Raw genomic sequence first — 115,343 nt, forward strand, 5'->3', positions numbered from 1 at the left:
TTCCTTGGGGAAGAGGATTCAAATGTTTAGATTAGTTTGAGGCGTTTTCACCCCCCGACCCCCCAAGGGGGGTGATTAAAGAGAGTTCATTATTTTAAAATACTAGGTTATATAGCATTTGCTAGGATTAGTCCCCCGGGGGATTTAGGTGTTAATCATAGGGGTGAAACCCTTCAACGTTTAAAGTTCACGGCTTACATATTTATGGAAAATCAAGACATTAAAAAGAGTCCGCCACCCATCATTAAAGATGATGAGATAGATCTGGTGGCACTGGGGTTACATATCTGGAACGGACGACTGTTGATCATTAAAACGGTGGGTGTGTTTATCCTGCTGGGATTGGTGATAGCATTAACTTCTCCTGAAGAATATACCTCTCGGGTAAAACTTATTCCTGAAACCGGGAAACGATCGGGTTTGGGGAGCCTCGGTGGACTGGCATCTCAGTTTGGATTTGGAAACATATCTGCAGGGGTAGAAACCGGATCCATTCCCACTGAATACTATCCCGAAATTGTGCATAGTCTTCCATTTTTGAAATCTTTGATGGATTATGAGACTTATATTCCTGAACTGGGTGAAAGAATGACGCTGTATGAGTATTTTTCGGAGCCGGGAAAAGGTTCGGTAATGTCATACATCAAAGCTTATACCATAGGCTTACCTCGTACCATCATCGGACTGATCAAGAGAGTGGGGAAAGAACCCGATGTAGCTGTCTTAGAATCAGGCAGTCACGTTACCCGTTTGACTCAGGAGGAGTGGAGAGTTATTGGCAGATTAAAAAATAGTATTTCTTTAGATATAAATCGTGAAGGAATCATTAGTGTAACGGTTAATGCTGGTGACCCAGTTTTAGCAGCGGATCTGGCCGGAAAAGTTACCGACTTGTTATCGGAATACATCCTGGAGTATAAAACCGATAAGGCTCGAGAAGATCTTGATTTTGTAGAGGCACGCCATAAAGAAGCAGCAAAACGATTTGAAATTGCACAGGAAAAATTGGCGCGATTCAGAGATGCCAGCCGTGGACAGATGACCGCTCTGGCACAAACTGAGGAGCAGCGACTGCAAAGCGAATACGATCTGGCATTTAATATCTATAACACCCTGGCTCGTCAGTTGGAAGAAGCACGGCTAAAACTACAGGAGGAGACCCCGGTGGTAAAAGTTCTGGAACCTGCTGTTGTTCCCAAAGAAAGAAGCGCTCCACGAAGATCCATGATCATGATTGTTTCAGTTTTTCTTGGGGGATTTATCGGATTGGGAATTTTGTTTGGGATGATGATTTGGAGAAACCTGAAAGCGAAGTTGAATGAGTATGAAGGGTAGGGAGTGGAAAGGGGAGACAGAAGACCGGAGACCGGAGACCGGAGACCGGAAATTAAGAGAGGGATTGAGGAAAGTGAGGTTGGATGTGGTTGATGGTTTAATGGTTTGGAGTTTGTTATGAGACAATTCCTGTTGTTGTTCTAAAAGATCGGAATGCTTATTACAATAGATCGTTAGTCCCGATGCACCGGGATTAGAATTTAGATGTTAGACAATGACAAATGCTTGATTATAAGTAGGTTGCGAGCCTAGCAAATCATTCTTGCATTTGCGTGAAAATCAAGTAGATATAAAAGTATAAGGCTACGGTTTAAATTTGCGATCTTATTTCCGGAGGCCCAATTGATTTTGGTCATATTCTTGAGTCCCTCTTTCCACCTTTCAGAACTAAATATTAATTTATAAATTAATCTGTCCTTTCAGGACGTAAATTTTCATTGCGCATACTCCCAAGGCGTTGCCGTTGGGTTGAAATAATCTGCCACTCCGTGGCGTTGCAATAAGCAAGATACTTTGTCTGTGCGCTAAATCAATGCCAAAAGTATTTCCAATGTTGAAAGCCTTATTTAATACAACCTAAAACAATACTGCGTATTGAGATTGTGTCTTCCAACAGGCTGAAGGCCTAAACTAATTCAGGCCAAGGCAACGCCTTGGGCTGATGCGATGTATTTCATATTCGCCCTGTGAAGGGCAGCTTAATTCCTTGTTCTTATAGAGTTTAGACCGGGGTGTTAATCCCTGTCCCATAAGGTTGCCCTTGTCAGACATTCTGAAAATAAAAACGCTATTATAAACTATAGTCAAGTTTAACAAACCATTATTATTAAAACCTATTACTTAGTCGTGGCTTGGGTTGATTATTGTATTTAAATCATCAACTGAATGACATTGATCTGGAGAAAGTGCAGGCGGTTATTGAAAGCATGAAGATCAGTAACTTAACGATCAATGAAGATCCTCTTTCGTTTTTATTTAAGTATGATTTGGTTCGGGGACAGGACATTACAAATGCTGCCTACCTGTTATTTAAGAATAAGGTTTCGGCTCTTACAACTATAGAGCTCGGTAGATTTCAGGATGAAATAACAATAAAGGATTCCAGCCGGACTAAAGAAGATGTTCTGAAACAGATAGAGCAGGTATTGGATTTTGTAAAAAAGCACATCAATAGGGAAGTTATTATTACAGGTGAAGCCCGAAACATTCAAAAATGGCAATACCCATTGAATGCTATCCGGGAAATAGTGACCAATTTGATTGTTCATCGCGTCTGCCGGTTGTCTTCAGATTCTATAGTGAAGATTTTTGATGACCGGATTGAATTTTTTAATCCCGGCCGTTTGCCTAAAAATATCACGGTAGATGATTTGCTAAATAACAGATACCGTTCAACACCTAGAAATAAATTGATAGCTGATCTTTGTAAAGACATAGGTTTGATCGGAAAGTATGGATCAGGAATTCAACGAGTAATAAATAACTTTATAGATGCAGGGTTGCCAGTGCTTCTGTTTCAAAATATTTCAGTTGGGTTTATGGTAACTGTGTATAGCGAAAAGGTCGGTGAAAGACTTTCGGTGAATCAAAGAAAAATTATTGAGTTAATGACCAAAGATGCTTATGTAACGGCAAGGGAATTATCTGAAATGTTGGGTATTTCTGTAAGAAAAATTGAAACAAATATCAGTTATTAAAAGGACGCAGGATATATCAATCGCGTCGGCCCCGCAAAAGGTGGTCATTGGGAGGTGTTGGGTTAATGTATAATGCTTTAAAAATTGACTATCTCTCATGTAAAAGAAAGAATATTTCACTACAGATATCCACAGATTGGAAACCAAATAATCTGTGTCAATCTGCGTAATCTGTGGTAAAATAAACAAGAAAATATATAAAGAATAATTTACCACAGATATCACAGATATCCACAGATTGGAAACCAAATAATTTCTGTTAATCTGCGTAATCTGTGGTGAAATAAATAAAAAATGAAGAAAATTTTAATTGTATTTGGAACCCGCCCGGAAGCCATCAAAATGGCACCGGTTGTAAAAGCCTTTCAGAAAGAAAGTGCATTATTTGAAACCCGTGTTTGCGTTACCGCGCAGCATAGGGAAATGCTCGATCAGGTATTGGATTTTTTTGATATTCAGCCTGATTATGATATGAACCTGATGAAACCCAATCAGAACCTGTTCTCTTTAACCGGCGACATCCTTAATGGATTAAAGCCAATTCTGGAAGATTTCCAGCCGGATGTGGTTCTGGTACATGGTGATACAACCACCTCTACAACTGCAGCATTGGCAGCATTCTATTCTGGCGCAAAGGTGGGGCATGTGGAAGCAGGTTTGAGAACCTACAATAAACTGGCTCCTTTTCCCGAAGAAATCAATCGCCAGTTAACAGGTCGTATCGCAGATTACCATTTTGCTCCAACCTCCAAATCAAGAGAGAATTTGCTGAATGAGATGGTGAAGGAGGAGAGCATTGTTGTGACCGGAAATACAGTGATTGATGCCTTATTGGAGAGCGTGGAGCGGGTAAAGGATGTCAGCGACAATAAATTAATTGATTCATTGAAAGAGTTGACCGGAGATAATGAAATTGTGCTGGTTACCGGGCACCGGCGTGAGAATTTTGGAGACGGTTTTTTGAATATATGTGCAGCTCTCAAAGAGATTGCTGAGAACTTTAATGGACAGGTCATCTATCCGGTACATCTGAATCCCAACGTGCAGAAACCGGTGAAAGAGTTATTGGGGAAAATTGATAATGTTAAACTAATTGACCCGCTACCTTATGAAGCATTCGTTTGGATGATGAACCGCTCAAAGCTTATTATCACTGATAGTGGAGGCGTACAGGAAGAAGCCCCCAGTTTAGGCAAGCCCGTGCTGGTAATGCGTGATACAACAGAGCGCCCTGAAGCAGTGGATGCAGGAACGGTAGTTTTGGTGGGAACCAATAAAGAAATGATCGTAAGAGAAGCACTTGATCTGTTAAGCAATAAGGAGAGGTATGCAAGCATGAGTGCTTTGCATAATCCTTATGGAGATGGGAAAGCGGCGCAAAGGATAGTTGATTTCTTGAAATAAAAAGAAAGATGCACCACAGATTACACAGATGGCCACAGATACCCCACTGATTGAAACAAAATAATCTGTGTCAATCGGTGTCATGCGTGGTGAATAAAAAAAAAGTTAACCACAGATATCACAAATACCCACAGATTATTCATTTTTTCGTGGTAAAAAAAAGATTACCCACAGATACTCACAAATTCTTTTTAATTATAATCTGTGGGTATCTGTGTTAATCTGTGGTGAAAAATAACTGTGGTAAAACATAAATACGCATGAACCTAAACTCCCTAACCTACGACATAATCGGCTGCGCCTATAAAGTACATTCCCAGCTTGGTCCGGGATTGTTGGAATCAACCTACGAAGTTTGTCTAGAATACGAACTCTCCAAAAATGGGTTTTCAGTTGCTAGACAGGTTGCTCTCCCGGTTGTGTATGACGAAATAAAACTGGAAGCCGGGTACAGAATTGACTTGATGGTTAACGATACCATAATAATCGAAATTAAATCGGTTGATGCACTTGCAGCTATTCATACTGCACAGGTATTAACCTATCTAAAGCTTTCTAATAAAAAACTGGGTTTGTTGATAAACTTTAATGAAACTGACCTGAAAAAAGGAATTAAACGGTTAGTTTTGTAGGATGCACCACAGATATCACAGATACCCACAGATTATTCTTATTTCTAATCTGTGTAAATCTGAGTAATCCGTGGTAAAATGAGAAGATCTACCACAGATATCACAGATACCCACAGATTATTTTTATTTCTAATCTGTGTAAATCTGCGTAATCCGTGGTGAAGAAAAAGATACCACCACAGATATCACAGATACCCACAGATTATTTTGTTTTTAATCTGTGTAAATCTGCGTAATCCGTGGTAAAAAGAAAATATACCACCACAGATAACACAGATTCATTTTGCATAAAATCCGTGGTAAAAAACGTAAATACACACATGAATAAAAACATCACTGTCTCAACCCTAGGCCTCGGTTACATCGGCCTTCCAACATCCGCCCTGGTAGCCGCCTCCGGCATCCGAGTAAATGGTATGGACGTAAATAAATCCGTAGTAGAAACCATTAATCGTGGTGAAATACATATCGTAGAGCCCGATTTAAAAGGATATGTATCAACTTCCGTTGAAAAAGGCCTCTTAAAAGCTTATGACACGGTACAACCGGCAGACGTATATCTGGTAGTTGTTCCCACTCCATTCAAAGGTAACCATGAGCCGGATATATCCTTTGTTGAGGCTGCAACCCGCAATACAATACCCTTGTTAAAAAAGGGCGATCTGTTTATTATTGAATCCACTTCCCCCGTTGGCACTACAGAAAAAATGATGGAACTCATTTTTAATGAACGCCCTGACTTAAAAGGAGAGATTTTTCTTGCTTACTGCCCTGAACGAGTACTCCCTGGCAATGTGATCCACGAGTTGGTGCATAATGACCGTGTAATTGGTGGAGTAGATGAAGCCTCGACTCAAAAAGCCATTGATTTTTACAGTCAGTTTGTAAAAGGCGAACTGCATAAAACAAACGCTCGCACAGCCGAGATGTGTAAACTCACAGAAAACGCCAGCCGTGATGTGCAAATAGCATTTGCCAATGAACTATCACTTATTTGTGATAAAGCAGATATAAATGTATGGGATTTGATCAAATTGGCCAACAAACACCCGCGTGTAAATATCTTACAGCCCGGTTGTGGAGTGGGTGGCCATTGTATTGCTGTTGATCCATATTTTATTGTTTCAGACTATCCATTGGAATCACAAATTATTGGAAAGGCCAGAGAAATCAATAACTATAAATCATTTTGGGTAGCTGAAAAAATTCAGAATGCCCGCCTGGAATTCCAGCTAAAGCATGGGCGGAAAGCCTCTGTTGCCATTATGGGGCTGGCCTTTAAACCCAATATTGACGACTTGCGGGAATCTCCTGCCAAATATATTGCTCAGAAAGTTCTTCAAAATAGCAATAACGAAGAAATTTATTTTGTGGAACCCAATATCAAGGAGCACAAAGTATTTAAGTTGACTGATTATAAAGAAGCTTATGAGAAGGCTGATATTGTAGCTTTTTTGGTGGCGCATGATGAGTTTAAAACACTTAACTTATCAAAAGGTGCTACAGATAGGGTGGTATTGGATTTTTGTGGGATTAAATAAAACTAACTAAGAAATTTTAGTTTGAAGTATGGAGAAGAAGAAAGCATATTTGCTCGCTTATCAAAGAGCTACAAATTATGGTGCTGTATTACAGTTGTATGCGTTGAAAATTGTTTTAGAGAGGTTGGGAGTTGTTGTATCCGTTATTGACTATGTTCCGGAATGGATGAAGGTAACAATGAAAAATCAGCCAACTTTATTGAGCTACATTAAGCGTCGAATTATGAGTTTTACGTTTAACAGTTTCCTACGTCAATTAAATCTAACAAAAAGAAAATTTAGCAGTATTGATGAAATGAAGCAACTTTTACCTGCTGCTGATTATTATTTTGTTGGGAGCGATCAGGTCTGGAATGAAAGAATAATGAAACAAGATTTAGCATATTTTCTTTCGTTTGCTCCTGAGAAATCTGTTAAAGTTGGCTATGCAGTTAGTATGGGAAATATTCCACTATCCGAAGAGTTTCTTGAAGATGCACGTCCTTATATTCAAAGGTTTGATAGTATATCTGTGAGAGAAAACTATGTCTCGGAATTTATAGCTAATTGCAAGTTTGAATTAAATACTCCTGTTGTTTTAGATCCCACATTATTGCTTTCTGGCGATGATTATACTAAAGTTTCTCCAAATAAGTGTTATAAGCAAGAGTATATAGCAGTCTATTCTTGTATGCATGACCAGAATTTATATGAACTGGCAAAGTACTTAAAAAGAAAAACAGGATTGCCTTTAGTAAATCTGGGTTATCATTTTAAAGGGCCGGACAAACATGAATATATGTTTGGTCCTGGTAACTGGATTAACAGGATAAGAAATGCCAAATATTTTATAACAAACTCGTTTCATGGAACCGCATTTGCAGTATTGTTTAAAAGGACTTTTTTTACTGTTCCAAATCAAAACCATGCGCAACTGGGACTAAATGCAAGGTTTATGGAGTTCTTAACTTCTATTGAATTAGCGAATCGAGTGGTTTACTCTGAACAGGATGCAGATGCGATCATAGAACAATATATTGATTTTGATAAATCTCATAGCTTATTGGAAAACAGGAGGATAGATGCTTTAGAATTTATTAAAGGCGCTTTGATGAAAGAGCTTTAATGTTAAATAGTTTTCGTTTTAAGTATTCAAAAAATTATATGTTGAAGCTGGATTACTGTCTTAAGGATCTAAATACTTTTGGGTTAGATATAAGAACTAAGTATTATTTCTCTTTTTCGAATGAGCAAGAATTAGAGCAATTTGTTAATGAGAGATCAGATTTATATAGCAATGGATTTTTTATTTTAGGAGGGGGAAGTAATGTTTTATTTACTAAGGATTTTGCAGGGCTTATATTCCATCCAAAAATAAAATTTATTGAAATTATAAATGAAAGCGATCATTATGTAGATTTTGAAGTAGGGGCGGGATTGGTATGGGATGATTTTGTAGAATACTGTGTAAACAAAGGATTATATGGAATTGAAAATCTTTCATATATACCTGGTTTTGTGGGTGCTGTTCCTGTCCAAAACATAGGAGCATATGGGGTTGAGGCTAAGGATTTTATATTGTCAGTCAGAGGGTATGATATTTTTAAAAATGAATTTATTGATATCCCTTGTTCAGACTGTCGTTTTTCATATAGAAATAGTGTTTTTAAAACTAATGAATTTAGAAGTTTTATAATTTTGTCTGTCAAGTTTCGATTATGTAAACTACCTAAACGGAGAGTGGAGTATTTCCGTGAAAACCCTAATGCAACCACTCTTTCTTATTGGTCTACCTCAAGTTTAGATTTTGTTCCATCTATTTTTAAATCGATAACAAAATTAAACTTGGATAAGGCTCGAAAACTAACTGCTGACTACGGTATAATTTCCTTAGAAACAATTCGCAAAAACATAATCAGAACCCGAAAAAGGAGACTCCCAGATTATAGAGTTTTGGGAAATGTTGGAAGTTTTTATAAAAGTCCTATTGTTAACAAAAATAAACTTGATCAGATCAAAAAGAGCAATAGAGATGTTATCTATTTTCCAATGCAAAATGATGAATTTAAAATATCAGTCGGTTGGTTAATAGAATATTGCGGATTCAAAGGAGTCAGGGTTAATAATGTTGGCGTCGATGTGAAGAGACCTAACATGATTTTGAATTATGGAAATGGTGTCGGCATGGATATAGACGAATTAGCTCAAAAGATAGAAGATTCTATATTCAGAAAGTTTGGGATAAGAATTGAGAGAGAAGTTGTAGTAATTTAATATATACTTGATCATTTTTCGCAATTACATATTGTGTTTTGTATTGGTAAAATGCATTCTTTGAAATCCAAGATTTATTTTAAAAAGGATCGTTGTGAGTAAAAGACAATTCACAAAAAATTTAATTATTAATTCTTTAAATTTTTTTGTAAATATAGCATATGGAATAGTATTAACCCCTTTTCTAATTGCTCAACTTGGAATTTCTGCATATGGTGTAATACAGATTGCCATAAGTATATCATTTTATATGGGAATTGTGTCGTCGAGTTTAAATCAGGCAAATAATAGATATGTATCTGTTTATTTAATCTCTGAAGATAATGACAAGGCTAATATAACTGTTACAACGACTCTCATTCTTTATTTTCTATCCTTTGTATTAATATCTCCACTCCTAATCTACCTTTCTATTAATTCTGGAAGTTTATTTGATGTTAGTGCAGAGCATTATAATTCATCTTCATATTTGTTTTTATTTATCATATTGAGTTTTTTTTTGATAATGATTACAAGTGTATTTGTTAGCCCCGCCTATGCGAAAAACCGTCTGGATTTAGTTCAATTAATCAATATTTTGCGGAATGTTCTAAAGATGGGGCTTACCATTTTTGTGTTGCTATATATTAATAAATCACTTGCTTCTGTTGGATTTAGTCATTTATTAGCTGCAATTATATCTAGTACTATCGCATTGTTTGTATTAAAGAAATTTATGCCATTTTATAAATTTCGATTTTTAGATTACGATAAAAATATAGTAAGAAAAATAATATCCTTATCTTCTTGGACACTAATTAATGCTACTGGCATTCTTATATTTCGTCAAACAGATGTTATTTTAGTCAATCTTCTGATTGATTTAGAAACAGCTGGACGTTATGCAATTCTTGTACAATGGTACAATGTTCTAATCAGTGTAGCAACTATTTTAAGTGTGGTCTTTTCTCCTATCATTCTTCTAAAGTATTCTCAACAGCGTTTTGATGAACTAAAGGATTTTTTATTTAAAGCGATACGTTATCAGGGTATTTTCATTTCTTTTGCAAGTTCTTTAGTTGTTGTTTATGCAAAGGAAATTCTTTACTTCTGGTTAGGAATGGACTATGTTAATTTAGCCCCCTTTCTTCAATTAATGATTTTTCATTTTTCAGTGTCACAGGCTATTAGGCCTTTATATGCATTGAATACTGCTTATAACAAAGTGAAAGTTCCCGGGATTTTGACTTTGTTATCTGGTGTTTTGCATATTTTGGTTACAGTGTACCTATTAAAGTATTCAAAATTAGGAATAAGTGCCCCCATAATAAGCGGTGCTGTATTTAGTATTATACTCAATGTTTTAATATTACCATTATATGCATCGAAATACTTAAATGTTAGTCTGTTTAAATTTTTTGACGCATTAATTCCTGCAGTGATAGTTCAAATTCTTGTTATTGCTTTTGGGATAGCTTTAAAAGAAATTGTATCAATTAATAGTATTTTAGAGTTGATATTGTATAGTGGCATTAATTTGTTAATCGTAATAGGATTGTTTTATTTTTTTATGTTGTCAAAAGATGAAACAACATTCCTTAGAAATTTAATCCATAGAAAACGATAAATGGTGTTATTGTTAAAAACCTTTAATCGTCACGAAATCATCTATATGTCATTTGCTTTTGACTCCCTTTTAAAGATTGATTTATTAGGTGTTAGAATGCATGTTGGATTGATTTTTATTTTGTTGATATTAGGAATAGAATTCGTAGCTCATCCAACATCAATTGGACGAATGAAAGCATTCATTCGCACCAATTGGTCTATACTTCCTTTTTTCGGATATTTATTTTTACAATTTATTTTAAATAAAGCTTTTCCAGGTGCAATTATGCTTCTGCTGTATTATTTTCTGGCTCTTATTTCATTTTATTATTTTTTTAAGAAACATTCTTCCATATCAAAACAATCTGTAATTATGTTTCAATGGATCATGGTTACAACTGGACTTTTTCAATTTTTGTTATTTAAAATTTTTGGGTTTCAATTGTCTTTTTATGAAGTAGAGCATTATATGGTTGATGCTTCTTTTGCAACTCGTATGAGGGGATTTTTTGTTGAGCCCAATTGGTATTCCATTGTTTTTAGTTTTAATACGTTGCTTTTGGCAATGATTCTAAAAAGGAAAATTCTTGAATATAAAGTTTTAATTCTTTTGTCTTTTGTATGTTTCTATTTTAATGCCTCTTATACATCTATTGCAATTGTTGTTTTAGTATTACTTATACAAGCACCTCAAAACATAAGGTATATTTCAAAAACGAAGTTGATTACCACGTTTTCTCTGGTTCTAATTATAGCATTAGTGTTTGCTGGCCGTGTTTATGACAAGAGAAAGTCAAGTAATCAAATAGTTGATGCCTCAACGGCAGTGAATTACGGGTCAAGATTCTTTCCAGTAGTGCGAACCTATGATTTTATGACAAGACAGAGCAGCGTAAAACAGTTTTTTGGTTTTGGACTTGGTAGTTGGCCTTATGTGGGGATTGAAGAAAATCGATTGGGATACATAGGTGTTCATGTAACTAACAAGGTTGAACCAGGTAAGAGAGATTCTGCAGAAATACAGGTGTTTATGCTTGAGTTTGGGTTTTTGAGTTTCATATTCTTGTTTTTTGATTATTTTTATAATTACATGAAATATCGAAAGCATAATTTATTTTACGCTATTGCATGTGTTTTTCTAGCTTCATGTTTTTTTATCTATCCTATTTTTAAATTTATGATGTATATTGTTCCGTTTTATTTGATGCGATCAATAGTTACTGAGCGTAACGAGATTATCGATAAGACATAAGTTTTCAAGCGATATTTAAAGCAAACAAGTGGTTTTTAATGAGGCTATAAATAGATTTTCAGGAGATTGCTTTTCGTCTATTATGGGATAAGTATAGTGATTTGTGAAAGTATTACCGAACAACTATTCATTTTGTAAGAGTTTAGTTCTGGAGATTAATTCCTGCGCATTTGGCAGAATTCTTCCTTAATGAAATACTATAATCGGAGCGGGACAATTGAGATAAAGTTGCTGATTCAAACCAATTGGTTGTTGTTCGGAATAAGATTATTAATAACAATATATGAGAATTATACAAGTATACGACAAACTTGACAGGATTGGCGGAGCCCAAATAATTATCAAAAATCTTCATGCTTTTTTTTTAGAAAGGGGCTATACTTCTAGAGTAGCAGGCCTTAATAATTACGATTCATTTGCTTTTAAAAACAGTATTCCTGTCGGGGAGTATGCTCAGATCGGATTGAAAAACATTAAGATTTTTTCAGACACGATTATAGTTTCTCATAGCAGAAAGATAACTTCATTATTATTTGTATTACGCAAAGTTTTTTGGTTTAAATATCAATTGATTCATGTTAGTCATAGTATTTTTAATGACAAACGAAATTTTACCTTTTTTCCAGACAGGGTAATTGGAGTATCAAATGCCGTAAAAAAAAACCTGATAAATTATTTCAAAGTAAATGAAAAAAGAATTGAGGTTATTTATAACGGATTAACAGATGCAATAAATGAAATAGATTTACGAAGTTATCAACCTGACCAAGAGATTAGAATACTATTTGTTGGGAGAATAGAGCAAGTAAAGCAGCAATTGCTTATTGTGGAAAAATTAGCAGGTAAGATAAGTGAGAAAATCAAGATTGATTTTGCAGGCTCCGGCAGTCAGGAAGATGAGCTTATAAATGTTATTAAGGAAAAAGGGCTATTGAACTTTTCTTATATTGGTTTTCAAAATAATATTCCACAGTTAGCTGAAAATTATCATTTCGTAATGCTTTATAGTGAAAAGGAGGGTTTAGGTCTTACTTTAATTGAAGCTTGTATGGCTGGCAGGCCTGTTATTACAAGAGGTGCAGATGGTTGTGAAGCTTGTGCTGAAATTTGTATAGATAACCATAATGGTTACATCACAAATGATATGGAATCTTTAATATCAGTGTTGAATAGTTTAGGTAATTTGAGCAAAGAAGAGTATTACAAATTATGTCGTAATTCACGAAAAATTTATGAAAATAAGTTTCGCATTGAATTAATGTTTGAAAAGTACGATCGGCTAATTAATAATTTTAACTATTAGTAAATAGTTACATTCAAGAACGTTGACCACTCTTATGACAAAAACTAAAACCGTTTTAAATATCCCCGTTCAGGCACTATCCATGTCCGAAACTTTGGATTTTATCAAGAATCGAATAGATTCAAATCAATTTACTCAACATGTGGTAGTCAATGCCGGAAAGATTGTGTCAATGCAAACTGATAGCGCATTGCGACAGTCGGTTTTGGATGCTGATATGATCAATGCTGATGGAATGTCGGTGGTGTGGGCTTCTCATTTTTTAGGGAAAGCATTGCCTGCCAGGGTGGCTGGTATTGATTTGATGTTGGAGTTGGTTAAAATGGCTCATAAACATGGGTATCGATGTTACTTTTTTGGAGCCAGACAGGAGGTGGTAGAGAAAGTGGTTGATATTTTTAGAAATGAGTATTCGTCTGATATTATTGCAGGCTATCGCAATGGGTACTTTAAAGAAGATGAAGAGGAGCAAATTGCCAAAGATATATCTGCAAGTGGAGCAAATATGTTGTTCGTGGCCATGAGTTCACCGAAAAAGGAGATTTTTGTTAATAAATATAAGAAATTAATGAAAGTTCCGTTTGTTATGGGAGTAGGGGGTAGTTTTGACGTGGTAGCAGGAGTTACAAAGCGGGCTCCTAAATGGATGCAGGAAATTGGTTTAGAATGGTTTTACCGGTTTGTTCAGGAGCCGGGAAGGATGTGGAAGCGCTATTTAGTGGGTAATTCAAAATTTATTTTATTGGTTTTAAAGTCGAGGTTTAAAAAACAAAATGAGTAAAGAAAGTCTTTCATATACTCTTTTTAGAAAGGTAGGAGCTGTTCCATTGGTTGGGATGCTGCTATTGTTTTTTATTACCGATTCTTTAAATGTTTTGTTGAAAAGCGATGCTTTTATTCAGTCGCTCTATTTCATCCGGCTATCAGCATTTAGCCGAGGTGGAGTGTTGTTATTAGTTACTACCTTGTTTGTTTTTACTTATTTTAAATCCATAAATTTATGGTCAGCGATATTTTTTGTTGCACTGGTGTTTGTTGTTGGCGTTGATTTTAAGGAAAAAGATTGGGTTTATACATGGCTGATTCGTTTTTCTAAGCTTGTTTTTCCTTTCCTGCTGTTTTGGTTGTTTTATCAGCTTCCTAATGAGACATTAAATGCATTAAAGCGTTTGTTTTTAATTCTGATTACAATTCAGGTTTTCGTTGTGATAATGGCTTTTATGTTTAACTGGAAATTGTTTTGGGCATACAACCATCACCGTTTCGGATTTTCTGGTTTGATTCTAGCTCCGAATGAAGCTACATTTTTTTATGTGCTGGCAGCTGTTTTTTTATTGCATCAATGGGTACAATCAAAACAGCCATTTTATCTCATTTTGTTGGGGGGAGTATTAGTAGCCTCTGTATTATTGGGTGCCAAGGCAATATATATATATATGATTTCGTTCTTTTTTTATTATTACATTTATTATTTTAAGATTAATCGCCGATTCTTTATTTGGTCAGGACTAATAGCATTTAGTCTCATTACTTATCTGGTTGTTTTTGTTGAGGTTATTGTGTTTATGCAAAATGTAGCAGAAAAACATGGACTGATTACACTTGTTTTCTCTGCGCGGGACGTTCTCTTTGCTGAGAGAGTTCCTTTAGTCTTGGAGAATTGGAGCTGGTATAATTTTATGTTAGGCGGTGTTAATCCGGCAACATCTTTTACTGAGCTGGATGTGGTGGATATGTTTCTGTTTGGTGGGATACTGGGATCCGTATTATATTATTGGGGCCTGTTTAGAACCTTGTTCCGGTTTCCACGAGGTAATCACCTGGGATGGTTTTTGGTCATTCAGTATTTTTTAATAGGAGGGTTGGCCGGTCATGTTTTCGCGAGTGGTATCAATGGTACTTATTTGGCACTGGTCTGCGTGTTGTTACAGCGTGAGGAAATTCCACAGATTTCCACAGATTAATTTTATGAAAAATCTGTGCTTATCTGTGTGTTCTGTGGTGAACATTTGTTTATTCTAAGTAACTGTTTAATTTACATAAAATCTGTTTTAAAGATTTTTATCCCGATTCTATCGGTACAGACCGACAGGCAAGATTAAACAGGCAATCAGATATGTCTAATCGTCTCTCTCAACTATTCTATCTGTCTAAAACCTAATTCCGATCTTATCGGGACGCATCTATAACATACTAGCAAGATAATTCTTCAAGCTGAACTAATATATATCGAATATCGCGATACGCGATATTTTCTTCATTATAATAATGTTTTATCAAAAAAAACACTTAATATTGCATATCACGATACGCAATAATGCTGTGTTATGAAAACTCAAAGTCAGCAAATAAAACCGCAGGATGTGTTGCTTTTACTCAAAATCATCATTGAGAACAATACATCATGGAATCAAAAACCAATGGCAGAAGCATTGGGTCTGAGCCAGTCGGTGGTAAGTGAATCTATTGCCCGCTCAAAATTTGCCGGTCTGCTGGAACCCAAAGGGAAAAGTGTCAATAAAATGGCACTGATGGAGTTTTTACAATATGGACTGCGTTATGTTTTTCCGGTACAACCCGGACCTGTAGTGCGTGGTATTCCTACGGCACATTCAGCCGCTCCACTAAATAAACAGATTTTAAGTAAGGAAAACTATGTATGGCCTTACGGCAAAGGAACCGTTCGTGGCCATAGCATATTACCATTGTATCCATCTGTACCTGAAGCTGCGATTAAAGATGAAAGCATTCACGAACTTCTGGCTTTGGTTGATGCGTTACGCATAGGGCGTGCCAGAGAAAAAGAACTAGCCGTGGCTGAACTTAAAAAGCGATTTGGTCTTGGAGAATAAAACTATAAATATTGCTGTAGTAGCAGAAATTGCAGCTGCCCTAAAAGACCTAAAGGAAAATATGGTTTTTGTAGGTGGTGCTGTGGTGAGTTTATATACCGATGATCCCGCCGCTGAGGAAATACGTCCCACACAGGACATCGACATGACCTTGGACATTGTGAATCTGCACCATTGGAAAGAGGTACAAGAAAAATTAGCAGAACTCGGCTTTCAGCCCGATCCATTTGGTCACACCATTTGCAGTTACAAATACAAAAACATTCCAGTGGATATTATGGCTACGGAAGATGGTCCGTTTGGCCCGTCTAACTCTTGGTATAAACCCGGCTTTAATAACCTTTGGACAGTAAAAGCCAAGAACCAGGAAATAAAAATCTTATCGGCTCCTTATTACCTGGCCACCAAATTTGAAGCCTTCAACAATCGTGGCAAAGACTACCGCACAAGCCACGATATAGAAGACATCATTTATGTGATTGATAATAGAACGAGCATTGTTGAAGAAGTGAAAGGGAGTGACCCGGATATAAGAGCATTTTTAAAACAAGAAATTCAATACATTATTAACAAAGGGCTATTAACAGAGGTGCTGATGGCTCATATTCATCCATTTATGGTAGCGGAACGATTGGCTTTGACAGAAGACAAAATCAACTTGATTATTGAGGATTAGCGATGGCAGTTATAGGCGCATCGGCAAACGGTTTATAAGGGTGTTTTAATGGGCTTTCTTGTCATCTCATATTGAGCAACATTAATGGAAACTATTTGGCGTTGGTTTGCGAGTTGTTGCAGCGGGAGAGAATTACTGCAAATGCCACAGATTTCCACAGATTAATTTTATGGAAAATCTGTGCTTATCTTTGTAATCTGTGGTGTAAATAATTGTTTTTATTAGTTTCAGTCTCTATCAATAACAATCTTTTTTGTAGAAATTGCATTACTTGTCTCGACCATCAACAGATATATACCCGCACTCACATTTGAAATATTGATTTCAGATTTATAGCTTAATGGATAAATTGTTTTTATAACTCTCCCATTCAAATTCATTAATGATATTTTCTGTACCAGTTCTGCCGAGATAATATTTATATGATTTGTGGCAGGATTTGGATAAATATTCAGATGGTATTTAACCTTAGATTGGCTCAGGTTGGTTGATTCTTTTTTAACCGGAAACCCCTCAAGCACAACATTGTCAAACCGGTTATTCCCTGAACTGTTCATTGCCTTTTCACCGGTAAATCGGATTTTTACTGCAAAATCAGGGTTGTTATTGACCTCCTCAATATCCGTAAAGTCAACCGAAATTTTATAATAACTTTCGATGATGAGGTTTCTCTCCTTTATTAAATTCCATTGTCCGTCTTCCTCAGTCCTGTAGTAAATATCCTGAAATTCGGCACCATTACTGGTTCTGGATGCGGCATAAGAAAGAACCACATCTTCATATCCGTTAGTGGGGAGGTGGAATATCAGTTTTCTCTCTTTGGAAGGATTTCTAACCCGTAAAGCATTTCCTTCAGTGGTTCCTTCTCTCAAATTGATAGTTGTGCCATTCTTAACCATATCCATATAGCCACTCCCTGTTCCCGGGTATGTGATTACACCCACTTGGTCTGTTTTGGAGCAGTCGGCCTTGACCTGAGTATGTTCTTTGTCATCAAGTTGGTTGAAATGCCAATGGTGTATCAGTTGAATTAAGGGGGCTTCCTTAAATACCGCTGTAATGGAGAGGTCACTTTCCGGTATGATCTCAATTTCCCGCATTGACTTAATGGAATCCGGAACACCTTTCCAATGAGAAAACTTATAGCCCGGGTTCGCAATAGCATGGATTTTTATTGGCGTTTTGTCAAAGTATTCACCAGACCATGGGAATACCGGGTCATCTATTCCGGGAGTTGATTCACACAGCATGATAGAATTAACTTGAATTATTCCACTTCCTGCTTCTTCCACATTCAGAGATAGTAAATCCATTTTATCGATGCCGAAAAACGATTTTAGATGCTGTTTCTGATAAGCAGGTCTGTTTACTGCAAAAGATCTCATCACATCTGTTTTAACCTCCCACTCTGCAAGAGAGGCGATAAATCCCCAGCGATCAATATGGTTTTGAAAATCAGACTCAAGATACGCTTTGATTTCATCTATAACAGATATGACTCTCTCCTCCCTGAAATAAGTGTTTAATAAATCAGCAAATCGATTTAAGAACGCAATCCTAAAATGTTCATTTTGTAATAATGACCTTAAAAGAAACGTTGACCATTCAGGATTTGGCCATACAGTTGTGCCTTCTGCAATTGCGAAAAGCAAGGTGTTATGCGCTACCGCATTAGCGCCTCCGGAAAGTCCGAATCCAAAATCGGTATCAAAAAGTATCCATCTCCATTTGCCGTCAGATATACTTCCTTCGGAGAGATTACTGTTGACTCGCCAAAATAGATTGTTATTGCCGGGCCAATCCGTATTTCTTATAAATATTTGCGTAATGTTGTAATCAATAAAGTTTTCAATATCAATTTTGGTTTGCACGTATTTGTAATCCTCAATCTCTTTAATATCATTGTTTTCGATAAATGAAATAACATTGTTATAATGGTCTGAGTCGCCCTCAATCACATACAATTGAACCATATATTCCAACATGTCCAATGCTTCCGGATTTATGTTGTATTTGGCGGCAAGGTAATGCTTATCTATTCGGCCCCTCATATTCAGAATCCCCCAATACTCTCCATTTATGAAAACATTAGAAGGATTATAAGCTTGTGTATCGAAATTGAGACCTTTCACAATGTTTTGGATTGCAGCATCTCTAAACATTGTATGAAATAGATCCTGACCGGAGTTTCTCAAAATCATTCTTCTTTTTGTTTGGATGCTCTCTTCCCAATCATTAAAAAAGGTGATTTCATTGCTGCTATAAGATGACCTTGCGTAGATACGAAAGGACTTTAGAGGGGAATGACGTGAAGCCGCTCCATGAATTCTGATGCCAACAGTCCGATTCACTGTGTTATCTGACTTGTTTGAAAAGTATTCAAAGTTATTGGGTCTTTCCCATTCTGTGCCGCGACGATTGTAGTTTGTCGGACTCCATACGCTCCAGGTTGAATTTTGATTGTAAGAATCATCTGCAATTTTCCCTGCCACATATATCCCCCTCTCATAATCAAACAAATTCCGCTCATCAGTCACCATAGATATTACTGGTAAACTGAATCGTTCGCCCCCTTCCGGTGTTACAAAGTATGTGTGAGTGGTTGGGTTTGGTGTCAAAGTGCCTTCTTTTTTGATGATGGCCCGAACCGGGATGCCTTTGAACATGTTGGACGGAGGAAGGTGTGGTTCTGATGTAAACCTGGAATTTATGCCTGCCAACTCATAAGGTTCAGCAGATCTGTCATAAATATACAAAGGTTCTTCATATCTAAATGTTCTGACTTCCCTTGTAAGAAACTCTCCATGCGGATATCTGTTCTTATACTGATAGTTGGTTCCATCCAGGTTATCGGGATTTGGTTCAGAGCCATCCAGCGTATAGTAGATTGTTGCCCCTGGAATATCGGTGGAAATGGTGAGTTCAAAAGGTTCGGTGTAGAACCCACCGGTGTGTGAGAAAAAGGGTTCAGCATTAAGTATTTCCGCATAAGCTTTGGTGGTGTTGGGTGCTCCGGGTGTGGGGTTGCTGTAGTAAAAGAATCCGGGTTGGTCGGGATTTAGCCCGTAAGAGACCTGCCCGGGAATGGGAACAGCCGGAACAAACTGAATAACACCCTGTTCAGGGTGGGAAAGTAAAACAGGCTCACCGTCTGAGGAGATTGAGAAATTGGTATGCAATTCACCTTCCAAACGGTTCTTGCCTGAAGCCCAAACCATGAGGTATTCATCAGGGCCAATGGTTACATCCGGGAAGACCCATTTAAAAGCATTGAAATCGTCATCGGACAAACCCCAGCCTTCCAGATTAACTGGTTCATCGCCACGATTGTGCAGTTCAATCCAATCTTCGTAGTCGCCATCCTCATCGGCAATGGTGTTGAGGTTGGAGGACATGACTTCATTTATCACTACCGGGAAGCTCTGTGAGTGCGTTGCAGTCCAGGGTAATAAAAACATAATAGAAAAAAGGAGTGACCTGAATGAACCAAACTGCATGGTAAAGTGATTTTCTTATTTATCAATTAGTCAAAGATAGTAAAATAGTATAAGAGGTGCGGGGGTTGGCAGTGTTTAGATTTCTTGTCATAGTATTGTGAGAGTCTTGTTTGGTAATTGATTGGCACAGGTTTGTCTGCTCTTATAACGTGAGAAAATTCCGACAGGAATTTTTAACAGTTCAGGTATTAGAGCTGATCGACATCGAATTCTACAGATTATTTTAAGAAATTCTATGTTGATCTTTGCATTTGTGGGGAATAATCATATCGCACCATTCTGCACATAACAACATGAGCATTAAATGTTTTTGTTTAAATGATAAGAAAGTATCATCTCTTACAAAAATAAACAGTAACTTTTATATATTTTTGCATAGCTTTTGAAACCTCTTGCGTCGTTGCAGGAGGTTTTTTGTGAGAGGATATGGTTTGCGTTAATTATTTTCAATAAGATTACAATTTATGCTAAAGATTTACGTTTGAATTACGTGCAAATATTGTGAATAGCCTTTACTGAACTGAATCTGAAAGCATGCGCTTTGGCAATCAAATGATGAAACGTACATGAGTGGAAAATCAGCTAGGTTTCCCAATAAAAACGGGAGACGGTGGCAGTTTTGTGTCATTGATAATCATGAAGGTTTTTGATTTGCGAAACTTATTTTGACCAATAGCTTAAAAAACTTATTTGCACATGATTTTTTCGTATAACAGGTTAATATGAATGTAGATGGTTATTGGTTTTGATGCCAGATTTTTGACAAAAATTGAGCAGGGAACAGCCAGCTATACATCACAGTTACTGGAGGCCATAAAGCCTTTTGTTGAGGATGACAGGATTGTGCTGCTCAATAAAAATGAATTGCCTGGATCGGTTAAAACTGGAGGTGTTTTTATGCATGGCAGACTGCTATCCAACTTTACACCGGTAAATGTATTGTGGGGATATCATCAGGTTGCGAAGAAATATGGATTGGATATTATTCATACCAATTATCTGTCATCGGTTTATAAATGCAGAGCAAAAAAAATAATAACCATACATGATATACTTTTTAAAACTCATAAAAAATATTTCCCGGGTCGTTTAAGAGCCGGAGTCAATGTATTATCCCGGTTTAGTTTGCCAAAGGCAGACCATATAATAACCGTAAGTCATTATACAAGGAGTGAGCTTGAAAAGTATTACCCGTTTTTAAAAGGGCGCATTAAAGTTATTTATGAGGCAGCAGCCGGTAATTACCGATACTTAAAAGATCGGCAGGAGTTACAAAGCAACCTCTTGGAAAAATTTGGTCTTAAAAGAGATTATCTTTTGTATGTGGGTAGGTTTGCTCCTGTGAAGAATCTTGAGGTTTTACTGGAATGGTACCTGGACAGAAACATCAACCAGAAGGGTCTTGATCTTGTTTTAGTGGGAAAAATGGATCCGGCTTTTCCCAATGAAAGGTTTGCGGGAATGATTGGAAAGAATGCCGGAGTTAGGGTTCTTCAAGGTTTGAGCAATGAAGAGCTTAATTCATTATATAATGGTGCCCGGTTATTCTATTTTGCCAGTCATGGAGAAGGGTTTGGATTACCCATATTAGAAGCAATGGCAGCGGGATGTCCGGTGATAACCTCAAATACCACATCCTGTGATGAAATAGGAGGCGATGCAGCATATAAAGTAAATCCCGGAGACAGGGAAGAGATTTTTACCGCATTGGACAAATTGATAGAAGAAAAAGAAGTTTTGTTGTCAATGCAACAAAAAGGACTAGAGAGAGTCAAAACATTTTCGTGGGAGCAATGTGCCCGTGAAACATATAAATTATATAAACAGGTATTGGATGAAGGTTAAAACTCTACTTGAAGATGATTTCGATAAAGAGTGCCGAAGGTTAACTTCCCTTATAGAAGGAAGTTACAAGCCGGACTTAATAGTAGGAGTACTCACAGGAGGAGGATGTGTAGGGCAGCGTGTTTACAAAGAGATAAGTAAGCGTATAAGTGTTCATTACTGTGAGGTTCGGGTTGCAAGAGGCAGTACAGAAATCAAGAGGAAAATAAATATAAAAAGTATTCTTCGGAAACTTCCAAATCCGGTACTTAATTTTTTAAGGGTTTTGGAAGTGCATGTCCTGGAGTTAATGAGTAAAATCAGAATCCCAAAACGACAAGGAGAAATCCTGATGGGGCACGAAATAAGGGAATTATTGGAGAGTGGGCCTAAAAACATTCTGATAGTTGATGATTGCGTTGATACGGGTGCCACTTTAAAGTATATAATTGATTATTTTATCGGCGAGTATGGATCTGAGCATAATTTGCGGTGTGCCGTCATCACCAAAGCACATAAAAAACCGTTGGTAAATGTCGATTATTTGCTTTATAATCGTGTTTTAATTAGGTTTCCCTGGTCTTTCGATACCAAAAAAAAGAGTCCTGAGGTGTAACCTGAACCTTTGTAACTTGGTATACGTTTATAGATTGGAGAAAAAGTATTAACAGGAGACGTTAGTATGAAGTTAAAAGGAGTTGTAGTGGATTTGGATGGAACATTTCTTACTACGAATACATTTGAAAGATATTATTTCTTTTTGTTTCGGTTGTCATTAATTCGTTTACGGATTAAAAATGCCGTATACCTTGGCTTTCTCTTACTCATTAGAAAATTTCGTATCATAAGTCACTCATCCTTTAAAAGAAAAGTACTTGGCGTAAGCAATAAGTTTGTAAGAAGAAGAGACATTCAGATGTTTGTTGATAATGTAATGGTACACACCAATAAACGAGTTGTAAGTTTGTATCAGAATTATAAGCTAAAGGGATACTACACCTGCATGGCAACTGCTGCGCCTGCTCACTATGCTAAATTAATCGGCACATATTTTGGGTTTGATGCGGTATGTGCTACTGATTCAGCCATTTCAAACATCGATGAGTGGAAGGAGAACATACGTGAGAATAAACTAAGTTTTGTAAAAGATTTTCTGACAAATAAAGGTGTCAGTATAAATGTTGTAATAACCGATCACCACGACGATTTTCCCTTGATGGAAAAGTCTTTGGAGTCCAATTACCTCGTAGATCCTTCAGTTGAGACCATTAACTTCTTGGCAAACCGACAAGTTAAATATTCACTGGTATAAAAACACCTTTTAATTTTTGACTGCCCTTTTTTATGGGTTATATTAAAAATATAGCTTACTTTATAAAATTATGAGAAAATACCTGCCAGAAGGAGCACACTTCCGAAAAGTAATGAATGGAGATAAAGTTGACCTTTTAGCCCTTTTAAAGAATGTTTGGTTGGGTCGTAAGATAGTGGTCTCCATAATGGTTTTTTTTGTAATTACCGGATTGTTTATCGCTCTTTTCTCACCTGTTAAATATAGTTCAGGAGCAATTCTATTACCACAGGTAGAAGGCCAGAAAGACCTCGGGCAGATAAGTAATTTAGCCAGTTTGGCTGGGGTAAATCTTGCATCTATGTTTGGTGAAGCTGAAGGAATCCCTCCGGACTTGTATCCCAATATTGTAGGAAGTTATCCATTCCTTCATGAGTTAATGAGCACCAAATTTAAATTTAAAAATTTCGATGAACCTTTAACTTTATATCAATACAAAAAAGAGGAAGGAAATCGCGGAGTGCTTCGACTCGTTCGAAGGTATACTATTCGTTTACCCTGGACAATAAAAGATGCAATATTTCCTCCCAAAGATATTATTTATGAAATTGAGAGTTCAGAAGCTGATGGAGAGATTGTTATTGTAGGTAAAGAAACACTTGGACACATGGAAGATGTGTTTGGGGCTATCTCAGTAGAAGTAAGCACCAGGACGGGTTTGGTTTATGTTAGTGTTTTGCATGAAGATCCTTTTGCTTCGGCACAAATAGCTAAAAGAACTGTTGAATTATTGCAGCAATACATCATTGAATACAGAACAAAACAGGTAAGTGAAAACCTGAAATTTGTAGAAATGCGGTTTAACGAGGTGCAGCAACAATTTAATAACATTCAAAAGGAGTTATATCAGTTCCGTGATGCACATCGTAATTATGTAGAGGAGAGAATCAGTTTACGGTTTCATCAGCTAAATGACGAGTATCTTTTAATGCAAAGTGTGCATCAAGGGCTTGCGCAGCAACTTGAGCAGGCCAGACTTGCCGTTAAAAAAGAGACTCCGGCATTTTCAATTATTGAGCCTGTAAAAGTCCCGGTTGAGAAATCGTCTCCACGCCGGGCGGTTATAATGATAGTCTCTGTATTGTTAGGAGGTGTAACCGGTTTTATCACTCTCTATGGAATTATTGTTTATTATAATTTCAAAAAGTTATGGTTAAACGATGAGGCTTCTATAGTTGCTTAATAATGTTGGAATGAAAAAAAATATACTAATTGTTTTTGGAACCCGTCCTGAAGCTATAAAGATGGCGCCTGTTGTTAAAGCATTCAGGCGCCATTCCGCATATACAACGAAGGTTTGTGTTACGGGACAGCACAGAGAGATGCTCGATCAGGTAATATCTTTTTTTGATTTGGAGGTAGATTTTGACCTCAACTTAATGAAGCCCGGCCAGAATCTTCATTCATTAACCAGTGCCATCATATCAGGAGTAAAGGAGGTAATGGATGCTTTCATGCCAGATTTGGTATTGGTGCATGGAGATACAACAACCTCTACAGCTGCAGCTCTTTCCGCATTTTACTCAGGGGCAAAAGTGGGCCATGTTGAAGCTGGATTGCGTACCTACAATAAATATGCACCTTTCCCTGAGGAGATGAACCGACAGTTGACCGGGCGGCTTGCCGATTTTCACTTTTCCCCTACTGAAAAAGCAAAAATCAACCTGTTAAGTGAAGGTGTTTCAGAAGGTGCCATATCCGTTACAGGCAATACTGTTATAGATGCCTTGATGGAGGGTGTTGAGCGCATTAAAAATATCGAAAATCATCCGGGTATAGAACGTCTGAAGCAGTTAACAGGAGATAATGAAGTGATCTTGATTACCGGACACCGGAGAGAAAATTTTGGTCAAGGTTTTAACGATATATGTACTGCCATAAAGAAAATTTCATCTCAGTTTAAAGGGAAAATTGTCTATCCTGTGCATCTGAACCCCAATGTCCAGGACCCTGTAAATAAATCTCTACGTGATTTGGATAATGTGATTCTGATTGAACCTCTGCCATATGAATCATTCCTTTGGCTGATGAACAGATCAAAAATTATCCTTACAGATAGTGGAGGTATTCAGGAAGAGGCTCCTTCATTAGGAAAGCCGGTACTAGTTATGCGTGAAACCACGGAGCGACCGGAGGCTGTAGAGGCTGGAACAGTAAAGCTGGTAGGAACCGATGTTGATAAAATAGTGACTGGTGTTTTAGAACTGCTCAAGAACAATGAGTTGTATCATCAAATGAGCACGAGTTACAATCCCTATGGAGACGGAAAAGCCTCTCAGCGCATAGTTGAGTTTGTTGAAAAGAACTTATAACTGCAAAGCAACTTATAAAAAAGTGGTTAACGTAATTCATCGAATAAGGAATATTGCCGGATCTAATTCAGTCCCCATGATAAAAGGGGCCTTCTGGACAGTCCTTGGCAGTGGATTTTCTCGTTTTGCATTACTGTTGGCTTCCATAATAATTGCACGCATTTTAGGAAAAGAAACGTTTGGGGAATATGGCTTCATTAAGTCTACCATTCTGATGTTTGTTGTTTTCGGGGGTGATGCCATCGGATTAACGGCATCGAAATTTGTAAGTCAGTACCTGGCAGAAAACCTCAGGGATAAACTTCTTCAGGTATCAAGGTTTTCAATATATACATCGTTTTTTACAGGTTTGTTGCTGGGGCTTCTTGTTGTTGCATTTTCTGGGCCGCTATCAATATTTATAAGTAATGATACAACTCTCATAAATGAAGTTAAGATATCTGGAGTAATCATTATTATAAGTTCCCTTAATGGATGCTTTCAGGGGATTCTGACAGGTTGGAGACTTTTCAGACCATTGGCGTTTATTAACATCGGAACCGCCTTTTTTTCTTTGGTTTTACAGGTGGCAGGTGCCTGGTATGCAGGTTTGTCCGGTGCAATAGCAGGGTATGGAGTTAGTTTGGTTATTAATTTATTGATGTTGATAGTATGTAATGCCAAAATAAATGGGTTTGAAATCTTTGTTTTCAGGATTCGTGATTATATTGAATTGCGTGGAGTTTTTATTAAATTTAGCCTTCCGGCTGCCTTAAATGGTATTTTGATTGTTCCCGTAGCCTGGCTAGGCAATGCATTATTAATTGAATACGCAGGAACGGGAGAAATGGGAATTTACAGCGCCGCATTTACGTGGCGGAATTTTGTATTAATGATTCCTGCTCTCGTTGCGCAGGTATCACTTCCATTTTTGAGCGGACTACACTCTCTTAAAAACTATAGGGATTATTACAAAATTTTAAAATTAAATGTGTGGATTAATTTTTCGGTGGCTTCCATTGTGGCTGTCATCATTTCTTTACTGAGCGGTTTGATAATGGAAACTTATGGTGAAAGTTTTGTGTCAGGGAAGTTTGTGTTAGTAGTTTTGATGCTGTCAAGCATTTTGGCATCAATCAACAGTGTAGTAGGCCAGGCATTAAACAGCCAGGGGAAGGTTTGGCTTGGAGTATTTTTTAATTTTGGTTGGGCGCTGGCTTTTTTGTTTTTTGCACAATTGTTTCTGTGGCGTGGTTATGGAAGTATGGCGTTGGCTCTTGCACATCTTATTGCTTATGCTATGCATACGCTTTGGCAGAGTTGGTATGTGCAACGAAGTTTGGGTGGTAGATAGCCGACTCAAATTTAATCCTGTTTATGAAAATACTATAATCGAAAGGAGATAAATAAGAAGATGCGAAATATAGGAATCGTTACCACCTGGTTTGAAAGAGGAGCTGCTTATGTGTCCCGACAATTTATGGAGATTCTCGAAAAGCAGCATAATGTTTTCATATATGCACGTGGCGGGGAAGCATACGCCAAAGATGATCCTAAATGGAATCGGGAGAATGTTTATTGGGGTAAACGAAACCCTTTGTTGGTTTCATCAAAAATATACAAAAAGGATTTTTTGCGATGGATTAAAGAGAATCGGATCGATTGTGTCTTGTTTAACGAACAACAGGTCTGGACTCCACTTCAATGGTGTCATGAAATGCAAATTCCTACAGGAGCTTACATTGATTATTATACCAAAGAGACAGCAGAGTTCTTTTCGGCCTACGATTTCTTAATCTGTAATACACAAAAACACTTCAATGTCTTTAAGAACCATCACCAAAGTTACTACGTCCCATGGGGAACCGATGTTGAATTATATAAACCTTTGGAAAAGCGTGTGGAAGATAATGAGAAAATGGTTTTTTTCCACTCTGCAGGTATGAACCCCTTACGTAAGGGGACTGATCTGTTCTTAAAGGCAATGGAATTGGTAAATAATGAAAACGTTAAAGCAGTCGTTCATACTCAGGTCGATTTGTCAGATTTTTTTCCGAAATTGACAGCAACCATAAAAAAATTAGTTGACAATGGAAAACTTGAAATAATACAGAAAACCGTTTCAGCTCCGGGATTATACCATTTAGGCGATGTGTATGTTTATCCAACCCGCCTTGAGGGTATTGGTCTTACAATCGCAGAGGCGTTGTCTTGTGGTTTGCCTGTAATAACTACCAATGAAAGACCCATGTCAGAGTTCGTAAAAGGTGATGAAACTGGTAGTTTAATACGAGTAAAGGAAGAGAAATACCGAGGGGATGGTTATTACTGGCCGCAATCCATATGCGATGAAAATCATCTGGCAGAGATTATTTCCGAATATGCAGAAAAACCTGAGCATGTAAAACGTATGGGTAATAGTGCAAGAAAGTACGCCGTAGAAGAACTCAATTGGAATAATAATTCTCTAATTTTAAATGATTTGTTCGAGAATGTTACTTTTATTGACGAGCTTACGAAAAAGAAAGTGCTTGAACTATGTAAAAGATACGAAAGGTCTCGTTCATGGCGTTATTATTTAAATACATTTAAACCATATATTTACTTGAAGAGAAGATTTAGGTAAAAGGCTGTTTGATTTTTATAAAAAGCCTGAATTTAAGATTTTTAATGCTAGTGTGAAGAGTGTTAATTTAACGAACTAAAATTTTTGATTATATTTTTCTTTTTTAAAGGCAAATTTCTGAGGCATAGCTGTACCTACGGCGAAGAAATCTAACGCATAAAAAAGGAAAAGAGGGCAAAAATTTGTTCGGGGAATTAGCAATCTTTACACTAGGTGTTTAGCAGGTAGTTGAGCATCGTAATAGATCATTTGTGAAACGAAGTTCGACGTATGTCAATAAAGCAGGTTAGGGCAACATGTCACATTTTTTTAAATAATTCTACTTTGACAGATTAGGATAACCTTTTACGACAGTATTAAGGATTGCTTAGGAAAATATCCGTCCGATAGAAGTGAATTCTTTATAGCCTCAACGGGGTGCAATCAGTAACATAGGGCAACGCCCTATGAATATAGAGCGAATCAATAGTCCCCCTGATAGGGCAAAAGCGTGTAATAAAATACCCTGAGAGCAGGGCGTATTAGTTGTGATAGTTTAAACCTTCAGGGTTGCCAGAAAAGAATGTGTCAAATTAGTACTAAATGCATATTCAATTTTTTTTGAATGAGACTTTTGATGTTTCGAAAGGGGCAGGAGTATAGCGTGAAGAATGTCTTACAAAATGACGTGAAAAATCAGGAATGAGAATACTAGTGATAAATACATTGTATTATCCAGACTTTCAAGGTGGTGCTGAAAAATCTGTTCAGTTGCTTTGTGAAGGGTTTGTTAACCGGGGACATGAGGTGTTGGTTTTATCAAACAGTAATTCAAATAATCAAGCAACTGTAAATGGTGTTAAAGTTCAATATTTTAAAACCCGAAATATCATTCCTTTTTTGAAGGTGAAAAAATATTTTACTATTGTAAGAATGTTGTGGCATCTTATTGATATGTTTAATCCATTTTATTTTCCCTCTTATAAAAAAATAGTCGATCGCTTCAATCCGGATGTTGTTTTAACTAATAATTTACCAGGCTTTTCGGTGTCGGTGTGGCAGTTTTTTAAAAAGAAAAAAATCCCGGTGGTACATGTTTTAAGGGATCATGCATTACTGTGTCCCAAAGGAACCATGTTTGCCGATGGCAAACGTTGTGTAAATCAATGTTTGAGGTGTCGTTTAATGTCTTACCCAAAGAAAAGTTTGAGCAAAAACATCAATGGAGTTATAGGCATCAGTAACTATATTTTGCATCGACATCTAAAAGCTGATTATTTTGTTAATCATAAAGTATGTAAAGTAATTCCTAATAGTGTAGCATTTACAGGAAATCAAATAAAAGAAGGAGTTAACGATTCAATAACTTTTGGTTATTTTGGCCGGCTGAGCGATGAGAAGGGTTTGGGTTATTTGATTGAGGAATATGGTGTATTTAATTGCAATGTTCCACATAAGCTTCTGATTGGTGGAGACGGAGAGCCACTATATGTAAAAAAGATAAAGGCATCTGCTGAGAATTCAAACATAGAATTTTTAGGATTTGTATCTTCCGAAAAATTTTATGAAAAGATTGATTATTTAATTGTTCCATCCATGCTTGAAGAAGCATTTGGCAGAGTTGTGATTGAAGCATGGCAATACGGGGTTTACGTGCTGGCTGCAAGGAGCGGAGGGATGACTGAACTTGCCGGATTTGGCAATCTCTCTCTGTTTGATCACACAGATAAAGGTGCGCTGCATAAGTTATTAAATACGTGTGCAGAACGACAACTTAAATTCAATGATGATGATTATAAGTTGTGCAAACATCATTTTGATCGTGATGTTGTTACTGATCAATATTTGGAAATAATAAATGAGGTAATAGGGTGAATTTTAGTTTTAAAAATGCAGGAATAATAATTCTGGCTCTGTTTCTGTTGAAGGAGAGTCTGGATGCGATTATCCGCTATTATTTAGCATCGATCAATTTGGTGGCACTCACTTATGTCCCAATATTTCTAATAGTAATATACGTTGTATTCAATTTTTGGGCAGAACTGAAACGCACTCCATATTTCTCGTCCATAGCGATAATTTTTATGGTAATAATTTCCAGTGTTGTAGGATTCCTGAACTTAGGGCAGCTAACACCGGCATTATTTGCCATATACGTTTTTTTTCCTTTCTTTTTTGGCTTGCAAACCGGAGACCTTGTTTACAGAAGCATTCTAATAAAAAGGATTGCATTGATAATGATATTTATTTTGTCAGCAGGTGTAATTATGGAGTGGGTTGGTGAATTGCCTTGGAAAGGTTTTTCATACGAGATTGGAGGAGTTGAAATTGAAGCGAGCAGAAGTTGGGCTTCTTTGGGTATTCAACGGTTGTCCGGCTTTGCCAGAACTTCTTATAATTTTGCCATATTAATGGTCTGTTTTTTAATTCTTTTATATGGCAGGATCAATCATTTTGCATATTTCTTATTATTCCTTAGTTCTTTTTTTGTCGTTAGCCTTTCCACTACGAAAGGAGTAATGTTGGTATTTATTGTTTTAGCTCTGTTGTTTATTGTTGGATGGATATCCCGGTTCTTATTTCATTTTGGATTCAAAACCACATTGGGTATGTCTTTGTTGGTTGGACTCGTATTGCCAATTAGCACCTTATGGGTAGTCTATGATTTAGATCTATATGACATCGTGATGCGGGTTATTTTCTTATCTTTTGAAATGCGACTCACAGATGTTTGGCCAGAGGCAATGGAGAATTTTGCATATTGGAATGATTATATTACCGGAAAGGGAGCAGGTAATGTTGGAGTCGCTTCAATGATATATAACCCGGAGAATTATAATCCGGTCGATAATCTCTATTTATATGTTCTTATAGTATTTGGTGCTCCGTTTATAGTGTTATTGGCTCTGTTGCTTCGACGGATATTTAAGTTAAAAGAAAGCGACATCTACATCAATTTATTGATGATGGCTACTTTTATTTTTGTTTATGGAATTTTTACCAATGTGTTGGAAAGTGGAATTCTGGCTTATTTCCTTGGGACACTAATTTCTGTGGCATTCAATAAATCTCCTGACGAGAATGAAAAGTCCACAGAAATTAGTCATGAAACATAGATGCAGTCATTAAGCTCCCTTCTCATAAAACCTTCCCCACTTGCTTTTCGGATCGGGAGGGGTTAGCAGTGACACTACAACCAAAACCGTAATTGAAAGAGCTGCAGCTGGCAGAATGATATACTGCTCGTTGAGCAGTTGTACTTCGTTTAGGTTCATCATTACCGAGTTGGCGATGGTGATAAAAAGCGTAACTCCCATTCCTGTGGCGATGGATGCAACACCACCGGCCACTGTTACACGTTTCCATAAAAATGCCGCCAACAGAGCCGGTGTCAATCCGGCACCTACCATCGTGTATGCTGTTAAAGCCATGGCCAGTATGGTTGAGAATTGAGTTAACAGGAGATAGGCCATTATCCCAAGCAAAACCACCATGATGCGTTGCATCAAAATAATTCTTTGTCCGGAAACATTGGGATTGATAAATCTCTGGTAAATATCCCGTGTCAGATTGGTGGATGGGGTAAGGAGAAAGCTGTTTCCTGTTGAGGTGATAATGGCAACCGATGCCATGATCAATAGAAGGCCAGCCCAAATCGGCAGACCTACTTCCGTACTGTAGCGAGCTGTATGGAGAATGATTCTTTCTGAGTTTTCACTGCCGAGGAAAAATTCTGACATCGCATCCAATGCGTTGAAATGGCTGAATGCAAATATGGCCAGACTGGCCAGAGCTGTTTCAACGATGATGGTTCCTACTACCCACCAAACCACCGCTTTTTTTGCTGATTTCTCATTTTTTGCCGAGAAAAATTTCTGATACATGTTGGACTCTCCTAACAAAAGGAAAAAAGTAGGGAGGAAGATACCCATGGCCCAGAAAAAACTTTTGTCTCCGAAAATCTGGAAATGTGAAGGATCTAATGTTGCTGTAAGGTGTTCGCTGCCTCCAATGCTGAAAAATACGATGGGAGCCGCAATAACAATGGCAATGGTGATGACGGTGCCATTGATGATGTCCACCGACACGATGGATAGCATTCCCGCGAAAGCTGTAAAAATAACAATGAAGGCAGCCGTTAGTAAAACACCCTGCCATTCGGGGATGCCGGCCACCAGGTCCAGAACAAATCCACCTGCTCTGAACTGATACCCAACGATGGTTGTGTAAGCAATCACAATCACCATGGTTCCAAGAATTCTGGCCCATTTGTTATATCTGAGCTCCAGGATGTCGGGAACAGTGAATTCAGCGATTCGTCGCACCTTCCCGGCAAGAAAGAAAACAATGATGATTCCCAGCCAGGCTCCGGCGGCCATCCACAGTTCTGCAAACCCCACGTTGGCGGCCAATCCTGCACCGGCCAAAAGACTCCCCGAGCCAAGCCATGTACACAAAAGGGTTCCAACCAGTTTAGGCGTTGAAACCTTGCGCCCCGCAACCATGAAATCTTCCTGGTTTTTAACCATGAAGCTTTTCCAAATGGATATACCCATTAATACAATCAGATATCCTATAACTACCCAGAAAAATATCATTGTGTTTATTTTTTTACTGTTTGAGAATTTCGGCCATAAAATTAAAAGAATTTCCCGGTTTATGCAGATAAAATTGAGATTTAACGTGTTGATAGCGGAGGCGTCATATAGAAAAGGAGGCTTAAAACAAAAAAAACAGGACACTCCTTACGAAGTGTCCTGCTTGGAGGTCGGTGGCGGATTCGAACCGCCGTAGACGGTTTTGCAGACCGTTGCCTAGCCACTCGGCCAACCGACCATTAATTTTTTATATTTCGAACTGATCTTCTGTGGTTTTGTCCCGACTTTTCGGGATTGCCTAGCCACTCGGCCAACCAATCGTTAATTTTTTAGTACTTTGGACTGACCTTTTGTAGTTTTGTCCTGAGTTCTTGTAATAGCCTATAGAACCGTTTTGCGTGTGCAAAAATACAAAATTATTTTATAAATCAGATTTTATTCGCATCTATCTGAAAAGTTTTTTGAATTGATGAGAATGCTTTTTGTCAGATGGGCTGGATGGAACAGGTCGATTCATGCAATTCATCGAGGACATTTGCAGTTCATCCGATTTTATAATAATGCAAAAACAATAAGTTATTCTTTTGTGAATAAAACAAAAGGTTAAATTCACATTCAAATAATTATGAAAACAAAAACTATTCTTTCTGCACTATTAGTTATCACTTGCTTTCTTCAAATCAAAGCTGGCGATAAAGAACTAGACCCCGATACGGAGAGGATGTATTGGAGATTTATAAAAGAGCGTTTATTTGATGGGCAAAATGCTATTGCATCAAAGTTCCAGAAAAATATTTATATAAATCTGATAACCGAATGCAGCAATGATAGTGTTATTGTGAATGATTTAATAAAAGTACTAAAAGAATTAATTCCTGACAGGGAAATTGGGTTTTGCCGCTCAATATATGATAGACCCGAGATAAATATTGCCGAAGAACTAATATTTCTGGGTATTAACAAAGCTCCGATGTTTTCCAACCGTGAATTTAGAAGTTCAAAAAACATCAATGGAAACCAAATCTTCTATGATGGTTTTAAGGGAATATATCAACCTGAAATATACATGCAAATAATCCATATTAAATTAAATGATTCGGTAACCTTCGCAGAAAGAAAAAGATATATTGAATTTGCAGTATTGCGATCGTTATGTACCATAAAAGGAAGGCCGAAAGAAACATACACTTTTTCCCCTAATGCCATATTCAATGGGTTTGACTATGAACCATATGGTACAGAATTCTCTGAAGTTGATAAGTTCCTGATTCAAAAACTTTATTCTGAGGATTTCCATGAGCAGTTTAAAAAGTTTTTAATTGAAGATAATTCACGTAAATATTATAGAGCATTTCTTTATAAAGATCAATTTAGCTCTATTAAAACACTAATTGCCATATTAATAACGTTATTGGTTATTGCAACATCTTATAAGACCATCCTTTTCAGGAATTACAAACACAAATTTTTTAACTACATTATTATAGCATTGTTGCTTGGAGTTACTACAGTCATAACATTTTTAGTACTTCAACATGTTGCATCAATCGGAGTGTACCGACTAAGCACAAACGCCATATTATCTGGTGCTTTGCTTATACTTTATGTTACAATGGCTTCAATTTTATACGGTGTTGAGCATTTGTTTATACGCCCAGGCATGTCCTTTAATAAAAAGACATTATTAAAAATTATTTTCTTCTTCACAATTACCAGTATTCCATCAATTATTCTAAGGAATACAGTTTCCGGTTTCAACACAGCCATGATGATTAATCTTATAACATTGGGGTTTGTTATAGCCTTAGGTCGTGGATTTTTATTATATATAAAGGAAGTAGGTGATTCCGCAATTCGCAGGAAAGATGTTGAGTTGCTAAAACTAGAGGAATTAAAGACAAAAGCTGAGATGCAATCATTAAATGCCAAAGTAAATCCTCATTTTTTATATAACTCATTAAATTCGATTGCGGGATTGGCACATAGTAACCCAGAGAAAACTGAAAAAATGGCGGTTGCACTATCCAATTTATTTAAATACAATATAGATCGCACTTCAAAACAATATAGCACTATATATGAAGAGGTGGAGATGGTAAAGGCATATCTTGAAATAGAGAAAATACGATTTACCCACCGTTTAAACTATTCAATCCATATAGATGCTGATTTAGAAAGTATAGAAATACCCAGAAATTTAATTCTGCCATTAGTTGAAAATGCAGTAAAACATGGAGTCTCTAAAATAGAAGAGGTTGGAGAGATAAAATTATCAGTCGAAAAGTCTGATAGTGGATTTTTTATTAATGTATTAGATAATGGCCCCGATTTTCCCGATGGATTAGTCAGAGGTTTTGGATTAAAATGCGTTCAGGACATCATACAGTTATACTATAACGGGAAAGCTGAATTTAGTTGGCAAAATGAACCCCAAAAAGTGGTTACTATTGACGTTAATTCAGCAATATAAATAAAATACTTTATGGAGAAGATTTTGAAAACCGTTATCATCGATGATGAAGAGCCTGCAAGGCAAAGATTAAAAGAACTGTTGGCTGTTTATCCAAATCATTTTGATATAATAGGAGAAGCAGAAAATGGCAAAAAGGGATTGGAAATAATCCATCGATTAAATCCGGATCTCCTGTTTCTTGATATTCAAATGCCTGGAATGAATGGCTTTGAACTAATAAAACAATTAGATAATATCCCAATAATTGTATTTTGTTCTGCGTTTGATCACTATTCATTGGATGCGTTTGAAACCAATAGCCTTGACTATCTGTTAAAACCCGTTAGCTCAGAACGATTTTCAAAGACTGTTGATAAACTAATGCGATTTACAACCAAAGTGGATCACAAAGGATTGATGGATCTTATAAAAAAGTTTGAAGAACAAATAAAGCAACCTGAAATAACGTCAATAACAATAAAAAAAGGAAACAAGCTATTATTCGTGAAACTTGAAGATATTTCCTATTTCAAAGCAGAAGATAAATATGTAAAAATTCAAACAGTTCAGGGTAAAGATCATATTACAGAAAAGCCATTAAAAGAATTGGCAGAAAAGCTGCCAAACTCATTCATTCGGATACATCGGTCCATAATAGTCAATAAAAAATCAGTTAGAGAATTACAAAATTACTTTAACTGCAAATATGTGTTTATCATGAATGACAAGTTGAGAACAAAGCTATACTCCGGAAGAAGTTTTCAGACCCAGATAAAAAAGTGGGTTGATTTGAGCTAAGGTGCAACATCATTTTATTGAAATATTTGCAAATGAAACGAGTTCCGGCATGTGAAACCAATAAAAGATTGGTATATTTAAATAGTATTAAGTAGTGTTTTGCTGGAAGTTGTTTAGCAATTTGCCACCCCTTTTCCAATTGTTGAAGGTAGTTTTACAAGTATACCTGGACAAGACGAAATAAAAAACCATTTCATGTGTTATAACATTGCATTTCTTCAAAAACGGCTGGAAAACTATGTGAAACGTTATGAACCGATCCTGCCGCACGATTTACCCAGTAGCAAATTGGTTAAGAAAGACTTGCCGGTGTACTATTTCGTAAGCGGTTTTGAGCATCCTGTTTTGCCTGTGATAGCAAACGATGGTTTGTATTTCAGCCAATGGGGATTAATTCCCCATTGGGTAAAAGATGAAAATAAAATTCCGGAGATCATGAAAATGACTTTAAATGCCAAAAGTGAAACGGCATTTGAAAAGCCATCTTTTAAAAAAGCCATAAACTCACAAAGATGCCTGTTGGGAATTGATGGTTTTTACGAATGGAAAACCATCAATAAAATGAAGTACCCCTATTACATCTACCCATCAAATCAGGATCTGTTCTCACTGGGGTGTCTCTATGATATTTACATACAACCCAATGGCACGACAATTCATTCATTCAGTATTCTTACCACCGCAGCTAATCCCATGATGGAAGATATTCATAACACCAGGAAACGCATGCCGCTTATAATTTCGCGGGATGATGAAAAGAATTGGGTAAAACCGGATTTAGCAACAGAGGAGATAAATCAAATAATGAGGCCATTTCCCGAATCCGGGATGCAGGCGCATCCGGTTTCAACGCGTTTAAATAGCCCGACTGGAAATAGAAACACCCCTGATGCCATGAACCCTATAAATCATTCACTCCTGTTTTAAAATTTAAGAACCGTTCTTATCAAAAACAGTATATTTGCACAAAAAGTATCATGCCTACCTTCCTTTTTGATGATATTATATTTGGACCTGTAAAAAGTCGCCGATTAGGGGTTTCGTTAGGAATAAACTTATTGCCGGGAAACCGGAAAGTGTGCTCGTTTGATTGCATATATTGTGAATGCGGATTCAATCCGGGAAAAGATGCTCCTTCTTCAACCCTGCCTTCACGGGATGAGGTGTACGATGATCTGGAAGTTCAATTAAAGAACATGATTGCTAAAGACAACCCACCGGATGTTATCACATTCGCCGGAAACGGAGAGCCAACTTTGCACCCTCATTTCCCCGGAATAATCGATGACACCATTCTGCTTAGGGACAGATATTGTCCCGATGCCAGAATTGCCGTCTTATCCAATGCAACCAGGATTCACTCCCCGGCTGTTTTTAATGCCCTGTTAAAGATTGATGACAACATACAAAAACTGGATTCAGCCAATTACGATACAATCAGATTGCTTGACCGGCCACAGGGACGCTTCGACTTGGAAGAAACGGTAAAGAACCTGAAAAAATTCAACGGACATGTAGTCATTCAGACTCTGTTTGTAAAAGGAACATTCAATGGTACAGCCATTGATAACAGCACCGATGAAGAGGTTTACCCATGGATTAATCTATTAAAATTCATTGCACCGTCGGAAGTCATGGTTTACACCATTGCTCGCGACACGCCGGTGAACACCCTTGAGAAAGTCCCGTTAAGCAGACTAAAAGAGATTGCTGATATGGTTAGAGCAGCCGGCTTTAAAGCAAAAGTTTCCGAATAATTTTCTTCCAGATGAGGCAAAAGCAGGAAAAACCGGTGATAGTTTGCCCACTCAATTGGGGATTGGGACATGCCGCCCGCGACATTCCAATAATCCGGCTTCTGAAAGACGCCGGACACCGCGTTATTGTTGCCACGGATCCTAAAATAGAAAAGTTTTTAAGCCAGGAATTCCCGGATTTAGAATTTGAATATTTCCCCGGACCAAAGATCAACTATACGAAGTATGGTTGGCTGCTCATCCCAAAATTGCTTTTTCAAATCCCAACCTGGATTAAATGGTATTTTGCAGAGCTAAAAATGATTGCGGAACTGGTAAAAAAACACCACCCCAAATGCATCATTTCAGACAACCGTTATGGCGCTCGTCACAGGAGAGTGAAGAGCATCATCATTACGCACCAGCTGATGCTTAAAATGCCGAATTGGGGTCGATTTATGGAGTATCCGGTTCACCGATTTATCAAATTTATGGTGGAGAAATTTGATGAGTGCTGGATTCCCGATAATCCCTCCGAATCATCCCTCTCCGGTGACCTCGCTTTTAAGTATCCCCTTCCAAAAACAACCAAGTTTACAGGTGCTCTTTCAGATTTCATGTTTCAGGATGATGAATTGAATCAATCAAATTTAAAAACCGATATTCTCGTCATGCTTTCCGGGCCGGAACCTCAAAAAACGATGTTGGAAATGCGACTCTATCCATTACTAAAGAGTCTTAATATGAAAATCGCTATTCTGAGAGGCGAACCGGAATTGACAAGTCACTCAGATGATGATACTTTAAAATCGGATTCATTGATACAACGAATCAATCATTTGCCACGAAAAGAAATTAAACAACTCATAAAGGAAACTCCATACATCATAGCCAGAGCAGGCTATACATCCATCATGGATTTGTGGTTTGTAAATAAATCAGCACTGCTGATTCCAACACCGGGCCAAACTGAACAAGTTTATCTTTCTGAGTTTAATCGGTCTCGTCATTTTGTTGTGAAACAAAATGCGATTGATGCAAAAAATATCAAAAAATATTTAAACAGCATTAACAACAACGATCAGCACTTATTCAACAGGAATAATTATCTGGAATTTGTTCTACAATCCATTTTCTGACCAACAGTCATTTGTCACATATTTTTGACCTTTGGTCAAAAATGAGCAACCTTTCACCACAAATTACATATAAAAAGCTGATTGGGATCAAGGTGTTCAGCCTTAACCGTATTGAAACATTTTTGATTGAATATCGTAAATGTGATCAACAACCTAATATATTAAATACATTACCATGTTGAATTGGATATTATTGCCTTTGGTGATAATTGTTGGTGTAAGTCTTTGGTTATACAAATATCTTCTGCCGGTAATTACCAAAAGAAAGGCACAGGCTATTCTTTATAACATTATTTTTCCTAATGGATCCGATCAGAAAAAAGAAGTTATGAAGAGGTTTCATGAATTCACGAAACACCGGTTTTCCGATGAGCAGATTCTGGACTATTTTATAAAAATTAAAGGGCTTCAGAGTATGAACGTTTGTAATACAACAAACTTTTGGATACGAAAATACTTGCTGAGTCCAACTGACATTAAACTGAACTATTTTGAGCAGGTTAAGTTCTATGAACTTTTTATGAATTATCCGGGAAAATCCAGCAATAGAACATTGCAGAATTCATTCACAAATATGGATGAAGCTGGTGAAAATGGCTCGGAAATAACTATAAATAAGCCAACAAATAGTAGAATAAGCGTTTAGGACAGTTCTCTCTTAAAAAGATTGGCGGATTTCATGTTCAAATTTAATCATGGAATCCGCTATTTCATTTTTAAAACTTTTAAACTTCTTTGATTCAACTCCTGATTTTGCTTCAAATTTTTCTGTGATTTTTTTAAGATACATTAAATCATGCCATTGTCCGATCAATTGCTCTATGTGACGGTAATAAACAACTTTGCCTGACTCAGGATGCGACAACAGATCGGATTCAAACATCTGAAGCAACAGATAGTTCCGCTTTAACCATCTTCTGGCATCGTGCCACTCTTTTCCCGGTGGATGCGCTTCTATGAGGCTGCCTGCTAAAGTCGCATTTCGTTCCAAATGTTGGAAAAACATATCATTGTTTCCTTTGTATGCCTGATCCAGCAACTGGGAGAAAAAAGTGCTAAACATCTGTTCGTTTAAAAGGGAAATCTCATTGGCAACCTGGAAATATTTGTTTTTTCGTTTTTGAAGCTTTCGCATTATGTAGTCGAGAAACTCTGCAGGTGGTTTCGTTTTGATATAATCAGAGATGGTTAACAATGCAACCTGCAGGTTCCTAACCTTACCCGAAGCTTTGTAAACAGGTTTTACCGGAAGATCAATCTGGTTGATCGCTTCTTCAGCATCATCATGGCATGAGGATTTAAGATATTCTTTTATGGCCACCAGCCTTTTCATTGCCACTCTGGAATGATGAATGTATTCAGATTCCCCTTTCCGGACTGACATGTTGAAATTATCGAGGAAAAGAGCATACTGCTCTTTTCCTATTGCATATATTAAGTTCTTTTCCACCTGACAGAAAATTTCTGATTCATCAAAAAATATATTGTTGATCTACTTCTCTGACTGCTAACGTTTGATTTCAGAGGTCAATGGGTGCCTCAATCCTTCAGCATGGGTAAAAACAGCTTTAACAGATCCAATCAAAATTTTGGCCTCCACAACAATAGGAACCCGGTTTTTGTCATCGGTGACCCAGACTGTCATGTCTTCTCCGGCAGAAAAAATGGTTCCTTCAACCAGCAATGGAGAAAATTTAAGACAGTTAAATCTGCGGCCATCCCTGTTTCTGGCCACCTCCTTTCCCAAGTATCTAATATACAAATTATGAATTTCTCCGTCAATGATCATGGTGATAGGAATTTTGTCGTTCTTTTTGTATTTGGAGAAATCGATGTTCCGGGCTTTGTATATCATTGACAAGATATCGAATGTACATTCGGGCCAATCAATAAATGAAAGTTCAAAAGGGCTGTTTTCCCTGCTGATATTGGTGCGTATCGATCGGTTATCCTCATTAAAAATGTAATGATGGGATGCAGAATAGGAGCCTTCGTTTGTAATTTGCCGATACTCAAACGGAGTTAATTTCAAAGGATCCACATAAACTTCAAAGGTATCTCTAACTCTGAAGAGTCTGTCGTATCCCCGCTGTGTAACTCCGATGCTTTTCATAAAATAAGCGGGTTTTCCACGCCATTTTGCCTCATCCACAGTAAATGTGACTTTTCCGGCATTCAGCCAGATAAACTTCCAGTTGTAATAAGCATCGTAGTAAACCTTTTCACCGGGACCAAAAGCGGTGTTTTCTGTATCACAAAACCCGGTGGCTCCAAACAAAGGAACATATGCAGATAGCAGGACTACAATCAGGATTTTTTTCCAACACATACCTCAAGTAAAAAGAGATTTTTATCACTTAACATCATCGTCGCTGCCTTTGAGATCCTGTTCTCTGACGATGCGTCTTCACAAATTCATGGATGTCAAACTCATGTGGATTCCAGGGAACATGGATGCTCCAATTGGCTCTTACATTGAGAAGTTCCGGGTAATAGAATAATCTTTCAGGCTGAATGTTCTTCTCCAAATCTCCGGTATCCCATTTACCATTGCCATTTTTATCGTCAATGATCCTCAACATGTACTCTCCTGGGCGGAGATACCTGAATGCTATCCGCCCATTTCGTGGAACCGGAGCTTGGCGGACTACCCTTTCCTGTCTGTTCATTAGCTGAATTAACCATGTGGGCTCAGGACTTTCTATCTCAACATAGAATATACCGTAATCATCTTCCTTTCGAACGGAAAACTCCTGTCGAAAAGCATTGGTTGAAACACCGTATATATCAGTAAATGCTGCTGAGTCAGCCTCTAAAATATATCTGCCCCCGGCTTCCCTGTTAAACTCAAATACATACCTGCGAATTCTGACTGAATCCTGACGAAGATCAAACTCCATTGCTTTTGGGATGGTGTCTACCATTTCAAACATCCGCAACCCTGCGTAATCTATATTCTTTAAAGGAGTAGGGAAACGCAGACTCAATTCTTCCAGAATGTCGAGGCTGGATTTTAGCCCCTCCTGTCGCAACACCGGTGTTGGCGGTGGCTCATCATCTCCTCGTCTCCGACGACCTTGACCTCCACCTGTCTCAAAATAGTAGAGATTGATGGTGTCCTTTTTCCATGTCACTTCTCTTAGTGAATCAAGCATGGGATATTCCAGACTTATCCTTAATGTGTCGCTGTTTATCAGAGTTGTGTCTCTCAACCATAAATAGACACTATCGTGAGCAGTAGTATGCTCATATATAAACCAATCTTCCGCCTGTCTGTTTACCAAACCGACCTTAACTGGTTCCAAAAGCCTACGGCCAAACACGAAATCGATGCGATTTCGTGCTCGTCTTTCGAAATCTCTCAAAAATTGCGGAATGTTATCTTCCTGAAAGAGGAACAACTGCAAACTATCTGGGAGATATGCCTCCTGTTTTACGATGATTGCAGAGTCTGAAGAGATGGAGTCTATCACTTCATGATAACCGATATAAGGCACAATGATGTCTGAATAAAAGGCAATGCGCTCACCTGGCTGATCGTATCTGAAATTTCTGTTGGCATCCTCCAGGGCAAATAATCTGTAGTCACCGGGTGCCAGATTTTGAATAGTAAATCTGCCTTCAGGATTGGTTTTGGTTACCCGTATGGGAACCAGTTTGCGAAAAGCTGAGTCGGCATGATTACTGTGTACCATTACCAATGCACCTGGAACAGGCTCATAATTGGTGGCATCAAATAAATGGCCACTAATTTTAAGGCTGTCAATAATCTCTCCGGTTGAAAATGAGAATCGGAAATCGTGCAATATATTTCCTTCGTTATTATCCCTTACAGCATCGGCAAAGTCAAGAGTATAAGTGGTATTGGGTTGAAGATCCTCGTTAAACTCTATCACAAGAGCATTTGCTCTTGCTGTAACGGTGGGTTGCTGATTCACCGGTGGAGATACCATTAACTTTTGAAAGATATCTGTAACCTGAATCAGTTCATCAAACTCAATTCGAATATTACGTCCGGTAAAACTCAAGGAGTTCTCAGGTGGGAAAGATCTCACCATAACCGGGGGCTCTTCATCGCGGGGCCCTCCAGTGGGCATTCCGGTGCTGGCACAGCCACCGGGTAAGAAAACGATTAACACAAAAACAACCAGTAAGGCGAAAGGAACTCTGTATTTACTTATAATTCCTGCGGTTATGTTTCTGTATAAAAAATCAATCCCGTGCTTTAGCATCTGATATAACGAAAACAGTTAGTACTCATTTTAAAGAAAACGGAAACAAAATATTATCACGGCACAATATATGCTGCCAAAATATTAAGAGAGACAAAGGTATAAACTTTATTGGTATAATATTAATCTGCAATGTTGACAAATTATTGATTCAAGTGCTCCATACATCTAGAAAAATCGTTGTGGCAATAATATCAATAACTATACCGTTATTTTTTCAAGCCAAACAAATAGAAGAACCAGCTGTTTGATTACTATTGAAAAAGTAATATTTTTACGGCTGCAAAAAACATGAAACATGGAAACTCAGAAAAAAAACAATAACTCAAAAATTCTATACATCTCATTATCAGCTGCAGCACTATTGGTAATTGTTCTTTCTGTACTTTACTATATGCAAAACAGAGAGTTAACTGAAATTGTTGATGGATTGACGGAAGAAAAAAATATACTGACTCAGGAGTACCAGAACCTAATGTTTAACTTTGACTCCTTGCAAAGCGATAATGATACGTTGAATTACATGCTTGAAATGGAGCGTCAAAGAATTGCCAACCTGGTTGAAGAACTGAAAACAATCCGCGCCACAAACACAGCCAAAATCCGGGAGTATCAGCGAGAGCTGACTACTTTACGCGGAGTGCTGCGAAGTTACATCATTCAAATAGATTCTCTCAACACCATCAATCAGGAATTAACCAGAGAAAACATTGAACATAGGCGGCGATATAGTCAAATTCAGACCTCGGTCAGGCAATTGGAAGCTACCAGGGCAACACTCGAACAAAAAGTGACCATTGCGAGCAGGCTTGATGTCATTAACATGATGGCCGAAGGATTAAACCCCAGTGGCAGATCGACAAACCGAAGTTCAAGAACCAATAGAATTAAAGTGTGCTTCACAATATTGCGAAATGTGACTGCACCCGTTGGGATGAAAGAGATTTACCTTCGAATTGAGAGGCCGGACGGACAGTTGCTGATGCATTCAAGAGATGATGTTTTCACTCATGAAAACACACAGATTAATTTCTCAGCCAAAAGAGCAGTTGAATATGGTGGTGAAGAACTTGATGTGTGTATCTTTTACAATGCCGATGTAGGCGAATTAATAAGTGGAGAATATACTGCCGACATTTTTGCAGACGGATTCCACATCGGATCCCATACGTTTTCCTTAAGGTAATGTGGATGCAGTTTAGTTGATATTCCCGAGTATTTAATTCACCATAAATGGCAGGCTGAATCTAACACGATGTCCGGCTTCACGGCCACCAACAGTCCTGACCTCTGTGTGCAGTGGTCCGAGGTGGTTTAATAATCTGTGCATTTTATACCCGGAGGATTTATGATGAACCATAGAAATCCCAAGATTTCTGTGCCGTTCTTCCAGAACAGCACTCTCGGCTGAAGCATTCAGATTGTTTTCAATAATAACATCCAGCACATTGCCTCTTCTCATAAATGCAAAATTCAAAGTTGGTTTTGTTTCTGCACAGTCAGAGTTTACAAATGCATGTTCAATAAAGGATTGTGTAAGCATGCTCGGCACCATCACCTGATCGGCATTATGAATGACATTGGATTCGATGTTGCATTCAATATCGCAGTTGTAGCGCTCCTTCTGAAAATCAAGAAAGCTTCTTAGAAACTCAATCTCTTTACGTAAAGAGATGAATTGCTGGCAGGAGTTCTCCATCATGATTTGCATCATGTTTGAGAAGCCATCCAGCTGGGATACAGCATTTTGATTATTACCTTTTATCATCTCCTCCCGGATTGAATTGAGGTAATCTATAACAGCAGTGGCATTAAACTTCTCCTTCAGAAGTTTACTCCTCACAGTTTCATACTCATTTTGGCTTCTGATGATGCGACGTCTGTATGTTGCTATGATAAAAGCAAGGAAAGCCAATAAACCTACAAACACAAATAATCCGAAGAGTATCCGTTCCCTTAACTGGGCTCTCTGCAGCATTCTGTCTCTTTCAATAATTCTGTGCTCAAGTTCTTTGTCTAATACCCCTCCGGCAAAGGCAGGATTTTCCTTTAGTAATTGGTCTCGAGATTTTATGTAACCTTCATAGGCTGCTAATGCCTTTTCCCAATTACCGGCACTTTTATAAGTGGTGTAAAGCGAAAATTTCGTGTCGATGTAAATATCGTTTAAGCTATAGGTTGTTGCTATATTCAAGGCCTTTCTGTGAAGGAAAATGGCATGTTGATGGTCGTTTCTTTTGGCATAAGTGTCTGCAAGAAGGGAGTAGGCTCTCGCTTCTCCAATCCGGTCTCCTCTTGCCTTAAGAATAACCAGAGCTCTTTCAAGATAAATAACTGCCTCATTGTAACTTCCCTCTCTGGTTTTCAAACTACCAATATTACATAGAACAATGGATTCCTCATGCTCCATTCCAAGGTTCCCGTAAGTTTTCAGTGCATTTAAATAATTCTGCGAGGCTTCATCATACTTTTGAGTTCGGGCAAAAATGGTTGCCAGGTTATTATATGTAGCAGCAATTCTTATATCGTTTCTTTCCTGCAGAAAAACCTCCAGTGCTTTTTGATGAAACTCCAGTGCCTTATCGTAGTTTTCGCCTGCTGAAAAAATATTTGCCATGTTTTGATAGGTTTCTGCGATCGCAGTTTGATCACCCATATCCAGTTCCAGTGCCAACGCTTTGGAATAGGCATCGAGCGAGTTATCATACTCGCCGATGAAAGAATATACCAGCCCAAGATTATTATAGGTAATTGCCAACCTCCCTTCTTCGTTCAGGGAATCAAAATACCTGATTGCAGCACTATAATTCTCTATGGCTTCATTCCATGCGGCTTCAGAATAATTCAGTTCTGCTTTAAAGTAATTGGCCATCCCCAGCAAAAGATCTGCATCAAAGCCTCCCAGTCGCTTAAATTCACTGATTAATTCATTTGTATTGCCCGTTCGATGTTCAATGGATTCATATATTCTGTTTTGCAGATCTTCATACGACCCTTTTTGGATTTCTAATGTATCAGCAATTACCCAAAAGGGGAAGAGTGCTGTCATAAGGAGAGCGCAGATAGTTATCGAAAGACTTTTCATGTGTCTATAATTTGCTATTCAATGGCTCCCGAGGCCTCGGGACTCGTTTCATATTATTCTGGTAATCTGGTGATGAAGAGACAAAAATAGTTAAATTATATTCAAATAGCCATTGTTTTTAAATGATGAGATAACAGATTATCAATTTGTACTCTGAACGATTTAATAAACGCCAGTTAAGAAAAAATAAAACCACAAAGATCACGGTGATTAAACAGAGCACACAATGATTTACATGACAATGCATTAAATCTTTGTGTGCTTTGTGATTTCTTCGTGCGCTTTGTGGTTAACTCGTCTTTTAAAACCGTCTTTTGGTTCAGATCATAAAAAATTAATTATTGGCAAATTCTTATTTTATGAAGCTCACAGTTTCAACAAGATCAGAAATCATCACATCAAAATCTCCGGCTTCATTCACTCTCTCATTGCGAGCATTGATAAAACTAATATCTTGCGGTGTTAATGTAAAGGTTACCGTTTTTTCTTCTCCCGGCTCAAGACTGATTTTGTCAAATCGTCTTAAACGTTGTACATCAGGAGTTATAGAGGCATAATGAAGCGCGGTAAACAGCTTAACCACTTCTTTGCCTTGACGGTCGCCTGTGTTTTTAACATTTACTGAAATTTCTAAAGAACCATTGGGTCTTAATTCATTGTTGCTCACAATCAGATTACTATACTCAAAGGTTGTGTAGCTTAAACCAAATCCAAACGGATATTGAATGGCAAAATCTGATTCATAATCATAAACGCCTTCCATTCTGGCTTGATTTTCAGATGGCTTATGATCATATGTAACCAAAGTATTAACATACATTGGATAGGTAAATGGTAGTTTTCCGTTTGGGTTATAGTCGCCAAAGATGACATCCGCAACGGCCAACCCTCCAAAATTACCGGGCAAATATGCATTCACTACAGCGCTCATGAGTGGTTCAATTTCGCGGATGACGCGTGGTCGTCCCTGATTCAGAACCAAAATCATAGGTTTTCCGGTTCTGGCCAGAGCTTTTGCCAGGTCAATCTGGTTTTGAGACAAAGTAAGATCATGTAAATCACCCGGTTTTTCGGTATAGCTGTTCTCACCAAGAACAATTACAATGTAATCCACATTGGCAGCTGCTCTTACAGCTCCGGGAATATCAAAGGCCTCGTCAACCCAGTAAGCAGCATCATTGTCATATCTCACACCTTCTCTGAAAAGAACATTTCCTGCTCCAATTTTATCTCTGATGGCATCCAGAATGGTTGAATAGTCTTGTGCAAACTCATCAACTTTTTCTCCCTGCCAACTGTAACTCCATCCGCCATTCAATGCTCTCATAGAGTTGGAATTAGGTCCCGTTACCAGAATGCGGCTGTTTTTTGATAATGGAAGGATGTTGTTCTCATTTTTTAAAAGAGTAATTGACTCCTGTGCGGTCTTCAAAGCCACTGACTCAAACTCCTCGCTACCAAATAGAGGGTAATCTTCGTAATGAGTTACAGGTGTGTCAAACAAGCCTAATTTGAATTTGGTATTTAAAATCCTGCGAACTGCATCATCAATTCTGGACATCGGAACTTCTCCTTCTCTTACCAGTTCAACCAAATAATCGCAAAAATCAAGATTGTAAGGAATCATAGACATATCAATACCCGCATTGATGGCCAATTTAACGGCTTCTTTTTGTGATGCAGCCACCCTGTCCCGGTTGTGAAGATTTTCAATATCGGCCCAGTCCGTTAAAAGCAGACCGGTAAAGCCCAACTCTTCTTTAAGCAACTCGGTAAGCAACTCATATGATGCATGCACGGGCACTCCGTTGATCAATCCGGAATTAACCATGATGGTTTGTACACCTGCATTTACTGCAGCTTCGAAAGGGGGAAGGTGTCGCTCTCTGAGTTCAATCTCAGGAATCAAGGCAGGAGTTCTGTCTTTTCCGGAAAGAGGAGTTCCGTAGCCCAGAAAATGTTTGGGGCATGAAGCAACCCGATAGGGACTGCTGATGTCATCACCTTCGTAGCCCTTTATCATCTCCAGGCCAAGAACTTTTGTATGATATACATCTTCACCAAAAGTTTCCCAGAGCCTTGCGAACCTGGGGTCACGTCCCATATCAAGCACAGGCGAAAAATTCCATGGTATGGAAGAAGCCCGCGTTTCATAAGCAGTGATTTCAGCAGCTTTACGAACCAACTCACGGTTAAAGGTAGCACCTTGACCAATTTGCTGCGGGAAAAAAGTTGCACCAGCGGTGTATGTTGTTCCATGAATGGCATCAATACCATAAATAACAGGAATTCCCAGTCGGGTCTCATTGATGGCAACATCCTGAATCTGGCTGATTACTGTATGCCATTTCTCTACAGTTCTGGCTCGATTGTTGGCCGTATTCAGAATTGAACCTACGCCATAGTCTACAATGGCTCGTCGAACAAGATCCATATCCAAAACCAGCGGTTCATCGGACACCATTTCGTTTTCTCCTTTGGTGATTACATCAAGGGTAATTTGTGCCATTTGACCAACTTTCTCTTCAAGGGTCATTTGAGCCAACAATGCCTCCACTTCAGGAATTCTCTCAACCATGGCAGCAGCGTCATCTTTTTTTTCTGAAGTACAGCCAAAGATAAAAAGCATTACCGACATGCCAATAAGCAGTGATTTTTTCATTTCTTCAATTTTTAGAATTGTTATAGTAATATTGCGATTTAGCAGAACATCCACGAAGGGGAACTTTGTCTTGCGTTATTTCAACCAGGTTAAAATCCCATAAGTCAAAATTATTGTATTCAATCCGTTTATGTATTATGAAATACCTCATATTAACCTCATATTTCATAATTGAATTGGCTCACAAAATACTCACATCTAAAAATTGAGGATAAGCATATAATGCAGTTTAATAATGCATTATGATCGATGATGGCACTTTAATAACATTTTAAAATATTCTCGTATTAAAGTTCTTTAACGCACAATGAAGGATTTTTGAATTGGTTTTATTTTAGCAAAAAATGGGTGTCCGCCCGGACACCCATTTTCTCTTACTTGCAGTTTTTTATTGAATTCAACCTATATTTAGACCTACTCTGTATAATGTACCGTAGCTTTAAGGTCATCAATTAAAACATCAAAAGCTCCGGGCTCTGTAACTCTTTTGTTTTGCGCATTGATAAAACTGATATCCTCAGGCGCAATACTAAAACTAACGGTTTTAGTTTCTCCCGGTTCCAATGCAATTTTCTCAAACCTTCTTAAACGACGAACATCAGGTGTTATTGACGCAAAGTGAGTTGAAGTGTATAATTGAACAACCTCCTTGCCCTGGCGTTCGCCACTGTTTTTAACATCTACCGAAATATTGATGCTGCCGTTTGGTCTTAAAACATCACTACTCACCGATAAGTTACTGTACTCAAACGTGGTATAGCTCAAACCAAAACCAAATGGAAATTGAATGGCAAAATCTGATTCATAATCATACATTCCGGCCATTCTTTCCTGGTGCTCTGAAGGCTTGTGGTCATAAGTTACCAAAGTGTTTACATACATTGGATAGGTAAACGGAAGTTTACCATTTGGATTGTAGTCACCAAAGATGACATCGGCAACAGCTATGCCTCCATAGTTTCCGGGGAGGTATGTGTTGATTATTCCGCTCACGAGCGGTTCAATTTCCCGAATGATGCGAGGTCGACCCTGGTTCAAAACCAAAATTATGGGTTTACCTGTTTCGGCCAATGCCTTGGCCAGGTCAATTTGGTTTCTTGAAAGAGTGAGATCATGCAAATCACCGGGCTTTTCACAATAACTGTTCTCCCCAAGAGCAAGAATGATGTAATCAACATTTCTTGCGGCACTAACTGCACCTTGAATATCAAAAGCCTCATCTACCCAGTAAGCTGCATTGTTATCGTACCGAACGCCTTCGCGGAAAACAACATTTGCTGAACCAATTTTATCACGAATAGCATCCAGAATTGTAGAGTATCCTTCATAAAACTCATCAGCATTGCTTCCCTGCCAGGTGTATGACCAGCCTCCGTTGAGTGCGCGCATGCTGTTAGCATTTGGACCAGCAACCAAAATTCTGGAGTTTTTTGATAAAGGAAGAATGTTCTCTTCATTCTTTAGCAATGTCATAGATTCTTGTGCCGTTTTAATTGCTTCAGCAATAAATTCATCGCTTCCAAAAAGTGGATAATCTTCGTAATGGGTTACCGGAGTTTCAAACAAGCCTAATTTAAACTTGGTATTTAAAATCCTGCGAACTGCATCATCGATTCTTGACATTGGCACTTCACCTTCTTCAACCAACTCAATTAAGTAGTCACAGAAATCAAGCGTGTAAGGAATCATTGACATGTCAACCCCTGCATTGATGGCAAGTTTTACAGCTTCCTTTGGAGAAGAGGCTACTCTGTCGCGATTGTGGAGATTGTCAATATCAGCCCAGTCAGTTACTACCAATCCCGTAAAGCCAAGTTCTTCTTTTAAAAGTTCAGTAATCAGTTCATAACTGGCATGAACGGGCACCCCATTGATTAATCCACTGTTAAGCATAATGGTGTGTGCACCTGCATCAATAGCAGCCTTGAATGGAGGAATGTGTCGCTCTCTCAACTCAATTTCAGGAATTAATGCGGGTGTACGGTCTTTACCGGAAAGGGGTGTTGAGTAGCCAAGAAAGTGTTTGGGGCAAGACGCGACCCTATAAGGGCTTCCAATGTCGTCGCCTTCATATCCTTCTACCATCGCGACTCCAAGAACATTGGTTAAATAGACATCTTCACCAAATGTCTCCCACATTCTTGGAAATCTTGGGTCACGACCAATATCCAAAACAGGAGAGAAATTCCATGGTAAAGAAGATGCACGGGTTTCATAAGCTGTAATTTCGGCTGCACGGCGAACCAGTTCCGGATTGAAAGTGGCAGCCTGCCCAATTTGTTGAGGGAAGAATGTTGCCCCGGCAGTATAGGTGACCCCATGAATGGCATCTATTCCATAAATTACGGGAATGCCAAGACGTGTTTCATTCATGGCCACATCCTGAATCTGACTGACGATGGTATGCCACTCTTCCAATGATCTGGCACGAGTGGACGCGGTATTAAGAACCGAACCAAGGTTATAGTCAACAAGGGCTCTTCGTACAAGATCCATATCCAGTCGCATAGGCTCCTCGGTATGAAAATGATTTGCTCCAACAGTTAGAGCGTCCAGAGTCAATTGAGCCATCTGCCCAACTTTCTCTTCAAGGGTCATTTGTTTCAATAAGGCCTCAACCTCAGGAATTCGCTCAACCATTGAAGCGGCATCCTGTTTCTTTGGTGTTGAACAGCCAAAAAGAATGACTAATACAATTAATCCGGATAATAGTTGTTTCTTCATCTCGTAAAGTTTATTTAGTTCATTTGTTTGTGTCGTTCTTATGATCGTTTTCAAGTACAAAAAAACGAAAAAAAATGTTAGTGTAAAAATAACACACTAAAAAAAATAACAAAAGCATCGTAGATTATTGATCATTTGCCCCCATATAACCAATCTTTTTGAGCTAAGTTAGGCGTTTTTAGAACTCAGGACAAATTCTGTTTGCAACATTTGCCTAAGGCACATCAGCTGCTACTATAAAAAACTCAACAACTATATCGTAATTCCTTTGCCCAGGTTGTTCATATTCCCCCCAAAAGATAATATATAACAACACCAGCATAATTCTATCAAATACCAATTTTGATATTATATTTGAAATTCATAAAAAACATCCAGGCATGCAGACACTACTTTCGGTACCTGAAAACCTTGCAAACCAGTTTAGGACATTAAACATATCATCCGATACAGGTATTTTTGCCTTGTCAGATCCGGCAGGCACAAAAATTGGTTCAGGAGGTGGTACTGCCTGGCTTCTTGCTAAGTACTTTGAGACTAAAAAGAATTTGTCTTTCGATGATTTTCTTAGAAATGAGAAAAAACTCATCATTCATGCTGGAGGCCAAAGCCGGCGATTGCCGGCCTACGCACCTTCCGGGAAGATTCTCACTCCAATTCCGGTGTTTCGATGGAGCCGCGGTCAAAGTTTGTTTCAGACGCTGCTTGATCTTCAAAAACCTCTCTATGAAGAACTGTTGTCTGTTTCAACGGGTAACTGCAACACACTGATTGCAAGCGGAGATGTTCTTATTATTTCTGGACAACCATTTAACCATATGCCTGAGGCGGATGTGGTTTGCGCAGGAATTTGGGCTGATCCTCACCTGGCTTCAAGACATGGTGTGTTTTTCACGCCACGCGGAAATCCCGGGGAGTTAAGATTCATGCTTCAAAAGCCAACCCATGAAAAAATAGAAGAACTTACCAGCGATCATCTCTTTATGATGGATGCCGGAATATGGATACTCAGTGACAAAGCAGTTAACGTGCTGATGAAAAAATGTGGATGGAATGGCAAAAGTTTTGAGAATGGCCTTCCAGAATTCTATGATATGTACTCAGCGTTTGGTTCTGCCTTGGGGACCCAACCGTATAATCCTGATCCAGCTGTTTCTGAGCTGACTGTGGCACTACTTCCACTGGAAAAAGGGGAGTTTTACCATTACGGCACAAGCCTGGAGTTGATAACTTCTTCTGAGAAAATTCAAAACAGAATAAAAGATCAAAGAGCCATATTGCACCACCGTGTGAAGCCTCACCCTACTTTGTTTGTGCAAAATGCTCAAACCGATATCACTCTTACCGGCAATAATCACCATATGTGGATTGAAAACAGCCACGTTGGGTCTAAATGGAAACTAAATAACCACCACATTATAACCGGAGTTCCCGAAAATAATTGGGACATTGAAATCCCTGCCGGAATCTGTCTGGACATCATTCCTGCCGGAATTGATAAATATTGTATCAGGCCATATGCCATAACAGACTCATTCAGCGGGGCAGTGAAGCAAGCAAACTGGCAGGATTGTTCGCTTATAAAATGGTTTAGCCACAAAAAAGTTAATATTGTTGAAGCCGGAATAAACCCGGATGAGGATATACAGGATTGTAAACTGTTTCCATTAGTAGGAAAAGATGAATTGACACAGGAGTTTGTGGAGTGGCTGCTTAACAATGAGGCAGAAAACAGATACCATACTAAATTTTGGATGAATTGTGAAAGGTGGTCGGCTACGGAGATCAGTGCAAAGGCAAACCTTAAAAGGCTTTTCACTCAAAGGGAAAAGTTTGCCTGGCAATCTGTCCCAAAGCTGGCCGATAATTATAAAAGAAGCGTTTTCTACCAATCAAATCTGAAAGAATTGGCCATAGGTTACGCAGCAAAAAAGTTGCCCTTACCACAATTGTCGCCAACAGATAATCCTCCATTGATTGTTGCCCGTCAGCAGATGCTACTTGCGGAGATTGAACGATTAAAAGGCAACAACCCCTCTCCCTTGGAAAACAAGGCTCACCAGGCATTGCAAGAGTTCATATACGCAACAGAGAATCATCATGTGAACCCGCAATTGAATGTATTTCCCGATCAGATTGTTTGGGCAAGGAGTCCTGCCCGTTTAGATTTGGCAGGAGGATGGTCCGACACACCACCTTACTGCATACAATCGGGAGGTAGCGTTGTAAATCTGGCTGTTAACCTCAACGGTCAACCTCCATTACAAGTATTTATCCGCACTTCGACGCAACATAAAATCACCATTAGAAGCATCGACAATGGGGTCAGTGAAACCATCGAGAATTACAAGGATATAACTGGTTATGATGATGTTGAATCGGCTTTCAGCATACCACGAGCTGCGTTATGCCTGGCCGGTTTCCACCCTGATTATAACAATAAACAATTCAATTCACTTTCTGAACAACTCCGGGAATTTGGCAGCGGACTGGAAATCTCATTGCTGGTAGCAATACCAAAAGGTTCCGGATTGGGAACTTCATCCATTCTGGCAGCCACCATACTTGGTGCATTGTCAGATTTCTGTAAACTCAACTGGTCTTATCACGACATCTGCCACAAAGCACTAATTCTTGAGCAAATGCTAACTACCGGTGGCGGATGGCAGGATCAGTACGGAGGCATATTTCCTGGCTTGAAACACCTCTCTTCGGAACCGGGAATGCAAAGCAAAATCAGCATCGACTGGCTTCCCGACACTGTTTTCTCAAAGGCTGAGAATAAAGAATGCTGGTTGCTGTATTACACAGGTATAACAAGAGTCGCCAAGAACATTCTTGCAGAGATTGTATGTGGCATGTTTTTAAATGAGGGCAGTCGATTGCGTATTGCCGATCAAATTAAGGAGCACGCCTTCACCACTCGTGAAGCCATTCAGAAGTGCAATTTTCATCAAACAGGATTAATGATTCGGAAATCCTGGGAATTAAACAAAAAACTGGATCCCGGCACAAATACGTCTGAGATACAATCAATCATTGACAAAGTTGATGACGATTGTTTGGGTTTGAAATTATTAGGCGCAGGCGGTGGTGGATATCTGCTTATTTGCGCAAAATCACCACAGGCAGGCCAAAAAATTAAAGAGAACCTGGAAAAAAGTCCTCCCAATTCCCGAGCCCGCTTCGTAGATATGGAAATCAGTCATCAGGGACTTCAGGTATCAAGATCCTAAAGCTGTTCATTAATAATTTTCTCCGTAGCTCCCAGCATCCTATTTACATAGGATGCGGCAGCTTTTCCAGAATTTTCAAGAAGATTACCTTCGTTATTGTCCCAAATTTTTTGCATCAGGCCAAAGAAATCTTTCTCATCCTTAATTGCAAAACCTCCACCTTCATTTATCAAATCCACAGCTTCCTTAAACTTCTTGTAATTGGGGCCAAAAATGACAGGCATGCCATAGGTGGCCGCCTCCAACGTATTGTGAATGCCCTTTCCGAAACCACCGCCAATATATGCCACACTTCCATAGCGATAAATGGCCGACAACATTCCAATGGTATCAATAATCAACACTTTTGTTTCGGCAGGCATCTTTCCAATATCTGTTTTTGTATATCTGACGGTTGGCACAGATAAACGTTCTTCAATCTGCTTAATGTGTGAATCGTGTATCTGATGAGGTGCGATGATAAATTTTTCAGATGCCGGAGATTGATTGATATAAGAAGAAAGAATCTCTTCATCCGGAGGCCATGTGCTGCCTGCCACCAATACTTTTGCACCACGTGCAAAAGTATCTGCCAACGGCACATCCGCAGCTGCTTTAGCGATGGATGCTACCCTGTCGAATCGGGTATCGCCGGCAACAACGAAATTATTCATTCCAAAGGACGTTAGCAGTTGTCCCGATTTTTCATCCTGAACATAGAATTTTGTGACATACTCCAGCGTTTTTCTAAACCAGCTTCCATACCATTTGAAAAATATCTGGTTTTCCCTGAAAATGGAAGAGACACTATATAAAGGAATGTTGGCTTGATTGAGTTCTTTGAAGTAGTAAAACCAAAACTCATATTTCACAAAAAAAACTGCTTTAGGCTTTATGGCCGAGATGAATCGACGAGCATTGCTTTTGGTATCGGCCGGCAGATATAATATTGCATCTGCCATTTCATAATTCTTGCGAATTTCATACCCCGAAGGAGAGAAGAACGTGAGCACAATGAACCAATCGGGCTTTTTAGCCCGAATGGCTTCGATGAGCGGACGTCCCTGTTCAAATTCACCCAACGATGCACAATGAACCCAGATAACTTCATCCTTGAGGGCCAGCGAATCAATTTTATCCCAAACTTCCGAACGCCCCCGGGACAACATGGAGGCTTGTTTATTAAACGGACTTAACAGTTTTGCCATGAAATGGTAAAACTGTATTCCGATGTCATATAATATCCGCATAATCAATACTTTTCAGGAACAGCAATATGATCGTGTGATTAAAACATGGCAAAAATACCATATCAATTCAGTCTAAACCACTTTTTTATTCAAAATAATTAAATGGAAACTAAAATAAATTGACAATAGCCCACACAGCTATGCTCAGTAATATTAGTTACATGGGCATTCATACCGAGTCTGTTAATAGCTGTGATTGCGAGGATGCAGGAGCTTAAATCACAGTACAACTAAGATGTCAGGGCTAACGCCCCTCATGTTTTATCAATTGATGGTTTTTCTACGAAGATTGCAGGGCTACACCCCTTTAATGTGCATCAATACGAAAACAGTGTGGCACAAATATGATGTCTAAATACTTCTGAGCTAATTAATTGCTTGCAAGATCATTTGCCTCTATTTCTAAACTTAATGCATCGGACTAAAGATCATTTGAAAAAAGGGGCTTTAGCCCTGACCTCTTCGTAGCAACGAAAAACAAAAGAAATTTCCCAAGGGGCGTTAGCCCTGGCATCTTGCTGCATAATGTAAACTTACCCCAATCAGTAAACTAAGGCTTAACCTTCTGCAAAAAGATTGTAAGGCTACACCCCTCTGTTTTCCAATCTTAATGTACTATTCTACCATGATTGCAGGGCTAAGCCCCTAAAACGCAAAAGATCATACATCGATTATTCCTGATGCTTCGGGAGATATCTCAATTCATCTACATTGACTTCGTCAATCTGCCGATTCTCATGGCTCGTTTCATTATAGAGTAAAACCTGCTTGTGTCCAAAAAAACAAAAACTCTGTTGCTCCAATACTAAATATGCACGTAAATTATTTTACTTTTGCATGACGAAGTGTTGAACCAGACTAAACTGGTTTTCAACCAGGAATTTAATCATAACATTGGATATTATATGAGCAACGAGACATCTAAACCTGAAACTCCAGAGATAAAAAGCAATTTTATTTACCAGGAAATAGATAAAGACCTTGCAGAGGGCAAGAATGGTGGAAAAATCCTGACCCGCTTTCCGCCCGAACCCAATGGCTACCTGCATATAGGACATGCAAAATCCATCTGCCTTAATTTTGGGATAGCCAAGCATTACGATGCCGCTTGCAATTTGCGTTTTGACGATACCAACCCGGTAAAAGAAGACGTAGAATATGTGGACTCCATTCAGGAAGATATAAAATGGCTCGGATTTGAATGGGAGGGCGAACCAAAATACGCTTCGGATTACTTCGAACAACTTTTCGAATGGGCCATAAAACTCATACAGAAAGGGAAAGCTTATGTTTGTGAGTTAACTCCCGAAGAGATTGCAACACAAAAAGGAACACCCATTTTACCCGGAAAAGAAAGCCCTTTCCGCAACCGTTCAGTTGAAGAGAATCTGGATCTGTTTCAACGCATGAGAGCAGGTGAATTTAAAGACGGAGAGAAAATTTTGCGCGCAAAAATCGACATGGCATCACCCAACATGCATATGCGCGATCCAATTATGTACCGCATCATTTCCAAACCTCATCACCGCACGGGTGATAAATGGTGCATTTACCCAATGTATGACTTTACCCATGGTCAGAGTGATTTCATCGAAGCAATAACTCACTCCATTTGCACACTTGAATTTGAAGTACACCGACCTTTGTACAATTGGTATTTGGATCAGATTTTGGATGGTGAAGCAACCCCGGAAATTCGTCCGCGACAAATTGAATTTGCCCGTTTGAACCTGAATTACACCGTTATGAGCAAACGCAAATTGCTGGAACTGGTTCAGAAAGGTATTGTAGCAGGCTGGGACGATCCACGCATGCCAACCATTTCAGGATTACGCAGAAGGGGATATACGCCGGCATCTATCCGCATGTTTGCGGACAAAGTTGGCGTTGCCCGACGCGAAAACGTGATTGATATGGGGCTTTTGGAATACTGTATTCGTGAAGATCTGAACAAACGAGCCATGCGTGTGAATGCAGTGTTGAATCCGGTGAAATTGATCATCACCAACTACCCCGAAGATCAGGTTGAAATGATGGACACCATCAACAACCCGGAAGATGAAAGCATGGGATCAAGGGAAATTCCATTTTGTAAAGAACTTTACATTGAGCGGGAAGATTTTATGGAAGACCCTCCAAAGAAATATTTCCGTTTGGGCCCAGGCAGGGAAGTTCGCCTGAAAAGCGGATACATTGTGAAATGTGAAGATTTTAAAAAAGATGATGCAGGCAATATCACAGAGATTTATTGCACCTACGATCCGGAAACAAAAAGCGGGATGCCCCAAAGCAACCGGAAAGTAAAAGGAACTCTACACTGGGTTTCGGCCAGACATGCCATTGACGCGGAAGTGAGACTTTACGATCGTCTGTTTATGGACGAAGAGCCAGATGGCCACAAAGAGAAAGACTTTAAAGAGTTCCTAAATCCGGAATCTCTAAATATATTAAGCGGCTGCAAAGTAGAGCCCTTCCTAAAAGAGAGTAAGCCGTTGGATGGATTCCAATTTCAGCGCCTTGGATATTTCTGTGCAGACAAGGAATCTACCTCAGAAAAATTGGTTTTTAATAAAACAGTTGGTTTGAGAGATAGTTGGGCTAAGGTGAATAAATAAAGATAATTAGGGAGATATAAAAAAAAGTTGAGGCAACCACAACGTTCTCAAAGGATATGCATAGAACAGAATGGTTGTTGAAATTGTACTCTTTGTTAACTGTGTGAAATACTTTGCGATCTTTGTGGTTATAACTTCCCTGGCAGTATAGCCAGGCTCTTCTTTTTTATCATCTATCCAACCATTTCTTCAACATTTGTGCTTTTGAGCGACTTACCACTATTTTTTCTTTGCTGATTTCAGGTTTAAGTCTGATAATTAACTTTCCTCCAAAATAGTTTTCTATGCGTTCGATGGCATTCAGGTTGATGATATATTGCCTGTTGGCTCTGAAAAATATATCTTGATCCAGCTCCTCTTCAAGTTTATCGAGAGTAAAATCCAGAACGTGAATCTTTCCACCGAAAGATAAAGCTTGAACCACCTTCTCTACAACGTAAAAGCAGGCTATATCATGAACAGGGAGCTGGATATATCCATCGGCTTTGGCAATCATAAAGCGTTGGCGGAAACGTGGTGCAATTTTGCTGATGTGTTGAGCCAATTGGGATAATCGGTGCTGATAATCACCCTGTTGCTCCTGTCCAAAGGTGCTCATTATGTTTTCGATCTTTTCGAAAACCTTAATCAGAGAATCTTTCTTTATTGGTTTTAAAAGATAGGAGATACTGTTGTATTCAAAAGCATCCAGCATATATTCATCATAGGCGGTTGTAAATACAATGCCTTTATTGCTCAGGTCAACAGCCTCAAAAACATCGAAACAGATGCCATCCGCCAACTGTATGTCCATGAATACCAAACAAGGTTCAGGATGATTCCTGAACCATTCAATGGCTTGATTTACTCCGGTAAGTTTTGTCAGAATATTGCACTCTGGTTTTACTTCACCAATCATCTTTTCCAAAACCTGAGCCAGATAATGCTCATCTTCAACTATCACTGCATTCCATTCCATACTACCCTCTTTTAATTATTCAAAAACAGGCACTTTTACGGTGAAAAACTTTTCATCACTTTCAATGACCAGATCTTTTTCTTCAGCCAAAAACTGAATACGTCGTTTCAGGTTTCTTAAACCTGTATTGGTGGAATAGGTTGATAATTTAGGTTGCAAATTATTTGTCACCTTGAGCATGTTTTTTTCAATGCCGATGCGAATTAACAATGGCTCCTCCTTGGTGGCTACATTATGCTTAATGGCATTTTCAACCAAAAACTGAAGGCTCAGTGTAGGTACTTTTCTTTTCATGGCGTCCTCAGATACATCGTACGTCACAAGTAAACCACTGCCCAAACGTTCCTGGTGAATGGCAACATATGATTGTATAAACATGAGCTCATCTTGAAGTGTGACAAGTTTATGCCGGCTACTCATCAAAACATACCGGTATACATCAGTAAAGTTACCTGCAAAACTTAATGCTTTCTCACAGTCATCGGGAATTATCGCCATCAAAGTACTCATGTTGTTGAACAGAAAATGCGGATTCAGCTGATCCTGTAGTGCAAAATAGTCCAGTTCCAGCTTCTCGCGCTGAAGCCGTTCATTGTCAACAATGAACTTTTTAAGTGTTTCATGATAATTATATCCAATTAGGCTTATTACATATATAATGGTAAACAGAATTAGAATAGTTACTGCAACATAATGGTCATCTCCGGGTTTATGTCCGGCATGTTCCTCAAATATCAATCTGGACATATTTCCGGCCATAAATCCAACTACGTTAAGCCATACAACCGAAAAGGTAAATAGTGCAACAACTCTTTTGCGAACCGATGTATGCCAGGGGTACCTTTTAGATATCAAGGCATCAAAAATAAATATCCCTTCACACAAGCAAATCAGAGTGACAACAACAAAAGCAAATGCCTTAAAAGTTTCAACATTCAACTTAGCTGATTCATCTCCAACTAAAGTCAATATTAACCATGAGATAAAAACCGAAGCAATTAATTCAATGACAATTCTTCGAAAATCAATATATCGGGGTTGTACTCCCGGTTTAAAAGTATGTTTAGACATGCCTTATTTCTTTGCTGTTTAAAATTACAACAAACACTTCATTAATATGTGTAGAGTCACTGCAAATCAGTCACATTTTTTTTAAAAAAAAGGAAAGGAGTCACAGGCGCCGTTGCACCCCAACTCCTTTTCCTGATCAACCAAACTAGAAAGAAAAATATCATGTGTTAAGCTTTTGTAAATTCAATACTATCAATGACAAACATAGTCTTAATCCTGACACCATTTTAAAATGAAATACGGAAATAATAAATATGAAGACTGAAGAATCATTTTCAGGGTTTGAAATGTGTATACTCATTAATTCAGATACATATGCTAATGAATAATATTGGCTCATAAAAGCCAAGCACGTTTTATCCGGCTCCTATGAAAACAAATTTTTACTCTCTCCATACTCCGGAGAACCAGAAAACAAACTCTATTGCAAATCTACCCAGTGAAGTCTGAGAATTCTTTTTAATTTTGTTCAACATTACAAATTCGAACCTCAACTACCATTAGGAAAACCTGAATCGATATACCAAAATCTAAAACAGATAAAATGAAAGTACTGGCTATTAATGGAAGTCCCCGAAAAGGTGGAAATACTGAGCTAATGATTCAAGAGGTGTTTAAAACTCTTGAAAAACATGGGGTTGAAACAGAGATTTTTCAGCTTGGCGGAAAAAAAGTGAATGGCTGCACTGCTTGCGGTAAATGCCGTGAAATGGCAGATGGTAAATGTCATGTTCAGAACGACATCATTAACCAATGCATTGAAAAAATGCGTGAAGCCGATGGAATTATATTGGGTTCGCCGGTCTATTTTTCAGACATGACTCCAGAGATGAAGGCGTTGATTGATGTTTCCGGGTATGCACTAAGGGGGTGTGGTAATCCCTTGCGAAGAAAAGTTGGAGCAGCAGTGACCGTAGCCCGCAGAGCGGGCGGAACCAACACTTTTGTTAACATGAACCAGTTTTTTCTGATTATGGAGATGATCATACCCGGCTCCAGCTACTGGAATGTAGGGTACGGAAAAGATAAGGGAGATGTTCTGAAAGACGAGGAAGCCTTAAAAACCATGCAAACACTGGGAGAGAACATGGCGTGGCTGTTGTCAATGGTCAATGGTCAATGACCAGTGACCAGTGACCAGTGACCAGTAAAAAGGTAACTGAACACTGATTACTGATTACTGAACACTGATTACTGATTACTGAACACTGGGAAATGATTACTCAACAATCGTCATCTCTTCAATTAAGTGGCCGGCGCCTGCAAATTTGTCAATGATAAATAGGACATACCTGATGTCTACGTTGATACACTTTTGCAGATCTGGCTCAAAGGCGATGTCGCCGCTCATGGCTTCCCAGTTTCCGTCAAACGCCAATCCAATTAGCTCGCCATTGCCATTAATGACCGGGCTTCCGGAATTTCCTCCGGTTATGTCGTTGTTGGTAGTGAAATTGACGTACATACGACCATCAGCTGCTGCGTAGCGACCATAATCTCTGTCGCGGTGCAACTGTTTGAGTTTTTCGGGAACGTAAAACTCGAAATTATCTGGATCTTCTTTCTCCATCACTCCCTCCAATGTGGTGTAATGCTTGTATATGACGGCATCGCGAGGCTCGTAGTCGCCTACGGTTCCGTAACTAAGCCTCATGGTAAAATTGGCATCGGGATAAAAAACTTTATCAGGTTTCATCTCTTTTAACCCGGCAATGAAAAGCCTGTTGGCTTCGCCCAGTTGACGTTCTGCTATCTGGTTCAGACGCAATAGCTCACGGTATGTCTCAAAGGTTGAAATGCCAGCCTTGTAAGCAGGGTCGTTGAGCAGTCTTCTTAATCTTGGACGATCCAGGAATGCATTTAAATCATCCTGATTCACAAAAAATGATCTGGAGAAGAAATAGGAGGCCATCGCCTCATAATCGCCCTGGTGTCTGCGAGGAATCTCTTTGAAAAACTTCGGATGAAATTCTTCCGGGATATTTTCTGCATATTCCCTGAGCATGGCAGCCATCACTCTTTGGTCAAGTGGCGCATGGTAATCGCGGTAAAATTCCTCAGCCATATTCCTTAAGTTTTCAATGGCCGACTGAATCTCCTCTTCATTTCCATCTTTCAGAGCATTTTCAAGTTCACGCGCGCCGGATGCAAACATAAACAATTCAGTTCCTCTCAACAAAGTTTCACGCATGTAATTGTTTGCTTTGTAGTGGTCGGCTCTGTTTTCATAAGCCTGCTCCAGCAATGATAGTACTGCTCCATATCTCTCTTTGCGTGATTCATCCTGATTAACCCATTGCGCAAATTCATTCTCTAATTCCCGTTTTTGAACCAAAACATTCAGTTCTTCAAGACCACGATTCATCCCAATGCTGTTTTTCCAGTAATTGGAACTTCGCGAGAATTTAGTGGCATATTGAAGACGAACCCGATCACTTTTGGCCATGGCCTCAGCCCATATGTCCTGTTTAACACCACGCACATCTATCAATGTTTGGTTGAAAATATTCATTCTCTCTTCAATGCCCCATGATGAAAGATATCTCTGTGTGCTACCGGGATATCCCAATGTCATGGCAAAATCATCTTTTTCATAGCCCTTTATGGAGATGGGCAAATGGTGATCAGGTCGATATGGTACATTGTCGGGACTGAATTCTGCCGGATTGCCATCTGCATCGGCATACACCCGGAATAGAGCAAAATCACCGGTGTGGCGTGGCCACATCCAATTGTCGGTGTCATATCCATATTTCCCAATACTGCTTGGTGGCACACCTACCATACGCACATCATTAAAAACTTCATAAGCCACCATGAAATATTGGTTACCGGCAAAAAAATCACGTATCTGAATTTGATAACCACTCTCGTCCTGCTCTGCTTCTGTCAGTTCGTTAATTCTTTCCCGAATGGCAGTCTGCCGTGACTGCTCGTCCATACCCTCTTCCACAACTGAAAAAACATCATCGGTGACATCACGCATCCATTTCATGAAAGTAGCGGTTAGACCGGGAGCATAAAGTTCCTCCTCCAGATTTGCTGCCCAAAAACCATTATCGAGATAGTTGTTCTCCAGCGTACTTAACTCCTGAATCTGTCCATAACCACAATGGTGGTTGGTCAGTAAAAGCCCCTTATTACTGATCATTTCGCCGGTACAGCCGCGACCAAAAATCACGATGGCATCTTTCAGCGACGATTCATTTACGCTGTAAATCTCTTCAGCTGATAATTGAAGCCCCATCTCCTGCATGGTCTCCATATTTAATTTTTCCAGGAGGGGAAGCACCCACATTCCTTCATCGGCTTTGACATTGCCTATGGCAATAATTGCCAGTATTATAAAACCTGTAAATATTTTTCTCATTTTTAAAAGTAAATTAGTCTTGAGTTTTAATGTCATTAAGGCTCTAAATATATATGTTTTTAAAAATAGTACAACTGAGAAATATTTGTTATCAGAATCAATCAATTCAAATTTGACATTTTTTAACCCTTTATCAACAAAATCATGACAAACGTCAAAGAAAAAACATGTTTAATAAAACAAAGCTTGGTGCTAAACATCAAAATATTCAACTTTATTAAATTATTAATCTTAAATCAAACTATAATGAGAAAGAAAATTTTATTTGTATTGGCATTGGTGGTTATTGGTACTGCCACATCATTTGGACAATGGAGATTTGGTGGTGGATTGTCTTTGGGAACAGAAGCCGATGGCGGAGATTTGGGCTTCGGACTTAGCCCACGGGCTGACTATACCATCAACGAAAATTTTAGAGTTGCAAGTAATTTTACTTATTGGTTTACTGACTCTGATTATACATCATGGGCATTCAACGGTGATGTACATTACACATTTGCCGGCGATGAAGCTATGAATTTCTATGGACTTGCTGGTTTGAATTATTCAAAAGTTAGTTGGAATTTTGAATTTATGGGGATTAAAGAAAGTTATAGTAACAGTGAAATTGGCCTCAATCTTGGTGCAGGAGCCAATATGGGTATGTTTTTTGGAGAAATTAAATATGAAACGACTTGGAGCGGACAGCTTGTTTTGTCGGTAGGTGTTCTCTTTTAAAGAAAAACCCAGTTCAAATACTTAAAAATGCTGTCGTGAGACAGCATTTTTTTTTGGTCAAAATACGGTTTCTAAATCCCCAAACTCAATTGCTCATCAGTAAGCCGAAACGATTTTCTGTGAAGCGGAGATATTCCATTGGCCGTAATTCCTGCCCTGTGCATTTTGGTAGGATAACCTTTGTTTTTATCCCATCCGTAAAAGGGATATTCTAAATGGGCTTTATCCATCAGTTCATCCCGATGAGTTTTTGCCAGAATGCTGGCCGCAGCTATGGAAAGATAAGTGGCATCACCCTTAATTACGCACTGATGCGGAATGCCATCATAAGGATAAAAGCGATTTCCATCTATTAATAAAAACTCAGGTTTCACAGAAAGTTGCTCAACAGCTCTGTGCATGGCCAGTATGGAGGCTTTTAAAATATTGGTTTTGTCAATCTCTTCATTATCGACCAATGCAACAGCCCAGCTGACTGCCTCATTCTGTATTAGGTCACGTAATTCAACCCTTTTTTTATGAGAAAGCTGTTTGGAGTCGTTCAAAAATGGATGGTGAAAATCGTTTGGTAGAATTACGGCAGCAGCCACCACCGGTCCGGCCAGGCAGCCCCGACCGGCTTCGTCACAACCCGCTTCAAGCCTTCCGGCCTGAAAGCAGGATTTCAAAGGATGATTTAATAACTTACCGGACATGCTTTAACCACATAAGACACATAAGGAGTCCAATTCAATGATCAGTCAATAATGATCAAATAATTAGATTGACTCTTTTCCAATACTTTAAACTATAAAACTTCAAACACCTATACTTAAAACCTTGAACTTCGAAATCAAACCATTAATATCGAACCCCGAACTTTGAACTATAAACTTTAAACCCTGAACTTTAAACCCTGAACTATAAACCTAAAACATCGAACTCCAAACTTAGAAAAACCATCAACTCTAAACCCTGAACATTAAACTTCAAACTTTGAACCCCGAACTTTGAACTTAAAACTCTAAACCCTGAACTATATACATTATTTCTCCCTATAAATCACCTCCATCACCGTTTGTCCCACCGCTTTTAATGTGGCTTTGTCAATGATGTCCATATTGTCGGCGTGGGTGTGCCAATAACTCCCAAAACTGGTTGGAGAGGTCGGGTCGTGCTGAATGATATTGACACTTGGGATATTTAGATGCTTATAAACGTATACGTGATCGTCGGTTATAAGTCCACCAATTCCGAAATTAAACCAAGCACCGTATCCCAGTTCATGTGCGATGTTCCAGATGTGATCCACTAATCGTGGTGCGAAACGCAAACTGTGCTGTTCTCTGTAGAACTGTGCATCTTTGGCTCCAACCATGTCCAGCAGAATGCCAAAACGGGCGTAATAATTCCTCACATGGGGGTTTTGACCCCAATACTGGCTTCCCAGGCACCAGGTGTCTGGTTTGTATGGGACATGAAAATGATCTGGAATTCCGTAATCCTCGGCATCAAAAAAAATGATGTCGATGCCAGGATGGGTTGGGTTTTCTTGAAGATGTCTGGCTATTTCAAGCAGAACCCCTACTCCGCTACCTCCGTCGTTGGCTCCCAAAATTGGCGTGTTACGCATGGCCGGATCGGGGTCATGATCTGCAAAAGGCCTTGTATCCCAGTGCGCAAACAGCAATAACCTTTCACTCTTTTCGGGTTGAAATTGGCCAATGATGTTTCTGATGTTTAATCGTGTATTATCGAAGGCTCTCACTTCGGCTTCCTGAACGATGACCTCCGCGCCGAAACGCTCTAAGGTTTCTGCAAGATACTCAGCACAGGCTATGTGCTCAGGTGTATTTGGAACTCTGGGCCCAAAACTCACCTGCTTTTCAATAAAATAATAAGCAGAATCAGCATTGAATTCCGGAGTTATTAAATCAGGTTTTGCAATAGTTGTGGCAACAGAACGCTGCTGATTACCGGAACCCTGACCACAGGCTATGAATAGCAGTGGGATAGCCATAAAACATAAAACACTATTTTTCATCCTATAATTATTTTCTTGTTCTTAGGTACGATGTATAATCAGACATTTAGAACCGTGCGCACCTGGTGGGAACAAAGCCCTTGGCCCAAATTAATACCCTCAAAATATCTGATCAAAAGCATTCAACCTTCAGCAACCAATCAACAATCAACCCAAAACCTCAAGCTTTAAACCTCAAACTTTAAACAGTTACTTAACCTCCCAACTCGCACCCTCTTTGCCATCTTTCACTACAATTCCCATGGCAAGCAGTTCATCCCTTATTTTGTCGGCGGTAGCCCAGTCCTTATTGGCCTTTGCCTGCTGACGAATGTTCAAAACCAGATCCATTACCCCGGAAAGCGTTTCAGAGCTTTCTTCCGAAGCAGACTCCGACTTAAGACCAAGAATTTCGACAACCAATAAATCAAACTGCTTCTGCAATTGCTTAATGGCCTTTTCCGACATCTCAATTTTGCCTGCTGCAGCAGAATTAATAGCTTTAACAGCATCGAACAAATGAGCAATTAAAACAGGCGTATTCAAATCGTCGTTAAGTGCCTCATAACACTTAAGACTCCATTCTTCAACATTGAACCCATCGTTTTTACCTGGTTTGATCTTTTCAATTTGTGCCATTCCTTCCATCAGGCGTTTCAACCCTTTACCTGCTGCCTCCAGTGCTTCATTAGAGAAATCAACAGTGCTGCGGTAGTGAGCCTGTAAAATGAAAAAACGAATGGTCATTGGTGACCATGCTTGCTTCAGCAACTCATGGTTTCCGGTAAAAAACTCTTCAAGAGTAATAAAGTTTCCCAACGATTTGCCCATCTTTTGCCCGTTGATGGTAATCATGTTGTTATGCATCCAGTATTTTGCCGGACCATGTCCGTGGGCAATGACGCTTTGAGCTATTTCACATTCATGATGAGGGAAGAGCAAGTCCATTCCTCCGCCATGTATATCGAAAGTCTCACCCAGATAGCGTGCACTCATGGCTGTACACTCCAGATGCCAGCCGGGAAATCCATCACTGTATTTAGACGGCCAACGCATGATATGCGTTGGACTGGCCTTTTTCCACAAGGCAAAATCAAAACTGTTCTTTTTCTCACTCTGCCCCTCCAGTTCCCGGGTCGAACTGTACAAATCCTCTAAAACACGCCCCGACAGAATTCCGTATTTATGTTCCTGGTTATATTTCTCCACATCAAAATAAACCGAACCATTGCTCTCGTATGCATATCCCTTCTCAAGAATTTTTTCAACAATGCCCAACTGTTCAATAATATGTCCCGAGGCGCGTGGCTCAATGGACGGGCTTTTAACGTTCAGTAGCTTCATGAATTCATGGTAGCGGTCTGTATAGTACTGAACCACCTCCATGGGCTCCAGTTGTTCCAATCGGGCTTTCTTTGCAATTTTATCCTCGCCCTCATCGGCATCATTTTCCAAATGGCCAACATCTGTAATGTTTCTAACGTAACGTACTTTATAACCAAGATGATTCAGGTAACGATATAGGATGTCAAACGTAATAGCCGGCCGTGCATGACCAAGATGCGGGTCTCCATAAACTGTAGGGCCGCATACGTACAATCCCACATTTGGAGTATTTATAGGTTCGAAAAGTTCAGTTTTTCGGGATAGAGAATTGAATATTTTTAAATTTTTATGCATAACTTTATTAATGAAAATCTGATATAAGGCGCTAAGTTACAAAAAATGAAATGAAACCTGTATCAATAAGCGCCGACAAGATTTAATGTCTAACCGTTTTTTGTTCTATGCAGCATTACCAGAAAGGTAATATGTTTGATTATGCGTTGAGTCATATTGTTATCAGATGTTATCATCATTTGCGAACTCTGCCTGATTTGTGAATGTCAAATTATGTGTAAAAACTATAACATTTTGGATTGTGATTACGTAATATTTTAGGTTGTATTTTTAAACCGTAATTTTTTTATTAAACCAAAACTTTAAAGCAAGATGAAAAAACATCTACTGTTTACTGTTTCCGTGTTATTTCTTTTTATGCTCGGAAACATATTAACCAATGCGCAGTTTTCGCAAATCCCCAATCATGATTTTTCAGAATGGGAAGATAAATTTCTAATGAGTAAACCACAGGGGTGGCTTACTGAAACCTCGCCTGATGCAATTGAGACTCGCAGAAAAAGTGAGAACGCAGTTGATGGAGACTATTCCATAGAGCTTGTAACCATTCCAAATGATGAAGATGATGATGAAGATGTAATAGTTGGATTTGTGATAATGGGCAGTTTTTCGGAGGAAGGCTTAAAAGGTGAAGCTTGGGAGAATAGAGCCGATAAGCTACATTTCTCAGCGCGCCATAATATAGAAGATGGGGATGCGGCTGTGGCAATGGTGATTTTATCCAATGACGGCAATAGGATTGGAGCCGGGTTAATCGAAATTACCGGATCTTCCAATGATCAATGGGACACTTTTGAGATTCCCATTACTTTCAATGGAGGCACGACTCTGGATGCAGATGAAATTGTTGTTGGCTTTATAAGCAGTGCTATTAGCGATGTTTACCAAATAGGAGGATTTGAACCTGGGAGTTTTGTTCCGGCGGCAGGTTCCTTCTTTAATGTTGATAATGTATATCTAACTTTGGGTGATGACCCAACTCCTATTCAAATCGAAAACGGAAGTTTCGAAGACTGGGAGGATGTCTCTGTTTACGAGCCTATTGGTTGGGGTTCTTATAATTTGGAAGTATCCGATGGCCTTCTGCCTGTTACGAAGTTTGACGAAGATGGTGTATCAGGAGTTAAAATTACCAATGTAATGTCCGATTGGGGAGATCTGGTTGGAGTTCTCTTTTTGCAGGACAACGATTTTGTTAGAGGAGTTTCATACACTGCGGATGCGCCGCCTGCAATTCTTATTAGTTATAAATATGAACCAACAGGAGCACCTGAAGCAAGTCTGTTTGTTACTTTTGAAGGAATAAAAGACGGGGAAGAAGTAGAACAGGGAGGGGGTTGGTTTCCATTGGACCCGACCGCGGAATTTATTCAGAAAGGGTTTCAACTTCATGGTTTTGATCACGATTTCACACCCGAAAGACTTAGGATTAACCTATGGTTGGGAGAAAATAATGAAGGGAGTGTTCTTTATGTATCAAATCTTGAGTTTGCCGAAGTATATGATATCACATTCAGAGTAAACAATAATGACAACGGAGAACCTGTACAATGGGCAAACATCCATATTGATGGTTACCCATGGCCATGGCAAACAGGAGATGACGGCATTGCAGACATTTCTCTACCCATAGGCAGCTACAACTATTCTGTTTCGGCTATGGGATATAGCACATATACAGGAACTATTAATGTGACTGAAAATGACGATGTATTTGTTTTAATGACCCCGTTTGAGCCGGATCCGGAAGAATTGTTTATAGACATTACCGATGGGGATGCCGACAAGGTCTATTTTGAAGGAAACTGGTTCAGTGCCAATATAACACTTCCACCCACCGATCCAGCAATTCCCAACAATTCGGACCTGGTTGTTTCTGTTGTGCTGTTTACCGGGCCTGATGCATATCTGGAGGAAGGTGATGCTCCTAATATTTTTGCCGATGCACCAGCTGTTTCTCCAATTAATGAAAATACTTTTTCAATAAGTGGGGACATCGGCAACAACGATGTAACCGGTGTAATAGGATTGAAAATAACAGGAATCATGATTGACATGGGTCCGGGAGGGATGGTCGAGCAACCACTTCCCGAGCCAATTGCATTCCCCATTTTCGACACTTATGAGTATGCTTATTATTCTCAACAAGGAAGTGATCGAGGCATGGCCATTGTAGGCGTTTCAATTCCAGATGGAAATATTGTTTCACATCCTCAGTTTAGCCAGATCAATGATCTGTATAATACCGATGAAGGCATAACATTTATTCGGGAAGATCATGGAACCATCTATTTCCCATGGCTCAATATCATCGACAACAGAGATCAACTGGCACAACTAAACGATGGGCTCAACATAGCTGGCGACCCCAATGGTCAGGGCTTTTATGTAGAGGTTGATCTTAATATAGTACCATTCCTGCAATCTCATTGGGTGGATGTTGCTTTAGGGAACATTCCTGATGGGGTGAATGTGGAGGATGTATTAGTGGTTCGCACTCAATTTGGTGAAACTGGCAGTCCTGCATCTGATAAGGCAGGTAATACCGATGACTATCAACTGGAAGACGGGGTGTTTTCATTCCGAATCCATGGTGGATTCAGCAGATACTCATTGGTTCTGGAGGATGAATCAGTTCAGGCTCGCACTTTTGAAATGGAGTCCGCAACTCTTTTCCCAAATCCCTTTAACAATCAGATAACAATTTCTGTAGCCGAAGCGGTTAAGGAGATAAGGATGACCTCGGTCAACGGACAAACACTGGTTCAGGAAATCATGAACGGAAAAAACAGTGTTAACACCAGCCTCTTGCCGGCAGGTTTTTACATTGTTACAGTTATTATGGAAGACGGTAGTGTAATTAAAAAACCTATGATTAAGAAGTAGTGGTCACAGAGGCATATTGCCCTGAATCTGATTAAGTAAAATTAACCACAAAGATACCAAAGGAAATCCCTGGTGCTCTTTGTGGTTATTTTATATTTTTGCATTCGTACACGTTGAGTTTTTTCCTGATCTGCTGGATTTGAGGGGCGTTAGCCCTGAAATCTGGATGGTATGTTATACATGAACATTTTTAGTTGCGGTGAGTTTTCTTTTATGCAGAAAGATGTCAGGGGTATGCCCCTACTTTAAATGGAATCATAAGCAAGCGCATAATCAGACCAGGGATGCATATCATCTGTCTATAATTTGTATTAAGTAACCAGATAGCCTGCCGTGTGCTTTCGGGAGAACTCACCAAATAATCATTCCCTTTGTGTGAGAAATTTTTGACTTCCTGTATCCGCCGATACTCATGACTTGTTTAATGGTAAAAAAGAGTATTTTTATAGCGGAATACGGAGTGTCGATTTCTATTCTTATTATATTTTATCAAGTTCTCAATATGAAGAAACCAAACATAAAAGAGATTCGCCTGAAATATTTGAGTGTTTCCGTTTTGGTAACCCTCTTTACATTAATTCTGTTGCAAACTGCAGGATATCTGGATCAGCAAAAAATCATTTGCATACCTAATGAGTTTCTGAAAATAATCAACAGCGTCAAGCTTGTAATAGCAACCATCTTCTTTACCACATTACTGTTAAGAATCTCCATTAAACGTGTTTATAACCTTTTCGATGAGGTTGAGGAGAGCATCTTTTATTCAAAAATTTACAGCTGGACGATATACAGTATAGGAGCGTTTGTAATCTTGCACCATTTTGGGGTTTCATTGGGAAATATTACGCTGTTCATTGGGTTGTTGGCAACGGGATTGGCCTTTGCCATCAGGGATGTTCTGCTCTCGTTTTTCGGGTGGATGATACTTCTCAGAAAAAAGCCATTCAGAATTGGAGATTACATCAGAATTGGAGATGATGTGGGAAAAGTCCTGCATATAGGAACTTTCTATGTACTTTTAGATAATACGGATCATCTTCCTGAAAATTTCACAAGAATACCCAACAGAATATTTTTGGAGAAGAGCATTGTGAAACTTGGCACGAATTTGTATCACGATAAGATCACTTTTCAGCTTTCGGCCATTCCCGAAAATCATAAAGAAATTCAAAGTTTGTTGGTAAAAGATATGCAGCGTATTACAAACAAAAACGAGTTACTCTCTGTTTATATTGATGTAATTAATGAGAAACTTTTGCTGGTGGTTGAATACATGGTTGATTTTGAAAATCGGCACGAAACTAGAGATTCTTTAATAGGCTTAGTAATCAATCACTTTAAAAATAACATTCATATTCCGGTTAAATGATATTTTGATGGTTCTGTAAGTCAATATTTTAACCCGTTCATTTAAATCAGGCGGTATAACAGTCGGAAGCATGTTGTTGCGATTTTAAATAACTTTTGTTAAATTTAATTGATGACGCGGTTAAGAATTGAACTCTCAGAAAGAGCCATCAAGAGCATTGCCGGGTTAATGCTTTCAGTGGCGTTGGCCATGACCATATTCAGTCTGTTAAACAACCTGCACAGCAGTATGGTTATTGCCTTTGGCTATTTTGTGACCGTATTAGCCGTTACCATTCTCTACTTATTTATAAAAAACAGAGAGTTCTGGAGTCATGCAGTTATATTGTTAACAGGAATTTTATCAACTATTTTGTTTTTTTCGTGGGGCATAGAAGGAGCCGGGTTGCTATGGTCATTTCTATTTCCTTTTCTGGCTTTTCGTTTAAATCACTACCATGTTGGAGCTCTATATTCAGGGCTCTTATATATCGCACTCTTGGTTCTTTTTATTCTGTCACAATTCAATTTGGTGACTGCCCACTTCCCCGTCAATTATATGACCGTTTACTTCATTGTTTTACTTGTAGCCATATTGTTTCTATATTGGTACGACAGGCAACATTATATTACTAAAAAAGAACTCACCTTAAGCAATGAAAAGTACAAATCCCTTTTCAATAACCTGACACAAGGGGTCGCGTTGATCTCTCCGGAGATGAAGGTGTTGGAAATAAATAAAGTGGCTCGCGACTGGTTCCCTAATGCTGATCCTGGAAAACAACCTTTCTGTTTTAAATGTCTCGATTTTCAGGAAAGGGAAGATGTTTGTCCGGGTTGTCAAACAAAGGATGCCTTTATTAAAGGCATCCCCCAATCACTCATCAAAACAAAGAAAACATCATTGGGGGATCGATATTTTAAAGTCATTTCCAGCCCGGTTTTCGATCCTGAGGGAAATGTCTCAGCAGTAATAGAAACCCTTGAGGATATTACAGAGCAGAAAAAAAATCTGGAATCCATTAAATTAGCAGAAGAAACCTATCGAAATATCTTTTTGAACTCACAAATCGGTCTTTTTCGATCTGATCTGGAGAGCAGTATTCTTCTTGATGCAAACGAAGCATTTGCGAGGATGGCCGGATTTAAATCCCGTGAAGAATTAATAAAATCCGGATTTGTAATAGCTGAAAGATACAGAAATATTAATGATCGGGATAAACTGCTTGCAGAGTTAAGGCTTAATGGAGAAGTGAATAACCGGGAGCTTGAATTTACAAAAGTTGACGGAGTCAATATCTGGATCAGACTTTCAATTAAATTGTTGAAAGATAAAAATTGGATAGAAGGTGTTATCGAAGATATCACCAGTCAAAAATTATCTGTGGATCTTTTGAAACAGAGTGAAGAACGCCACCGTCTGCTGACAGATAACTCTACGGATGTCATCTGGACGATGGATCTCAGCGGCAAATTTACTTACGTCAGTCCGTCGGTTAAAAAGCTCAGAGGGTTTGATCCAGAAGACGTTATGCAGCAGGAGCCGGAAGAGATGCTGACTCGGCGGTCTCTCATACATTTCACTCAAGGAATCCAGTTGGTTCAGGATGCCATTAAGCGGGGAGAGGCGTTTCCGAACACCCGCGTGGAGTTGGAACAACCATGCAAAGATGGTTCCACTATTTGGACTGAAGCGACTATTTCCGGCATATATGATAAAAATAATCAGTTTATTGGAATCCTTGGGGTTTCTCGCGATATATCCGAACAGAAAAAAGCCAGAGAGGTCATCTCTTTCCAAACCAATGCACAAAAATTGGTAGCAGATATTTCTTTTGACTTCATCAGTTCAAATACCGACAACATTGATTCTAAGATAGAAAAAATGTTGCAGCAATCCGGTAATTTCTTTGGAGTTGATAGAGCATACGTGTTTTCATTAAGCAAAAAAAGAAGAACTCTATCTAACACACATGAATGGTGTGCGGATGGCATCTCTTCTGAAATGATCCATCTGCAAAATATTGATTTTGTATACCTGCCTTGGTGGTCTGATCAGATTTTGAAGGGAGAGGATGTTATTATTCACAGCCTCGATGAAATTCCGGAAGAAGCACACAGCGAGAAAGCCGAGTTCAAACGCCAAAAGATACAATCCATGATTACCGTACCCATCATATACAGAGAAAAAGTGGTGGGGATTATTGGCTATGATTCGGTAAAGAAGGAAAAGCAGTGGAATGAATATGAAGTCTCTTTAATCCACACCATCGCAAATTCTTTTGCAGATACACAATTGAAAATAAAAGCTGAACAGAGACTGATCAGCGCCAAAGAAGAGGCCATGGCTGCAAGTAAAGCCAAATCTGAGTTTTTAGCAAACATGAGCCACGAAATCCGGACTCCACTCAACGGGATTACAGGTTTCTCCGAGCTTCTTAAGAACACCCCATTATTAGGCATTCAACGGAAGTATCTGGACAACACAATCACGGCATCCAATTCCCTGCTCAGTATTATTGATGATATTCTGGACTTTTCTAAAATTGAAGCGGGGAAACTTGATCTTGAAAGCATTGAGATGGATGTCTGTGAAATCGCGCAACAGGTGGCTGACATTGTTCAATTTCAGGCTTTCGAAAAGGATCTTGAACTGATTGTAAACATTCAGCCGGGAATTCCCGAAATTATGGTTTCCGACCCTGTTCGTTTGCGGCAGGTTTTGCTAAACCTCATGAGTAATGCTGTGAAATTTACAAACCATGGCGAAATTGAACTTGCGGTTTCTTTCGAGGAGAAAGAGAACAGCAAAGGATTATATGCCTTCAAAGTTAGAGACACAGGAATTGGGATTTCGAAAGAGCAGCAAGCAAAACTTTTCAAATCTTTTTCACAGGCCGACTCTTCAACTACCAGGGAGTATGGAGGTACCGGATTGGGGTTGGTTATTTCCAGTCTGATTGTTGAGAAAATGGGAGGAAAGATAGAGTTGGTGAGCGCTCCGGATGAAGGTTCCACTTTCTACTTTTCCATTGAAACTCCATTTAAATTCAAAGAGACAACATTTTCTGGGTTTGAAAACAGAACTGTTATGTTTATTGATGATAACATAACTCTTCTGGAAACCATGGAAACCCTGATGAATTATTATGGAGTCCGTTTTTACGGTTTAACAGATCCTGGTGAAGCACTAGCAGTTCTTCACCAGAACAAACATATTGATATAGTATTTGCAGACAATCATCTAATCAACTCCTCCAACAAGGAGGTGTTTGAGAACATTTTTCATCTGTGCAAAAAGAAGCAATTAGAAGTTATTAGCCTTATCTCTGAAAAAACCAGCACTGAAGCATATGAGGAGCCCTTATGCCAAAAAATTTCCAAACCCATAAAATATCAAGATATTTTAGGCATCATATCCCACGCTGGTTTTTATAGTCCAATTTCCTCCGATAGCCCATTGAAAGGAAAGCATCACAGCCTCCTGAACAGACAGAAACCTGTTATTTTAATAGCCGAAGACATTCAAATGAACCTAGAGTTGTTAACAGCTCTTATTAAGGGTCTTATTCCCGACTCATTGATTATTGAAGCGTTAAACGGAAAAGAAGTTGTTGAGAAATCCGAAAAACATCCGGTTGACATCATTTTAATGGACATTCAGATGCCACAAATCAGCGGTATTGAAGCAACCCGCATCATTCGGTCATCTGAGAAAAATCCCAATTGTAATACTCCAATTATTGCTTTGTCTGCCGGTGTTTTAAAAGAAGATCGGATTCTTTGCTTCAAGGCCGGAATGAATGAATTCCTCCCAAAACCAGTCAATACTTCAAAACTTGAAAATACTCTAATCAGATTCCTTTTATCTGAGAAGGTGGAAGACGAAACTGAATTGGCTGATGAATTCTCAGACATCGATAAACTGGTATCGTTTAATTATAAAGAATTGCTCGAGCGCATAAATCAAAATCACTCTTTAATGCAAAGATTAATGCATTCCATTAGTTATCAACTTGGAGATTTTATTGACAAACTTGGAGACGCAGTTAGTAAAGGCAATCTTAGAGAAATTAAAGACATCGCTCACACCATTAAGGGTGTGAGCATGAATCTGAGTTTTGACAGAATGGCATTTTTAACAAAAAAGATTGAAACAATTGATGATTTAAAACTAGTATATACAGTATATAAAGAAATTGAATCGGAGTGGAATCGCATCAAAGAAATTTTTAGCGAAATGGAGTAATGTAAATCTTGATAACCGTACCCGTAATGAAACCTGTCCGCAATAACCACATTATAGAAAGTGCACCATACGCATATGCTCATCACAAAATTGTGTTGGATGAAGATGGGGTACCGGTTGATTACATCATATTGGATGTGAACCCGGCTTTTGAGAAATTGACCGGTTTTTTAAAGAGAAAGGTGATCAATAAAAAAATTACTGAAGTTTTACCTGCCATAAAAAAGGATAAATTTAACTGGATTGAGTTTTATGGTGCACTGGCCTTAACCGGTGGACAAAAGGAGTTTGATCAGTACGCTGAACCTCTAAGAAAATGGTATCGTGTTCAAGCTGTTTCTAGTGAAAGACTATATTTTTCAACGTTTTTCACAGATATCACAGATCACTATGTTCTCTCGGAAGTTTCGGCATACTTAAACGGGCAGCACAATGAGATTGAAGCCTATGATTATCTCTGTCAGAAAATGGTTCAAATATGCAGTGCGTCATATGTTGCTCTGAATAAATATGATAAATCTGGAAATTTTTACACAACTGTTGCATTTGCAGGTATTAAAAACCATATAATTAAAGGAGTTGAAATTTTAGGCTTTCAAGTAGTAAACAAGCAGTGGCCTTTTGATCCGCACCGGGAAGAACTCATCCAACATACAAAAACTACCTATTTTGATACTTTAGGCGACTTAATAGGTTTTGCTACACCGGCAAAGGCTGTCAGACTCATCGAAAAAACGTTTAAACTGGGTCAGTGTGCCGTTATTAAAGCAACCAATAAATCAGTTAAAATCGGAGATTACACACTTATTTTCAGGAAAGATGAAAAACTCACCAATCCTACACTAGCTGAAACATTGGCTGACATGACCGGGATGTTCATGCAGAGACTGGATGTGGAACAAAGTTTTAACCGGCAATTTGAGTTTCAGAAACTGATTGGTATAATTACCTCAGACTTTATAAGTTGTAATGTCTATAATTTTGAGGAAAAAATCAAAAGAATGCTTCATCTGACCGGGTCTTTTCTTGATGCAGAACACGCTTTCCTTACATTGTTTCATAAAGATATTTGTAGCAATGCTTGCAATTGGTATCCGGGAAAGGTTGATGATGAAATGGCTAAAATTATACAATTTAGGTTTAACAACTGGGTATGGTGGAAGAATCAATTTAAAAAGAAAAATTACCTGATAGTTGAGGATGTTAAACAGTTGCCCGAAGAGGCTTCTATCGAAAGAAGCTCATTTCAAAACTTTAATATTCGCTCTGTTTTATCCATTGCTATAAAGTTTCACGATCTGACAATGGGATATCTTGTCTTCTCTACTTTTTCAAGAGCTAAAATCTGGAATCCGTCTGATATCAATAATCTTTTAATCATTTCCAATTCAATTGCAGATGCACTGATAAAATCAGAAGCGGAACAACAACTTCTGGAGAGTGAGACCAGGTACAAGCAACTCTCTGAAAGCATCCCTGTTGGGATTTTCCAATGTGAGATGGAGGAACTCAAGCTTTTCAGGTTCACATATGTGAGCGATAGAATTGAGGAATTTGTCAATATCCCGGTAAACGAGGTTCTCACACGACCTGAAAAAATACTTCATCGGGTAAAATCTGGTTACAAGAAGAGGTTGCTGCTGAACTTCCTGAAATCATTCAGAGATTATTCACTATTTACTTCAACCTTTGAGATAGAGAAGAATAATGAAGTCCTTTGGATTGAAACCCGTGCTTATCCTGAAAAACAATCCAGTGGATCCATCCGCTGGAATGGGGTTTTTATTGATGTAACGGAAAAGATCATGGCTGGTAAGGTGCTGGAAAAAGCAAAACAGGAGGCGGAAGCAGCCAATAGAGCAAAGTCTGAGTTCGTGGCCAATATGAGTCATGAAATAAGAACGCCTCTGAACGGGATTATAGGGTTTACTGAGTTGCTCAAAAAAACTCCGCTATCTGCGGTTCAGCAGCGATATGTGAACAACGTTCACTTGTCAGGTCATTCATTATTGCGCATCATCAATGATATTCTGGATCTTTCGAAAATTGAATCCGGTAAATTGGATATTGAAATCATCCCCGCGAGGATTTCAGATTTATTGGAACAAAGTATAGACACTGTCCGATATCAGGCCTTGAAAAATGATATAAAACTTGTTCTGGATGTCCCCGATGACCTTCCCGCTGTTATTTTTACCGATTCAAACAGGCTAAAGCAGGTGCTTTTAAACATATTGGGAAATGCCGTTAAATTTACCAAAGCAGGTGAGGTTGAGTTAAAAGTTAGGTTTAAACCGGAGGGAAAAGAATATGGCAAGTTCTTTTTTTCTGTTCGGGATACAGGTATTGGAATCACTCCCGAACAAGGGAAAAAGCTTTTTAAAGCTTTTTCCCAGGCTGACTCCTCCATAACACGTGAATTTGGAGGAACCGGACTGGGATTGATCATATCCAATCTGATATTGGAAAAGCTTGGTAGTCAGATAGAATATGAAAGTGAGTATGGAGAAGGATCACGTTTCTTTTTCTCTCTCAAAACAAAATATGAGTTCAAAGATGAATCACTCCCAGAGCCATCTAGGATTGATTTCGGATTTGAGAAAATGAGTCATCAGGTTGGTGTCGTAGAGGAGTTGTCAGGATCACAGATTAATAAAAATCCAAGCATCCTGCTGGCTGAGGATGTGGAAATGAATATGGAACTTTTGAAAAATATGATCATGAAGATGCTTCCTGAAGCGATATTCTTTGAGGCTTTTAACGGCGAAGAAGCCGTTGATCTTTTTACGCAAAATGAGATTGATTTGGTGTTAATGGATATTCAGATGCCGGTTTTAGACGGAGTTGATGCTGCAAAGATAATTCGTGAAAAAGAAGTAGTAGGTAGCAAACAGACGCCAATTGTTGCAATTACGGCGGGTGTGCTACAGCACGAGAAGGAGCGTGCGCTGGCTGCTGGCGTTAATGATTTTCTGACAAAACCTCTTAACTCCTCCGCCATGATGGCAGTTTTTAAAAAATATCTGTCTATTACCGAAGAAGTCAAAATTGAATACCCCGGCATTTCTGATGAAATTGATAGTCACTTTAACAGGAAGGCACTTTTAGAAAGGATTAGGTACAATCAGATACTATATCAGAAAATAATCGCAAATCTGCCGGAGCAATTAAGAACTTATATCAACAGATTGTCCGAAGCAATTGAAAAGAGAGACTTGTTTGAAACCGAAACCATTAGTCACAGTCTGAAAGGACTGGCGTTAAATATGGAGTTGAACAAGATGTCTGATCTGGCAGAGAAAATTCTGACCGAAAAAGGGTTAAACGATCAGGAAAAAGTTGTAATATTAGAAGAAATTAAAAAGGAATATTCATTCATTATTCAAAAATTAAATAGTGAACCGAAAGAGTAAGATGTCATTAACCAAGCAGAATGTATAGATCCCTTCAGATAATTTTCCTATGTACAACTCTTGTCTCCAATATCGCCGGAAGTCAGGAATATCTTGTGACTTTTTCTGCATCAGGTGCCGTGGGGCATATTGATTATATTGAAGTTCAGAATTTGACCAGCAGGCAGACTGTCACAATTGATGGAACTGAGGTTCTTATTTTAACGAGTGCCGACAGATTATCAGCCGATGAGTTAGCACCGGAGTTGGTCATTACTCCGAATATGCAGGCCGGATCATGTTCTGTTGAAATGACCATAAATTATCCGGGAAACAGCTCTGTGGAAGTTTATAATGCCGGAGATATTTTAGTTGCCGAATACAGAACTTTTCTGACAAGAGGAACTCATCGTTTCAAGATTTCAGGATTAAAATCCGGCGCTCATAAAGTGGTTGTAAACACTCCTAATCATGACCACACCCATTGGGTGATGTCGTCTGCGAATCATGCCAATGGCAACGCTTCTGTCCTGTTTGTTGACAATAGCGGAAATGGTAAAACCGGGGAGCTGATTTCCGAACCGGTACCTATGCGGTTTTTGCAGGGTGAGTCGCTCTTATTTAAGGCCTTCGCCGATAATCATTCACGTATAAAAGTCGTGTCACCCGTTCAAACTACTCATCTTGATTTTAAATTCATTCCATGCATGGATTTTGATGAGAATCATTATGCCGTGGTTTCAATTGGAGATCAGGTTTGGATGGCGCAAAACCTGCGAACCACCAGCTTTAATGACGGAACTCAAATCAGACACATCCAAAACAGTTTGCTTTGGAGAGAACTTAACAGCCCGGCCTATTCATGGTATGAACACAATGAAAACTACAGCGCCACCCACGGGGCGCTTTATAACTGGTATACAGTAAGCGATTCACGACTTTGCCCCTATGGCTGGCGAATGCCTCTTGATGAAGACTGGTATCTGCTTGAAAGTTATATCGACCCTGAAATCAATAACCCTACTGCAACAGGGTGGAGGGGAGTAAACGCTGGTATGCACCTAAAATCAATCTCAGGATGGGGTGGTCATCCGGGTTCAAATATTCATGGCTTTTCTGCCACACCTGCAGGCCGAAGAAGTTTCGACGGGTCATACAATAGCTTGGGAGATTATTCTTACTGGTGGTCCATGTCGCAACAAGATGAAACATCAGCCTGGAGCCGCTATATCCTTCCCCGGTTCGAGTATCTCTATCGTGGTGCTTTTAGTAAGAATTATGGTTTTTCTGTACGGTGTATTAAGGAGTGATAATGTTTTTCAATGCGCTGTTTCCAAAACAGCTGCTAATCTGGCCAAAAAACCTATCTCTCCAGAACCCGATCCAGTTCAGTCCCGGATTTGATATTTACAACTCTGCCGGCTTCATAAACCCTTATCTGCCGGAGAACATTGTTGTCATCGTATACAAATTCTTCACCCTTTTCCAACTCTCCCTGTCGGAAATACCCCCTCCGGTAAACCTCTCCATTCATTCGATAGATGGTGTGGAACCCGGTTCCTTTAAATGGAACAAGTCCGCTTTCAACCGGTGTAGAAACATTAACCGTTGAGCTGCTTGCAAATTGACCGCCTTCGTAATTTCTAACCTGAACCATCATGCCAGTGGAGTCATAGACTTCTACATGTCCGCTGATGCTTCCGTCCATCCATTTTCCCTGGTACATTTTGTTTCCATTGGCGTAAAAGTAGCGTTGTTCTCCCTCCCGTCGTCCGGAATCATTGTATGACCACTCGTAAAATAGCTGGCCGTTTGGATGGTAAAAGCGGTACTCACCAATCCAGAATAGCTCCTGCCAGTTTCCTTCCTCACGAAGAGTTCCGTCTGAATAATACATTCTGGCAGGTCCGCGTGCCGATCCGTTTTCATAAGTTATCTCGTATCTCATGTTGCCATTGGCATACCAACCAGTCCAGATGCCATGTTTTTGTCCGTTTTTAAACTCCCCGGCCTTCTCCGGTAGACCGTTGTCGTAATAAAAAATCCAGGAACCGGCTTTCTGGCCGGTTTCATTGTATGAATTAACCGAGTCATCTTGTGCAGATAATCCCGAAAAAACAAGCAAAAAGCAGGCAAGTGCCAAGTATTTATATGTGATGTTTTTCTTAATTGCTATCATCATGATCATTAAATCATTTGTTCGGAATGGGTGTTCATCTCTGTTATTAAGGTATTCGTAATAAACTAAATAAGGTTACGTTTTAAATGCATTTTAACCACGTATGTGGTTAAAATTACCATGCATTTAGAAATTTCGATAAACTGTTTCGTTCCTGAAATAATCGCACCATTTTCTCTGTTTTGTAATGCTAAAAATTACGAAAGACTCATCTCAGTAGCATCTTTATAAAGTTATCGCGTTCGAAATTGCAATGATCTGATAAGCAATGATTAAAATTGTTTTGTGTAGTTTTTTTTATTCGAATGTTCGATGTTAGGTCAGAATATTTGTTATATTTGATATAATTAAATTACATTTCGGAATAAATATTACCCGAACTCTTCTTTAAATGTAATCCTTAATCCCTATTTAATTAAGCATATAGATTTTGATCGATGTGAAAAATTGAAAGCTTGTGGGAGGAATTATTTTAGATTATTATTAAACGTTCCAATGGAAGGAATGTGATAAATCGAAATGATTCTCATTTCGATTATATTCAAAATAGAGCAAGTAGGCATACATCAAACATAGAAAAATCAAGGAAATGCCAAAAAAAGAAAAAAAACGACTAAAAAGGTCGGAAATAAAAGCGCTGATACAGGAGATCTTTTTCAATAACCCCAAGAAAACCTTTAATTATAAGCAGATTGCAACAATGATTGGGGTGCAGAAGAAAAGCAGCAAACAACTGATAGAAGTCCTGTTGTTCGAACTTCAGGAAACAGGTTTTCTAAGTTCTGTCGCTGCCGGCCGATTTAAATTACTCTCACGCGGATCTCACCTTACCGGTATCGTGGACATGACTGCTTCAGGAGCAGCTTATATTGTACCTGAGGATGGAGGGCAAGATATCTTTGTTTCGCAATCAAACCTGAAACACGCGCTGAATGGCGATCAGGTGAGGATTTTGCAATATGCACGGCGGAAAGGACACCAACCAGAGGGAGAAGTGATTGAGATCCTAAAACGAGGAAGAGACCTTTTCGTGGGAACTTTGGAAGTGAGTAGCAAGTTTGCTTTTCTTGTAGCTGATTCAAGAGTCATCAACAGAGATATTTTTATTCCTTTAGAACAACTTAGGGGAGCTAAAAACGGACAAAAGGCCGTTGTTAGAATTGTTGAATGGCCGGAAAAAGCAAAAAATCCGGTTGGAGAAATTGTTGATGTACTGGGAGATACCGGTAATAATAATGCTGAGATGCATGCCATCCTGGCCGAATTTAATCTGCCTTATACTTACCCACAAAAAGTGATTGACGCGGCAGAGAAAATTCCGGACAAAATTCCATCTGAAGAAATTAAGAAAAGAAGAGATTTTAGAGAAGTTCCAACCTTTACCATAGATCCGGCTGATGCCAAGGATTTTGATGATGCGCTGTCCTTGCAAAAAACACCTGACGGATTTTGGGAAATCGGGGTTCATATTGCTGACGTTACCCATTACGTTCAACCCGACACTCTCATTGATGAGGAAGGATACAACCGTGCCACTTCTGTGTATCTTGTCGACAGGGTTGTGCCAATGCTTCCCGAACGCTTAAGCAATTTCCTTTGCTCTCTGCGACCCAATGAGGATAAGCTCTGCTTCTCGGTGGTTTTTAAAATGGATGACAGTGGTCAGATACATGATTCCTGGGTGGGAAGAACTGTCATAAACTCCGACCGCAGATTTTCATATGAAGAGGCGCAGGAGGTTATTGAGTCCGGACAGGGTGATTTTGCAGATGAGATAAAAACCATGAACCAAATTGCCTTAAAACTTCGTGAAAAAAGATACAAGAAAGGTGCCATCAGTTTTGAAAGAATTGAAGTAAAATTTGATATTGATGAAAACGGGAAACCTCTGGGGGTATTCTTTAAAGAGTCCAAGGACGCCAATAAACTCATCGAGGAGTTTATGCTGGCAGCCAACAAGCGTGTTGCTGAATTGATAGGCAAAAATGAATTGGATCCGGGTAAGCGTAAAGATGCGAAAACCTTTGTTTATCGAATTCATGATGTGCCGGATCCCGATAAATTTGAGAATTTCAGTCGTTTTGTCCGCAAGTTTGGTCTGGAAGCAAATCCTGAGGGTAAGGAGAGTGTTAGTCAGGCTCTGAACAGACTGTTAAAACAGGTTCAGGGTAAAGCTGAACAAAATATTGTTGAAACTCTGGCCGTCAGAACCATGGCCAAGGCCATTTATTCAACGCATAATATTGGTCATTATGGACTGGCATTCAAGCACTATTCGCATTTCACATCTCCTATTCGACGGTATCCTGATATGATGGTACACAGGCTGCTTCAAAGATATCTGGATGGCGGAAAATCAGTTGATACCGATAAATACGAGGAAATGTGCGAACACAGTTCCGATATGGAACAACGAGCTGCTAATGCCGAAAGAGCCTCAATTAAGTACAAGCAGGTGGAATTTCTAAAAGCTCATGAGGGAGAGGTTTTTGCAGGTGTAATTTCGGGAGTTACCGAGTGGGGTTTATATGTTGAACTCATCGACAATAAATGCGAAGGGATGATTCCAATCCGTGATTTAGATGATGACTTCTATCGATTCGATGAAGAGAACTACTGCCTGATTGGGAAGAAATCGAGAAAAGTATATCAGTTGGGTGACAAGCTTAACATTCAAGTGGCACGTGCTAATCTTGAAAAGAGACAACTTGACTTTGTTCTTGCTAATGAAGAGCAAATAAATTAAATAGATCAACAACCAAACTAAAGGAAGTTAAATTTTAAAATTAAAAACCATGACACTGGAAAATAATGCATTAACCCCCTCCCAGGATGCAACACGCAATGCCATACTAGACGCTTCCCGTGATCTGTTTGCACGATTTGGGTATAAAAAAACCACCATGGAAGATATTGCTATGGCACTTCGGAAAGGTAAAAGTTCACTTTATTATTATTTCAAAAATAAAGAGGAAATCTTTCAGGCAGTTATAGAAACCGAATCTGATACATTATTTACCCGTTTGCAGGAGGTGGTGCGTTCAGACCGTGATCCCAAAACCAAGCTCCGGGATTATGTGATTATCAGAATGGAAACCATCAGTGGTCTGGAGAACTACCAAAAGGTGATGAAAGAATCCCTTTACGAAGGTTACGAATATCTTGAATCCATAAAAAGAAAAGGTGAATTGTTGGAGGAGGATCTGTTGCTTTCCATTATCAATGAGGGTATTATGTCTGAGGTGTTTCAGATTAAAAACCCAAAGATGGGAGCCATTGGAATTGCGACTGCGCTCAGAGGGCTTGAAATTCCCCTATTTAAAGGCGATACAAAAAGGGAAGATTTAAACGAGCAACTTGAGAATATTCTTAATATTCTTTTCTATGGCGTAATCAAACGATAAATAGTAACTTTGTAGGTTCAAGAAAATTAATTTATACCTACAATAGGTGTGCGTAAGATTATAGTGAGTTGATTTATAACCAATTGAATATGCCAGTCAATATTCCTGATACTCTTCCGGCTAAGGCGCTGCTGGAAGCTGAAAATGTATTTGTAATGGGAGAGAGCAGGGCGATGACACAGGACATCCGCCCGCTTAAAATTCTCATTTTAAATTTAATGCCCTTAAAAATCGTAACTGAATCACAACTTTTAAGGGTTCTGTCAAATACTCCTTTGCAAGTAGAGGTTGAGTTGTTAATGACCTCAACCCATGCTCCACGAAATACACCACAGGAGCATTTGGTGGCTTTTTACAAGACATTTAACGAGATTAAACACCTTTATTTTGATGGCTTAATCATTACCGGGGCACCTGTGGAGTTGATTGATTTTGAAAAGGTTACCTATTGGCCTGAGTTATGCGAAATCATGGACTGGAGCAAAAAACATGTCACTTCCACATTTCATATTTGCTGGGGTGCACAGGCAGGTCTTTATCACCATTACGGCATAAAAAAATATGAGTTGGGAAAGAAAATGTTTGGCGTATTCAATCATCAGGTTCTTACCCCAAAGGAACCTCTGTTAAGAGGTTTCGATGATCATTATCAGGCACCTCATTCAAGATATACTGAAGTCAGACAAACGGAGATTGATGCTCATCCGGGACTGATTACGCTTAGCACATCCCCCGAAGCCGGAGTTTACATCGTGGCATCTGAAGATCGCAAGCAGATTTTTGTTACCGGACATCCTGAATATGAAGAAAGTACTTTGGGAGAAGAGTATTGGCGAGACATCAACAAAGGAATGGAGATCGCAGTTCCCGAGAACTATTACCCACAAAACGATGCGGAGAAGAAGCCCCTTGTAACATGGAGAAGTCACGCACATTTAATTTACTCCAACTGGTTAAACTACTACGTTTACCAGTCAACACCATATTCTTTAGGAGAATTATAGCTTATTTCCGGCCAAAATCGGCCGGAATTTCTCCCCATTTTTCAGTGTCCCATTTTAAAAGTGGCTGTTCCCAAGTGTTTTCTTGTAGCCATTTTTCAGCTCTTCGCACCAGTTCAAACATGTTTTTTGTGGAAGCATCTTCGGGTAGCTTTGAACCACATTTTTTCTTTTTTATCCAACTAAGCGCTGTCATGGAGTCGGTGTAAACTGGGATGTTTAAACGCCGTCGCTTCAGTTCGGCCAACCCATGTACTATGGCCAAAAACTCTCCAATATTGTTGGTTCCCAAATCGAATTGCATTAAAAACCATTCTTCACCGGTTTCCACATGTACACCTCGATATTCCATTTTGCCGGGATTTCCGCTGCAAGCAGCATCTACCGAAAGGCTGTTTTTGATGATGGAGCTGTTTTTCTGAATATTTGATGCAGAGTTTTTCTTTTTGGCTGCTCCCTGAAACACGATGTGAGAAGGTTGCTTAAAGGCAACCTTCGCCTCTACCTCAGTTTTGTAACTTTTATATCTGGCACCTTCAAAACCATCGGTTTGTTGACGGCACTCATCCCAAGAGTTATAGATCCCGGGTTTTCGTCCCTTCCAAACCACATAGTATTTTTGAGCTGGCATATTCTATCTTATTTTTGGTAAGAAATCGATAAGCAAATTGGCGAAATTTGACATGAAAAGCCTGATGGCCATGGCCATCAGGATGATGCCGAAGAACTTTTTTAGTACATAAACACCGCCTGCACCAATTAATCGTTCAATTTTATCGGTATAGTTTAAAACCAGAAATACCACAACGATATTTAAAAACAATGCCAATATGATATTCGCCAGAGCAAACTCTGCGCGCAATGCCAACAGTGTAGTAAATGAACCAGCTCCGGCAATAAGTGGAAATGCTACAGGAACAATGGATGCACCCGCAGGGGAGTCGTGCTTGAAAATTTGAACCCCTAAGATCATCTCAATGGCCATCAGCATCAGAACGAAGGAGCCGGCAATGGCAAATGATGAAATATCCACACCGAATAACCCGAGAAGAGCCTCTCCCAGGAAAAGGAATATGAAGAGGATGACAAAGGAAATAGAGGATGCCTGAAATGATTTTATAACCCCTCCTTGCTCACGGATGTTGATGATGATGGGAATGGATCCCAAAATATCAATGACGGCAAATAATACGATAAATGCCGACAATATTTCCAGAAAACTTAAATCAGCCATATTTTAATCTGTTTAGTTCTGCAAAAGTAGTAATTTTAAACCTTGGAATTTGATAATACCGTTTAGATTTAATTTCGGACAATAAAACAAACGGGCTGGTCTGTTACTCGATATCTATTTTCCGTTTTTGTCGCACACTGAGAAACTCAACCAGTCTCACAAAGATTTGTATATGAGAAAATTCATCGCCTCAATGGCTTTTATTGCTTTTGCAGGATCAACAGAAACCATTGCTGCTGAACCGGAGTTTTCCGGTTCGGTTGCCAGCTCTGTAATTATGAGTAGTGGCAACTCCAATCCTTTTTGGTTTCATTCCAGGGAGCAGGGTAGATGGAATCATACCAAAAATGATCAGCTTTTATCAACCGCTACCGGTTTAATGAATTATTCTCCACATAGGAACTGGAATCTGAAAGCCGAGGCTGAAATCAACTACAACACTGCCTTTGAAGAATTGATTCTGCACACCGGTTACTTATCTGCCTCCTGGCGATTTATGGAATTGACAGCAGGACGACATATATTTGATCCAATTTTTACAGAATCCAACAGCGGACATGGGGCTTATCTTTTTGGCGACAACAACCGACCTATAACAAGAGTTACAGCAGGAATTCCTCAATATACTAAATTGCCTTTCCCGTTCGGAAGAATTGAAATACGAGGAGGAATTAGCCATGGATGGCTCGATGACGATAACGACTTCAGGTATCACAAAGAGGTGGTTCTTCATGAAAAATTTGCCTATATCCGTTGGGATGCCAATAAAATTAAACCGTATGCTGGAATCAACCACTCTGCGCTTATGGGAGGCTATTACTGGAGAGACGGAACCTATACCGATTCAAAAATACCGATGGATTTTATGGCCACCTTTTTTGCTTCAGGTTCGGAAAAGATTGGAGGTGGAGAGGAAACCAATGCTGCCGGAGCACACATGGGACTGTACGATTTTGGACTCTACTGGAGAAGTCCGGTTGGCCGTTTTCATATTTACTATCAGGCACCATTTGCTGACGGCTCTGGCATGAGGGTGCTGCAACGCAACATTGATCAGGTAGCAGGGGTTAACTGGCATCCCAGAAACAGTGCTTTTTTGAAGAATCTTACCGTTGAGTGGATAAACACCCGCCATCAATCGGGCAATGGCATGCCGGATCCTTTGGATCCCCGACCTCGTGACCAACGACCTGAAGGGAGAGAGAATGTGAACATTATTGTTTACGCCGATCTTGCCGATGAGACTTTCAGAAATGATCTGATGGAGTATCTGGGGTATAATCAAGCCGGGGGATACTCCCAAAGTGAAGCCAATTATATCCTCAGGCAGGAACTCAACAATGGAAATAAATTTGGGGGGCGCGACGGTTACATGAGTAATGGTCATTATCCTGCAGGCTGGACTTACTATGATTTTATCATGGGTTCTCCGTTGAACCTTACTTATAATCAGGTGTCACATCTGAATCCAAATTTAGGAACATATAACCGGAACAATATTATTAACGACCGGATGCAAGCCATTCATGTAGGTGCACAAGGCGTTATTTCCGAACAGGTTTCATGGAAGACCATGATCACCCTTAGCCGAAACTATGGCTCCTATTTCCATCAATATCCCGGCAGATATACATGGGCCGAAACCGAGAACTACTACTTTAAAGGTGGACGCAATCAGCTTTATTCATTGATTGAAATGACATGGAGCCCACCTGTATTAAATAATCTCACTTTTAATGGTGCGATTGCTATTGACCGTGGCGAAATCTTTGATGCAACTGGCATGAAAATTGGAGCACAATGGCGGTTTTAGTTCATTATTGAGTTTATACTTCCAATGTTTTATCATTGGTTTTTTTAGATAATAGAAGTATATTCGCAAACACAAACCACACACAAAAATGCTCAAAGAGAAAGCGAAAGCTATCAACACTTTAATGACAATGGTTGACATTATTTTGGCCATTGTCTGTTTTAATCTGGCTTTATACCTGGAGTTTGGCCGGGTTTCGCTGCTTCATCATAAAGACAGCATCATTCTTCAACTACTGATTATTATTTTCTGGACACTTTTGAGTAATGGAATGGGAACGAACATCATGTATCGTTCGCGTCCATATTCTGCTGTTCTTTTTAATTGCCTTGGATTAACCATCGCAGGAACACTGCTCCTTATATTATCTGCATGGGCATTTAATCTTTTTTATTTGGGAGTAAAGATTTTTCTGATTTTTGCGGTTATTAATCTGGTTTTAACATTTGGCATAAAGACAATCACTTATCAAATGCTAAAGTCAGCCCGAAAGAAAGGGCTTAATTATTTGAATTTGATAATAGTAGGCGATCGGTCTGCTGTTCCGTTTATTCGACAGCTTATGAAACATCCCGAGTGGGGTTACCGAATTGCAGCAATCATTGGCACAAATGATTTAGAGAATCAATGTGGAACAGTTGCTCCATTTTTACCGGATGATACAGATATTGAAAACCTTCTGAGGGAGAAAACCATCGACGAGGTAGTTGTTTGCAAAGAATCTCCAAATTTGGGCGAAATTGAAGAGTTGGCGCAAATATGTTCAGATGTGGGAGTGATATTTAGAATGTATTCATCATTTTTTAACATGCTTGCCAACAAAACTCAGTTGCATTTTTTTGGCACTACACCTTTCCTTACTATATCAAACTCTCCAACCAACTACCTTGAATTAAAAGGCAAAGAGATTTTTGACAGGCTTTTCTCCTTCGGTGTTTTGCTTTTTTTGTCTCCAGTTTATTTGGCAATTGCTTTAGCCATTAAGTTGGACTCAAAGGGGCCTGTCTTTTTTAAGCAAAAGAGAGTTGGGTTAAGGGGACGAAAGTTTTTGGTATATAAATTCCGAACCATGGTTGTTAATGCCGAGGAGCTGCGTCAACAATTGATGGAGAAAAACGAAATGGACGGCCCTGTTTTTAAAATTACTGACGACCCAAGAATTACAAAAGTCGGCAGGTTTCTGCGTAAAACAAGCCTGGATGAGCTGCCTCAGTTTTTTAATGTTTTGTTGGGAGAAATGTCGGTGGTTGGACCTCGCCCCCCGTTGCCCGATGAAGTGAAAGAATATGAGCGCTGGCAACTCAGAAGACTCTCCATGAAGCCCGGGATAACCTGCATATGGCAGGTTTCAGGTCGTAATAATATTCCTTTTGAGGAGTGGATGAAAATGGATCTTCAATACATTGACAACTGGTCTCTTAAACTGGATTTTATTATTTTTCTGAAAACCATAAGAACTATGATAAAGGGAGATGGCAAATAAGTGACAAATCCCGTGGAAAATTATTTACTGAAATTAATTAATGGCAGATGAGAGAAATCAAACTAACTATAGTATTATTCACCCTCATAATTGCTGCTGTTGCATGCTCCGGCCCTAAGGTTCCGCGTGGTTTTCCCAAGCCGGATAAAATGGCTGAAATTCTGGCCGACATTCATATCGCTGAAAGTACTCTGACGCATGCTCCTACGATGACAGGAGCCAGAGAGGACAGGAATATCCCCGGACATTATAAGTTTATACTGGAACGACATAATCTTACTCCGTCAGAGTTCGACACCATAAGAAAATGGTATGTGCAACATCCGCAAATTTATCAGAGAACTTATGAAAAGGTAATCACCAAATTAAGTGAACGAGAAGCGGAAGTTCGTATAATGATTGAAAGAGAACGGGAGCGGCAGCAACAGTTAGCTGAACTCCAAAGGGAGATGGAGAAAAGGCAAAATCTCTGGAAGGATACAACCTTTATAAAACTGTCCCCATCAGATACCCTCTGGAAAAAGCGACCTTTCCATTATAATGTTGATACGTTGGAACTGGAAGGTTCTGTAAAACTTACAGCGTTCTATCGGTTTCTTAAAGAAGATCTGAGTAAATCGCCCCGGGTGATGTTGTCGGCTTTTTATCCCGACAGCACAGCCGATACCATATACGCCGATGTTCCGCATTCCTTTCAAAGAAAAGGGGTGGAGTTGGAATTGGCTCTAAAGGAAAATATGCATCCACATTCTATTTACGGTTTTCTGCTAAAACAGGATACCCTGCTGAATATTTCTGTGGAAATTTCAGATATAAAACTTAGAAATATTCCGTCCGATACCGTTAAAAATGCACGAAGAGCGATTGAGGGGGAACGCCTTCTTCCATTGGAAATGATGGAGCAGGAACTCTTTGACTGAAAATTGATTAACTTTGGAGAAATGTCCAATCGTTTTTTTTCATCTCATTATATTCTTTTGCCAGGAGGTCAGATTGGCCGATGGCCAATCATTCATTTTGACGATCATGGCACCATCATTCAGATAGAATCGGATTTTGAGAAATTCAAGGAGAGACCGGGGCTTGAATTTCAAAGTGGAATGATGATTCCGGCCTTTATTGATATCGCTCCAACCAATATTCATTTTAATCCCGATGTCAAATTAATAAACAGACATTTTTCGCGTGGAACCATCATTCTTGGAGTTTCCGATGTTGCCTCATGTGAGCAATCAGGTTTTCCTTTGCTTGTGAAATCACTGGATGACGGTTCCAGTCTTCCCCAAGAAGCCGGAAGAGATGCTGCTCAAGTTAATACCCCGCTGTTCGAAAGGGTTAGAAGCCGTTCAGGTTTCCCTATTTCCAAACTTGCACACATTTGTGAGCAAGCATCTGAAGCAGGAAGATTCAGAAGTTTAGGACAACTTGCAACTGGGAAATCACCAGGAGTTCTTTTGCTAAAAAATTTTGATAATACAAATTGGACATTGTTGCCGCATTCTGAGATAAAATGGCTGATTAAACCTCATGTTGACGTCAGCAACAGATAAGATGAATAGGGTTACGGTTGAAATCTGTTATGCTTATTTTGTTAGGAAATCAATAATTATTATTGGCTAACTTGTTTCAAAAAATTGAAAATATTTTTTTAGATGGATTTTATAAGCACATATCGAACAGCATTTATTGCTGCTCTGGAAGCAGGCGCAGCCATTCTTGAAGTATATAACTCCAATGAGTTCAATGTTACGCGTAAGTCCGATGACACACCCGTCACTCTGGCTGACATGAAAAGCCATCAAATCATTCATTCACTTTTAGAGTCAACTAATATCCCTGTTTTAAGCGAGGAAGATTCCCCTGAACATCAAAAGAAAATCAAAACTGAGGGAAAATACTGGCTTATTGATCCGTTGGATGGGACTCGTGAATTCATAAGCCGGAATGGTGAGTTTACAGTAAACATTGCTTTAGTTGAAAACAAACAACCGGTTTTTGGTATTATTTACATTCCATGCAATAATCTGTTGTTCGCCGGAGCCAAAAATCAGGGAGCATATATGTGGGAGGAAATTGCTCCTGGAAACGCACCTTCCGTATCATTCTTCATGAGTAACAAGATAAAATTACCGCTTTCAAAATCAAATGATGTATTGACCGTTGTAGCCAGCAAAAGTCATCTATCTCCCGAAACCATCGATTTCATAAAATCTATTGATCAGAAATTCAAACCAGTACAGATACTACAGTCCGGGAGTTCAATTAAATTTTGTAAAATTGCTACCGGTGAAGCTGACCTTTATCCCCGTATGGATAGTATTATGGAATGGGATACTGCAGCAGGCCAGGCAATTATTGAAGCAGCCGGGGGATGTGTGTTAACATGGCCTGATGGAGATACTTTGCGTTGTATCCATACTGATTTTAGAAATCCAAATTTCTTGGCAGTGGCACCAGGCAGGGAGTGCAAACAATTCTTCCCGTAGTATTTGCATATCAATGAATTAAAAAAGGATTGCCCATGAAGGCAATCCTTTTAAAAATATGCTTATTGTGGTTATCCACGAATGGCTTTGATTCCCGGAAGTTCTTTCCCTTCAAGGTATTCAAGAAGAGCTCCACCGGCCGTTGAGATATAACTTACACCATCAGCTAAGCCAAACTTATTAATACAAGCCACAGAGTCTCCTCCTCCAATAAGAGAGAATGCTCCTTTTTTGGTGCCGGCTACAATGGCATCAGCAACCGCTCGTGAACCTTTTGCAAAAGTATCCATTTCAAAAACACCAACAGGCCCGTTCCATAAAATGGTTGCGGAGTTTTCAATAACATGGCAAAACTCTTTCACAGAGTTAGGACCTGCATCTAAACCTTCCCAACCTTCAGGAATGTCATCTGCAGAAACAATTTGTGTGTTTGCGTCGTTTGAGAAGCTGTCACCAGCAACAACATCTGATGCTAACAACAGGTTTACACCTTTCTCTTTGGCTTTTTTCTCAATTTCTTTGGCAAGATCCAGATATTCGTCCTCGCAAATAGAATTGCCAACCTTTCCTCCACGTGCCTTCATAAAGGTAAAGGTCATTCCACCGCCAAGAATCAGGTTGTCAACCTTATCAAGCAGATTTTCGATGATGGTGATTTTGGAAGAAACTTTTGCTCCACCCATGATGGCAGTAAAGGGGCGCTTTGGCTCTTTTACCACTTTGTCAAGGCTTTGCACTTCACTTTCAATCAAGAAACCGAACATTTTGCTGTCGGTATCAAAGTAATCGGCTATAACAGCGGTGGAAGCATGTGCACGATGCGCAGTTCCAAAAGCATCGTTCACATATACATCAGCTAAAGATGCCAGTTCCTTTGAGAACGCTTTCTGCTTCTCTTTCATTTCTGCTTTGGCAACCTTGGTCTCTTCATCAGAGGCGCCTTCAGGCAATTTAGGCTTGCCTTCTTCCTCAAGATAGAAGCGAAGGTTTTCAAGCAACAAAATCTGTCCGGGTTTGAGAGATTCAGCTTTGGCTTTGACTTCTGAGCCAACACAATCACCTGCAAAAATCACATCTGTTCCCACTGTTTTTGCAAGATGAGCCTTAATGTGATTCAGAGAGAAATCGGGATTAACCTTACCTTTAGGTCTCCCTAAGTGTGACATGATGATAGCAGATCCTCCATCTTTCAGGATTTTCTGAATTGTTGGCATCGCTGCACGAATCCGGGTGTCATCGGTAATTTCAAATTTCTCATTAAAAGGAACATTGAAATCCACGCGAACAATGGCTTTCTTTCCCGAAAAATTGTAGTTTTCAATTTTCGACATGCTGTTTTATTTATTTAGGTTATTTATTTTTATATCAGGAAGTGAAAAAAACGAATTTTTATTCGTTATTTTCAAGATTGTAAAGATACAAAAAAAATGACCGTGATCATTCTTTATCCTAGCCTGTTAAATCTTATTCACTTGCATTAACAATCACTTGCGAAATATCAGCGAATTAAACTCCTGATTATTCTTTCTTATGCAATATAACAACATTTTTGTCTCAGATCAAATAATGCATTTGTAGCAACTGATCGGAAGCATTATCTTTGTGGTTTTATATCTTAGGAAAAATGAGCTATTTAGATCAGACAGCCATTATTGAGCTGGAAAAAATGGATTTTTATGCCTACCACGGATGTTATAAGGAGGAACAGGTGGTTGGTAATAAATTTGTGGTTAACATCTCACTTGAAACCAACATAGCAACGCCAGCCGCTTCAGATAAAATTCAGGATGCTCTCAACTATGTTGAGGTTTACAATGTTGTTAAAGAAGAGATGATGAAAACATCTCATCTGCTTGAGCATGTAACAAGGCGTATTATTGACAGACTTTTTATCGACTTCCCGGCTATCATTCATGCCACGGTTAAGGTATCGAAAATGAATCCTCCAATGGGTGGACAAATGAAAGCGGTAAGCGTTCTGTTGAAAAGATAGAAGACTGGTTCTCGATAACTCTCATCGGTACTTTTTTACTTTTGCGACATATTCAATCAAACATTTTTCAGGTTGATTTTTTGGCTGGATAGATTTTATGATTTTCGTATATTTGACAGAATTAATATAGTTATAATTTAGATTCGAAAATATGCGATTCAGTGATATTGCAGGACAAAAAACCATTAAGGATCATTTAATCCGCACTGTAAAAGAGGATAGGGTAGGGCATGCCCAACTTTTTGCAGGAGGAGAAGGTACCGGCTCTCTGTTGCTTGCAATCGCATATGCTGGGTATCTAAATTGTAAAAACCCCGGGGACGATGATGCTTGTGGCGTGTGTTCGTCTTGCTTGAAAATTAAAAAACTGGTACATCCCGATTTGCATTTCGTGTTTCCAGTTATCAAGGAGAAAAGTGGACAGGCGGCTGTAAGTGATGATAAAATCAACGAGTGGCGAGCCTTCCTTTTAGAATACAATTACTTCAACGCCGGGCAATGGTTTGAACATATTTCGGATGGGAAGAAATCAGGGATGATTTATGCAGACGAAAGTGAAGTTATTGTGAAAAAGCTCAGTTTGAGAAATTTTGAGGGGAAATATAAAATAATGATCATCTGGTTGCCAGAGAGGATGAACGATACCGGATCGAACAAGCTTTTGAAGATTCTGGAAGAGCCTCCTCAGAACACTGTGTTTTTGTTAGTTTCAGAAAATCCAGCTACATTGCTACCTACAATCCTTTCCCGAACCCAGCAATTAAATATCCCGCCCATTGATGTTGATAGTTTAACCCAGGCAATAAGCAAAAGGCTCGAACTCCCGGTTGAAGAGGCACGTGTTGCCGCTCGCTTGTCTCGTGGTAATTATGTGAAGGCCATCTCCGTGTTGGATAGTTCGAGAGATAATTCCGGGTATTTTGATTTGTTTGGGGATATGATGAGAGCTATTTATACGCGGAAGATTTTCGAGATCATAAAATGGTCTGATTCTTTGGCCGCCATGTCTCGTGATAAAATTAAAGGCTTTTTTGATTATGCTGTGAGCATGTTGCGCGAGAGTTATGTGTATAATTTTAAACAGCCTGAATTGGTTTATCTTACACCTGATGAAGAGGGGTTTGTTGCTAAGTTTGCACCTTTTGTAAATGAAGGGAATATTGGTACGATGGTTGAAGAACTGCAATTAGCTCATGCACACATTGAACAAAATGGGAATTCACGCATTGTTTTGTTTGATATGGCTGTGAAATTAACCATATGTTTTAAAAAATAGTAATTTTATATATATCCGGGTTGCACATAGTTGTACCCTGTCATTCAAAAATACCGCGATGGAACAAAATATATCAAGTGCCCCAAAAAGTAAATGTGATTCATGTGGAGACCGGTGTGGAAAACTGGAAGTCTATGATTGGCTTGGTGATTTGCCGGAGATTCCTGATCCAACTGATATTGTTGAGGTTCAGTTTAAAAATACCCGTAAAGGGTTTTATCGTAATACGAGTCAGACCAGACTTCAAAAAGGTGATGTGGTTGCCGTTGAGGCATCTCCGGGTCACGACATTGGAATTGTGACTCTTACCGGCGAGTTGGTGTTGTTGCAAATGAAAAAGAACAACATCGCTCCATCCTCTTACGAGTTCAAAAGAGTCTACCGGAAAGCAAAACCTGTTGACATAGAAAAATGGGATGAAGCTAAAGCATTGGAACGGGAAACCATGCTGGAATCACGTACGATGGCATGGAATCTTGGTTTAAATATGAAAATTGGCGATGTAGAATACCAGGGCGATAGAACCAAAGCCATTTTTTACTACATAGCTGATGAACGGGTAGATTTTCGTGAGCTGATCAAGGTGTTGGCGGACAGATTTAAAGTGCGCATTGAGATGCGTCAGATTGGAGCTCGCCAGGAAGCAGGGCGTATAGGAGGAATCGGTCCGTGTGGACGAGAGTTATGCTGTTCCACATGGATGACCAATTTTGTATCGGTAACAACCAATGCGGCACGTTATCAGGAGATTTCGTTAAACCCTCAAAAGCTTGCCGGACAGTGTGGAAAGCTAAAGTGTTGTCTTAACTATGAATTGGATGCTTACCTTGATGCGCAACAAGATTTTCCAAATACCTCAATCTCCCTGGAGACAGAGGAAGCCACCTATTATCACTTCAAAACAGATGTTTTTAAACGTTTGATGTGGTATGTGCCTTCCAGAGATCATTCCGGTAACCCTGTCATGCTGGATGTTGACACGGTGAAGGAGGTCATCGCTCTGAACAAGAATGGAAAAAAAGCGCCTAAGTTTGGAAACCAATCTGCCGTTCAAAGTAATGCGAATAAAGAGGTGGGTTACGAAAACGTAGTGGAGGAGGACAGCATCACCAGATTTGATGACAAAACTAAGAAACCTACGAAACGAAGGAAAAAGAAAAAATACAACAAAAACAGAAACAACAATCGTGGAGATGGTAATAACTAAAAGTTATATCAAATGGCTCGCTCTGTTTTTTGCGATAATGACTGTGTCCTGCGCTGACAGGGTCGTGTTTGAAGAGAGGCTGGAAATGGACATAAGAGGTTGGCATAAAGATGAACCTGCCAGTTTTACTGTGGAAATAGCCGATACTTCTCAGATATTGGATATGGGGCTGACTTTTAATCATACAGATGGATATCCCTACAGTAATTTGTGGTTGTTTTTAACCATTAAGGGACCCGATCAGGTTCAAATAACTGATACTTTGGAATTGTTTTTGGCTGAGCCATCTGGTAGATGGCTGGGACGAAGGAAAAAAGGCAATTATGAAATATCTGCCTTATACCGTCATGAGATAAAAATGGCTCACCCGGGTGAATATCAGTTTTCTGTTGTACACGGTATGCGACGGGAGTTACTACCACATTTAAAGTCTGTTGAGTTTTGGGTGCAGTCTAGCCGATAGAGTCTTCTTGTTGCGAATAGGAACAAAAGGAGGAATCGATTGAAGGGGTAATTTGCTTGTGCGAATAAAATAATTCAAGTTTCGCATTATAGCTAATTTGTTGTAAATTGAACAAGTTGAACCCTTTAAGGGTTCTGAATCCGTTGATTATTAGTCAACCGTAAATTCCATTTATGGTTATTCAAGATCAACCACATTCGTGGTTAAAAGCCTGAAAGGCTTAAATGTATTTAGTCGCGGGTGCTAACCCGGGGGTAAAGGTAGATTTTATATTCAGGGGCAACCCTGAAAAGGGTTGAATATAGAGAGAATTAGCAAGTGCGAAACTTAAGTAAATAACATTTAAACACCACATGGGTAAGAATAAGCTTCAAAAATTTGAAGAGATGGATGGATTTCCGCATGTAATACAGGCGGAATTTGATGAGGTTTTTCAAAAAGACTACAAATTAAAAGGGAAGTGGAGTTCCGATTTCTTTGGAAATCTGAACCCTCTGGTATTGGAGTTGGGATGTGGAAAAGGCGAATATACTGTTGGTTTGGCACGAAGATATCCACAAAAGAATTTTATAGGAGTTGATATCAAAGGGTCAAGAATGCATGCGGGGGCATCAGCATCTTTTAAGGAGGAATTAAAAAATGTGGGGTTTATTCGAACGCACATTGAAATGATTAACTCTTTTTTTGCATCAAACGAGGTTGATGAGATATGGCTGACTTTTCCAGATCCGCAAATGAACAAAACCCGAAAGAGACTTACTTCAACTCGTTTTCTGGATCTTTATGCCCGATTTCTGAAGCCCGGAGGTCAAATTCATTTAAAAACCGACAGCTGGTTCCAATATTCATATACAAAAGCAGTATGCGAGGCTAACAACCTAGCGGTCATTCATGATTACATGGATTTGCACAATGATGATGCACCCTTAGAACTTAAAGATATAAAAACTTATTATGAGGAGAGATTTATGGCGCACTCTGTTCCCATAAAATATCTCTGTTTTATTCTGCCTGAGCGGCATCAGTTGGCTGAACCTGAAATTGATATTCCAAAAGACATTTATCACAATGCCGGACGAGGTGTAAAATTGTACCACAATGACGAAAAAGCACCGCCAAAACTTGATGTCAGATAACGACGATTTTTTTGATAGGGTTTATTCAGTTACACGGTTAATCCCATTTGGCAAAGTTACTTCCTATGGAGCCATTGCTGCGGCTATTGGTTCGCCGGGAGCAGCACGTATGGTTGGATGGGCTTTAAATAAGAGCCTATCCCAAACTCCATTTGTTCCGGCACACCGTGTTGTTAATCGAAACGGCATTTTATCGGGAAAACACTATTTCGGAGGCAGCAATACCATGCAGGAGTTGCTGGAAAATGAAGGGGTGAAAGTCGTTGATGATAAGATTGTTGACTTCAAATTGATCTTTTGGGATCCAAAGAGTGAATTGTGAAACAGCAGCTTCATTTTTTTTTGTATCTTTGTGCTTAAGTTTAAAGAGTTTAAATTAATATAACAATGAGTTTTTATCCTAGTTTGGTGTTGGATGCCTTGCGGCACGTGGTTCATCCCGGAAAGGGAACAGATATTGTGACGTTGGGGATGGTTGAAGATGATATCAGAATTGATGGCAAACGCATTAGTTTTTCACTTTTGTTTGATCGAGCCAATGATCCAATGGTTGGAGCGATTAAGTCAGCCTGTCTACAGGCGGTGAAAACATATGTTGGCGAAGATGCCGAAATAGAAGGAAATATATATGTTAAAGTAAAACCCCGTCAGGTAAAAGAGCAGGCACCTGTTCTTCCCGGTGTTGAATGCGTCATTGCAATTGCTTCCGGAAAGGGAGGTGTTGGTAAGTCAACAGTTTCAAGTAATTTGGCTGTTTCGCTTACACGTTTGGGGTATCGGGTAGGTTTGCTGGATGCAGATATTTTTGGCCCTTCCGTACCAAAAATGTTTGCCACCGAGGATGCTCGTCCCGTTGTTCAAAAAGTTGATGGGAAAGACAGAATAGTTCCGGTTGAAAAGTACGGAGTGAAGTTGTTGAGTATTGGGTATTTTGTGAATCCGGATGATGCTTTGGTTTGGCGTGGAGCTATGGCTACCAATGCGCTCAAACAACTCATAAATGATGCATTGTGGGGCGAATTGGATTATTTGCTGATTGATTTACCTCCCGGAACCAGTGACATCCATTTGACCCTTGTGCAAACGGTGCCTTTAACAGGTGCTGTAGTGGTTAGCACTCCTCAGGAAGTTGCGCTTGCCGATGCACGAAAAGGCATCAGCATGTTTACCGGAAAGCAGATCAGTGTTCCGGTACTTGGATTGGTTGAGAATATGGCGTGGTTTACACCAAAGGAGATTCCTGAAAACCGCTATTATATTTTTGGCAAGGATGGATGTAAGAAACTTGCTGAAACGCTCAATGTGCCATTGTTGGGTCAGATACCAATCGTTCAGGGCATTCGCGAAGGAGGTGATGAAGGTGTGCCGGCTGCAATGGAAGATAGTACTATGACTTCGGTGGCTTTTGCCAAATTGGCAGAGGCAGTGGTTAATTCGGTAAAGAAGCGCAACGAGCAGTTACCACCGACAAAAATTGTGGAAATAACCAAGAAGTAGTTTGAATAAATTTATAAGAACTGGTTTAGAAGAACGCAAAGAGAAGAGGTCTGATAGGTGTTTGGGTTGAACAACAGTTTGTTGTGTTTTTTGGAACACGATTTGATGATTAAGTTGTTGGAGAGAGAGAATGTAGATGTTAAACTTATCAGATTTTAATAGTTATGATTACAGAATATTATACTATGGAGAAGCAAGAGGTAATGGAGCAGGTAAAGATTGCTCTTGAAGGAATCCGTCCCTATTTGCAGGCCGATGGAGGTGATATTTCCATCGTGGAGTTGACTGACGATATGGTTGTCAAAGTTCGGTTACAGGGCGCTTGCGAAGGATGTCCTATGAGTGTTCAAACCCTTAAGAACGGGGTTGAGATGGTCATCAAAAGCAACGTACCCGTTATAAAGGAAGTGGTGGCCGTTTAAACCTTAAAAAGCTGCAAGAAGCAGTCCAATATCTTTAAAGGGAATTCCCAGCTGGTTCCCGATATGGCTATTGGTAAGTATACCTTTGTATATATAAGTGCCGCTACTTACACCGGTATCTGATTTAATTAGCTGATGAACACCCCCTGATTCAGCAAGCCTCAATAATATTGGGGCAAAAATATTGCTCAGAGCAATGGATGCAGTTCGAGCCACTCTTGATGCAATGTTAGGCACAAAATAGTGAATAACACCACGCTCATCAACAAATGGGTGGCCGGGCGAATTGCTTGCTTGGCTTGTCTCAAAACACCCACCGTTGCCAACACTCAAATCAACTATTACCGATCCTTTTTTCATTTTATTCACCTGTTCCCGGGTGATAAAGAATCCATGATCACAATCAAAACACCTAAGGCTTGCAACAACTGCATCGGCTGATTTTAAAGCCTTTGTTAGTACTTTGGGATGAAGTATGGAGGTGAAAAGTCGTTGTCCAACGTTGCGTTCCAACTCCTTAAGGTTTTGGTATGAGTTATCGAATACTTTTACCTGACAACCCAGTCCAAGTGCTGCTCGTGCAGCAAACTCGCCGGCTGTGCCGGCTCCTATAATCACCACCTCGGTAGGTGAAATGCCGGTGATGCCTCCTAAAAGGACTCCTTTACCACCATGCGCCTTGCTCAGATATTCCGATGCAATGGTTATGGCTGCGTATCCTTCAATCTCGCTCATGCTACGAATCACAGGGTAGCAGCCGCTTTCATCTTTCAGAAATTCATACGCAATGGCATTTATCCTTCTGTCCATTAACTGTCTGATGGTATCTCTTGATTGATGAGGCATGTAAAGAAAAGACAACAATAACTGATAAGGATGCATCAGGTTGATCTCTTCACTGGAGGGAGGTGCAATTTTTAAGATGATCTCACTTTTAAAAACCTCTTCTTTGGATTTTACTATGGTTGCACCTGCTTCGGAGAAATCTTTATCGAAATAGTTCGCCGCATCTCCGGCGCCGCTTTCCATGGTTACTTTATGACCGTTTTCGCAAAGCAGTTCAACTCCTTGGGGAGTTAATGATACTCGGTTTTCAGACGGATCCGTCTCTTTGGGTATTCCGATTGAAATGGAGCGTTGTTGCCTTCCTGTTTCCAGCATTTCTTCGCGTGGAATCATCTGTGTTTGCCGGATGGCAAAGTAGGATACGCGTTTTTCTATTTTGGTCATAATGCTAAAGTCTGGTTATTGGCAACTTATCCGGTTTGAAATTAATAAATAATTCAGATATTTTAAAGTGTTTTTGATATGGTTATTTTTCTAGAACCATCGGGAAGTTCCTCAATGGTCAGATTAACTCGCTGCTCAGGGAGCAGCGAGCCTGCCTTATTTGGCCATTCAATAAGGCAAACATCTCCGCTGTCAAAATATTCCTCACATCCAATGTCCAGTAACTCCTCTTCATCATCCAGCCTATAGAGATCAAAATGAAAAACCGGAAGGTTTTTATCTGTTCTGTACTCATTGATGATGGCAAAACTCGGACTGGTAACTTCATCTTCTACACCCAATTGTTCGCACAAAACTTTTATAAATGTGGTTTTACCTGCACCCATTTCACCATAAAATGCAACAACAGGTGTCTCTTTCAATAATTTTATCAGTTCGTTGGCAATTGGGTTGAGCTCAGATATTGATTTGGCAATAAATGTGTTCATTTTTATCAAATGGTTATTTTACCGGTTCGAGAACTGCAAACGGAATCATCATCTCTTCCATGGAAATTCCTCCATGTTGAAAGGTATCCTTGTAATAACTCACGTAGTAATTATAGTTGTTGGGATAGGCAAAAAAATCAGTTCCTGTGGCAAAAATATATGTGGTAGATACATTTGGCTTTGGTAAAAAAACCTGTTCAGGTTTTTTTACTTCGAAGACATCCTTTTCATCATAAGCCAGATTTTTACCTTGCTTAAAACGTAAATTGGTATTTACGTTCTTGTCGCCAACCACTTTCAAGGGATTTTGAACTCTTATGGTTCCATGGTCGGTGGTAATGACAACAGTGACATCTTCCTGAGATAGTTTTTTTAGCAGATCAAACAAGGGAGAGTGCCTGAACCACGAAAGGGTGAGAGATCTGTAAGATGATTCATCTGAAATAAGCTCCCTGAACATCTTCATTTCAGTACGTGCATGCGACAGCATGTCTACAAAATTGACCACCACCACCGATAGTTGATAGTCTTTTAATTTTTTATAGTTGTCAAGCAGCTTTTTCCCACTTTCAATGTTGTTTATTTTTTCATAAAATACCTTGGTGTCCTGTCGTGTTCTTTTGAAATAGTCGTTCAAAAGCTCTTCCTCGTATTGATTTTTACTTCCTTCTTCGTCATCATCAACCCATAAATCGGGTCTTATTTTGGCAATGTTTGAAGGCATAAGCCCGGCAAAAATGGAGTTGCGACAAAACTGAGTGGCTGTTGGCAAAATGCTGAAATAGAGTTCGTCACTTTTTACTGTATAGTATGGATTTATCTCTTTTTGGATGATCTCCCATTGGTCGTATCTAAAATTGTCAATAACAATAAAAACCACCGGTTTTTTCTCTTTTAATAGGGGGGTGATTCTTTTTTTTAGGATGGTATGCGACATCAATGGTGCATCATCCTCATTTTGGAGCCAGTCGGTATAATTATCTTTAACGAACCGGGTGAATTGATTGTTGGCTTCGTTTTTTTGCATTAAAAGCACCTCGTTCATATGGCTGTCGGTACTTTGAAGCTCCAATTCCCAAAAAACAAGATTCTTATAAACCTCCCGCCACTCTTCATGGTTGAGTCTGTCATTTAATCTCATGCCGATTTTCGAAAACGCCGACTGGTAATCCGTGGTGGCTTTTTTTGATATCAGAGATTCTCTGGCAAGAGTTTTTTTTATGGAAGACCAAATTTGGTTGGGATTTACCGGTTTGATTAGGTAATCGGCTATTTTACTTCCAATGGCCTGATCCATGATGGACTCTTCTTCACTTTTGGTTACCATGATAACCGGCAGATTGGGTTTTAGCTCTTTTATCCTGGTCAATGTCTCCAACCCACTTAATCCCGGCATGTTTTCATCCAGAAATATGAGGTTATAGTTTTGTTTTTCGATTAAACCAATGGCATCTTTGCCATTGGTTGCAGTTTCTATCTGGAAGCCTTTTTCTTTGAGGAAAAATATATGTGGTTTTAGATGTTCAATTTCATCATCTACCCATAAAAGTTTGATCCTGGTAGTGTCATCCATATTCTAAAAATTTAGGAATTTGGTTACAACTAAAATTTGATTTTGCCTAAGCAAATCGGGTTTAGGTAAAAGTTTATAATACTTATAGGCGGGTGTGTCAGAGCCGCAGTGCTTGTTTTTTGAAATTCAGTTTCCTGATACTTTACCACCTCGGGCTATTCTTTGTAAAACTTGATGTATTCTAAAGTTGTTCCTTCTTGTTCTATTATATTAAAGTTTTCAGGACTTACTGAAGCCATTACCCAATTGGAAGCTCTCAGCTGGTTGTTCCAGAAATTGTTGACATTTAATGAGGTCGTGAACTCTTCGGCTTGACTCGCAGATTGGAATGCTTCCACTAACAAAACAGTTTCTCCGCCGGAAAGGTTTATGGTTCGGGTGTTTAATCGGAGGTTAAAGCTGTTTAATGCATGGCTGGTCAGGAATCCACTGACTCTTCCGGTGTTTGTGCGTGGAGGTAAAACAACCATTACCCAATGGGTGCCATCGCTTGTGGTAAAGGATCTTGCTCCTGTTGCAGCAGCATCTTCCGGCTCTTGATCTACAAATGCCATTTGCATGGTGATTCCTCCTCCGCCACCAAGATAGTTTTTAGAAAAGAAATCTCTGTACTCCGTTGTTTCTCCGGTTGATATTAGGGTGTTTTTATTTGATTCTGATCCGGCCATGAGCATCGGAGCGTTTACATTTTCGGCACGAAGCAGGCCGGGATTTGACCGGAGCCCGTAATAATAATCCATAGCTTCCCGGTTATTGGCAAAAGAGCCAATACTTAAAAGTCTTCGGGAATCTGGAAGTGTTCTGCTTTCTATTTCGTAGTCGGCCAACAGAAATCTGCTGAAATTGTAATCTGCCAGGTTGAACAACAGCCGGTTGATGTCAGCATCTTCTTCAACTACAATAAGAATAAAGTGTTCATGGCTGGGTTCGAATTTAAACCGGTCAACAGGAACCACTTCCTCAATAGGTGTTTCTGGTGTATCTGGTTCATCTGTTGTTGCGGTCAGTTGACGGGTAACCGGACCAATAGCCGGAAGTTTACCATCAGCCATCATGGCCAACCATCGCTCTGCTAATTTTCCTTCCCGCGTTGTTCCGAAATCATTGGTTAAGATGTTTAGCTCACTTTCAAAGTTTGTCACGTTGCCTTGCCGGGCATAAGCTGCTGCTTTAAGAAGCCTGGCTTTACGAAGCAACTCTTCCTCTTCTGTTTCAAGAATTATCAGGGTGGATTTGCTGATTGAGGAATTAAACCTGTTGTTTATATAAGCATTAAATGCGTCATTGTAGAGTTCATTCAATTCTTGTCTCCTTTGGCGTTTGGCTTCTGCGTATTGAGGATTTCTTGCAAACTCAGCATATTGCCCATCCGGAAAATGTCTGATTAGCCCCTCTCTCATTTGTGATGCCCCGGTTTCATTTTCCAGTTGATTGTATGCCATGTACGCCCAGAACCATGCTTGCTCCGCAAGTGCATGGGTTGGGAAATCGTTGAGAAACATTCTGAACATTTCGATGGCTCTTGTCGGGTCGTTGAAATGATCAAGGAATATGATTCCTGATTGGAACCAGGCGTTGGCCAATCGCTCTTTTGTTATTGCTTTTTGCTCCTCCGTGAGGGGGATGTCTGCCATTAACTCTTCTTTGGTAGGCAGTTCTATCAGTTGAGCCCGGGGGCCTGATTCACGTTGGCCTTCAACCGGTAAGGCTCCATTTCCAAAGTCTGGTTCTCCAGGTTGGGTGGGAGTCATTCCATAGTCTAAAGGCTCTACGGTTCCTTTATCAGCACGTCGCCAGTTATCTTCATTGCCTCGGCGTCCCCATCGGCGTTCAAAATCCATTTTTCCCAAACTTACGGTGGATTGGTTGTAAAAATACCATTGTCCCTGACTGTCTGTTGCTCTGCTTAGCTGGCTGCCGAAATCTCTCTGGAACATTTGGTCACCTCCCGTTCTACGCTGGTCGTCTCTTGCACCGACTGACAGGTTTAACTGAGCCTGTCTCTCTTCTTCTATCAGTGCCAAAATAAAATCTTCCAAATCGGCCTCGGGCATCTGCGCCAATCGCATAAGGCTGTCTTCTCTGGTGATGGTTTCAAAATGAGTTGATAGGTTTTTTAGCCCTGCATGGCGGTGATGGATTTTTCTGTAGCGGGGATCGGTATCGCGAATGGAGACAATTGTACTGTCATAATAGGCGTAGGAAGGAATAAACGCTGGTAATTCAAAGTAGAGTTCTGCCAGTTGTAAGTAGGTCTCCGTTTTCAGGGACTGGTTTCCAAAATTATAGCCAGAGGATAACCTAAGGTTTGTAATGGCCATAATGGTGTCCCCTTCACTGAGATAGCTTTGTGCAAGCACGTAATAAATTCGATCCCTGAACTCACGATTATTGGCCTGATTAACTTGTCTGTAAAGTTGTTGACGGGCGCGGTCGTGATTACCATCAAGATGTCCCTGTAGCATTAAGTAATTGATTCTGGCATTAAGTTCCATTTCATAATTGGGACTGGATCTTATTACCCTTCGAAATGTGTTTGCTGCAAGATCATGATAACCTGTTTGTTTGTAGAGCTGTGCAAGGATGTATGCCCGGCGGGTTCTGTTCCATCTGCCGCTGGCCTCATCGGCGGCCACCTTCATATATGGGATGGCCTCCCGAAGATTCCCACTTCTGATATGAAACTCGGCAAAAGTTGCCATATATTCGCCGTACAACCCGTCAGGAGCTTGTCCCATCGCGTCATAACGGTCAAGAAGTATCGCTGCGTTTTCAAGGTCTCCCATTTCGATACGCGTTCTTGCCATCCAAATAAGCGCATCAAAACGTGTGGATTGATTGGGGAATTCACGTAAAATATAGTCAAGCATTACGAGCGCATCGTTGAACTCGTGATTGTAAAGATGCGCCTTTCCTACCAGAAGAAAAGCATCGTCCATGTATCTGTTAAATTCCCTGCGATTGTAGAAATTATGATATCTGGGGCTGTTTCGGGGAGGCCTGCGCCGGGGTCTGGCTGTGATGGATTTATTGGCAATGATTTTATGTCCCTTGCTGATGGCTCGATCCATATCTCCCTTTACAGCTCCGGCTTTTTCTTCACCTGAGTATGGAAACATACTTAGTATGTAAGTGAAGTTATCCTGATGATTGCGCATTAATTGCTGCTCTCCTCTTTTAAAACTTTGTTCACCATTGAACAAAGTGTTGTACTTAGAGGTAATGCTATGGTAGTTCCTGCTTAACCATGTGTTGTTTTGAGTGGAACATGATACAAGCAGAAAAGCAGCAATCGATATGTAAACTATTCTTAAAGTCATTTTCAATTGAAAGACGTTCGTAATGATAAAACATGCTTTTGACAAAATTATTTTATTCTAACACAAAAAATGCCAAAAGGAACAAAAACATTTTTATATTTTTACAAGAGGTTGGAAATTCCGAATGGTTCAAAGCCGAAGATGCAAACAAATTAATTATAAAAGATTATCATGGATTTCACAATAATACAAAGTTATGTGATAATAAATTTTTTTAGTTCTTTTTGCTTTTGTTTTTTTGTGCTTTGAGGTTCAGATTAAATTTGAAGACTTAACAAAGGTAGTTGCTTATAATAACGATAAAATGTGATGAAGGTTTTTGTTGTAGAAGACGATCCGTTGTTCAGAAAAATAATTGAACATACTTTGAAATCCAATGAGGATGTTGAAGTGGTATTGTTCTCCAACGGGTCTGATTTCTTACGACAAATGGTCGATCTTCCTGATGTTGTAACTTTGGATCTCGGGCTACCTGATTTTTCGGGGGAAGATGTTTTTAATCAGATAGTCAGATTTAATCCAAACATCCGGGTTATTATTATCTCCGGAAAGGACGATATACGTACAGCTGTAGAACTGCTTAAACAAGGTGCTTACGATTATATCACCAAGGATGAAAGTACCCGGGAACGATTACAGAAGGCTATAGATAATATTTTTAGACAGTTAAATTTACAAAAGGAGTTATCCTTTTTTAAAAATCAGGTGGCACAAAAATATGATTATCAACATGCAATCATTGGTGAAAGCAAGGCCATAAAGGAGGTGTCCGCTTTGGTTGATAAAGCTTTGAAAATCCCTAACATAAATGTGAGCATCCGTGGAGAAGCCGGAACAGGGAAGGAATTAATGGCTAAGATCATCCATTATAACTCAAACAGAAGGGAAAGAGCGTTTGTGTCCCTTAATTTAACAACACTGCCCCCTGAAATGATTGAGGGAGAGCTTTTTGGTTTTGAACAAACCGGGATTAATGGCAATGTTGTTATGCGCCAGGGAAAAATAGAGGAAGCCAATGAAGGAACCATTTATCTGGAAGAGATTCAGGAAATGGGGGAGGAGGTTCAACTGAGGCTTTTAAATCTGTTGCAACATGGATTTATGCAAAGGGTGGGAGGTTCAAAGAAAATTCATGTAAATGTGAGGGTTATCTCAGCTTCATGTGTTGATTTGTCTGAAATGGTTAGAGAGCAAACCTTTCGTGAGGATTTGTATTTCAGGCTTATGGGGTTGCCAGTGGTGTTACCTTCATTGAAGGAAAGGCAAAAGGATATTCTGTTGCTTGCTGATTATTTTCTAAAACAATTTTGTCATCAAAATGGGATTTCTGAGCGAGAAATAGCATCAAAAGCAAGACGAAAGCTACTCAGTTATTCATTCCCGGGAAATGTGCGTGAACTAAAAGCCATCATAGAACTTGCTGCAGTATTGTCAAATAACGGAAAGATAGAAGAAGAGGATATCGTTTTTAATTCAGTTAATGAGGTGCCTGATATATTAACCGAGGAGATGACTTTGAGGCAGTATAATGAAAAAATCATCAGATACTATCTGGATAAGTATGGAAATGTTATGAAAGTGGCTGAAAAGCTGGATATTGGGAAATCTACAATATACAATTTGCTAAAAGATAAGGAGTTGAGATAAACTAATTAACCACAAAGAGCACAAAGTAATCGTAAACAACTTAACCTGCATTATTCACAAATTATCTCATAACGTCAATTCATGAATAAAGCAGGTAAAAAATTGGTAACTTAAATAGGTTTTTCTGTGCCTATAGAAACTCTTAGTGATATTTGTGGCGTGAAAAACATCAGTATTTTAAAGAGCTAGTTAATAAGTTCTTTGTACTGCGCCGCTGTAATGAGTGTTTCGATTTCAGATTTATCCCGAATTTCGATTTTAACCATCCACCCGCCATCGTAGGGTTCTTTGTTAACCAGATCAGGCTGGGACTCGAGGTTTTCATTTACTTCAATGATTTTACCGGATAATGGCATGTAAAGATCTGAAACAGTTTTTACGGCTTCAATTGTACCAAATACCTCTTCTTTGTCGAGGTCTTCGTCTTCAGTTTCAATTTCCACAAATACAATATCGCCCAACTCTCCCTGTGCAAATTCAGTGATGCCAACGGTAGCTATATTGCCTTCAATGCGCACCCATTCATGGTCTTTGGTGTACTTTAAGCTTTCAGGTAAATTCATGATGCTTTTTTTATAAAAGGTTATGCATCAAAATTAGCGAAATTTTTATAAGAATGCATTGGTGTTGACTAAAAACTGTGAAAAATCATAATATTAATTAACGTTGATTGATGTCCGGGTCAAAGAAGGTTCGTTAAATTAGTGAATCTTCTTATAGTAGAATAATAGCTCCGAAATTTATGGAAAATGCTCTACATTCTTTTTGTATGTTAATCTTTAAATAAATGATGTTCCCCTTTCTATAAAATGATTAAATTAGACAAATGATTAGTAATTGATTTTTATAAAAAGGAAATATATGCTTTTAGATTCAGTTCTTGGAATAATACCTGCACGTTACGCATCCACACGTTTTCCCGGAAAGCCATTAGTTGATATAGGTGGCAAACCAATGATTCAACGTGTTTATGAACAGGCTGCAAAAATTCTAAAACATGTATATGTTGCTACTGACGATGAGCGGATTTTTGATGCCGTACTAAGTTTTAATGGCAAGGTTGTGATGACCTCTCCTGAGCATCAAAGCGGAACGGACAGATGCACGGAAGCTTTAAGCCTGGTTGAATCGGAAGAGAAAAGAAGTTATGATGTGGTTATCAACATTCAGGGAGATGAACCTTTTATTGAGCCTGAAATATTAGAAACTTTAACCGGTTGTTTTATGAGTTCAATGACAGAGATCGCGACACTGGTGAAACCTTTGAAAGAAGCCGAAGACCTGTTTGATTCAAACAAACCGAAAGTTGTTATCAATCCAAAGTACGAAGCGATTTATTTCTCCCGTTCCCCAATCCCATATTTGCGCCAATATCCCCAGAAGGAATGGCACTTAAAGCACCCTTATTTTTTACACATCGGTTTATATGGATATCGCAGCGATATTTTAAGAGAGATAACAAGTTTAAAACCTTCGTCCCTTGAACTTGCCGAGTCTCTTGAGCAACTGAGATGGCTGGAAAACGGGTATAAAATCAGTGTGCGAACCGTAAATCACGAAACCATCGGAATAGATACTCCTGAAGACTTGGAGAGAGTAAAAAAATCCGGATTAATCTCTTGAATTTGTTATGGCAAAACGTTTAACCGAAATTGACCCTTGGCTTGCACCGTATGAAGGTCATATGATCAGGAGAAGAAGCTTGCTAAACGATACAGTGGATGTTATTGAAAATAGGTATGGAACGCTGAAAAATTTTGCTGATCGACATCTGTTTTATGGGTTGCATAAAACAAACGATCAGTGGGTTTTTCGGGAATGGGCACCGAGTGCGTCAGCCATATACTTGGTGGGAGCCTTTTCGGGGTGGCAGCCACAGCAGGAATTCAAACTTCAGAAATCGTCAGGTGGAAATTGGGAAATTGCATTGCCCGAATCAATATTTAAACACGGCGATTACTATAAATTATGGATTGAATGGGATGGTACCGGTGGAATGCGCTTACCGGCTTACGCCACGCGTGTTGTTCAGGATCCTGAAACTCTTTTATTCAGTGCTCAGGTATGGCAACCTGAACCTTTCATCTGGACTGATCAGAATTTTAGAGTTGCAGATGAGCCGGTATTAATTTATGAGGCTCACACCGGTATGGCTCAAGAAGAACCGATGGTAGGTTCATACATAGAATTTGCAGATAAAATACTACCTCGCATAAAAGCAGCCGGTTATAATACTCTTCAACTTATGGCTGTGCAGGAGCATCCATATTATGGGAGTTTTGGATACCATGTGTCTAATTTTTTTGCTCCGTCCGGTCGTTTCGGAACACCTGAAGATCTGAAATTTCTGATTAACTCAGCCCATAATCTAGGTATAAGTGTTATAATGGACATCGTTCACAGCCATTCTGTTAGAAACGAAGAGGAAGGGCTCAGTAGATTTGATGGTTCATACGATCAGTATTTTCATAGTGGCGACAGGGGAAATCATCCGGCATGGGATTCACGATGTTTTGATTATGGAAAGGAAGAGGTACAGAGGTTTCTTTTATCAAACTGCAGATATTGGATTGAAGAGTTTCATTTTGATGGCTTCAGGTTTGATGGGGTTACCAGTATGTTATATACGCATCATGGGCTGGAAAAGGCTTTCACCAGCTATGACGATTATTTTGACGGGAGTTTGGATGATGATGCGGTATTGTATTTAACGTTGGCCAATAAACTTATTCACGAGATTCATCCAAAGGCCATATCTGTAGCTGAGGAGATGAGCGGGTTGCCTGGAATTACAGCTGCTCCCAATGATGATGGCCTCGGTTTTGATTATAGGTTATCAATGGGTGTGCCTGATTTCTGGATAAAATTGATAAAAGAGAAGGCAGATGAGGAGTGGCAGGTTGGAACTCTTTTTCATGAATTAACCCAACATCGTCCTGAAGAGAAGGTCATCTCCTACGCTGAATCGCACGATCAGGCTTTGGTAGGTGATAAAACCATTATTTTCAGGTTGGCAGATAAGGAGATGTATGACCATATGGCCATTGATCATAAAAGTCTTGTCATTGACAGAGCCATTGCTTTGCATAAAATGATCAGACTATTGACTCTAAGTACGGCCTATGGCGGGTATCTGAATTTTATGGGAAACGAGTTTGGCCATCCTGAATGGATTGACTTCCCGAGGGAAGGAAATAACTGGTCATACCATTATGCACGCAGGCAATGGAGTCTATTTGATAATGAAAAATTGAAATTTCGTTGGCTGGGAATGTTCGATAAAGCAATGATTGGTCTTGCTCGGAAGCATTCGTTAAATGGAATTCCTGAAATATACCTGAAGATGGATAATGAAACAGATCAGGTATTAGCCTTTGAGAGAGGGTCTCTTCTTTTTGTTTTTAACTTTAACCCTTCAGTTTCCTATACTGACTATGGGATTCCCGTTTACCCCGGAAAGTTTAGAAATATTCTGTCAGCAGATAACCCCGTGTACGGAGGTTTTGACAGGGTTAATGAGAACACCGTTCACTTTTCCCAACCAGTGCCTCTCAACAAAAGTCATCACCAGGTAAAACTCTATATCCCGGCCAGAACTGCATTTGTTCTTGAACGACAAAAGGTAAGAAGTGTTTATGATGTATAGCCAAAAGCCGGTTGCTGCAACGCAGCAACCGGCTTTTTTCAACAACTATACTTACTTTTAAATCCATTTGATTAAAGCGAAATCCTGTTTGTGTGGAAGCACCTCATTGAATGGAAACAATCTTAATCCAAACTTATACACGCCCGGAAGATTTAGTTTATAATCCAGACTGAAGTGAACAATTGATCCTTCCTTTTTAAGGATTTTAAACGGTTCGATGTGCACAATGGAGGGATTGTGTTCATCTTTCGAGGGGTCAGCAATAACTATTTCCAATCCTATATCAACGCCTGCAAGTCTTTTCAGATCAACAACGACATCTACCTTGTAGTTGTCTCCGATTCCAAGCTCTTGTTTGGCAATGTCGGGCATGTTGCATGATAATACCTGCACATACTCCCAACCTGCATAAACCCTTCTTTTCCATGCAGCCAACTCTCTTGCCTGTCGGTGATCGTTCTCGTTCATCTTTTTGATGCGTTCATACATAGGCTCATAGAAACGGGTGCCGTAATCGTTGATCATACGGCGGGTAGTAAATTCAGGAGCAATTTTGGCAATGGAGTTTTTTATGTATTTTATCCATCCTGTTGGAATTCCTTTTTCGTTTTTGTCAAAGAAAAGCGGAATAACCTCATTCTCAAAAATACTGTAGATAGTGGTTGCGTCCAACTCGTCCTGATAGTTGTTGTTATCGAAGGTTTGTTTGTCCGTCAGCGCCCATCCTGCGCCTTCCTTGTATCCTTCGTACCACCAGCCATCCAGTACGCTGAAATTCAATACCCCGTTTAATTCAGCTTTTTGTCCGCTGGTTCCGGAAGCCTCCAGAGGGCGCGTTGGAGTATTAAGCCATACATCTACACCGCTTATCAGTCTTTTTCCAAGATCCATATCGTAGTTTTCCAGGAAAATAATTTTCCCAACAAACTCAGGCCTTTTTGAAATATCAACAATGCTCTTGATGAGCCCTTGTCCTGCCCCATCTGCGGGGTGAGCTTTACCTGCAAAGATAAATTGAACGGGTTTTTCCGGATTGTTTATAATCCTTCGGAGTCTGTCCAAATCCTTAAACAATAAATGTGCTCTTTTGTATGTGGCAAATCTGCGGGCAAACCCAATGGTCAACGCATCTTCTCTGATGATATCAAGAACATCAACTATATGAGACGGGTCTTCATGTCGTTCTATCATGCCCGTACCCATTCTCCATCGTATATAATCTATCAGTTTTTTCCTAAGTTCTTTTCTTACTTCCCATATATCCTCATCGGGAATCTTGTATATCTCTTCCCATTTAGACTTATCTGATACATCCTCAAGAAAATTCTCCCCAAATTTTGACTCGTAGAGTTTTCTGAATGCGGATGCTGTCCAGGTGCCGTAATGAACACCGTTGGTGACATAGTTTATGTGAAGCTCTTCAGGGAAGTAACCTTTCCATAAATGACGAAACATTTTCTTTGTCACTTCTCCGTGAAGCCAGCTTACACCATTTACTTCGTGCGAAGTTTTGGCTGCCAGTACGCTCATGGAGAACATTTCATCAGGATTATTGAATTCACGCCCC

At 39.3% G+C, this 115,343-nt stretch carries 84 protein-coding genes and 1 tRNA gene (1 of these 85 running past the window's edge); 59 read left to right on the forward strand and 26 right to left on the reverse strand.

Features of this window, described 5'->3' with window-relative positions; translation table 11 throughout:
• Positions 1 to 204 precede the first annotated feature (204 nt).
• From B5X70_RS07890 to B5X70_RS07955, 15 genes are all read left to right on the forward strand, one after another.
• Complete coding sequence (locus tag B5X70_RS07890; protein ID WP_079557359.1) at positions 205 to 1,335, forward strand: GNVR domain-containing protein; 1,131 nt, start codon at positions 205 to 207, stop codon at positions 1,333 to 1,335.
• Complete coding sequence (locus B5X70_RS18050) at positions 1,319 to 1,456, forward strand: hypothetical protein (protein ID WP_157666493.1); 138 nt, start codon at positions 1,319 to 1,321, stop codon at positions 1,454 to 1,456. Before B5X70_RS07890 ends, B5X70_RS18050 begins: the two co-directional genes overlap by 17 nt.
• 805 nt (positions 1,457 to 2,261) lie before the next feature.
• Positions 2,262 to 3,032 (forward strand): ATP-binding protein, encoded by a 771-nt coding sequence (locus B5X70_RS07895; protein ID WP_143255046.1) that lies wholly within the window; start codon positions 2,262 to 2,264, stop codon positions 3,030 to 3,032.
• Positions 3,033 to 3,326: 294 nt separating this feature from the next.
• A complete protein-coding gene (gene wecB, locus B5X70_RS07900) occupies positions 3,327 to 4,436 on the forward strand; it encodes a non-hydrolyzing UDP-N-acetylglucosamine 2-epimerase (protein WP_079557361.1) in 1,110 nt (369 codons plus the stop codon).
• Between the two features lie 260 nt (positions 4,437 to 4,696).
• Complete coding sequence (locus B5X70_RS07905; protein ID WP_079557362.1) at positions 4,697 to 5,068, forward strand: GxxExxY protein; 372 nt, start codon at positions 4,697 to 4,699, stop codon at positions 5,066 to 5,068.
• A 320-nt stretch (positions 5,069 to 5,388) separates the two neighbouring features.
• Positions 5,389 to 6,609 carry a UDP-N-acetyl-D-mannosamine dehydrogenase gene (wecC, locus tag B5X70_RS07910; protein ID WP_079557468.1) on the forward strand — a complete coding sequence of 407 codons (1,221 nt, stop codon included), beginning with the start codon at positions 5,389 to 5,391 and terminating at the stop codon, positions 6,607 to 6,609.
• A 28-nt stretch (positions 6,610 to 6,637) separates the two neighbouring features.
• Entirely contained in the window at positions 6,638 to 7,714 is a 1,077-nt protein-coding gene (locus B5X70_RS07915; protein WP_079557363.1) for a polysaccharide pyruvyl transferase family protein, read from the forward strand.
• A gap of 38 nt (positions 7,715 to 7,752) precedes the next feature.
• Positions 7,753 to 8,862 (forward strand): UDP-N-acetylmuramate dehydrogenase, encoded by a 1,110-nt coding sequence (gene murB, locus B5X70_RS07920; RefSeq protein ID WP_157666494.1) that lies wholly within the window; start codon positions 7,753 to 7,755, stop codon positions 8,860 to 8,862.
• Between the two features lie 94 nt (positions 8,863 to 8,956).
• Positions 8,957 to 10,468 carry an oligosaccharide flippase family protein gene (locus B5X70_RS07925; RefSeq protein WP_157666495.1) on the forward strand — a complete coding sequence of 504 codons (1,512 nt, stop codon included), beginning with the start codon at positions 8,957 to 8,959 and terminating at the stop codon, positions 10,466 to 10,468.
• A 45-nt stretch (positions 10,469 to 10,513) separates the two neighbouring features.
• Positions 10,514 to 11,701 (forward strand): hypothetical protein, encoded by a 1,188-nt coding sequence (locus B5X70_RS07930; protein ID WP_143255047.1) that lies wholly within the window; start codon positions 10,514 to 10,516, stop codon positions 11,699 to 11,701.
• Between the two features lie 283 nt (positions 11,702 to 11,984).
• Positions 11,985 to 13,004 (forward strand): glycosyltransferase family 4 protein, encoded by a 1,020-nt coding sequence (locus B5X70_RS07935; protein ID WP_079557367.1) that lies wholly within the window; start codon positions 11,985 to 11,987, stop codon positions 13,002 to 13,004.
• 34 nt (positions 13,005 to 13,038) lie between these two features.
• Positions 13,039 to 13,785 (forward strand): WecB/TagA/CpsF family glycosyltransferase, encoded by a 747-nt coding sequence (locus tag B5X70_RS07940; protein ID WP_079557368.1) that lies wholly within the window; start codon positions 13,039 to 13,041, stop codon positions 13,783 to 13,785.
• On the forward strand, positions 13,778 to 14,968 hold the full coding sequence (locus B5X70_RS07945; protein ID WP_079557369.1) for a hypothetical protein: 1,191 nt from the start codon (positions 13,778 to 13,780) through the stop codon (positions 14,966 to 14,968). The genes B5X70_RS07940 and B5X70_RS07945 overlap by 8 nt, the downstream gene beginning before the upstream one ends.
• A gap of 363 nt (positions 14,969 to 15,331) precedes the next feature.
• Positions 15,332 to 15,856: a hypothetical protein gene (locus B5X70_RS07950; RefSeq protein WP_079557370.1), complete on the forward strand. Its 525-nt coding sequence runs from the start codon at positions 15,332 to 15,334 to the stop codon at positions 15,854 to 15,856.
• Positions 15,846 to 16,532 (forward strand): nucleotidyl transferase AbiEii/AbiGii toxin family protein, encoded by a 687-nt coding sequence (locus tag B5X70_RS07955; RefSeq protein WP_079557371.1) that lies wholly within the window; start codon positions 15,846 to 15,848, stop codon positions 16,530 to 16,532. Before B5X70_RS07950 ends, B5X70_RS07955 begins: the two co-directional genes overlap by 11 nt.
• Before the next feature lie 227 nt (positions 16,533 to 16,759).
• Here the strand turns inward: B5X70_RS07955 and B5X70_RS07960 are convergent, their stop codons facing one another.
• Complete coding sequence (locus B5X70_RS07960) at positions 16,760 to 20,029, reverse strand: CotH kinase family protein (protein WP_079557372.1); 3,270 nt, start codon at positions 20,027 to 20,029, stop codon at positions 16,760 to 16,762.
• Positions 20,030 to 20,761: 732 nt separating this feature from the next.
• Here B5X70_RS07960 and B5X70_RS07965 point away from each other — a divergent pair.
• From B5X70_RS07965 to B5X70_RS08005, 9 genes are all read left to right on the forward strand, one after another.
• On the forward strand, positions 20,762 to 21,874 hold the full coding sequence (locus B5X70_RS07965) for a glycosyltransferase family 4 protein (RefSeq protein ID WP_079557373.1): 1,113 nt from the start codon (positions 20,762 to 20,764) through the stop codon (positions 21,872 to 21,874).
• A complete protein-coding gene (locus B5X70_RS07970; RefSeq protein WP_079557374.1) occupies positions 21,864 to 22,469 on the forward strand; it encodes a phosphoribosyltransferase in 606 nt (201 codons plus the stop codon). The genes B5X70_RS07965 and B5X70_RS07970 overlap by 11 nt, the downstream gene beginning before the upstream one ends.
• 66 nt (positions 22,470 to 22,535) lie before the next feature.
• Complete coding sequence (locus tag B5X70_RS07975; protein ID WP_079557375.1) at positions 22,536 to 23,165, forward strand: HAD family hydrolase; 630 nt, start codon at positions 22,536 to 22,538, stop codon at positions 23,163 to 23,165.
• Between the two features lie 70 nt (positions 23,166 to 23,235).
• Entirely contained in the window at positions 23,236 to 24,387 is a 1,152-nt protein-coding gene (locus B5X70_RS07980) for a Wzz/FepE/Etk N-terminal domain-containing protein (protein ID WP_079557376.1), read from the forward strand.
• Positions 24,388 to 24,397: 10 nt separating this feature from the next.
• Positions 24,398 to 25,516, forward strand: a complete 1,119-nt coding sequence (wecB, locus tag B5X70_RS07985) for a non-hydrolyzing UDP-N-acetylglucosamine 2-epimerase (RefSeq protein ID WP_079557469.1) — start codon at positions 24,398 to 24,400, stop codon at positions 25,514 to 25,516.
• A 76-nt stretch (positions 25,517 to 25,592) separates the two neighbouring features.
• The gene (locus B5X70_RS07990; protein ID WP_143255048.1) at positions 25,593 to 26,849 is read left to right on the forward strand and encodes an oligosaccharide flippase family protein; all 1,257 of its coding nucleotides are present in this window, start codon (positions 25,593 to 25,595) and stop codon (positions 26,847 to 26,849) included.
• A gap of 60 nt (positions 26,850 to 26,909) precedes the next feature.
• A complete protein-coding gene (locus B5X70_RS07995) occupies positions 26,910 to 28,121 on the forward strand; it encodes a glycosyltransferase family 4 protein (RefSeq protein ID WP_079557378.1) in 1,212 nt (403 codons plus the stop codon).
• A 681-nt stretch (positions 28,122 to 28,802) separates the two neighbouring features.
• Positions 28,803 to 29,975, forward strand: coding sequence for a glycosyltransferase family 4 protein (locus tag B5X70_RS08000; RefSeq protein ID WP_079557379.1), 1,173 nt, complete (start codon positions 28,803 to 28,805; stop codon positions 29,973 to 29,975).
• A complete protein-coding gene (locus B5X70_RS08005; protein WP_079557380.1) occupies positions 29,972 to 31,216 on the forward strand; it encodes a hypothetical protein in 1,245 nt (414 codons plus the stop codon). The genes B5X70_RS08000 and B5X70_RS08005 overlap by 4 nt, the downstream gene beginning before the upstream one ends.
• A 9-nt stretch (positions 31,217 to 31,225) precedes the next feature.
• Here B5X70_RS08005 and B5X70_RS08010 read toward each other — a convergent pair whose 3' ends face one another.
• Positions 31,226 to 32,698: a sodium:solute symporter family protein gene (locus B5X70_RS08010; protein WP_079557381.1), complete on the reverse strand. Its 1,473-nt coding sequence runs from the start codon at positions 32,696 to 32,698 to the stop codon at positions 31,226 to 31,228.
• 164 nt (positions 32,699 to 32,862) lie between these two features.
• A tRNA-Cys gene (locus tag B5X70_RS08015) sits at positions 32,863 to 32,936 on the reverse strand.
• A 387-nt stretch (positions 32,937 to 33,323) separates the two neighbouring features.
• On the opposite strand from B5X70_RS08015, the gene B5X70_RS08020 reads away from it, so the two are divergent.
• From B5X70_RS08020 to B5X70_RS08045, 6 genes are all read left to right on the forward strand, one after another.
• The gene (locus B5X70_RS08020) at positions 33,324 to 35,168 is read left to right on the forward strand and encodes a sensor histidine kinase (RefSeq protein WP_079557382.1); all 1,845 of its coding nucleotides are present in this window, start codon (positions 33,324 to 33,326) and stop codon (positions 35,166 to 35,168) included.
• A gap of 12 nt (positions 35,169 to 35,180) precedes the next feature.
• Positions 35,181 to 35,948 carry a LytR/AlgR family response regulator transcription factor gene (locus B5X70_RS08025; protein WP_079557383.1) on the forward strand — a complete coding sequence of 256 codons (768 nt, stop codon included), beginning with the start codon at positions 35,181 to 35,183 and terminating at the stop codon, positions 35,946 to 35,948.
• 195 nt (positions 35,949 to 36,143) lie between these two features.
• Positions 36,144 to 36,875 carry an SOS response-associated peptidase gene (locus tag B5X70_RS08030; protein ID WP_079557384.1) on the forward strand — a complete coding sequence of 244 codons (732 nt, stop codon included), beginning with the start codon at positions 36,144 to 36,146 and terminating at the stop codon, positions 36,873 to 36,875.
• A gap of 50 nt (positions 36,876 to 36,925) precedes the next feature.
• Positions 36,926 to 37,705: a radical SAM protein gene (locus B5X70_RS08035; RefSeq protein WP_079557385.1), complete on the forward strand. Its 780-nt coding sequence runs from the start codon at positions 36,926 to 36,928 to the stop codon at positions 37,703 to 37,705.
• 11 nt (positions 37,706 to 37,716) lie between these two features.
• Complete coding sequence (locus B5X70_RS08040) at positions 37,717 to 38,823, forward strand: glycosyltransferase (RefSeq protein WP_079557386.1); 1,107 nt, start codon at positions 37,717 to 37,719, stop codon at positions 38,821 to 38,823.
• 175 nt (positions 38,824 to 38,998) lie between these two features.
• Complete coding sequence (locus B5X70_RS08045; RefSeq protein WP_088328629.1) at positions 38,999 to 39,469, forward strand: hypothetical protein; 471 nt, start codon at positions 38,999 to 39,001, stop codon at positions 39,467 to 39,469.
• Positions 39,470 to 39,481: 12 nt separating this feature from the next.
• Here the strand turns inward: B5X70_RS08045 and B5X70_RS08050 are convergent, their stop codons facing one another.
• The 3 genes from B5X70_RS08050 to B5X70_RS08060 are packed head-to-tail and all read right to left on the reverse strand — an operon-like array spanning position 39,482 to position 43,055.
• Positions 39,482 to 40,273 (reverse strand): CHAD domain-containing protein, encoded by a 792-nt coding sequence (locus B5X70_RS08050; RefSeq protein WP_079557387.1) that lies wholly within the window; start codon positions 40,271 to 40,273, stop codon positions 39,482 to 39,484.
• Positions 40,274 to 40,330: 57 nt separating this feature from the next.
• Entirely contained in the window at positions 40,331 to 41,152 is an 822-nt protein-coding gene (locus B5X70_RS08055) for a DUF3108 domain-containing protein (protein WP_079557388.1), read from the reverse strand.
• Positions 41,153 to 41,186: 34 nt separating this feature from the next.
• On the reverse strand, positions 41,187 to 43,055 hold the full coding sequence (locus tag B5X70_RS08060) for an Ig-like domain-containing protein (RefSeq protein ID WP_079557389.1): 1,869 nt from the start codon (positions 43,053 to 43,055) through the stop codon (positions 41,187 to 41,189).
• A gap of 298 nt (positions 43,056 to 43,353) precedes the next feature.
• Between B5X70_RS08060 and B5X70_RS08065 the strand changes: the two genes are divergently transcribed.
• Positions 43,354 to 44,241, forward strand: a complete 888-nt coding sequence (locus B5X70_RS08065; protein ID WP_079557390.1) for a hypothetical protein — start codon at positions 43,354 to 43,356, stop codon at positions 44,239 to 44,241.
• A 33-nt stretch (positions 44,242 to 44,274) separates the two neighbouring features.
• Here the strand turns inward: B5X70_RS08065 and B5X70_RS08070 are convergent, their stop codons facing one another.
• From B5X70_RS08070 to B5X70_RS08080, 3 genes are all read right to left on the reverse strand, one after another.
• On the reverse strand, positions 44,275 to 46,140 hold the full coding sequence (locus B5X70_RS08070; RefSeq protein WP_079557391.1) for a tetratricopeptide repeat protein: 1,866 nt from the start codon (positions 46,138 to 46,140) through the stop codon (positions 44,275 to 44,277).
• 352 nt (positions 46,141 to 46,492) lie between these two features.
• Positions 46,493 to 48,802: a glycoside hydrolase family 3 N-terminal domain-containing protein gene (locus B5X70_RS08075; RefSeq protein ID WP_079557392.1), complete on the reverse strand. Its 2,310-nt coding sequence runs from the start codon at positions 48,800 to 48,802 to the stop codon at positions 46,493 to 46,495.
• 414 nt (positions 48,803 to 49,216) lie between these two features.
• Positions 49,217 to 51,526, reverse strand: coding sequence for a glycoside hydrolase family 3 N-terminal domain-containing protein (locus B5X70_RS08080; RefSeq protein ID WP_079557393.1), 2,310 nt, complete (start codon positions 51,524 to 51,526; stop codon positions 49,217 to 49,219).
• Between the two features lie 323 nt (positions 51,527 to 51,849).
• Here B5X70_RS08080 and B5X70_RS08085 point away from each other — a divergent pair, with 323 nt between their 5' ends.
• Positions 51,850 to 54,762 carry a bifunctional fucokinase/fucose-1-phosphate guanylyltransferase gene (locus B5X70_RS08085; RefSeq protein WP_262481301.1) on the forward strand — a complete coding sequence of 971 codons (2,913 nt, stop codon included), beginning with the start codon at positions 51,850 to 51,852 and terminating at the stop codon, positions 54,760 to 54,762.
• Here the strand turns inward: B5X70_RS08085 and B5X70_RS08090 are convergent.
• Complete coding sequence (locus tag B5X70_RS08090; protein WP_079557395.1) at positions 54,759 to 55,991, reverse strand: 3-deoxy-D-manno-octulosonic acid transferase; 1,233 nt, start codon at positions 55,989 to 55,991, stop codon at positions 54,759 to 54,761. The two genes, B5X70_RS08085 and B5X70_RS08090, sit on opposite strands and share 4 nt — an antisense overlap.
• A gap of 833 nt (positions 55,992 to 56,824) precedes the next feature.
• Here B5X70_RS08090 and B5X70_RS08095 point away from each other — a divergent pair.
• Positions 56,825 to 58,606, forward strand: a complete 1,782-nt coding sequence (locus B5X70_RS08095; RefSeq protein ID WP_232468281.1) for a glutamine--tRNA ligase/YqeY domain fusion protein — start codon at positions 56,825 to 56,827, stop codon at positions 58,604 to 58,606.
• Positions 58,607 to 58,775: 169 nt separating this feature from the next.
• Here B5X70_RS08095 and B5X70_RS08100 read toward each other — a convergent pair whose 3' ends face one another.
• Complete coding sequence (locus B5X70_RS08100) at positions 58,776 to 59,564, reverse strand: LytR/AlgR family response regulator transcription factor (protein WP_079557396.1); 789 nt, start codon at positions 59,562 to 59,564, stop codon at positions 58,776 to 58,778.
• Positions 59,565 to 59,579: 15 nt separating this feature from the next.
• On the reverse strand, positions 59,580 to 60,635 hold the full coding sequence (locus B5X70_RS08105; RefSeq protein ID WP_079557397.1) for a sensor histidine kinase: 1,056 nt from the start codon (positions 60,633 to 60,635) through the stop codon (positions 59,580 to 59,582).
• 544 nt (positions 60,636 to 61,179) lie between these two features.
• Between B5X70_RS08105 and B5X70_RS08110 the strand changes: the two genes are divergently transcribed.
• Positions 61,180 to 61,758, forward strand: coding sequence for a flavodoxin family protein (locus tag B5X70_RS08110; RefSeq protein ID WP_079557398.1), 579 nt, complete (start codon positions 61,180 to 61,182; stop codon positions 61,756 to 61,758).
• 96 nt (positions 61,759 to 61,854) lie between these two features.
• Here the strand turns inward: B5X70_RS08110 and B5X70_RS08115 are convergent, their stop codons facing one another.
• Positions 61,855 to 64,005, reverse strand: a complete 2,151-nt coding sequence (locus B5X70_RS08115; protein WP_079557399.1) for a S46 family peptidase — start codon at positions 64,003 to 64,005, stop codon at positions 61,855 to 61,857.
• A 246-nt stretch (positions 64,006 to 64,251) separates the two neighbouring features.
• Here B5X70_RS08115 and B5X70_RS08120 point away from each other — a divergent pair, with 246 nt between their 5' ends.
• On the forward strand, positions 64,252 to 64,722 hold the full coding sequence (locus B5X70_RS08120) for an outer membrane beta-barrel protein (RefSeq protein ID WP_157666496.1): 471 nt from the start codon (positions 64,252 to 64,254) through the stop codon (positions 64,720 to 64,722).
• A gap of 71 nt (positions 64,723 to 64,793) precedes the next feature.
• Here B5X70_RS08120 and B5X70_RS08125 read toward each other — a convergent pair whose 3' ends face one another.
• The 3 genes from B5X70_RS08125 to cysS all read right to left on the reverse strand — a co-directional run bounded on the left by B5X70_RS08125 (position 64,794) and on the right by cysS (position 68,404).
• The gene (locus B5X70_RS08125) at positions 64,794 to 65,417 is read right to left on the reverse strand and encodes a ribonuclease HII (RefSeq protein WP_079557401.1); all 624 of its coding nucleotides are present in this window, start codon (positions 65,415 to 65,417) and stop codon (positions 64,794 to 64,796) included.
• 329 nt (positions 65,418 to 65,746) lie between these two features.
• Positions 65,747 to 66,745, reverse strand: coding sequence for a M28 family peptidase (locus tag B5X70_RS08130; protein WP_079557402.1), 999 nt, complete (start codon positions 66,743 to 66,745; stop codon positions 65,747 to 65,749).
• Between the two features lie 189 nt (positions 66,746 to 66,934).
• Positions 66,935 to 68,404 (reverse strand): cysteine--tRNA ligase, encoded by a 1,470-nt coding sequence (gene cysS, locus B5X70_RS08135; protein WP_079557403.1) that lies wholly within the window; start codon positions 68,402 to 68,404, stop codon positions 66,935 to 66,937.
• Between the two features lie 312 nt (positions 68,405 to 68,716).
• Here cysS and B5X70_RS08140 point away from each other — a divergent pair, with 312 nt between their 5' ends.
• From B5X70_RS08140 to B5X70_RS08160, 5 genes are all read left to right on the forward strand, one after another.
• Complete coding sequence (locus tag B5X70_RS08140) at positions 68,717 to 71,290, forward strand: T9SS type A sorting domain-containing protein (protein WP_079557404.1); 2,574 nt, start codon at positions 68,717 to 68,719, stop codon at positions 71,288 to 71,290.
• Positions 71,291 to 71,792: 502 nt separating this feature from the next.
• A complete protein-coding gene (locus B5X70_RS08145) occupies positions 71,793 to 72,659 on the forward strand; it encodes a mechanosensitive ion channel domain-containing protein (RefSeq protein WP_157666497.1) in 867 nt (288 codons plus the stop codon).
• Between the two features lie 111 nt (positions 72,660 to 72,770).
• Positions 72,771 to 76,886: a PAS domain S-box protein gene (locus tag B5X70_RS08150; RefSeq protein WP_079557406.1), complete on the forward strand. Its 4,116-nt coding sequence runs from the start codon at positions 72,771 to 72,773 to the stop codon at positions 76,884 to 76,886.
• Between the two features lie 26 nt (positions 76,887 to 76,912).
• Positions 76,913 to 80,299, forward strand: a complete 3,387-nt coding sequence (locus tag B5X70_RS08155) for an ATP-binding protein (RefSeq protein WP_079557407.1) — start codon at positions 76,913 to 76,915, stop codon at positions 80,297 to 80,299.
• Between the two features lie 20 nt (positions 80,300 to 80,319).
• Positions 80,320 to 81,588, forward strand: a complete 1,269-nt coding sequence (locus B5X70_RS08160) for a fibrobacter succinogenes major paralogous domain-containing protein (protein ID WP_079557408.1) — start codon at positions 80,320 to 80,322, stop codon at positions 81,586 to 81,588.
• A gap of 53 nt (positions 81,589 to 81,641) precedes the next feature.
• Here B5X70_RS08160 and B5X70_RS08165 read toward each other — a convergent pair whose 3' ends face one another.
• Positions 81,642 to 82,460, reverse strand: coding sequence for a toxin-antitoxin system YwqK family antitoxin (locus B5X70_RS08165; protein ID WP_159449999.1), 819 nt, complete (start codon positions 82,458 to 82,460; stop codon positions 81,642 to 81,644).
• A gap of 586 nt (positions 82,461 to 83,046) precedes the next feature.
• On the opposite strand from B5X70_RS08165, the gene rnr reads away from it, so the two are divergent.
• The 3 genes from rnr to metA all read left to right on the forward strand — a co-directional run bounded on the left by rnr (position 83,047) and on the right by metA (position 86,865).
• A complete protein-coding gene (rnr, locus tag B5X70_RS08170; RefSeq protein ID WP_079557410.1) occupies positions 83,047 to 85,203 on the forward strand; it encodes a ribonuclease R in 2,157 nt (718 codons plus the stop codon).
• Positions 85,204 to 85,252: 49 nt separating this feature from the next.
• Complete coding sequence (locus B5X70_RS08175; RefSeq protein WP_079557411.1) at positions 85,253 to 85,861, forward strand: TetR/AcrR family transcriptional regulator; 609 nt, start codon at positions 85,253 to 85,255, stop codon at positions 85,859 to 85,861.
• A gap of 89 nt (positions 85,862 to 85,950) precedes the next feature.
• Complete coding sequence (gene metA / locus B5X70_RS08180) at positions 85,951 to 86,865, forward strand: homoserine O-acetyltransferase MetA (RefSeq protein WP_079557412.1); 915 nt, start codon at positions 85,951 to 85,953, stop codon at positions 86,863 to 86,865.
• Between the two features lies 1 nt (position 86,866).
• On the opposite strand, the gene B5X70_RS08185 is transcribed toward metA, so the two are convergent.
• Together B5X70_RS08185 and B5X70_RS08190 are read right to left on the reverse strand one after the other, a co-directional pair.
• Entirely contained in the window at positions 86,867 to 87,493 is a 627-nt protein-coding gene (locus B5X70_RS08185; protein WP_079557413.1) for a ribonuclease H1 domain-containing protein, read from the reverse strand.
• Positions 87,494 to 87,496: 3 nt separating this feature from the next.
• A complete protein-coding gene (locus B5X70_RS08190; protein WP_079557414.1) occupies positions 87,497 to 88,096 on the reverse strand; it encodes a MarC family protein in 600 nt (199 codons plus the stop codon).
• Between the two features lie 172 nt (positions 88,097 to 88,268).
• Between B5X70_RS08190 and B5X70_RS08195 the strand changes: the two genes are divergently transcribed.
• From B5X70_RS08195 to cysQ, 5 genes are all read left to right on the forward strand, one after another.
• The gene (locus tag B5X70_RS08195) at positions 88,269 to 89,909 is read left to right on the forward strand and encodes a capsule assembly Wzi family protein (RefSeq protein WP_079557415.1); all 1,641 of its coding nucleotides are present in this window, start codon (positions 88,269 to 88,271) and stop codon (positions 89,907 to 89,909) included.
• A gap of 88 nt (positions 89,910 to 89,997) precedes the next feature.
• Positions 89,998 to 91,392, forward strand: a complete 1,395-nt coding sequence (locus B5X70_RS08200) for a sugar transferase (RefSeq protein WP_079557416.1) — start codon at positions 89,998 to 90,000, stop codon at positions 91,390 to 91,392.
• A gap of 47 nt (positions 91,393 to 91,439) precedes the next feature.
• On the forward strand, positions 91,440 to 92,312 hold the full coding sequence (locus tag B5X70_RS08205) for a DUF4296 domain-containing protein (protein ID WP_079557417.1): 873 nt from the start codon (positions 91,440 to 91,442) through the stop codon (positions 92,310 to 92,312).
• 21 nt (positions 92,313 to 92,333) lie between these two features.
• On the forward strand, positions 92,334 to 92,942 hold the full coding sequence (locus B5X70_RS08210; protein WP_079557418.1) for a hypothetical protein: 609 nt from the start codon (positions 92,334 to 92,336) through the stop codon (positions 92,940 to 92,942).
• A gap of 102 nt (positions 92,943 to 93,044) precedes the next feature.
• Positions 93,045 to 93,878, forward strand: coding sequence for a 3'(2'),5'-bisphosphate nucleotidase CysQ (gene cysQ, locus B5X70_RS08215; protein ID WP_079557419.1), 834 nt, complete (start codon positions 93,045 to 93,047; stop codon positions 93,876 to 93,878).
• A gap of 71 nt (positions 93,879 to 93,949) precedes the next feature.
• Here the strand turns inward: cysQ and B5X70_RS08220 are convergent, their stop codons facing one another.
• Positions 93,950 to 95,209, reverse strand: a complete 1,260-nt coding sequence (locus tag B5X70_RS08220) for a phosphoglycerate kinase (RefSeq protein WP_079557420.1) — start codon at positions 95,207 to 95,209, stop codon at positions 93,950 to 93,952.
• A gap of 293 nt (positions 95,210 to 95,502) precedes the next feature.
• On the opposite strand from B5X70_RS08220, the gene folB reads away from it, so the two are divergent.
• The 8 genes from folB (at position 95,503) to B5X70_RS08260 (ending at position 101,872) form a co-directional block, all read left to right on the forward strand.
• Entirely contained in the window at positions 95,503 to 95,871 is a 369-nt protein-coding gene (gene folB / locus B5X70_RS08225; protein ID WP_079557421.1) for a dihydroneopterin aldolase, read from the forward strand.
• A gap of 151 nt (positions 95,872 to 96,022) precedes the next feature.
• Positions 96,023 to 97,147 (forward strand): DNA polymerase III subunit, encoded by a 1,125-nt coding sequence (locus tag B5X70_RS08230; RefSeq protein WP_079557422.1) that lies wholly within the window; start codon positions 96,023 to 96,025, stop codon positions 97,145 to 97,147.
• A gap of 58 nt (positions 97,148 to 97,205) precedes the next feature.
• Positions 97,206 to 98,354, forward strand: a complete 1,149-nt coding sequence (locus tag B5X70_RS08235) for a PSP1 domain-containing protein (RefSeq protein ID WP_079557423.1) — start codon at positions 97,206 to 97,208, stop codon at positions 98,352 to 98,354.
• A complete protein-coding gene (locus tag B5X70_RS08240) occupies positions 98,341 to 98,817 on the forward strand; it encodes a gliding motility lipoprotein GldH (RefSeq protein WP_157666498.1) in 477 nt (158 codons plus the stop codon). Before B5X70_RS08235 ends, B5X70_RS08240 begins: the two co-directional genes overlap by 14 nt.
• 353 nt (positions 98,818 to 99,170) lie before the next feature.
• The gene (gene trmB, locus B5X70_RS08245; protein ID WP_079557425.1) at positions 99,171 to 99,953 is read left to right on the forward strand and encodes a tRNA (guanosine(46)-N7)-methyltransferase TrmB; all 783 of its coding nucleotides are present in this window, start codon (positions 99,171 to 99,173) and stop codon (positions 99,951 to 99,953) included.
• On the forward strand, positions 99,916 to 100,275 hold the full coding sequence (locus tag B5X70_RS08250; RefSeq protein ID WP_234995079.1) for an MGMT family protein: 360 nt from the start codon (positions 99,916 to 99,918) through the stop codon (positions 100,273 to 100,275). Before trmB ends, B5X70_RS08250 begins: the two co-directional genes overlap by 38 nt.
• Before the next feature lie 65 nt (positions 100,276 to 100,340).
• Complete coding sequence (locus B5X70_RS08255; RefSeq protein WP_079557427.1) at positions 100,341 to 101,450, forward strand: Mrp/NBP35 family ATP-binding protein; 1,110 nt, start codon at positions 100,341 to 100,343, stop codon at positions 101,448 to 101,450.
• Between the two features lie 185 nt (positions 101,451 to 101,635).
• Positions 101,636 to 101,872: a NifU family protein gene (locus B5X70_RS08260; RefSeq protein ID WP_079557472.1), complete on the forward strand. Its 237-nt coding sequence runs from the start codon at positions 101,636 to 101,638 to the stop codon at positions 101,870 to 101,872.
• A gap of 3 nt (positions 101,873 to 101,875) precedes the next feature.
• Here the strand turns inward: B5X70_RS08260 and B5X70_RS08265 are convergent, their stop codons facing one another.
• The 4 genes from B5X70_RS08265 to porW form a co-directional block, all read right to left on the reverse strand.
• Positions 101,876 to 103,102, reverse strand: a complete 1,227-nt coding sequence (locus B5X70_RS08265; RefSeq protein ID WP_079557428.1) for an alanine dehydrogenase — start codon at positions 103,100 to 103,102, stop codon at positions 101,876 to 101,878.
• Positions 103,103 to 103,164: 62 nt separating this feature from the next.
• Positions 103,165 to 103,590 (reverse strand): tRNA (adenosine(37)-N6)-threonylcarbamoyltransferase complex ATPase subunit type 1 TsaE, encoded by a 426-nt coding sequence (tsaE, locus tag B5X70_RS08270; RefSeq protein ID WP_079557429.1) that lies wholly within the window; start codon positions 103,588 to 103,590, stop codon positions 103,165 to 103,167.
• A 13-nt stretch (positions 103,591 to 103,603) separates the two neighbouring features.
• Entirely contained in the window at positions 103,604 to 105,163 is a 1,560-nt protein-coding gene (porX, locus tag B5X70_RS08275) for a T9SS response regulator signal transducer PorX (RefSeq protein ID WP_079557430.1), read from the reverse strand.
• Positions 105,164 to 105,318: 155 nt separating this feature from the next.
• Positions 105,319 to 108,483: a type IX secretion system periplasmic lipoprotein PorW/SprE gene (gene porW, locus B5X70_RS08280; RefSeq protein ID WP_079557431.1), complete on the reverse strand. Its 3,165-nt coding sequence runs from the start codon at positions 108,481 to 108,483 to the stop codon at positions 105,319 to 105,321.
• 309 nt (positions 108,484 to 108,792) lie between these two features.
• On the opposite strand from porW, the gene B5X70_RS08290 reads away from it, so the two are divergent.
• Entirely contained in the window at positions 108,793 to 110,130 is a 1,338-nt protein-coding gene (locus B5X70_RS08290; protein WP_079557433.1) for a sigma-54-dependent transcriptional regulator, read from the forward strand.
• A 185-nt stretch (positions 110,131 to 110,315) separates the two neighbouring features.
• Here B5X70_RS08290 and gcvH read toward each other — a convergent pair whose 3' ends face one another.
• On the reverse strand, positions 110,316 to 110,693 hold the full coding sequence (gene gcvH / locus B5X70_RS08295) for a glycine cleavage system protein GcvH (protein WP_079557434.1): 378 nt from the start codon (positions 110,691 to 110,693) through the stop codon (positions 110,316 to 110,318).
• A 298-nt stretch (positions 110,694 to 110,991) separates the two neighbouring features.
• Between gcvH and kdsB the strand changes: the two genes are divergently transcribed.
• On the forward strand, positions 110,992 to 111,753 hold the full coding sequence (gene kdsB / locus B5X70_RS08300; protein WP_079557435.1) for a 3-deoxy-manno-octulosonate cytidylyltransferase: 762 nt from the start codon (positions 110,992 to 110,994) through the stop codon (positions 111,751 to 111,753).
• A 7-nt stretch (positions 111,754 to 111,760) separates the two neighbouring features.
• Positions 111,761 to 113,776 (forward strand): alpha amylase C-terminal domain-containing protein, encoded by a 2,016-nt coding sequence (locus B5X70_RS08305; RefSeq protein ID WP_079557436.1) that lies wholly within the window; start codon positions 111,761 to 111,763, stop codon positions 113,774 to 113,776.
• A gap of 57 nt (positions 113,777 to 113,833) precedes the next feature.
• Here B5X70_RS08305 and glgP read toward each other — a convergent pair whose 3' ends face one another.
• A protein-coding gene (glgP, locus tag B5X70_RS08310; RefSeq protein WP_079557437.1) for an alpha-glucan family phosphorylase crosses the window boundary here: on the reverse strand, positions 113,834 to 115,343 show its 3' portion. The gene runs 2,726 nt beyond the window's last position; 1,510 of the gene's 4,236 nt are visible here — the last part of the coding sequence; the start codon falls outside the window, past its right edge — the gene reads right to left on this strand; its stop codon occupies positions 113,834 to 113,836.

It is taken from the genome of Alkalitalea saponilacus (assembly GCF_900168165.1).
In the GTDB taxonomy this organism is placed as follows: domain Bacteria; phylum Bacteroidota; class Bacteroidia; order Bacteroidales; family Marinilabiliaceae; genus Natronoflexus; species Natronoflexus saponilacus.

Excerpts from the sequence above, each read along its gene's own strand:
- B5X70_RS08145 (WP_157666497.1), top strand. The coding sequence starts at position 71,793 with ATGAAGAAACCAAACATAAAAGAGATTCGCCTGAAATATTTGAGTGTT.
- B5X70_RS07915 (WP_079557363.1), top strand. The coding sequence starts at position 6,638 with ATGGAGAAGAAGAAAGCATATTTGCTCGCTTATCAAAGAGCTACAAAT.
- B5X70_RS07950 (WP_079557370.1), top strand. The coding sequence starts at position 15,332 with ATGAAAACTCAAAGTCAGCAAATAAAACCGCAGGATGTGTTGCTTTTA.
- B5X70_RS07890 (WP_079557359.1), top strand. The coding sequence starts at position 205 with ATGGAAAATCAAGACATTAAAAAGAGTCCGCCACCCATCATTAAAGAT.
- B5X70_RS08220 (WP_079557420.1), bottom strand. The coding sequence starts at position 95,209 with ATGTCGAAAATTGAAAACTACAATTTTTCGGGAAAGAAAGCCATTGTT.
- B5X70_RS07945 (WP_079557369.1), top strand. The coding sequence starts at position 13,778 with ATGAGTAAAGAAAGTCTTTCATATACTCTTTTTAGAAAGGTAGGAGCT.
- B5X70_RS07960 (WP_079557372.1), bottom strand. The coding sequence starts at position 20,029 with ATGCAGTTTGGTTCATTCAGGTCACTCCTTTTTTCTATTATGTTTTTA.
- B5X70_RS08100 (WP_079557396.1), bottom strand. The coding sequence starts at position 59,564 with ATGGAATGGAATGCAGTGATAGTTGAAGATGAGCATTATCTGGCTCAG.
- cysQ (WP_079557419.1), top strand. The coding sequence starts at position 93,045 with ATGGATTTTATAAGCACATATCGAACAGCATTTATTGCTGCTCTGGAA.
- gcvH (WP_079557434.1), bottom strand. The coding sequence starts at position 110,693 with ATGAATTTACCTGAAAGCTTAAAGTACACCAAAGACCATGAATGGGTG.
- B5X70_RS08130 (WP_079557402.1), bottom strand. The coding sequence starts at position 66,745 with ATGAAAAATAGTGTTTTATGTTTTATGGCTATCCCACTGCTATTCATA.
- B5X70_RS08175 (WP_079557411.1), top strand. The coding sequence starts at position 85,253 with ATGACACTGGAAAATAATGCATTAACCCCCTCCCAGGATGCAACACGC.
- B5X70_RS08115 (WP_079557399.1), bottom strand. The coding sequence starts at position 64,005 with ATGAGAAAAATATTTACAGGTTTTATAATACTGGCAATTATTGCCATA.
- metA (WP_079557412.1), top strand. The coding sequence starts at position 85,951 with ATGCCAGTCAATATTCCTGATACTCTTCCGGCTAAGGCGCTGCTGGAA.
- kdsB (WP_079557435.1), top strand. The coding sequence starts at position 110,992 with ATGCTTTTAGATTCAGTTCTTGGAATAATACCTGCACGTTACGCATCC.
- B5X70_RS08070 (WP_079557391.1), bottom strand. The coding sequence starts at position 46,140 with ATGAAAAGTCTTTCGATAACTATCTGCGCTCTCCTTATGACAGCACTC.
- B5X70_RS07995 (WP_079557378.1), top strand. The coding sequence starts at position 26,910 with ATGCGAAATATAGGAATCGTTACCACCTGGTTTGAAAGAGGAGCTGCT.
- B5X70_RS08025 (WP_079557383.1), top strand. The coding sequence starts at position 35,181 with ATGGAGAAGATTTTGAAAACCGTTATCATCGATGATGAAGAGCCTGCA.
- B5X70_RS08235 (WP_079557423.1), top strand. The coding sequence starts at position 97,206 with ATGGAACAAAATATATCAAGTGCCCCAAAAAGTAAATGTGATTCATGT.
- B5X70_RS08090 (WP_079557395.1), bottom strand. The coding sequence starts at position 55,991 with ATGCGGATATTATATGACATCGGAATACAGTTTTACCATTTCATGGCA.
- porW (WP_079557431.1), bottom strand. The coding sequence starts at position 108,483 with ATGACTTTAAGAATAGTTTACATATCGATTGCTGCTTTTCTGCTTGTA.
- B5X70_RS07935 (WP_079557367.1), top strand. The coding sequence starts at position 11,985 with ATGAGAATTATACAAGTATACGACAAACTTGACAGGATTGGCGGAGCC.
- B5X70_RS07975 (WP_079557375.1), top strand. The coding sequence starts at position 22,536 with ATGAAGTTAAAAGGAGTTGTAGTGGATTTGGATGGAACATTTCTTACT.
- wecB (WP_079557469.1), top strand. The coding sequence starts at position 24,398 with ATGAAAAAAAATATACTAATTGTTTTTGGAACCCGTCCTGAAGCTATA.
- rnr (WP_079557410.1), top strand. The coding sequence starts at position 83,047 with ATGCCAAAAAAAGAAAAAAAACGACTAAAAAGGTCGGAAATAAAAGCG.
- B5X70_RS08140 (WP_079557404.1), top strand. The coding sequence starts at position 68,717 with ATGAAAAAACATCTACTGTTTACTGTTTCCGTGTTATTTCTTTTTATG.
- B5X70_RS08240 (WP_157666498.1), top strand. The coding sequence starts at position 98,341 with ATGGTAATAACTAAAAGTTATATCAAATGGCTCGCTCTGTTTTTTGCG.
- B5X70_RS07965 (WP_079557373.1), top strand. The coding sequence starts at position 20,762 with ATGGTTATTGGTTTTGATGCCAGATTTTTGACAAAAATTGAGCAGGGA.
- B5X70_RS08205 (WP_079557417.1), top strand. The coding sequence starts at position 91,440 with ATGAGAGAAATCAAACTAACTATAGTATTATTCACCCTCATAATTGCT.
- B5X70_RS08120 (WP_157666496.1), top strand. The coding sequence starts at position 64,252 with ATGAGAAAGAAAATTTTATTTGTATTGGCATTGGTGGTTATTGGTACT.
- wecB (WP_079557361.1), top strand. The coding sequence starts at position 3,327 with ATGAAGAAAATTTTAATTGTATTTGGAACCCGCCCGGAAGCCATCAAA.
- B5X70_RS08125 (WP_079557401.1), bottom strand. The coding sequence starts at position 65,417 with ATGTCCGGTAAGTTATTAAATCATCCTTTGAAATCCTGCTTTCAGGCC.
- tsaE (WP_079557429.1), bottom strand. The coding sequence starts at position 103,590 with ATGAACACATTTATTGCCAAATCAATATCTGAGCTCAACCCAATTGCC.
- B5X70_RS08065 (WP_079557390.1), top strand. The coding sequence starts at position 43,354 with ATGGAAACTCAGAAAAAAAACAATAACTCAAAAATTCTATACATCTCA.
- B5X70_RS08045 (WP_088328629.1), top strand. The coding sequence starts at position 38,999 with ATGTTGAATTGGATATTATTGCCTTTGGTGATAATTGTTGGTGTAAGT.
- B5X70_RS08255 (WP_079557427.1), top strand. The coding sequence starts at position 100,341 with ATGAGTTTTTATCCTAGTTTGGTGTTGGATGCCTTGCGGCACGTGGTT.
- B5X70_RS08210 (WP_079557418.1), top strand. The coding sequence starts at position 92,334 with ATGTCCAATCGTTTTTTTTCATCTCATTATATTCTTTTGCCAGGAGGT.
- cysS (WP_079557403.1), bottom strand. The coding sequence starts at position 68,404 with ATGCATAAAAATTTAAAAATATTCAATTCTCTATCCCGAAAAACTGAA.
- B5X70_RS07970 (WP_079557374.1), top strand. The coding sequence starts at position 21,864 with ATGAAGGTTAAAACTCTACTTGAAGATGATTTCGATAAAGAGTGCCGA.
- B5X70_RS08020 (WP_079557382.1), top strand. The coding sequence starts at position 33,324 with ATGAAAACAAAAACTATTCTTTCTGCACTATTAGTTATCACTTGCTTT.
- B5X70_RS08040 (WP_079557386.1), top strand. The coding sequence starts at position 37,717 with ATGAGGCAAAAGCAGGAAAAACCGGTGATAGTTTGCCCACTCAATTGG.
- B5X70_RS08195 (WP_079557415.1), top strand. The coding sequence starts at position 88,269 with ATGAGAAAATTCATCGCCTCAATGGCTTTTATTGCTTTTGCAGGATCA.
- murB (WP_157666494.1), top strand. The coding sequence starts at position 7,753 with ATGTTGAAGCTGGATTACTGTCTTAAGGATCTAAATACTTTTGGGTTA.
- B5X70_RS08150 (WP_079557406.1), top strand. The coding sequence starts at position 72,771 with ATGACGCGGTTAAGAATTGAACTCTCAGAAAGAGCCATCAAGAGCATT.
- B5X70_RS18050 (WP_157666493.1), top strand. The coding sequence starts at position 1,319 with ATGAGTATGAAGGGTAGGGAGTGGAAAGGGGAGACAGAAGACCGGAGA.
- B5X70_RS08030 (WP_079557384.1), top strand. The coding sequence starts at position 36,144 with ATGTGTTATAACATTGCATTTCTTCAAAAACGGCTGGAAAACTATGTG.
- B5X70_RS08230 (WP_079557422.1), top strand. The coding sequence starts at position 96,023 with ATGCGATTCAGTGATATTGCAGGACAAAAAACCATTAAGGATCATTTA.
- B5X70_RS07990 (WP_143255048.1), top strand. The coding sequence starts at position 25,593 with ATGATAAAAGGGGCCTTCTGGACAGTCCTTGGCAGTGGATTTTCTCGT.
- B5X70_RS08260 (WP_079557472.1), top strand. The coding sequence starts at position 101,636 with ATGGAGAAGCAAGAGGTAATGGAGCAGGTAAAGATTGCTCTTGAAGGA.
- B5X70_RS07940 (WP_079557368.1), top strand. The coding sequence starts at position 13,039 with ATGACAAAAACTAAAACCGTTTTAAATATCCCCGTTCAGGCACTATCC.
- trmB (WP_079557425.1), top strand. The coding sequence starts at position 99,171 with ATGGGTAAGAATAAGCTTCAAAAATTTGAAGAGATGGATGGATTTCCG.
- B5X70_RS08155 (WP_079557407.1), top strand. The coding sequence starts at position 76,913 with ATGAAACCTGTCCGCAATAACCACATTATAGAAAGTGCACCATACGCA.
- B5X70_RS08200 (WP_079557416.1), top strand. The coding sequence starts at position 89,998 with ATGCTCAAAGAGAAAGCGAAAGCTATCAACACTTTAATGACAATGGTT.
- B5X70_RS08105 (WP_079557397.1), bottom strand. The coding sequence starts at position 60,635 with ATGTCTAAACATACTTTTAAACCGGGAGTACAACCCCGATATATTGAT.
- B5X70_RS08080 (WP_079557393.1), bottom strand. The coding sequence starts at position 51,526 with ATGAAGAAACAACTATTATCCGGATTAATTGTATTAGTCATTCTTTTT.
- B5X70_RS08305 (WP_079557436.1), top strand. The coding sequence starts at position 111,761 with ATGGCAAAACGTTTAACCGAAATTGACCCTTGGCTTGCACCGTATGAA.
- B5X70_RS08160 (WP_079557408.1), top strand. The coding sequence starts at position 80,320 with ATGTATAGATCCCTTCAGATAATTTTCCTATGTACAACTCTTGTCTCC.
- porX (WP_079557430.1), bottom strand. The coding sequence starts at position 105,163 with ATGGATGACACTACCAGGATCAAACTTTTATGGGTAGATGATGAAATT.
- B5X70_RS08110 (WP_079557398.1), top strand. The coding sequence starts at position 61,180 with ATGAAAGTACTGGCTATTAATGGAAGTCCCCGAAAAGGTGGAAATACT.
- B5X70_RS08185 (WP_079557413.1), bottom strand. The coding sequence starts at position 87,493 with ATGCCAGCTCAAAAATACTATGTGGTTTGGAAGGGACGAAAACCCGGG.
- B5X70_RS07905 (WP_079557362.1), top strand. The coding sequence starts at position 4,697 with ATGAACCTAAACTCCCTAACCTACGACATAATCGGCTGCGCCTATAAA.
- B5X70_RS08290 (WP_079557433.1), top strand. The coding sequence starts at position 108,793 with ATGAAGGTTTTTGTTGTAGAAGACGATCCGTTGTTCAGAAAAATAATT.
- B5X70_RS07895 (WP_143255046.1), top strand. The coding sequence starts at position 2,262 with ATGAAGATCAGTAACTTAACGATCAATGAAGATCCTCTTTCGTTTTTA.
- B5X70_RS08250 (WP_234995079.1), top strand. The coding sequence starts at position 99,916 with ATGACGAAAAAGCACCGCCAAAACTTGATGTCAGATAACGACGATTTT.
- B5X70_RS08060 (WP_079557389.1), bottom strand. The coding sequence starts at position 43,055 with ATGCTAAAGCACGGGATTGATTTTTTATACAGAAACATAACCGCAGGA.
- B5X70_RS08190 (WP_079557414.1), bottom strand. The coding sequence starts at position 88,096 with ATGGCTGATTTAAGTTTTCTGGAAATATTGTCGGCATTTATCGTATTA.
- B5X70_RS07930 (WP_143255047.1), top strand. The coding sequence starts at position 10,514 with ATGTCATTTGCTTTTGACTCCCTTTTAAAGATTGATTTATTAGGTGTT.
- wecC (WP_079557468.1), top strand. The coding sequence starts at position 5,389 with ATGAATAAAAACATCACTGTCTCAACCCTAGGCCTCGGTTACATCGGC.
- B5X70_RS07980 (WP_079557376.1), top strand. The coding sequence starts at position 23,236 with ATGAGAAAATACCTGCCAGAAGGAGCACACTTCCGAAAAGTAATGAAT.
- B5X70_RS08035 (WP_079557385.1), top strand. The coding sequence starts at position 36,926 with ATGCCTACCTTCCTTTTTGATGATATTATATTTGGACCTGTAAAAAGT.
- B5X70_RS08265 (WP_079557428.1), bottom strand. The coding sequence starts at position 103,102 with ATGACCAAAATAGAAAAACGCGTATCCTACTTTGCCATCCGGCAAACA.
- B5X70_RS08010 (WP_079557381.1), bottom strand. The coding sequence starts at position 32,698 with ATGATATTTTTCTGGGTAGTTATAGGATATCTGATTGTATTAATGGGT.
- folB (WP_079557421.1), top strand. The coding sequence starts at position 95,503 with ATGAGCTATTTAGATCAGACAGCCATTATTGAGCTGGAAAAAATGGAT.
- B5X70_RS08075 (WP_079557392.1), bottom strand. The coding sequence starts at position 48,802 with ATGAAAAAATCACTGCTTATTGGCATGTCGGTAATGCTTTTTATCTTT.
- B5X70_RS08165 (WP_159449999.1), bottom strand. The coding sequence starts at position 82,460 with ATGATGATAGCAATTAAGAAAAACATCACATATAAATACTTGGCACTT.
- B5X70_RS08000 (WP_079557379.1), top strand. The coding sequence starts at position 28,803 with ATGAGAATACTAGTGATAAATACATTGTATTATCCAGACTTTCAAGGT.
- B5X70_RS08055 (WP_079557388.1), bottom strand. The coding sequence starts at position 41,152 with ATGTGTTGGAAAAAAATCCTGATTGTAGTCCTGCTATCTGCATATGTT.